The sequence below is a fragment of the Amycolatopsis sp. NPDC051372 genome, from assembly GCF_040682095.1.
GTDB lineage: Bacteria > Actinomycetota > Actinomycetes > Mycobacteriales > Pseudonocardiaceae > Amycolatopsis.
Window position 1 is genome coordinate 9,596 of the sequence record NZ_JBFBAF010000020.1, and the last position, 111,901, is coordinate 121,496.

Sequence of the window (111,901 nt, forward strand, 5' to 3'; positions counted from 1 at the left end):
AGCCAGCCGAACCCGACCGCGGCGCTCGGTGAACCTCGGGAGCTTCAGCGAGGCAGCTGCGCCATGTCCAGCGGCACCCCACCCAAGTTCGCTCCTAGCCAGCCGAACCCGACCGCGGCGCTCGGTGAACCTCGGGAGCTTCAGCGAGGCAGCTGCGCCATGTCCAGCGGCACCCCACCCAAGTTCGCTCCTGGCCGACCGAACCCGACCACAGGCGGCGTGCATGGCGGAACCTCTGCGAGGAAGGCGCGCCGGCTCCCCTGCGCCACGGGCCAGTTCGCTCGCGGCACGCGGAATCCGATCAAACGGCGCGGTGCACCCCGGAACCTCGGCGAGGCGGTTGCGCCGTCTTCAGCGGCGCCCCACTCAGCCTCCCTGCGGAACCCGACCGAGAGGTGGCGGGAACGTCGGGACCGCGACGAAGCTGTCACGCGGTCTCCCTTGCACCACACCTCCGGCCGAGGCCCTGCCCGCCGCGCTGTGCGGACCGCGTCAGCCGGGCAGGGTGGTGTGGGAAATCCCGCACCACCCTGACCTCAGCGGTTGCCGGCGGTTCTCAGTAGTCCTCGGGGTCGTCGACCACGTGGACGGCGGCTTCCTCTGCGGAGGCGGCACCGCCGTCGATGCCGACGTCGGAGGCGTACAGCTCCTCGTCGGAGTCTTCGCCGGAGCCCTCGTCGGCGGCGACGAGGCGGCCTGCGCGGAAGTCGCCGAGTTCGCCGTCGATGAGTTCGCCGTCGGTGTCCTCGCTGTCGCCGAGGTCGTCGCCTTCCTCGGGCTGCACGTCGGGCACCTCGCGGGCGAGGCGGCCCTCCCAGCTTTCGCCTTCGCGCTCTTCCTCGGGCGTGGTGCCGAACTCGTCGACCTCGTACGGCTTCTCCGGCGGCGAGTAGCCCTCGTCGTACGGATCGCCGTCCTCGAGGGTGTCTTCAGGGTCGAGCACGCCGGTGTCGGCATTGTCCTCGATGTCGTCGTCCACGAACGGCTCCTCTCTCCGGGCGCACCCAGTCTCGCGCCCGAGTCGGGAAGTTACCAGGCGAGCCCGCGGGCTCTTGTTCAGCGCGGCTGGAGGATGCCGGACGAGATCGTCGACGCGGTGAGGTGCTTGTAGCCCACGCTGGGGAAGTAAACGAGCAACTCGTGTTCGTCCTGGGACAACAGTTGTCCGTCTCCCCACAGGCGGTGGTGCACGGGGGCACCGCCGGAGACGTCGGCGCGCTGGTGTTCGGTGGTGTGCGCCGAACGGTCGTTGTCGCAGTTTTCACACGGCGGTGTGTAGTTCTCACCGAAGTATGCGAGAAGTTCCGCACGGCGGCACCGCGTGCTTTCGGCGTATCCGCGCGCGGCCTCGATCCGGCTGGTGAGCACGGCCTGCCGGCGCAGGTCGAGGTCGACGAGCTGGTCGGCAAGCTCGGCCGGTGGTGCGAGTTCTTGTTCGCATTCCACCACGCGGTGGTGGCCCGACCCCGTGACGCCGACGAAACCCAGCTCCGCCAGCTCGTTGACCACCCGCTCGACGGCGTGAGCGGGCACCCCGGCGCTGGCGGTCAGGTCGGTGAGCGTCGCTTGCCGAGGCGAGTTCTCGACCGCGTCGACCACCAGGTGCACGGTCTCCTCACCCAGGTGCGTGCGGGCGGCGAGCAGGCGCGGGATGCGGATGGTGCGCGGGTCGTGCACGAGGACGGCCACGGCGGGCTCCCCGTCGCGGCCGGCGCGGCCGATCTCCTGGTAGTAGTCGTCGATGCTCGCGGGCACACCGGCGTGCACGACCGTGCGGATGTCGGGCTTGTCGATCCCCATCCCGAACGCGCTCGTGGCGACGACGACGTCCAGCTTCCCCGCGAAGAAGTCGTCCTGCACCTGCGCGCGGGTGGCCGCCGTCATGCCGCCGTGGTAGGGCGCGGAGCGGAAGGCGTCGAGGCGCAGGCGGTCGGCGAGGGACTCGCAGCGGGCGTGGGTGAGGGCGTAGACGAGCGCCGGGGTGTCGTGCTGGAGGAGGACGTCGACGCACCGGTCGTCGACGGCCCGCGCCTCCGGTTTGCTGGGCTGCGTCGGGCGCATCGAGAGCGAGATGTTCGGCCGGTCGAAATCGGCGATCACCACCTGCGGGTCGCGCATCCCCAGCCGGCGCGTGATGTCCGCCTGCACGGGCGGCGACGCCGTGGCCGTCAACGCGAGGATCGGCGGCCGGCCGAACTCGGCGATCGCGTCGGTCAGCCGCAGGTACTCGGGGCGGAACTCCTGTCCCCATTCGCTCACCAGATGTGCTTCATCCACCACGAACAACGTGACATTGGTGATCGCCGCACGCGTCTCGGCGTTGATGAGCTGCTCAGGGCCCAGAAAGACGAAGTCCAGCGCGCCCTTCTCCAGCCGCGCCAGCGTCTCGCGGCGCTCGTGGACCTTCTGAGTTGAGTTGAGGAGCTCGGCGTGGATGGTCCGGTCGCCGTACGGGCGTCCGGCGATGGACCGCAACTGGTCGCGCTGCAACGCGATGAGCGGCGAGATGACCACCGTCAACCCACCGCGGGCGAGGCCGGCGACCTGGTAGATGGCACTTTTCCCGCTGCCCGTGGGCAGCACCGCCAACGTGTCCCGCCCCGCCGCGGCCGCGTCGGCCGCCTGCACCTGTGAGGGCCGAAGTGCGAAATCGAACAACGCACCCGCGACGTCGGTGGGATTCGGACGTGAGCTGGTCATGGTGTCGAAGGTACTGCCGGCCAGTTGATTCCCGTACGGCACGCTCAGGAGGCCGTGCGCGGTGCGGCGAAATCTCGGCGCCCTACTACACGCGCGATGGCGACGAGTGGGACCGGCCGGCCGAGATCGACGGAGCGTGCTTGGCCGAGCGGACGGTCATGGGCTGGGCGACTTCGTACGCGGAGTTCAACGCAGGCTCTGGTGAACCGGACGGACACACGAGGCTTTGGTTTCGGCCTGGACGCCGAGCGCGCCGCAATCGGGTTCTTCTGGAGCGGATCTCCGCGAACGCCTTCGACGAGTCGTGCGGACTGCTGATCAGCGCACTCGTCCCGTACCTCGGTGGCAACGACGCCGGACCCGGGTTCTACCCGCTCACCCGGGAAGAAGCTCTCCGTTCTACGACCGGCAGGTCTCTGGGCCGAGCATCTCGGCAAGCTCCACCGGCAGCACGAGCAGCCGCGCCGACGATCAAAGGCACTGCTCGGCCCGGGCTGCCCGGCCGTCACCACGACCGGGCAGCCCCGAACCGAGTCAGTGAAGCTGCTCGGCCCAGTTCGCCGGCAGGCGGTCGGCCGGGCCGGGTGCGGCCTGCGTGAGCGGGTGGTGCGTTGGGGCGGCCAGTTCGGGGCCGCGTTCGTACATCACTTCCTCGGCGTAGTCCCAGAACCACTCCTCGCCCGGCTCGAAGCTGCGGACGATGCGGTGGCCGGACGAGGCGGCGTGCGCACTGGCGTGCTGGCCGGGCGACGAGTCGCAGCAGCCGATGTGGCCGCACTGCGCGCAGCGGCGCAGGTGGAACCACCAGCCCTGCGGACTGGCCGCATCACAGTCGGCGCAGCCGTTGCCGCTCGGCGCCACCGTGGGGTCGACACCCTCCACGTGTTTCTCCTTTGCGCGAAAAGTCCTGTGGCACCAGCTTAATCACAACCGTGGCGCCTGCTCGGCCAGTTGCCAGAGGTACAGGCACGCCAGCGTGCGGTACGGCCGCCACGGCTCGGCCACGCGCGTGAGCTCCGCGGGCGTCGGCCGGGCGGGCAGCCCGTAGGCCCGCTCGACGCTGCGGCGCAGCTCGAGGTCACCGGTCGGTAGCACGTCAGGGCGGTGCAGGTGGAACATCAGGAACATCTGCGCGGTCCACACGCCGATGCCCTTGACCACGTCGAGCTGCGCGACGACCTCGTCGTCGGGCAGCTCGTTCAGCGCGTCGAGGTCGAGGCGCCCCGCCAGGATGCAGTCGGCGAGCGAGCGCAGCGACACCGTTTTCGCGCGCGAAAGACCGGCGGCCCGGCGCAGCTGCTCGGGATCGTCGGCCAGCAGCTCTTCCGGCGTCGGCAGCCGGCCGCCGAAGCGGTCCTTCAGCTTGCGGAAGATGGCGCGCGACGCGTGGATCGAGATGTTCTGGCTGACGATCGCGCGCACGAGCACGCCGTAGTTGTCCTTCGGGATGTCCGGGTCGCCGGCCAGCGCGGGGTCGGGCGGCAGCCGGGGCGGCGGCCCGACGATCTCGTCCATGACCCGGCCGAGGACCGGGTCGGCGTGGCGCAGGTGCTCCTCGGGTGTCATCAGCGGGATGTTACCCCAGGTCAGACGGGGTTCAGATCGTCTGCGTCAGGCCGCCGTCGAGGATGATGTCGGCGCCCGTGAGGTTGCCGACGCGGCCACTGGCCAGGAACGTCACCAGGTCCGCGACCTCCTCGGGCCGGGTGAACCGGCCGGTCACGGAGCCGGCGGCCGCCTTCGCCGCGACGTTGCCGGGCTCCGCGCCCACGGCGCCCCCGACCGTCTCGGCGACGCCGCCCTTGCCCAGCCACAGGTCCGTGGCGACGGGGCCCGGGCTGACCGTGTTCACGCGGACGCCTCGCGCGCCGACTTCCTTCGACAGGGACTTGAAAAAGCTGAGGCATGCCGCTTTCGCCGCGCTGTAGTCGATCACCAGCGGGTCGGGCAAGGTCGCGTTGACCGAGCACACCGTGACGATCGCGCCGGTCCGCTCCAGCAGCGAGGGCAGCGCCGCCCGCGTGGTGCGCACGGCCGACATGAAGTCGAGGTTCAACGTCGCCAGCCAGTCTTCGTCCGTGACGGAGACGAAGCCGTCAGGCCGGGGCCGCACGGCGCCGACGTTGTTGACCAGAATGTCGATCCCGCCCACGCGCGCCACGGCCTCCTCGACCACCCGCGCCGCGCCGTCGGGCGTGCCGAGGTCGACCGCCACGGTCTCGACAGGCAGTTCCTCGAGATCCCCGTCGACGTTGCGCGCCGCCGAGACGACCTGCACACCCTCCTCGACCAACGCCCGCGTCACCGCCAGCCCGATCCCCCGGCTCGCACCGGTGACGAGCGCCGTTTTGCCGCGCAGCAGCAGGTCCATCGGAGACTCCTTCAAGCGTCGGTCGTGCTTCTCGGGAGAAGCCTAGGCGGGGTGCCAAGCCGGGAGCCACTGCTGCTCACTACCCGGCTGCAATCGTTCACAATGGGAAGGGCAACGGCAATTCGGGTCAGTTCGCGCGCAACGGCGCCGTGGAACGCCGGTTGACCAGCTCGACCGGCAGCACGATCGACCGCGGCCCCTGCTCGGGGTTTTCCAGGTTGTCGACGAGAAGTTTCGCGGCTTCGCGACCCAAGTCGTACTGCGGAATGCGGATAGTCGTCATCGGCGGGGAAACGTGGTCCATGAACGGGGTGTCGTTGAAGCCGATGATGCTCACGTCGTGCGGGCACGTCATTCCGTGTTCGCGCAACGCGTCGTAACAGCCGAGGGCGATCAGGTCGTTTCCCGCGACGATCGCGGTGAAGTCGATCTTCTCGTCGCGCAGGAGTCCACTGAGGACACGATGTCCCTCGCGTTGCGACCACGCGTCGCACTGCGCCACGCGTTCGGGCTCGCGGTCGAGGCCGTGGTCGGCGAGGCCCTGCACGAAGGCGCGCTTGCGATGCACGCCGGTCGACAGATCCTGCGGGCCCGCCAGGTGGATGATCTTGCGGTGGCCCAGCTCCACGAAGTGGCTGAGCGCGAGGCGGACGCCGTGGTCGTCGTCGGCCGTGACCGACGGGATGTCGCGGCGGTCGACGGTGCGGTTGACCAGCACGAGCGGGTGGCCCTGGCCGGCCATCTGCTCGGCGGCGTCGTCGTGGAGGCGCGACCCGGCGGAGATGAACCCGTCGACGCCACGCGAGAGGAACGCTTCGATCGACGCGGCCGTGATCTTCGGGTCGTCGTCGGTGTTGGCGATCCACGTGCTGTAGCCCCGCTCGCGCAGGATGTCCTCGGCGCCGCGCACGATCGGCGGGAAGATCGGGTTGGTCAGGTCCGGCAGCAGGATGCCGATCGCCATCGACCGGGCGGTGCGGAGCGTGCGGGCGCTGAGGTTGCCGGAGTAGCCGAGCTCGGTGGCGGCGCGGAGCACACGGTCGAGCGTCGCGCTGTTCACCAGGTGGCGACTGGTCTCGTTGAGGGCCCTCGACGCGGTCGCGACGTGGACCCCGGCGCGCGCGGCCACGTCCTTCAAGGTCGCTCTTCGCACGACGGCAGTATACGCAGAGGTGCCGAGCGACCCGCCCATTTCGGGTGCGATTTCCGCGCCGGTCTCGACGTAACGGGCGCAGGTGCCGCACATTGTGTTGCAAACGATTTCAGTCAGCGCGGGGTGCTCGCCCAGCGCGCCGAATCGTTGATGAGCCGCGCGCTGATGAGGCCGGCCGCGTTGGTCACCGACGCGCGGGCCGACGCCACGACGGCCGTGGTGAACATCGTCGCGGGGCCGGCCAGCGAGACGCCGCCGACCGCGTGGCCCGACGCGTCGAAAATCGCCGCCGCGACGGACATCCGGTCCTTCTGGAACGACCTCGACGCCAGGAACCCGTCTTGCCGCGCGCGGACCAGCTCGGCTTCGAGCTCGTCGAGGTCGGGCGGCGGCGTCGAGCTCTCCGCACAGCACTTCTCCACGTGGGCCACGACCTTGTCGAACGGCAGCCACGACAGCGCCGCCTTGCCGCACCCGGTGAGGTGCGCGGGGGCGCGCTGGCCGACGCGGTTGTGCATCGGGACCTTGCAGGTGCTGGCGTTGCGATCGAGGTAGACGACCCAGCCCTGCGTGAGCTGGCCCAAGTGCGCCTCCTGCTCGGGCGCGCGGACCAGGCGGTCGAGGATGCCTTCGGTCGCGCGGACGAGGCCGGTGCGTTCGATGATCTGGCCGGCGAGCTCCAACAGCAGCGGGCCGAGCTGGTAACCGTTGCCGGAATCCTCCAGCATGCCCTCGGCGACGAGGGTGCGGCACAGCTCGTGGGCGGTGCTGCGCGGGATGTCCGCGCGGGCCGAGACCTGCCGGACCGACAGGACACCCACCGTGGGCGAGAAGGCGCGCAGCACCTTGCAGGCCCTCACCACCGACGCGACGCCACCACGCGTTTCATCCATCTGCCCACGATAGGTCGGGTGCCGGCGTTCTGGCCGGGAAGTGTCCGGCTCTGCCGGACGGCATCGGAGTGATCGCCGATCACCATCGAGCGCGCAGGTTGTTCGTTCTCGAACGCCAGATGTCCTTCATCGCACTATTCTTGGTGGAGACACCGCAAGGAGCCGCACCGCTGTCACAGATCGCGGCCACGTCTTGTCTCAGCTCTCGGAAGGACAACCGACACCAGGTCCGTGAAGGAAGCTCATGAGCGTGGAACATTCGCACCACCTGCCGAACCCCAAGTCGAGCGCGCCGCCGCCGAAGATCGAGCTGGTGGCGACCGCGGAGGGGGCGCCGGCGGCGCCCGAGGGGGCCGTGCCGATGACCATCCTGGTCACGTTGCCGCCCGGGAGTGACGGGGCGCCGCCGCACCGGCATTCCGGGCCGGCGTTCGGATACGTACTCAAGGGCGAGATCATCTTCGAGCTCGAGGGCGACCCGGAGCGGGTGATGAAGGCCGGGGAAGCGTTCTGGGAGCCCGGGTTCGACGTGATCCACTACCAGGACGGCAACAACCTCGACGACGCCGAGTCCCAGTTCGTCGTCACGATGTTCTGCGCGCCGGGACAGCCGATGCTCATCCCGGTAAGTGACAAGGAGCTCGAGCAGCGCAAGCACCTGCGAGCGCCCCGCCCGTGACCCGGAACGGGGGCCGGCCATGAAAGCCGGCCCCCTCGGCAAGGAGCGCCATGAACCTGATCACCCTCGCCGAGACCCACGCCGGGCTCGCGGCGCAGGCGTCCTCCGGGCGCAGCGCGGTGACCGTCCACGGTGGACACGAGCACGCTCTGCGCCAGACCGTGATGGCGCTGAGCGAAGGCGAACACCTGCACGAACACGAACACCACGGCGGCGAGGCCACCGTGCTCGTCCTGCTCGGACACATCCGCCTCGTCACCGATACCGAAAGCCAAGGCGCGGCACCCGGCGACTTCCTCGTGCTCCCCGAGCGACGGCATCGCATCGAAGCCGAAACCGACGCGGCAATCCTCTTCACGAATGTCGTGCAACCCCAATAAACAGGGGGCTCTCCCGACCAGGGAGAGCCCCCTCATCTCACTCGACCAGTTTCCCTTCCGAGGAAACCTCCCGCATCAACGCCGCGATCTCCGCAGGCACCGGCGGCAACTCTTCCCGCTCGATCCGCCCGGGCCCGGACCACACGAGGTTCACCCGCATCGACTCGTCCAGCTCCGGGTAGTCCGAGCGGTTGTGACAACCGCGCGTCTCGCGCCGTTCCACCGCGGCCTCCAGCGTCGCCCGGCAGGCCAGCGCCGAGGACTTCAAGTCGAACGCGTGCGCCAGGTCCTGGAACCCGGCCAGGTCCGGGTGGACCCCGACGTTCTTCACCCGATCCTCGAGCGCGTCCAGTTCGGACAGTCCCGCGAGCAGACCCTCCTCGTCACGTACGACACCCGCGTGCTCGGTCATCGTGTTGCGCAAGGAACGCTGCAGGGCCCGCACGTTCTCCGGACCGTCGGCCGCCAGGAGCTCGTCGACCTCACCGCGAGCCTCCGCCAGCGCGCCGGCGGAACGGCGTTGCGCAGCCAGCGAAGCCGAGTACTCTGCCGCCGCCTCGCCGACGATCCGGCCGTACACCAGCAGCTCGATCAGCGAGTTTCCGCCGAGCCGGTTGGCACCGTGCAGACCGCTCGCCGCCTCACCGATCGCGTACAGGCCTTCGACACCCGTGCCGTGGTCGGACGAGCGCACCCAGACGCCACCCATCGAGTAGTGCGCCGTGGGCGCGATCTCGATCGGGCTCTTCGTGATGTCGAGCATCTGCAGTTCCAGCAATGTCTGGTACACCCGCGGCAGCCGCTGCATGATCGTCTCGCGCGGCAGGTGCGACACGTCGAGCCACACGCCGCCGTTCGGCGTGCCACGGCCCGCCTTGATCTCGGTGTAGGCGGCCAAAGCCACCCGGTCGCGTGTGGACAGTTCCTTCCGCTCCGGGTCATAGCGCTCCATGAACCGCTCGCCCAACGCGTTGCGCAGCTGCCCGCCCTCGCCGCGAGCGGCTTCCGACACGAGAGTGCCCGCCGCGTTTTCCGGCTCCAGCAACCCGGACGGGTGGAACTGCACCAGCTCCGGGTCGCGGATCCGGCCGCCGGCCAGCACGGCGAGACGGAACGAGTCACCGGTGTTCTCGTCGCGCCGCGAAGACGTGCGGCGCCAGATGCGCGTGTGCCCGCCGGCCGCCAGGATCACCGAGTCGGCGTGGATCACGTAGCGGGTGCCGTCGTCGAGGCCGAAGCCGTACGCACCGAAGACCACGTTGTCCTGCACCAGGATTCGCGTGATGTAGACGTTTTCGAGCATCCGCACGTCGAGCTGTGCCGCCCGGTTCACGAGCGTGCGCTGGATCTCCAGCCCGGTGTAGTCACCGGCGAACGCGGTGCGCCGGTAGGTGTGCGCGCCGAAGAACCGCTGGGAGATGCGGCCGTCGGCCTCGCGGGCGAAGGGCATGCCCCAGCGTTCGAGGTCTTCGATACCGCGCGCGGCGTTCTGCGTGACGACCTGCACCGTGTCGGGGTGCGCCAGGAGGTAGCTCTCCTTGATGGTGTCGGCGGCGTGCTGCTGCCAGCTGTCGTCGGTGTCCATCGTCGCCAGCGCCGCGTTGATGCCGCCGGCGGCCAGCGTGGTGTGGGCGTCGCCTTTGGACCGCTTGCCGACCACGAGCACGTCGACGCCCCGCTCGGCCAGCTCGATCGCGGCGCGCAACCCGGACCCGCCCGTGCCGATCACCAGTACCGACGTCGCGACCTGCTGTTCTGTCATCGCGTTCCCTCCTAACGGGATGCGCGGGTGGCACCGGAACGGGACCACCCGCGCGAGGAATCACTTCCTGGGCGGGTTGGCCGGGAGCCAGTCCGCGAACTTGATCTGCCCGAGCTGGGCCCCCTCGTCGGGCAGCAGGCCCTTCGGACCCGGCTTTTCGCCGAAGTAGCGGGCCTCGGGGTCGACGGTGACCTCACGCGGGTCGTTGCGGAAGGTCAGGGCCTCGCGCACCCAGCTCTCCATGGTGAAGACCTCGGGCCCGCCGATCTCGGTCATGCCGCCCAGCGGCGAGCCGGCGGCGACCTTCGCGACGGCACCGGAAACCTCGGACGCCGCGATCGGCTGGATGCCCGCGTCGGGGAGCTTGACGACGTTGCCCTCCGTGCCGCCGTCGGCGATCGCGCCGACGAACTCGAAGAACTGCGTGGCCCGCACGATGGAGTACGGCAGGCCGGAGCCCTTGATCAGCTCCTCCTGGGCGACCTTCGCGCGCAGGTAGCCGGATTCGGGCAACCGGTCGCTGCCGATCACCGACAGCGCGACGAAGTGGCCCACTCCCGCGCCCTTGGCGGCCTCGGTCAGGTTCGTGGTGGCCGCGCGGAAGAAGGCCATCACGTCGTCGTCGTCGGCGAACGACGGCGAGTTCGATACGTCCACCACCACGTCGGCGCCCTCCAGTACTTCCTTGACGCCTTCGCCCGTCACCGTGTTCACGCCGGAGCTGGGCGACGCCGGAACCGCCTCGTGGCCGTGCTCCGTCAGCAGGCTCACGACCCGCGAGCCGATCAGGCCGGTACCGCCGATGACGACAATCCTCATGATGCGCCTTTCGCTGGGTGTCCCCGGCCGGCCCGGGGACTTCGCACCAGCCTCGACAAGGCGGACCGCGGATCTGTGACAGCGCCGCCGCGGATCACCTGATCGGGTCACCTCCGGACACGAACGCGTCGCGCGGGTGCTCGACCGACGCGAGCGACACGATGTCGCGGCCGAAGAACGCCGCCGTGAGCCAGATCGCGAGCACGCGGACCTTGCGTTCCCAGCTCGGCACGGCCAGCACGTGGTAACCGCGGTGCATGAGCCACGCGAGCAGGCCCGTGATCACGATCCGGCGGTACTGGAAGATGCCCTTGCCGATGCCGAGCGTCGCGACGGAACCCAGCCCGTGGTGCACGTACGGCTTGGGTGTGCGCCCGCGAACATGCGCGGTGAGGTTTCGAGCAAGCAGCTTGCCCTGGCGCAACGCGTGTTGTGCGTTCGGCACCGTCCGCGCCCCCGCCACCGGCGACGCGAGGTCCGGCACGGCGGCGTCGTCACCGGCGCCCCACGCTCCGGGCACCGGGTCCGTCTCGGTGCCCACCCGCAGGTCGGCGCGCACGACCAGCAGGCCACGCTCGTCGATCGGCAGGTCGGTGTGGTTGTGCACCACGGGGTTGGCGGCGTTGCCCGCCGTCCACACGATGAGTGCGGAATCGAACTCCTCGCCCGTCGAGAGCACCACGTGCCCGTCGACGGCCGAGCGCAGCTGCGTGTTGAGGTGCACGTGGGCGCCGCGCTGTTCGAGCGAGCGGACCACCCACCGCCCCGGCTTGTCGGTGACCTCGGGCAGGATCCGGCCCTGGGCCTCCACCAGGTGGAAGCTCAGCTCGTCGCGGCTGATCTCGGGGTACGACTTCAGCAGCGCCGTCGCCAACGACAGCAGCTCCGCGAAGCCCTCGACGCCCGAGAAGCCACCGCCGACGAACGTCACGGTGAGCAGCTTCCGCCGCGCCGGCCCCGACTCGAGCGCCGACGCGCGGTCGAACGACGTCAGCAGCCGGTCACGGATCGCGACGGCCTCCTCCACGTGCTTCATCCCGATCGCCTCCTCGGTGACGCCGGGGATCGGGAACTTGCGCGTGACGGCGCCGGCCGTCACCACGATCTCGTCGTACTCCAGCTCGAACTCCGGTCCCTCGGCCGGTCGCACGACCACGCGGCGGTTCGCGTGGTCGATCTCCGTGACCGCTCCCGCCACGATCCGGGTGCGCTTGAGGTGCCGCCGCAGCGACACCGCCGCGTGGCGCGCCTCGATCGACCCGGCCGTGACCTCGGGCAGGAACGGTTGGTACGTCATGTACGGCCGCGGGTCGACGACAGTGAGCTCGGCCTCCGACGGCCGCAACCGCTTCTCGAGTCCCCAGGCCGCGTAGAAACCCGCGTACCCGCCGCCGACCACCAGGATCCTGCGCATTTCGCTCCTCGCTCTCTCGCCCTGCACAGGAGAGACAAGACAGCGATGCCGGATGTGACAGGTTTGCCCCGTTCGAGTGGGCACCGTCACGAGGTGGACGCCCAACGGCCTCAGACCGAGGCAGGAGCCTCCGCGGCGAGGCCGGCCAGGGCACTGTCCGCGATCGACTGCAGGGTGACGCGGCCCGGGGTGGTCTTGGCGAGCACGTTCATGCCCTGCACCACAGCCACGAGCAGGGGCGCGGATTCGGGGCCGGCACCCGGGCGGAGTTCGCCGGCGGCGCGAGCGCGAGTGAGGGCACCGGCGAAGGCGGTGCGGAGGTTGGCGAGGTGTTGTTCGAACATCGCGGCCAAACCGGGGTCGCGGTCGGTGAGTTCGACGAGCGAGTTGGTGACGAGACAGCCCCAGCGGCGCCGGCCGTCGACCATGGCGTCGACGAGGTGGGCGAAGTAGTCGCGCAGGCCGGCCATGCCGCTGGGAGCGACGTTGAGCCGCTCGACGGCCTCGGCGGACACGGTGGCCGCGTAGGAGCGGAGTGCGGCGACGAACAGGTCGTGTTTGTTTCCGAACGCGGCGTAGACACTGCCGGGTTGGATGTCCATGGCCTGGCACAGCGCCTGGATCGACGTGGCGTCGTAACCGCGCTGCCAGAAGGTGTCCAGGGCGACGCCGAGGGCTTCGTCGACGTCGAAGGTGCGTGTGCGTCCCACGTCGTAATAGTAGAGTAAGCGTTCAAGAATATCGACACCACTATTCCACCGTGGTAGAAACACCAGGGCACACAACTTGGACGAACGATCAACTAAGGGGATCACATGCGGGTCGTGGTGATGGGCACCGGCGGAGTGGGCGGCTACTTCGGGGCGCGGCTGGCCCAAGGCGGCCACGACGTGAGCTTCATCGCCCGCGGCAAGCACCTCGAAGCGTTGCGCGCCAACGGCTTGAAGGTCGAGAGCCCGTTCGGCGACCTGCACCTGCCGAAGATCGACGTGACCGACGATCCGACCCGGCTGGCGCCCGCCGACCTCGTGTTGTTCGGGGTGAAGCTGTGGGACACCGAGACGTCCGCGGAGCTCATCAAGCCGTTGCTCACCGAGCAGACGGCCGTGGTGTCGTTCCAGAACGGCGTGGTCAAGGACGACATCTTGCGCCGCGTCCTCGGGCCCGAGCACGTGATCGGCGGCGTGTGCTACATCGCCGCCACGATTGCCGAGCCGGGCGTGATCCGGCACACGGGCACGCTGCAGAAGCTGGTGTTCGGCGAGTACGACGGCACCACCTCGGCGCGTGTTCAGAAATTCCACGACGCGTGCGCGGAAAGCAACATCGACGTGGAGATCAGCACCAAGATCGAACAGACGATCTGGGAGAAGTTCGTGTTCCTGGTCGGCCTTTCCGGCACCACGAGCACCGCGCGCACCACGATCGGCCCGATCCGCGCCAACCCGCGCTCGAGGGCGTTCCTGCACGACGTGATGGCCGAGGTCGTCGAGGTCGCGCGCGCCCAGGGCGTGGCGCTGCCCGCCGACTACGCCGACGACCGGCTCGCCTTCACCGACGGCGTGCCCGAAGGCATGACGTCCTCGATGCACCACGACCTCGAACGCGGCAACCGGCTCGAGGTCACGTGGCTCAGCGGCGACGTCGTCGAGCGCGGCAAGGCGCTGGGCGTGCCGACGCCGTGCAACCGCGCCATCACCGACATCCTCGCGGTGCACAGCGAAGGCCACCACTGATGTCCCTCACGATCCAGTCGGTCGAAGCCACGCTCGTCCTGGTGCCGATGCGCCGGCCGCTCGGTACCAGCGCCGCGCGCGTCACGGCGGCGCCGTTGCTGCTGCTCGACCTGCACACCGAGGAAGGTGTGACCGGGCGGGCGTATTCGTTCTGCTACCTCGAAAACGCCGGCCACGCCGCCGCGGCACTGGTCCGCGGCGTGCACGAGGCGTTGGCCGGCACCGCGGCCGATCCCGCGGCCGTGCGGACAACACTCGAAGCGAGGTTCAAACTGCTCGGCGTGCAAGGGCTCGTCGCCGCGGTGGTGTCGCTCGTGGACACCGCGTGCTGGGACGCGATGGCCATCGCCGCGGGCCTGCCCTTGGCGCGGCTGCTCGGCGCGCCACTGAAACCGATCCCCGCGTACAACAGCAACGGCCTCGGCATGATCGAACCGTCGGCCGCGGCCGACGAAGCCCAGGAACTCGTGGCCGAAGGTTTCCGCGCGGTCAAGATGCGGCTCGGTCGCCCCGCCGCCGACGATCTGGTCGCCGTGCGCGCCGTCCGTGCGGCGGTCGGCCCCGACATCGAAGTCATGGCCGACTACAACCAGGCCCTCGACCTGCCCGACGCCCTCGCCCGCTGCGGCGCGCTCGACGACGAAGGCCTGTCGTGGTTCGAAGAACCCGTGCGCCACGACGACTACGCGGCCAACGCCCGGCTCACCGCCACCGTGAGCACCCCCGTGCAGATCGGTGAGAACTTCGCGGGCCCGCGCGCGATGGCCGTCGCTCTGGAGCACGACGCGAGTGACCTGGTCATGCCCGACCTGGATCGCATCGGCGGCGTCACGGGCTGGCGCGACGCCGCCGCCCTGGCCGGCACGCGTGGCACCCCGCTGTCTTCGCACCTGTTCCCCGAGGTCAGCGTGCACCTGCTGGCCGCGACACCGACCGCGCACTGGCTGGAGTACGTCGACTGGGCCGCCCCGATCCTGCGTGAACCGCTGCGGATCGCCGACGGCCACGCGACGCCGTCCGACCGCCCTGGCAACGGCCTGGAGTGGGACTCCGAAGCGGTCGCGCGGTACCGCGTGGGCTGAGCTTTATAGAGTCCGGCCATGAACATCTGCGTCTTCCTCTCCGCCGCCGACCTCGACGAGCGCTACACCGAGCCCGCGCGCGAGTTCGCCGACCTCGTCGGCAAAGGCGGCCACACGCTGGTGTGGGGCGGGTCCGACAGCGGCCTGATGAAGGTCGTCGCCGACGGCGTACGGGCTTCGGGCGGGCGCCTCGTCGGGATCTCGGTCGAGCTGATGCGCGCCGCGGCCCGCGAGAACGCCGACGAGATGGTGATCACCGCGGACCTGGCCGAGCGCAAGGCGCTGCTGCTCTCGCGTTCCGAGGCCGTGGTCGTGCTGGCCGGCGGCCTCGGCACGCTCGATGAGGTCACCGAGGTCCTGGAACTCAAGAAGCACGGGCTGCACCACAAGCCGATCGTGGTGCTCAACACCGACGGCTTCTACGACGGCCTGATCCTGCAGCTGCGCCGGATGGAAGACGACGGTTTCCTGCCGCTGCGGCTCGACGACCTCGTGCACTTCGCCGCCGAACCCGCCGACGTGCTGGCCTACCTCGAGTCCTGACTCAGATGTCGGCGGCGGTACGGAAACCCGTGTTGCCGCTGGAAGAATCGGGTGTGTTGCCCGTCCGGGCGGCGACGCGGTAGCGGTTGCAGTAGGACTCGTGGCACAGGTACGACCCACCGCGCATGGACCGGTTTTCGGGGTCGAACCGATCGGCGCACCACTCCCAGACGTTGCCGGACACGTTGTACAGGCCGAAACCGTTGGGCCAGAACGCATCCACGGGCGCGGTGCCGACGTGGCCGTCTTCTTCCGTGTTGTGCACGGGGAACCGGCCCTGCCAGATGTTGCACCGGTGCTCGCCGCCGGGGGTGAGTTCGTCACCCCACGGAAACCGCGCCTGGTCGAGCCCGCCTCGCGCCGCGTACTCCCACTCGGCCTCGGTCGGGAGCCGACGCCCGGCCCACGCGCAGTAGGCCAGGGCGTCGTTCCAGGACACGTGGACAACGGGGTGGTCCCACCGGTCCTCGACGCTGCTGTGCGGTCCTTCCGGCGCCTGCCAATACGCGCCCGCGACGCCGCACCACCACGGGGTCTGCTCCGGCCGCGGCGAGATCTTGCGCAGCGCACCGGGCACGAACTTCGCGAACACGTACGTCCAACCGAAATCCTCGGCCTCCGTCCGGTGCCCGGTGGCCTCGACGAACTCGGCGAAGCGTGCGTTGGTCACCGCGTAGGCGTCGATGGCGAACGGCGCCACCGTGACTTCCCGCACCGGGCCTTCCCGATCGTCGGGGAAACCGTCGGCGTCGTCGGTCCCCATCCGGAAGCTGCCGCCGGGCAAGGTGAGCAAACCGTCCGCGTTGGTCGCGGGCCCGGCCGGAACCTCGGCGGCCAGGGAATGGTGCGAAGAGCGCGAAGGCGGACAACATTCGGACACGGGATGGGAACCTCCTCACCCGCACAGTAACTTCCCGAACATCTTCCGACACTTCCCGCACAAGCAACGGCAGTTTCGGCACATCCGCCGACCCGTCAGGCGCGGTACCCGATCTCCTGCACCACCCACGTGTTCCCATCCGGGTCCGCGAAGTCGAAGGCGCTCGCGTAGTCGCGGCGGTCGGCGTCGAGGCCGGGCGCCCAGTCGCCCTGCCAGTCGGCGAGGCCGGCCTTGTGGCGGAAGTCGCCGACGGGGACGCCGCGCCCGGCGAGCTCGCCGCGGGCGTCTTCGAGGTCGGTGACGACGAGGTAGGTGGTGCGCGCCGAGCCCGGGGCGGCGTCGGTGAGGCCGGTGCCGAGCTGGATGGAGCAGGCGGAGCCGGACGGGGTGAGCTGGACGACGCGGTAGCCGTCCTGCGGGTGGTAGTCGACGTCGAGGGAGAACCCGACCTGGTCGGTGTAGAACTTCAGCGATTTGTCGACGTCGCTGACAGCCAGGGTGAGGACCTCGAGAGCCCAGTTCATGGTGGTGTTCCTTTCGAGCACGGGGTTACATGTCCAGGACGAGATCGGTGTGCGGGGTGGAGCAGCACACCAGCGCCTGCCCCGGATCCGGCGGCTCCAGCGGCGAAGGCGAGTAGTCGACGGAACCGGAGAGCACGGGCGTCACGCACGTGTGGCAGACGCCGCTGCGGCAGCTCCAGCGGGCAGGCACGTCACACGACTCGGCGAGTTCCAGCAGGCTGCCGCCGGGGAACGGGGCCGAGATGCCGCTGCGCGCGAACGTGACGGTCGGCCCGGTTCCGGGCGGTCCCTCCGGCGCGTGCGGCGGGCGCGGGGCCTGGCCGACAAGGCCGGGGTTGATGGCGTCCAGCGCGCCGAACAGCTCGCTGTGGATGTGGGACGCGGCCAGACCCGCCGAGGTGAGGGCAGCGGTCATGTCCGTCATGAACGCCGCCGGGCCGCACAGGTACGCCGACGCGTCGGCGGGCACACCCAGCTCCACCAGCGCGTCCTTGGTGAGCCGCCCGGAATGGGCTCCGGCCGAGGTACGTTCCTCCGCCGTCGCGGCGCTGTAGAAGATGTCCGCGCGGCCGCCGGGCAACGCGGCGAGCAACTCCCGGGCCTCGGCGGCCAGCGGGTGCTCCGCCGGCCCGCGCGCGCCGTGGATCCACCACACCTCGCGGGTGCTGCCCTGTGCGGCCAGCTGGTGCAGCATCGCCAGCACCGGTGTCACCCCGATCCCGGCGGACACGAGCAGCACCGGCGAAGAACCGTCGCCGAGCACGAAGTCGCCTCGCGGCGCGGCCACGTCCAGCACCGCGCCTGCCGCCAACTGCGTGGTCAGGAAGGTGCTGGCCGCGCCCTCGCGCTTCACGCTGATGCGGTAGCCGTCGGAGCCCGGCGCGGAGGAAATCGAGTAGCTGCGCACCGGGGCCGGCGTGGCGGCGCCCGGGACTCGCAGCGTCAAGTACTGCCCGGGCCGGGCGGCGGGCAGCGCGCTGCCGTCCTCGGCCTCGAAATACACCGACGTCACCGAGGTGCTCTCGGGCCGCACCGCCGTGACGCGCAGCGGGCGGAAGCCCTCCCACGCGGGTCCCTGAGCGACGGTCCCGATGCCCAGCAGCTCCTCGAACGACTGCCGCCACCCCGGGCTCAGCGCGGGGATCCCCGCGGCGACGCGCAGTTTCTCGCCGTTCTTCTCAGGCAGGTACAGCAACGCATCGGTGTCGGCCACGCTCAGCGCGCCCGGCCCGGTGCGCGTCTTCACGATCGGGTCGCCGGCCGCGACGTGGCCCTCGCGGATGACGCGGAAGTAGAACCCCGGCCGGTGGTGGGCCACGAGCAGCGCGGGCAGCTCCGGCTCGCCGAGCCGCATGCCGACGCGGTAACACGTGACCCGCGGCTGCGTGACCTCGAACTCGGCCTCGCCGATGCGGTAGCGATCGCCGATGCACACCTCATCGTCGGGCAGGCCGTCGACGGTGAGGTTCTCGCCGAACGAGCCGTACTCCAGGCCGTCGCGGCCGAAGTGCTGCTCCCAGTGGCGGTACGAGCCGATCTGGTAGACGAACACGGCTCGCTGCTCGCCGCCGTGACCGCCTTTGTCTCCCTGGCCGTCGCCGTCGATGTTGAGGCGGCGAACCATGGCCGGGCCGTCGACGGAGTGCTTCCACACTCCCGTGTAGACGGTCTTGCCCTGCCAGGACACGTTTTTCGGCAGGCCCACGTTCACCGACAGCACTTTTGCGGTCATGCCAGCACCTCCTGCGCCGCGACGACGTACCACTGTGACACGGTTACCACCGGTTTCCCCGGCTCGTTCGGATTCGGTAAGGCCGGCACCTCAAGCGGTGCGCTTCTCGATCTCGTCGGTGTCGAGGCCGCGGTCGACACCGTGCGCGATCACGGTCTGGCCGGGCTCCAGCGACTGCCGCGCGCCGTCGAGGTAGACCTCGATCTTGTCCGGTTCGAAGGACACCAGGCCGGAGACGCGCTCGACCTCGGTCCAGGCCTGCTCGTACGACCAGGCGGCGCCGGCGTGCGAGCCGATGTCGTAGTAGCTCGCGAGTCCCTTGTACGGGCAGAACGTCTGTCCCTCGATCGGGGTCAGCGCGCCATCCACGATGTCCTCGCGCGGCACGTACCAGCGCGGCGCGAAGCCGGACTCGTACAGCACCACCGGGTTGTGCGTGTCGGCGATGACGCGGTCACCGTCGCGGACCACGAGGTGCCGTGACGTGCTGCGGATGTCGTTGCGGTGGTAGAGGTCCGCGGCGTGGCCGACGATCCGGTCGTCTTCCTCGTAGAAGGCCTCCATGGCGCGCCACGCGAAGGCGACGCGGTCCTTCAGCACGTCGGCGTACTCCGGCAACCCGGTGTACTCCCACGCCGCACGCTCGGCGCGGCCTTCGCCGGCGGCGACCGTGTACCACGTGGTGTCACCCAGCTCGCGGTGCTTCGTCACGCGGCCGCTCGACTCCAGCACGCCGTCGGAGACGGCGGTCTTCGGGAAGAACGCCACCGGGTAGTGGCCCGGTTCGTGCAGGAGCAGCACGTCTTCACTGTCGACGATCCACGCACCACCGAACCGGACCCGCATCCGCCTGCGCAGTGGCTCCACGAAGAGCAACCGCTCGGGCAACGGCTCCGGGGTGAGGAACCTCCCGACCGACCTGGTCGAAAGCGGTCCCTGCTGCCATGCCAGTCCCATGACTTTCGCCTTCCTTTTCGCTAACGGATTTGCGGACTGTATATCCGTTAGCATAACGAACGCAAGGCCCCTTCAAAAACTTGTCGACAGCGATGACTAATGCGTACACTCGTGTCATGAGCAGTAGCGTCAGCCTGGAGGACATGCAACGGGCGGGCTTCCCGATGGGCGGCGAGCCGCTGGTCGCGCTGGATCTCGCCGACACGCTCGCGGCCGCGACGGAGTCGGGCGACGGCGACCTCCTCGCCTCACCCGAGCGCAGCGCCGCCTGGTGGCGGCTGGAGCTGCCGCGGCTGCCGGGGTCGGCGGCACCAGGCCTCGTGCCCACGCGCCGGCTGCGGTCCGCGATCCGGGACCTGCTCGAAGCGCACCTCGACGGCCGCGGGCCCGCGCCGGCGTCGCTCGAGGAGGTCAACGCGGTCGCGGCGGCCGTGCCGACGAGCCCGCGGCTCGAAGCGCACGAGGCCTGGGAGACGCACACACGCTGGCACAGCGAGCACGGCGGCAACGTCGCGCTGGCGGCCATCGCGCGCGAAACGATCGAGCTGTTCGCCGACCCCGCGCGCCTCGCCAGGCTGCGCCGCTGCGCGAACCCCGACTGCACGATGTTGTTCCTCGCCACGAACCGGCGTCGCCAGTGGTGCGCGGGCAACGTCTGCGGGAACCGCGTGCGGGTCGCCCGCCACTACCGCCGGACCCACGACCAGCAAGCCGGATGAGAGGGCACACATGACCACGCAACCGATCACCACCGGGTTCCACAGCGGTGAGCTGAGCGTGCAACGGCAGGCCGGGCTCGAGTTCGAAGCGGCGCGGCTCGAAGGCATGCTCGCGCCCGCGCACCTGAGCCGCGGGGGCGAGGGTTTCCTCGCGCAGCGCGAGTTCGCGGCCGTCACGGCGCGCGACGCCGACGGGACACTGTGGACGTCTCCCCTGCTCGGGCCCGCCGGTTTCCTGGAGGGTTTCGACACGACGCTGGTCGTGCACACGCGCCCCGGCGCCGGCGACCCTCTGCACGAGCTGCCCACGGGCGAGCCGGTCGGCCTGATCGCCGTCGAGTTCGCGACCCGGCGCCGGCTGCGGGTCAACGGCACCGTCGTGGCCGCGGCCGAGGGCGGGTTCCTCCTCGACGTGGAGCAGGCGTACGGCAACTGCCCCTCCTACATCCAGCAGCGCCGGCTGGAGATCGACTCCGAACCGGCGCCGGCCGCCGTCGAACGATCGGACGCCCTGACCGACGCCCACCGCGCCCTCATCCGCCGTGCGGACACGTTCTTCCTCGGCACGATCCACCCGACGCGCGGCGCCGACTCGTCCCACAAGGGTGGCGAGCCCGGCTTCGTCCGCCTCGACGGCGACGACGTGTGGTGGCCCGACTACGCGGGCAACAACCTGTTCAACAGCCTCGGCAACATCACCACCGACCCCGAAGCGTCGCTGCTGTTCCTCGACTTCACCACCGGCACCACGCTCCAGATGACCGGCACCGCCGCGCTCGAATGGGTCACCCCGGGCACCGCCGGCGAGGACGACGCCACGGGCCGCCGCGTCCGCTTCCACCCGACGCGGGTGGTATCGCGTACGGGCGTGCCGCTGCACGCGTCGGGCGTGGTGCCGTCGCCGCACAATCCGCGAGTGACGGCTTAGGGGTCCGGACTCTCCCGGCCGCAGTGCCTCCGTAACAGCCATGGGTTGCCCTTCCGCGCGCCGGCCAGATCACCGCGAAAGTTACGTCGCACAATGACGACTGTGCCGGAAAATGATCAAACAACGCACCAGCACTGACTCTTCGTGCAGTTGTGCGCTCATTTGCCGGCCTGGACGGACGTGGTCACGCCTGGTGCGTGGTGCGTTCCCGGAAGGCCGCCGCTTTGCTGCTGTTGCCACAGCGCCGCATGGAGCACCAGCGGCGCCGGCGGCCGCCTGGCGTGTCGAGAAAGAGCATGCGGCACAACGGCGAGTCGCAGGCGCGGAGGCGCGTTCGGCGGGCCGGGTCGGTCACGACGTCGATGGCATCACGGGCGACGGTGGCCAGCACCTGGGCGGACGTGCGGAGGCGGGGGCCTGAAGCCACGCGGCCGTCGGCGGCCAGCTCCAGACGCGAAGGTTCCGCGGTGAAGACGGCGTAGGCCTCGACCGTCGCGGCCGCGGTGGGGTCGACCGGGGCGTCGGCCATGACGTCCGTGACTACGCGGAAAACGGCCTCCCGCAAGCGTTGCGAGTCGGAAAGCGCGGCCTCGGTCGCTTCGCCCGGGAGCAGCGGCAGGCCCACGCCGGTGGCCCACGCGTCGAGGCGGGCGGTGTTCCCGAGACGCTCGATGGCCGCGGTCGGGCGACGGCCGAGGGTGGCGACGAGGTCGAGGGCGCGGGAACCGGCGTCGAAGCGGAGTTCCTTGAGCTGGGCGGTCACGCGGACGCGGGGCTGGGTCACCGCGATCACCGCGCCACGCGAGCGGGGAAGGGCGCGGTGACGACGACCAGCACCACGCTCACTCCTGCGGCGACCACGAAGGCCACGGGCGCCGGGACGACGACGACGACCGCCGCGAACAGGTACGGCGCCGCGAAACCGAGGTACGCCAGGCAGTAGAACACCGCCGTCACGCCGGCGAGATCGGCTGCCTCCGCGAGCGCTTCGACGCGGCTGAGCCCACCGACCAGCAGCATGCCGTAAGCCGCACCCAGGACGACGGCGGCGGGGAGCGTCAAGAGAGCCCGCCCCAGCTCCGTCGACAGCGCGGCGAGCAGGAAACCCGCCACGGTCAGGCCGAGGCCGCAGGTCAGCACGAGCGGGCTGCGCCGTCGTTCCAGCGCGCGGGCCAGGGGCTGGACGAGCAACCCGCTGCCCAGTGTCAGCCCCGCGATCACACCGCTGCTCGCCACGGGCGCGACCGGCGCGGGCAACAGCGTCGGCAGGACCGCGAAACTGGTCGTCGCCACGCCGAACACCAGCGGCGCGCTCGGCACGATCCGGCGGAGGAACTCGGGACTGGTCAGTGCGTGCTTGAGCTCGCGACGCCGGTCTCCGGAAGAAGCCGCGCCCGTCACGGTTTCCGGGACGTTCCACACCAGCACGCCGACCACCACCGTCACCGCGATGTGCACCAGGTAGGTCACCACGGCCGGCGCCGGCAGCCACTGCGCGAGGACCCCGGCGACCAGCGGCCCGCTGCCGAACCCGACTGACAGCGAAATCGCGGCCCGGCGCGCCCCCGCACCCGGACCGGCGTCCGTGGACAGCTCCTTGATCCACGCGCTGCCCGGCCCGAACGCGGCACCCGAAGCGACCCCCGCGACGAGCCGGCCGAGCGCCAGCATCCACGTCGACCCGGCGCCGAACAGCAGGATCACCGAAGCCAGCGCCGAAAGCACCAGCACCGGGCGCATCACGCGGCGCCGGCCGAGCCGGTCGGAGAACCGCGCGCCCAGCAGCAGTGCCGGAATCAGCCCGACCACATAGGCGCCGAAGATCGCCGTGACGATCGTCGGCGAGAGGTGTTCCTGGTCGCGGTAGACGATCAGCAGCGGCGAGAACTGGTTGGCTCCCCACCCAACCGCGAGCACCGCCGCGCCGACCCTCGCCCACGGGCTCATGGCTCCTCCAGTCCATTAGTAACCTCAGTATGAGTTACTAACGGCGCCCTGACCACCCCGCGACGATGTGACGGATATCGTGGAGCCATGACCGCCGGACCGACCCTCGAGGACGTGCAGGCAGCCGGGTTCCCCATGGGCGGCGAGCCGCTCGTGGCCCTCGACCTCGCCGACACCCTCATGACGGCGGCGGACCCCGCCGTCGACCTGATCGAACCGACGGACGGTTACGAGACCTGGTGGCGGCTGCAGCTGCCCCGGCTGCCCGAGGCGAGCGTCCCCGCCGCGGCGGCGACGCGGAGGCTGCGCGCGGCGATCCGCGACCTGCTGGAGTCGCACCTGGAAACCCGGGCGCCCCAGGCCGTTTCGATCGAGGACCTCAACGCGTTCGCCTCGGCCGTGCCGCGCAGCCTGCGGCTGGCCGCGGGCGCCGACGGCGTGCTGACCGCGGCCACGCGCTGGCACACCGAGCACGGCGGCAACGCGGCGCTGGCGGCGATCGCCACCGAGGCGATCGAACTCCTGTCTTCCCCGGCGCAGCTGGAGAAACTTCGCCGCTGCGCCAACCCCGCGTGCTCGATGCTGTTCGTCGCGGAGACCAAGCGGCGGCAGTGGTGCACGGGCAACATCTGCGGCAACCGCGCCAGGGTCGCGCGCCACTACCGGCGGACGCACGCGCCTTCGCCTTCGTGAGCGCAGCGTCTTTCTAGGGACACATTGTCTTCCTAGATCACAGTGTTTTCCCCGGACACAAAAAAACAGGCCCGGACCAAACGGTCCGGGCCTGTCTTTGGTTGGAGCGGCAGAACTCAGTGACCGAGCAGCGGCAGGTGGCCGAGCGCGTCGGTCGCGGTGTGCAGGTCGAGACCGTGCGCCAGGTCCTGCGCGTGGGTCTCGACGCCACCCAGCGGCGAGCCGGTGTGGGTCGCGTCCGCGACGTCGGCGATCGGGGTGTGCTGGATGCCCGCGGTGTCGGCCTGGCCGACGGTGTCGAGCACGTGGTGCACGGTGTCGCCCACGACCGGGGCCTGCGGCGCGGCGGCCGACAGGGTGTGGGTCACGGAGCCGACGGTGCCGGCGACGTTCGGGACGGCCGGCAGCGCCGGGACGGCCGGAACACCCGGAACCGCCGGGAGGGCCGGCAGCGCCGGAACGGCGGCCGCGGCCGGGACGACGTGGTCCAGCGTGTGCGACAGGTCGCCCGCGGCACCGAAGTCGGCACGCTCGTCACCGTGGATGCCGACCGGGGTGGAGCCGATGGCGTCGTTGACGTGGCCGAGCAGGCCGGCGCCGGTGACACGGACGTCCTCGACGAGACCCGACACCGGGCCGCCGATCGCCGGGACACCCGCGATCGCGGCCACAGCGGCCCGCGGCATGAGGGCGTCGCCCAGGTGGTTGGTGGTGGCGTCGACCGCGGCGCCCACGAGCTTGCCGTCGAAGACGTGCTCGCCCACCGCGTCGACGGTGTGCTCGAGGTCGATCGCACCGGCGGCCACGACCGGGCCGGCGATCGGGACACCGTTGACCGCACCGGCCACGTGGTCGACGACGTTCGACACGGTGCCGAGGGTGGAGTGGGTGAGGGTGTTGAGGCCGGTCTGGTCCGCGACGTCGCTGACGGTCTCGAACACGCCGCTCAGGTTCGGCAGGCCGCTCGCCAGGCCGGTCACGTTCGGCAGGTCGGCGCGCTCGCCGGCCGCGTGCGAAAGCACGTTGCCGAAGACCGGCAGGCTCGGGGCGGCGGCCAGCGGGGCCGTGTCGGCCAGCAGCGGCATGATGTCCTGCACGTCGGCCGGCGAAACGTCAGCCAGGCCGGCAGTGTCGAGCAGGCCCTGCGGGTTGGCGGCGTAGGCGGCCGCGGCCTGCGGGTCGCTCAGCAGGGTCATGGCGAATTCGTGCAGGTTCTGCACCGCGTCCATAGTTTGTTGTCTCCTGTGCACTGATTGATTCGGCCGTCGTGGGCATGCCGCGAAGTCGAAGGGGTTCGGGACGAAGATAGGGCGCGGCCGTTCGGCGGCCATCGGGGGCCACCCCGGGGGTTCGGCGCATCGACATTAGGGATTTCGGGCCCCACCCCATTAGGGGGACTAGGGAAATTCGCCCCTGCGCGGCGATCGGCCGTGGTCAGCGAGGTGCGGACGATTTCGCCCGCTTCGCCTGTGGGGCGGGGATCCTGGCCGCTCGTTCGGAGACACGCGGTACTCCTCGGAGTGATCGTCGAAGAAACCACCCGTTGGTGTGACAACCAGGCCCGATTTCACGGCCGCCAGACATCGACGACGAACTCGCGCATCTGCTCACGGAACTTTCCGGATGGACTCGCGGCAGTGAGAAGACCCCGCAATTCGGACTCGAAAGCGCCCACGCGATCGCCGAAGAGGTGCGGTGCGGAACTCGACAACGAGAACACCGTGGCGACGACGTCGTCGATATCCCGGACGACGGCGGAGCCGGGCACCTCGATCCTCTCGGGGCCGGTGAACCCGGCGGCGCGGTAGATCTCCGTCTCCCCTGCGGCCGTGCCTTCGGGGAGGGTGCCGCGGCCCGCGCGTCGGGTTTCGCCGAGGTATTCGCGCACGAGCTCGGCGATCCGCTCGTGGGGTGGCGTCGATTCGGTCGCGCCGCCGCGGTGGGTGGTGGCGTGCACGTGGACGCAGGCACCGCCGGGCTCGAGCATTCCGCGTACCGCCGCGGCGACGCGGGGACGGTCGAGCCAGTGGAAGGACTGGGCGAACGTGACGAGCCGGAACGCGCCGAGCCCGGGCGGCAGGTCCTCGGCCCTTCCGTGGGCCCAGCGGGTGGTGGTGATTCCTTTCGCCGCGGCCAGCCGGGCGGCTTCGGCGAGCATGTCGGGGTCGGCGTCGAGGCCGACGGTGTCTTCGAAGTGGGTGGCGAGCAGCAGCGTGAGGGAGCCCGGGCCGCAGCCGACGTCGAGGAGGCGGCCGGAACCGTCGAGCCGCAGCGCGTCGGCGAGTTCGTCGGCGAGCTCCGGCGGATACGCGACGCGGCCCCTCGCGTAGTAAGCCGCGCTGCCCGAGTACAGCGATTCGTCCCACTCCCAGCCTGCCATGGCCGTGAGCCTAGGGACGGGGATCAGTGCTGCACAGGGAAATAGGTGAGCACCTCGCCCGTCGCCGGGTCGTGGTAGCCGGCGATCTCCAGGTCGGCGAACGTGCCGGACCAGGCGCCCGTGGCGGGGTCGCGCAGGACGTCGGGCGAGGACCACGCGGCGGTGCCGGCCGCGGACACGGCCTCGGGCGTCCAGTCCGGCGGGAAGTAGGTGTGGTCGACGAAGGAGAAGCGGCCGTTCTTCAGGTTGCGGTATTCGGAGGCCCTGCGCGTGATGCCCGTTTCGGCCGGGATCACGCCGGACGCGAGCAGGAAGCGGTGCAGGGACTCGAGTGCGGCGAAGAACACCTGCTGCGGCACGACGGCGCGTGGCCAGGTGCCGTAGAGGCTTTCGAGCACCACGCTGTCGCCGGTGAACGCGACGGAAGTGCCGTTGCCGAGCCAGGTCTTGGCTTCGCGCTGGGCTCGGCGGAGCAGGCCGGTGAGCTGCCCGACGGTGTGGGCGTCGGCTTGCGCGTCGGTGTAGAGGAAGGCGGCCAACGGCAGCCGGTCGGCCGGCGCCGAGATGCGCAGCCGGCGGGACTCGTCGAAGGCGAAGGCGAACGAATCACCCGTGCCGAACAAAACCATCGTGGAGCGGCTTTCTGACTGGACCGATCGGCCGGGCGGGTGATCTTTGTGCCAAAGTATCACCCGCACTGACCTGCGAAGACTTCTGTGACACGGATCGTGGCCCGGGCCGAGTTCAGCCGAGAGACCCAGCCCACGTCGCGAACCATTCACGGGGCCGCAACCCGCTGAAGCTCCGGCCGCCCGCCACCCAGGCGGGAGTGCCCTCGACGCCGTTCTCGTACGCCAGGATCGCCGAGCGGCCCACGGCCCGGTCCGCTTCGCCCGATTCCCAGGCGGCGCGGACGATCTCGGGGTCACCGCCGGCTTGCTCGGTCAGCTTGAGCAGCAGGTCGCGCGATTCGAGGTCCTGGCCTTCGCCGAAGTACGCGTTGAACACGGACGTGGCGAAGCGGTCGGCGACTTCGGGGTCGTCGAGCGTGGCGTACGCGCCCAATGCCGGCAGCGAGTAGGCGATCCGGTCCGTCCACGCGAGGGGCAGGCCCGCGGCTTCGGCCTCACGGGCGAGGAACTCGTAGGTCGGGCCGACGCGAGGACCGGCCAGGCTGCCACCGGGGCCGATCTCGGGGTGGATCTGAAGCGGGTGTTCGTTCACCACCACGCCGTGTTCGCGGAGCACCCGGTTGCGGTCCTGGGCGATGTAGCAGAAGGGGCAGAGGAAATCGAACCAGTGCTCCACGGTCGGGGTCGTGGACATCGCGGGCTCCTTCGGTTTGTTTCGATACGTTCGTGATCTGTAACGAAATAACCGGGCTCCTTAGTCCCTGGTGCTCACGGGTGCCGCGTCCGGCAATCGCGTGCGCTGTCAGGCGAGAACGGCGCGCAGCCACGCCGCGGTGGTCGCGAGGTTCACCGGGCCGTCGAACGCGGCGTCCTCGTGTCCGGCCCCGCCGAGCAGCACGAAACTGCTCCTCGCCCCGGCCCGCACGAGCGCGTCGTGCAGCGCGCGGCCCTCCTCCGGCGGCACGATGCGGTCGCGGTCGCCGTGCGCGATCAGGAACGGTGGCGCCGACGCCGAAACCCGCGTCAGCAGCGAATGCCCCGCCGGGTCGGCTCCGCCGAGGAAGTCGGCCTCGAAGTGGAACGGCAGCAGCTTCGCCTCCAGCCCGCTGCGCGCCGCCGTGGCCGCCAGGTCGGCTTGTCCGAACCAGTGCACCACGGCCTGCACAGCACTCGACTCGTCGACGTTGCCGCCGACCGTCCCCTCCAGCTCCTCATCACCCGGCGACAAAGCCAGCAGCGAACCCAGGTACGCGCCGGCGGACGCGCCCCAGACCCCGAGCCGCCCGGTCTCGAGGCCGAGGCGCGCGCCGTTCGCCCGCAGCCAGCGCACGGCGCCCTTGACGTCGTGCACCTGCTGCGGGAACACCGCACCTGGGGCCAGGTGGTAATCGACGGACACCACGGTCACACCGTGCTCCGCCAAGGGCGCCTGCCGCCGTGCGGCCTCGCCGCGCCGGTCGCCGCGGGTCCAGCCGCCGCCGTGCAGGTAGAGCACGACGGGCGCCCCCGTGGTGGGAGCGTGGTGGATATCCACCATCAGCCGGGTGCCACCGACCGTCGCGTAGACGAGATCACGGTCGACCGTCATGCCGGCTCCACCTGGTGGGTCACGGCGGCGGACTCGTAGAAGGTGACGAAGGATTCCACCGGCTCCCGCGTTGTGCGATATCCACCAAGGCGGTGGTCGTCGTCGGCATACCCGAGCGCGATTCCGCACACGACGATGTGGTCGTCCGGAATGACGAGGTGGCGGCGCAACACCGGGTGGTAATCGATGAACGAAGCCTGTGCGCAAGTGTGCAGCCCGGCTCCGCGCGCGGACAACATCAGTCCCTGGAGGAACAGACCGGCGTCCACCAGCGCACCTTGCAGTGGTGCCCGGCTCACCGTGAGAACCAGCCCCACCGGTGCGCCGAAGAAGTCGTAGTTGCGCCGGTGGTGGCCGTTGCGGCCGGCGGTGTCGCCGGCCGCGATGCCGAGCGTTTGGGAGTACAGGCCTTCACCGAAGCGACGGCGGCGCGAGCGGAACGGCTCGGGCCACGAGTCCGCCGCCGGCTGGTAGGCGAACTCGCCGGCGGCGCGGCGGCCCTCGTCGTAGGCGCGCAGCAGGTCGGCCGTCAACGCGCGCTTGGCGGCGCCTGTGAGCACGTGGACCTGCCACGGCTGGCTGTTGGAATTGCTGGCCGAGGACGACGCCAGCGCGAGCAGCCGTTCGACCTCCGCGCGCGGCACGGGCGTCGACAGGAACGCCCGGCAGCTGCGCCGCGTCGCCATCGCTTCCTCGATCGTGGACGCCGGGTTCATGGCGCTGGGCTCCCCGGGTTCAGGCCGCGGGCGGCTGGATGTCGTAGGAGATCCGGCCGGCGGGCAGGTAGAACAACGCGATCAGCGCGCCGTCCTTGACCTCCGGGTAGTGGTGGCTGCCGGGGCCGGGCGCGGTCCAGCCGGGGCCGCTCCAGCCGTTCGGGCCCATCAGCTTCGCGTCGGGGTCGAGCGGCACCACGAGGTTGAGCTCGCCGTACGGGTGCTGGTGGTACTGACCGCGGAACGGCTCGACGCTGTCCATGTACACGGCCGTGATGCTGAAGTAGTTGAGCACGTCCTGCGGGTCGGCGATGCGGCTGCGGCGGTACTTCTTGCCCTCGATCTCGATGTTGGCGGCCCAGCCTGCCTCGACGCCCTCGGTGATCATGCGCGCCAGGTCCTGGTAGAGCTCACTGTCCGGCCCGTAGCGGGTGTTGAGCCAGGACTCGAGCTCCCCGCCCGCGGTGCGGTTCTTCACCTCGTTGAGGAACGGGATGCTGCGGTCGATCAGCTCCTGGGGCGTGGTCATCGTCGACTCCGTTCGGTCCGCTGTGGTTCGGCGTTCCCGAACCGTACGTCCACATTTGATTACGGTCAAGTACTGTAACTAAACTTGCCGCATAACAACACCGTCGTGTAACGGATCGGATATGCTTCGCGGATCGGTCTTTTCTCGGCGAGGTGGAGCCATGGCGCGGACACGCGAAGCGACGGCGGACGAGCAGGTCGGCACCGAAGACGGACCCCGGCCGGGCGGGCGCCCCCGGGATGCCGCGCTCGACGAGGCGATCATCCTCGCCACGCGCCGGCGGCTCGTCCTCGACGGCTACTCCCGCATGACGATCGGCGACATCGCCACCGACGCGAAGGTCAGCCGCCCCACGCTCTACCGGCGCTGGGCCACGAAGTTCGAGCTCGTCGTCGACGCGCTCGACTACGGTTTCCGCAAGCAGCGCGACATGTACGCGTTCGACCTCAGCGGACTCGAGCCGCGCGAGGCACTCACCGAGGCCGTCCGCCGGCTCGACCCCGCGTACTTCAACCCGGACGCCATGGTGCTCATGGGCAACTTCGCGGGCGAGGCGATCCGCACGCCGGAGCTGCTCGACATCCTGCGCAAGCACGCCGTCGAGCCCCGCGTGGAGCTCGTCGAAAGTGTGCTGACACAGCTACAGGATCGGGGCGCCATACGGGACGAGATCGACAAGCACACCATCGCGACGATGTGCTTCGGCAGCTACTTCGCGGCGTTCTACCGAGGGGAAGCGAAAACGGAGATCCCCGAGGCGGTCGTCGCCGTGCTCTGGCCGGCGCTGGAGAAGAAGCCCGCGCCGCGGCGGCGGGCGTCCACTTCGGGCAAACGGTGACACGCACCCGTTCCGATCATTGACTGTAACGTAAATCGAGGCATAATCGGCTCCATGCCGCCTGTGCCCTCGATGGACGTCCACGAAGCCCTTTACACCACGCGGATGATGCGGCGCATGCATCCGGACGCGATTCCCCTGGACGTGCAGGCGCGCATCCTCGACGCCGCGATCCGGGCACCGAACGGCGGCAACACCCAGCGCTGGCACTTCCTGGCCGTGGACGATCCGGGCATCAAGGCCGAACTCGCCCCGATCTGGCGGCGGTGCCGGGAAAAGGAGTACGAGGACATCGCGGCCGGCACGTTCGCGCAACCGATCCACGACCCCGGGAACCACCGCGAGACGATGAAGCGGATCAAGAAGTCCGGGGACTTCCTGACCGACCACTTCACCGAGATCCCGCTGCTGCTGTTCGTCTTCTCCATCGACGACCACGGCGGCGCCAACATCTACCCCGCCATCTGGAGCGCGCTGCTCGCCGCGCGTTCGGAAGGGGTCGGCGGGATGCTCACCACCATGCTGCGCCTGGAGTCCGACCGGGTCATGGAGCTGCTCGACGTGCCCGAGGACGAGGGCTGGGAGCTCACGGCCATGCTCGCGATGGGGTACCCGCGCGGCAAGTGGGGCATCGCCGCGAACCGCCGCCCGGTGCACGAGGTGAGCAGCCGCAATCGGTGGGGCGGCGCGTTCGGCGTGTCCGTTCCCGAACCTCTCTGGTCCGAAAACTCACACACCTGAGTCGTCCCGCTGAGAGCGGCCCCACGGTGAGTTGCCGGGGTTCGCGTCAGCTCATTACAGTCGAGCCCGGTGACCGACCGCGCCGCCCGGAAGCCCGCCGGACGACGCGGAACCGGCTCGGCGCGTGTGCACCACGGGCGGAAATCCCGACTACGCAGGGGAAGTCTGAGCACAGTGCCCGACACCGTCACCACCCGCCGCCGCCCGCAAGGCTGGACCGACACCGACACCCGCGCCGTGGACACCGTCCGCGTGCTCGCCGCCGACGCCGTCGAGAAGGCCGGCAGCGGCCACCCCGGCACGGCGATGAGCCTCGCGCCGCTGGCGTACACGCTGTTCCAGCGCGAAATGCGCCATGACCCGGCCGACCCGCTGTGGCCGGCGCGAGACCGGTTCGTCCTGTCCGCCGGGCACACCAGCCTCACGCTGTACATCCAGCTGTTCCTCGCCGGTTACGGCCTCGAACTGGAGGACCTCCAGCAGCTGCGCACGTGGGGTTCACTCACCCCGGGGCACCCGGAGTACCGCCACACCCAGGGCGTCGAGGTCACGACCGGTCCACTCGGGCAGGGCCTGGCCAACGCGGTCGGCATGGCCATGGCGTCGCGCCGCGAACGCGGGTTGTTCGATCCCGAACCCTCGCCGGGGCAAAGCCTCTTCGACCACTTCGTGTACGTGATCGCTTCCGACGGCGACATCCAGGAGGGCATCACCTCCGAGGCGTCGTCGATCGCGGGCCGCCAGCAGCTGGCGAACCTGATCGTGTTCTACGACGACAACGACATCTCCATCGAAGACCACACCGACATCGCGCTGTCCGAGGACACGGACGAGCGCTACCGCGCGTACGGCTGGCACGTGCAGGTGGTGGAGGACGGCGAGGACGTCGCCGCGATCCAGGACGCCATCGCGGCGGCGAAGGCCGACCCGCGCCCGTCGTACATCCGGCTCCGCACGGTGATCGGCTACCCCGCGCCGACCAAGATGAACACCGGCAAGATCCACGGCTCCGCGCTCGGCGCCGACGAGGTCGCGGCGGTGAAGCGCGTGCTGGGCTTCGACCCGGAGCGGCACTTCGTGGTCGAGGACGACGTGCTGGCGTTGACGCGCGAGGCCGTCGCGCGTGGTCAGGCCTGGCGTGCGGAGTGGCAGGGCGAGTACGACAAGTGGGCCTCGGCGAACCCCTCGCGGCACGCGCTGCGGCAGCGCCTCTCCACGCGTGCGCTGCCGGAGGGCTGGGCCTCGGAGCTGCCGTCGTTCGAGGCCGGCGCTTCGATGGCGACGCGCAAGGGGTCGGGGGCGTTCCTCGACGCGGTGGCCGACGTGCTGCCCGAGCTGTGGGGCGGTTCGGCCGACCTCGCGGAGAGCAACAATTCCACGATGACGGGCGCCGACTCGTTCGGCCCGGTCGCGGCTGCGACGAAGATGTGGGCCGCCGAACCGTACGGGCGGACGCTGCACTTCGGCATCCGCGAGCACGCGATGGGCGCCATCCTCAACGGCATCGCGCTGCACGGCGGCACCCGGCCGTACGGTGCGACATACCTCGCGTTCAGCGACTACATGCGCCCAGCGGTGCGGCTGGCGGCCCTGATGCGGCTGCCGGTGGTGTACGTGTGGACGCACGACTCCATCGGAGTCGGCGGCGACGGGCCCACGCACCAGCCGATCGAGCACCTCTCGGCGCTGCGGGCGATTCCGGGCCTGAACGTGGTGCGTCCGGGCGACGCGAACGAGGCCGTCGCGGCGTGGCAGGCCGCGATCGAGGACGTCGATCACCCGACCGCGCTCGCGTTGACCCGGCAGCCGGTGCCGGTTCTGCCGGGTACCTCGGCCGAAGGCGTCGCTCGCGGTGGCTACGTGCTGGCGGAGGCGTCGAACGGTGCGCCTGAGCTGGTGCTGATCGGGACCGGCTCGGAGCTGCAGCTCGCCGTTTCGGCGCGGGAGCGGCTGGAGGCCGAGGGTGTGCCGACGCGCGTGGTTTCGCTGCCGTGCTTCGAGTGGTTCGCTGCGCAGGACCAGGCTTACCGTGATTCGGTGCTGCCGCCGTCGGTGAAGGCGCGAGTCGCGGTGGAGGCCGGGATCGCGTTGCCGTGGTACCCGTTCGTGGGTGATTCCGGCGAGATCGTTTCGATCGAGCACTACGGCGCTTCCGCCGACTACGCGACGCTGTTCCGCGAGTTCGGGTTCACGCCCGAGGCCGTGGTGGCCGCCGCCCGGGCAACGCTGGCCAAGGTGGCCCGATGACCACGCCCGGCCGGGACGACAAGGTTTTCGCAATTCACGTCATCCCGGCCGGGTCACCCCGACCCGGCGCGGGGCCGGCTCGAACGGGTGGGTGACATGGGCACGACTTCACACGCGATCACCGATCGCCTCGCGGCGCTTCTCGACGAGGAACACGACCTCCGCACCCGCGCCATGCACCACGGCGGCGGCCTCTCCCCCGACGAACAGGCGCGCCTGACCGAACTCGAGTCCGAACTGGACGCGGTCTTCCGCCTCCTCCAGCAGCGCCGCGCCCTGTCCGTCTTCGACAACGGCGACGACGACACGGCGGACGCGTCGAACTGACCGGGTCGGACAGACCGCCTCAGTGGCTGGGCGCGTCGAGGTCGTAACGCCGCACGACGTCGTCCAGCCAGTCGGGGGTGCCGTAGGTCAGGCCGTACTTGGTGGCCAGGCGGGCGAACTCGTCGGTTTCGTGGAGGTTCTTCGCGTCGCCCAGGGTGCCCTCGGCGTGGGCGAGGAGGAGGTCGCTCAGTTCGCGGAAGTAGGTTTCGAAGCCGCCGGGGGTGATGACCTCGACGATGCGGCCCGGGGTTTTGCCGGCGTTCCACATGGCGTGCATCTCGCCGCGGGGCTTGGTGATGAAGCCGCCCGGGCCGAGGACCACTTCGGCGTCGTCGGAGCGGAAGCCGATCTCGCCGGCCAGCACGATGGAGTGCTCGTCCTCGCGGGTGTGGCGGTGGGGCGCGGTGATGGAGCCGACCGCGAACGGGTGTTCGAGGATCGCGACCTCGCCACCGTTGTTCTGGTGCGTCAGCTTGAACACCGCGCCGAACCCGGGCAGCGCCACCTGGTCCGACTCGTCCCCCGGTTGCACCACGGCGACCTTCGTCCGGTTTTCCTCGCCCACCTGGTTTTCCTCCTCGTAGTGCGCTTACAGGTCCAGCACGAGTTTGCGGCCGCAAGCCCGGCTCACGCAAGGGAAGAAGGTCTTCCCCGCCGCGCGTTCCGCCTTGGACAGCACGACGTCGCGGTGATCGGGGGTGCCCTCCAACACCCGGGTTTCGCAGGTGCCGCAGTAGCCCTCTTCGCAGTCGGACTCGAGGTCGACCCCGGCATCGCGGATGGCCTGCAGCAGGGTGGTGTCCGCGTCGGCCACGACGGTCAGGCCGGACTGGCGGAGTTCGAGTTCCACCGCGTCGTCCGCGGCCTCGTCAGGAGAAGGTGCGGCCGCGGCGAAGTGTTCGGTCTCGCACCGCACGCCGGCGGCCTCGCAGGCTTCGGTGACGCTGTCGAGCAAACCGGCCGGGCCACAGCAGTACACGGCCGCGCCCGGGGCCAGCCCGCCGATCAGCTCCTTCAAGTCCGGCCGTGGCTCGACCGCAGTGTCCACGAAGGACACCCGGGCTCCACAGATCGCGGCCAGCTCCGCGCGGAAGGCCATGGTGGCGGCACCGTGTCCGCAGTAGACCACCGAAAAGTCGACCCCACGCTCGGCCAGAGCCCGCACCATCGGCAACAGCGGCGTCACACCGATTCCCCCGGCGATCAGCAAGTACGACTCGGCATCCGTCAACAGGAAGTGGTTGCGCACCCGCTCGACCACCAGCTCACGCCCGACCAGCGCCGTGCCGTGGACCTCGGCCGACCCACCGCGGCCGGCGTCCTCCAGCCGCACCGCGATGTCGTAATGCAGCCGGTCGGCCGGATCCCCGCACAGCGAGTACTGCCGGCCCAACCCCGACGGCAGCTTCAGGTCGAGATGCGCACCCGGCTCCCACGCCGGCAAGGGAGAACCGCTGGAGAGCCGAAGGCCCACCACCCCCACGGCTTCCCAAGTCACGCGCGTGACCCGCAACGACAGGTCAGTAGAGGTCGAAGTACTCACGATGCTCCCAATCGGTGACCGTCCGCTCGAACCGCGCGACCTCGGCCCGCTTGATCGCGGCGTAGTACGAGACGAACTGCTCGCCCATCACCCGTCGCAGCCCGGCATCGACCTCCAACGCGTCGACGGCCGCGGACAGGTTGGCGGGCAGCCGCCCGGCGTCGGTCGTGTAAGGATCGTCGGCCGAGGGCGGCAAGGACAACTCGGCCTCGACCCCGTTCAGGCCCGAATGCAGCTGCGAAGCCATGTACAGGTACGGGTTGGCCGCCGACTCCCCCACCCGGTTCTCGATGTGCGTCGAGCCGTCCTCGGCCGAGCCGACGAGCCGGATCATCGCGCCCCGGTTGTCCCGCGCCCACGCGATCCGGTCGGGAGCCATCGAATACGGCTGGAACCGCTTGTACCCGTTGATCGTCGGGTTCGCGAACACACACGCCGCGCTCGCGTGCGCGAGCTGACCCGCGATGAACTGCTTGCCCACCAACGAAATGGCGCCCTCGCCATCTGCCGGGACGAAGGCATTGCGCCCACCGTCCGGCGAGACCAGGCTCTGGTGCAGGTGCCAGCCGCTCGACTTGCTGTCCGCGATCTGCGGCCGGCACATGAACGTCGCGTGGTAACCGTTGCGCCGCGCCACCTGCTTGACCGTGCTGCGCAACAGCACCATCGCGTCCGCCGAAGCGAGACCGGCGGCCGGGTCGAGCGTGACCTCCAGCTGGTTCGCCCCCAGCTCCACCTCGATGCTGCGCAGCTCGATCCCCATCCGCTCCAGCACCTCGCGGATTCGCCGCGTGGCCGGCTCGACCTCGTCGCCCAGGTTCTCGCTCAGCAACTGGTTGCCCTGGTTGATCGGCTCGACCGGGGTCGGCGTGGTGCAGCGGCCGATCCCGTCGTCATTGGGGAAGTGCGACGCCCGCCGGTAGAGGTGGAACTCGATCTCCAGCCCCGTCACATACGTGAACCCGGCGACGCTCGCGCGGTCCAGCGCCGTGCGGAACACACCACGGCTGCAGAACGGCACCTGCTCACCGTTCTGGAACCGCAAGTCGCACAGGATCCGCGCGATGTCCTCGGCCCACGGCACCAGGTGGAACGTCATGGGGTCCGGCACCATCACCACATCGGCCGCACCGGCCATCTCGGCAACGCCGAGCCCGCCGTCGGCGTTGAAGGCCGAGAAAACCGTGGTGCCGGACGTGTCCTTCGACAGCAGCGTCGACACACAACTCAACCCACTGCGGAACGTGGCGGCCAGCCAGCTCGCAGGGATCGTCTTGCCGTGCAGGACCCCGTGCTGATCCACAAAGGACACGCGAACCGTCCGCAGTCCCTCGGCGCCGACCTGCGCCAGGACGGCTCTCGCCGCTTCCTGCTGCTCCTCGGTCCACAGCCCGAACTTCTCGATGAACCCCATGGCCGGCCTCAGTCCCGCGCGCGATCGTAGGCGTCGGGTGACGATGAACGATCCGGCTCGACCGCCGAGCCCGGCACGCCCGCCGGCCCCGTCGCGAGCGCCGCCTGCAGCCGCGATGCCCACGGGCTCGCCTTGCGCAGGTCGGCGATCGAGCCCGCCCAGTAGTCCTCCCACTCGCCGGTGGGGCCGATGCCGTCGAGCGGGATGGGGCCGCGGCTCTCGACGTCGGCGGAGTCCTTGAGCAGCAGGTCGGGGCTGCCGCCCTCGGCGACGGTGTCGATGGCCTGCAGCGCCATCCGCCGGTAGGTGACGATCGCGCGGTCCGAGCGGCTGAGGTTCTCGCGGCTGCGGTCATAGATGAAGCCCTGACCCTCGACCGCCATCTGGTCGTGGACGTTGATGTCGCGCCCCAGCCCGGTGTAGGTCTGCGTGCGCTGCTCCTGGAAGTCGAAGCGGTAGTTGTTCGCGCGGTTGCGCACCGGCTTGTAGTCCGGGAGCGTGATGCCGTCGAGACGTTGTGCGCGCATGGTCTCGGCGTCCACTGGCTCGTCGAGGCTGGTGAACATCGCGTACCAGTAGCAGGAGACGTCGTCGATCGGCACGTGCCACTGCGTGATCGCCATGGTGGAGCTCAGCGGGATCGTGATTCCGTGCGGGAACACCTGGTGCGTGATGCGCACGTGGGTGGACGAGCCGTCGAGACCGTCCTTGTCGAGCGTGCGCAGGGCGACGATGCGCTGGCCGTATTCGGTGCGGGCGTTGAGGATCTCGGGCCGGCCGTACTCGCGCAGGATCTTCGTCATCGGCAGGTTCGTGCCGAGTGACGCGCCCCGGAACTGCTTGCCGTAGCTGTCACTCGTGTCCTCATCCTCGGCGAACCGGTGCAGGTAGGAGGCGTGCGCGGGGTCGATCCCGACCTCCAGCGCCTGCAGCCAGTTGCAGTCGAGGTAACCCTTGAACGCGAACGTGTACTCCGGCGGCGCCACGAAGCAGTCGAGTGCGGGCAGGTTCGGCGGCTCGCCGTCGCCGAGGTAGCCCCACACGATCCCGTTGCACTCCCGCACCGGGTACGAGCGGATCTTCACCTTGGCCTTGAGCTTGCTGTCCTCGGGTTCGGCCGGAGTGTCCATACAGGACCCGTTGCCGTTGAAGAGCCAGCCGTGGAAGTAGCAGCGCAGGCCGCCGTCTTCCAGGCGCCCCAGGGAAAGGTCGGCGCCGCGGTGGGCGCAGCGGCGGTCGATGAGACCCAGCGAGCCGTCGGCGTTGCGGAACAGCACGAGGTCCTCACCGAGCACCCGCAGCGGAACCACCGGACGTTCGGTGTCGAGCTCCTCGGTCAGCGCCACGGGCTGCCAGTACAGCCGCATCCAGTCGCCGCCCGGAGTGCCGGGGCCGGTCTCGGTGATCTTCCGGTTGTCGTCCGCGCGCATGGCAGCGTTCTCCTCGCGACTTCGTCGTCCAGCGTGGTGGGGGCCGGCAGTCCGTTCAGTATGTTCAATTAACGAACGCTTGGTTCTGATGTGAGCACTGTAGGCAGCCGCACCTGGTCGCCGCAAGGTCTTCGGGGGCGTTCGTGCTACATTTCGTGACAAGGTGTGCGTTAATCGAACGGAGCTGGTGGAGTGTCGAAGCTCAACGCGCGGGACGAGGCCCGCCGTGCGGCCCGCGAAGTGGACGGCACCAGCCGCTCGGACTACTCCGAAGCCCTCGAACGCGGCCTGCTCGTGCTCACCGCATTCGACCACACAGCCGAGCGGCTCACGCAGGCGCAGCTGGCCCGCAAGCTCGAACTCCCCCGCGCGACCGTGCGCCGCGCCCTGCTCACCTTGGCGCACCTGGGTTACGTCGTCGCCGACGACAAGGCCTACCGCCTGGCCCCGAAGGTGCTCACGCTCGCGTCGGCCTACCTCACGACCAACCCGGTGAGCCAGGTGCTGCAGCCGCAGTGCGACCGTCTGGCCGAGGTCTTCCAGGCCTCCTGCACCGCCGCGGTCCTCGACGGACCGGCGGCCGTGATGATCGCGCGAGCGCTGCCGCGCCACACCCTGCCGATCGGCGAGGGCATCGGGTTCCAGGTGCCCGCCGCGCAGTCCGCGCTGGGTCTCGTGCTGCTCAGCGGCCTCGACGACGAGCGCCGGCACCGCCACCTGGCCAGCCTCGCCGGTCTCGATGACGCCGGCGTGGCCGCGCTGGAGAAGAAGGTCATCGAGGTGGCGGAGGCCGGGTGTGCCTACGTCGCTCACGAGGTCGAGGCCGGGTTCCACTCCGCCGCCGTGCCGCTGCGCCGCTGGGACGGCACGCCGATCGCCGCGCTGAACATCGGGACGAGCGTGGAGCGGATCTCCGAGGCGGACATGCGGGAACGCGTGCTGTCCGTGCTGCGGGAAACCGCGGAAGAGCTGCAGCCGCAGCTCGTCTGAAGCCCCGCCTTCGTTGGGGCGATGGGACTTCCGCGTCGGCAAGCCGGACACCGGACGTGCGGGGCAATTACGTTGCAAGTGTTGACTGTAACGCAACTCCGACATACTGTCCCTCACACCGATCGCCAGGACGCCGCGTGCGCCGCTCGACTGGCCACTTCGGACACTTCCGCTTCCTTCGGAGAATCCCACCACCGTGACAAGCGACAACGCCGTCGCACCAGCGAAGGGAACCCCGTGACCACCTCGAGAACCCCGGAGATCCCGCTCCTCACCGGCACCGGACCCGAGCCGCGCTACCGGCCGGCGATGGCGTGGACGGTGCTGCTCCTGCTCGCCGTCTTCATGATCCTCAACTTCGCCGACCGCGTCTCGCTCGCGCTCGCCGCCCAGCCGCTCATGAAAGAACTGCACTTGTCGGCGTCGCAGTTCGGGTTGATCAGCAGCTCGTTCTACTTCCTCTACAGCCTCAGCGCCGTCGGCATCGGGTTCCTCGCCACGCGGCACGTGCCGTTGAAGTGGCTGCTGTTCGTGATGTCGCTGCTGTGGGCGGCCACGCAGCTGCCAGTGTTCTTCTTCGCGGGCGGCGGCGTGCTGCTCGCGACCCGCATCGGCCTGGGCGCGGCGGAAGGCCCGGCGACGGCGGTGGCCAACTCCACCGCGTACAGCTGGTTCCCGAAGCACCGCCGCGGACTGCCGACCGCGATCCTCACGTCCGGCGCGTCGCTCGCGAAGATCGTCGCGGCGCCGTTGCTGACGCTGCTCATCGTGCACTCCGGGTGGCGATCTGCATTCTTCGCGCTGGGTCTCGCCGGCCTCGTCTGGTGCGCGGTGTGGCTGTTCGCGGGACGCACTGGGCCGTTCGCGGTCACGTCCGAGGCACCCGGCAAAGTGGACCGAGCCACGCGGCGGCGCACGTTCCTCAAGGTGGCGCGAAGCCGCACGTTCATCGTGCTCCTGCTGGCCACGTATCCGATGTACGCGCTGATCTCCGTGGTGTTCAGCTGGTTCCCGTCCTACCTCGAAGCCGGGCTGGGGTTTTCGACGCTCACCTCGGGTGTCCTCTTCGGACTGCCGAGCATCATCGGCATGGTGTTCATGCTCGGTTCCGGCTGGCTGACCGACCGGCTGCTCGCGCGGGGTGTGTCCGCGCGCATCGCGCACGGCCTCGTGCCGACGCTCTCGCTCGCCGCCGGCGGGGTGCTGCTGGCCGTGCTGCCGTTGGCGGGCAGCGCGCGTTACCTCGCCTACGTCATCCTCGTCGCCGGCTATTGCCTCACGCTCGTGGCACAGCCGATCGTCTACGCGGCGATCGGCACGGCAGCCGCGCCTTCGCAGCGCACCAGCGTGCTGAGCCTGTTCATCGCCTTGCAGAGCACGTCGGGGATCATCGCGCCGTGGGCGACGGGCGCGCTGATCGACGGCGCCGGCAATCAGGTCGACGGCTACAACACCGCGTTCGTGGTGATCGGGATCCTGTGCGCGATCGGCGGGGTGTTCGCGGCGTTCTTCGTGGACTCCGGCCGTGACTCCGCGCACGACGCCTGAGCGCCCTCGCCGGTCTCGTCGGGCGAGGGCGCTCCGCGGACGGGTCAGACCCGCGCGATGAGCTTGATCTCCACGAGCTGCTCGGGGAAGGCGAGCCGCGTCGTGCCGACCAGCGTGCTGGCGACCTGCGGGTCCTCCCGTCCGTAGGCCGCCTTGCGCACGGGACCCGCCACGGCGAAGGCCGCGTCGATGTCGAGGACGTAGAGCACCTCTTCGACGACGTCGGCCAGCGTCGCGCCGAAGCGCTTGAGCAGCTCGGCGGCGTTCACATACGAGCGGCGCATCTGCTCTTCCATGGCGGAAAAGTCGGTGACGGCGCCGTTCTCGTCCACCGGCGCGGGCGCCACGAGCTGGTCGCCGTCGTGGGACAGCTGACCGGAGACGTAGATGGTGTCGCCGTGTTTCACGGCCTGGACGTAGCCGTAGATGCCTTCCCACGGGACGCCGAGGTTCTCCGTGGTCCTCTCGATCGGCTTGCTCATGGGTTTCAGCCTTCCTGCCGCGTGGACGAGTCCGAACACTACGAGCCGGCGGACCGCTCTCACCAGCCGTTTCGATGCCAGAATGGGCAAGGATCGTGCCAGTGCGAGTAGCCTGGCGACAGTTGGTTCCGGTGCGATCCGAGGAGACATCCGTTGCCCCGCACGCAGCTGGTCGTGGCGTTGCTGGCCGTGCCCCGGGTCATGGGGCTCGACTTCAGCATCCCCGCACACATCCTCGGCCGGCAAGAGGGTTACCACGTGCTCGTGTGCGGCAAGGAGACCACGGGTTCGCCGCTGGGCATCACGCCGACGCATTCGCTGGCTGACGCGCCGGAGGCCGACATCGTGATCGTGCCCGGGTACGACGAACCCGAGGTACCGCTGCCCGAGGAGTACCTCGACGTGATCCGCCTCGCCGCCGACCGCGGTGCCCGCGTGGTGGCGATCTGCACCGGCGCGTTCGCGCTCGCGGAGAGCGGCGTGCTCGACGGCAGCGAGGCGACCACGCACTGGCGCTACCTCACCGCGCTGCGCGAGCAGTATCCGGCGGTGCGCGTGCTGGAGAACCAGCTGTTCGTGGAAGACGGAAAAATCCTCACGTCGGCGGGTGCGGGTGCCGGCATCGACGCGTGCCTGCACCTCATCCGCGCCGACTTCGGCGCGGCGGCCGCCCACGAGGCCGGCAAGGAGGTCGTGGCCTCTCCCGCCCGCGGTGGGGCGCAGCCGCAGTACGTCGACGTGCTCACCGCCGCGCGCACGGATCTTTCGGCCACGCGCAGCTGGGTCATGGAGCACATCGGCGACCCGATCACCGTTCAGCGCATGGCCGAGCGCAGCAACCTGCCGCGCCGCACGTTCATCCGGCACTTCGAGCTCGAGACGGGCATGTCGCCGATGCGCTGGGTCGTGAACCACCGCATCCTCAGCGCGCGCCGGCTGCTGGAGACCTCCGACTGGCCGGTCGAGCGCATCGCGGCGGCCACCGGGTTCGGCACGGCGGCCAACTTCCGGACCATCTTCCGCCGTGAGGTGGGCACCACGCCGACCGGCTACCGGCGTACGCACAGCGTGCTCTAGTTTTCATCAACCATCTGTGTGCACTCGAATGTTTGACAGCTTCGTGGTGCCCTGCCTACCCTCACTTTCAAAGCACAAGTATGTACTCTGAAATGAGGGAAGCCGATCGTGACTGCGCCCAAGGTCGCCATCATCTACTACAGCTCGACGGGCACCGTCCACTCGCTGGCGCAGGAATACGCGGCCGGCGCGGAGGGCGCGGGCGCCGAGGTGCGCGTGCGGCGCGTGGCCGAACTCGCGCCGCCCGAGGCGATCGCGTCGAACCCCGCTTGGCAGGCGCACTCCGACGCCGTGCGCGACGAGCCCGTGGCGACCGCCGAGGCCGTGCTGTGGGCCGACGCCGTGGTGTTCGGCACGCCGACCCGGTTCGGCAACGTGGCCTCGCAGCTCAAGCAATTCCTCGACACGCTGGGCGGGCAGTGGGCGCAGGGCCTGCTGGCCGACAAGGTGTACTCCGGCTTCGTCTCGACCGCGACGGCGCACGGCGGCCGCGAGTCGACGCTGCTCGCGCTGTACAACACGGTGCACCACTTCGGCGGCATCCTGGTGACGCCGGGCTACACGGACCCCGTGCAGTTCGCGACGGGCACGCCGTATGGGCCTTCGCACGCCGACGGTCAGGGCACCATCCCGATCAGCGATGAGACCAAGGCGTCGGCTCGGTATGCCGGGTCGCGGATCGCGAACGTCACGCGGGATCTGGTGAACGGCCGGGCTGCTTGAGTCCGGCCGGGGCGGCACGGGTTTCCGCCGTGCCGTTTCCGTTGTCAGGGCGTGGTTTTCGCGGCGGCGACCATGGTGGCCATGAGCTTCGCGGCGTCGTTGGTGCTCAGGCCGGCTTCGCGCACGAGTGAGCGCCAGGTGTCGAAGGCGAGCGCGTGGCGCACCGCCGCGACCACGAACCGCTTGCGCCCACGGGGCGGCGACCAACCCGCGGAGAGCAGGCTCGTGGCGTCTTCGAGAAACGCCGACATCGACTCGAGCGCGCGCTCGACGGCGGGCATTTCGACGGCGTCGCGCAGGGCGTTGACGAGCATTGGCTCCACTTCGGAGTAAAAGGCGTAGAGCTGCTTCAGCGCGTACGTGATGCGCTCGGCCGGCTCGCCGATCGCCTGCCAGTCTTCGAGATCCGGGCGTGGGTGCTGCCCCCAGAAGTGCGCGGAGCAGGCGGCAAGCTGGTCTTCCTCCGTCGGGAAGTAGCGGTAGACGGTGTGGCGCTGCACGCCCGCGGTCTCGGCGATGCCCGCGATCGTCGTGCGCGCCGGCCCGATCGACCCGTGCAGCTCCACGATCGCCTCCGTGATCCGGCGGCGCGTGTCCTCCATGGCGTCGGCCCGCCGGCTCATCCGGTAGGTCCGGGTCGCCTTCTCCACAACCATCGTTTCGCTCCTCGCCGCACGGTCGTTCCAGGATAACCGCCGTTTCTGTCGGGGGTGGGTGACACCATGGCGGGCATGTGGGGACGCAAGGAGAAGGACCTGCCCGCCGACACGGCGGCCGAGGCCGTGGAGTTCGCGCGGCCGCTCGTGCACGGCGGCTTCAGCGCGCCCGACGACGTCGCGGTCGCGACCACGGAGCATCTGGAGCCCTCGGTGTCATTGCCGCAGGCGCGCGCAGTGGTCGACCGGCTCTGGCAGGCGCGGGTCGCGGAACAACGCACGTGGCCTCCGGTGACCGACCCGGATCGGGTGCTGTCGGCGTTCGCGGCTTTGGCCTCCTCGGGCGTGGTGGCCCGGGCGGACTTCGCGTGCTGCCAGAACTGCGGCCTGACGGAGATCGGCGCGGAAGCCGCCCCGGGCGACCGGGGTTTCGTGTTCTTCCACGAGCAGGACACGGCCCACTCGGTCGAGGGCGGCGAACTGCTGCTGTCGTACGGCCGGCTTGCGGACTCCCCGGCCGACACGGCGCAGGTGGGGCAGATGGTGGCCGCGGCACTGCGGGCGCAGGAGCTGCCGGTGACGTGGGACGGGTCGCCGGAGGAGCGGATCCGGGTGGATCTGGAGTGGAGGAAGCGGCTGGGCTGAGGTTCAGGGGCTGGTGACCACATCGGACTCGCGGGTGTGCCGGGGAACGGATCCGCGGCGTGCGAACCGCTTGCTGCCTTGGGACGAGGTCGGGCCCGGGGCCTGAATCCGAGGGTGGGGCGCTGAGACGCCCGGGCACGGAAGGTTCGTGCCGCCCGTCTTCGGCTGCCGTCGCGCCGCGCCACTCGCCTGTCTCTCGCGAGGGGTGGGTCTGTGGCATCCAGCCGCGGACTACGTCGAAACTCGACCTCCGCGGCGGCCAAGCATGGCGGCTCCTTGCCGGAAGTTGCCACGTCCGGACGGCGGAGCTGACCCCGTCCCGACAATCACGCTGGACAACACTCGCCCGCACCGCGACCCACGCCCGGCGGCCAAGCACGGCGGCTCCTGGCCGGAAGTCGCCACGTCCGGACAGCGGAGCTGACATCACACCGGACAACGCTCGCCCGCACCGCAACCCGCCCTCCGCGACAAAGCACCGCGGCAACTCCCGACCGGAAGTTCCCACGCCCGGCCGGCGAGCCAACCCGATCCCGACAATCACGCCGCACAACACTCGCCCGCACCGCAACCCGCCCTCCGCGACAAAGCACCGCGGCAACTCCCGACCGGAAGTTCCCACGCCCGGCCGGCAAGCTCACGCCACGCAACGCTCACCCACACCGCAAACCGCCCTCGGCAACCAAGCACCGCGGCAACTCCCGACCGGAAGTTCCCACCACCGGACGGCGATGCGACTGCAAGGCGACAATCACGCCGGACAACGATCGCCCGCACCGCGAACTCCTGAGGAAGACATCGGGACCCCTCCCGGGGTGCGTGGCCACAATCGGCGGCGGTCGTCGCGTGGTCTGGGAAGGGGTGCGATGTACGAGCCGCCGTGGGTGCCGGTGCGGCGGGCCAGTCCGGCCGCGGTGGCGGTCGGGAACGCGTCGTTCCTGGGGGTCGGGTACCTGCTGCTGGGGCGGCGAGGTCTGGCGGTCCTGAACTCGGTGGGCACGGTCGTGCTGGCCGTGCTGCTGGTGACGGCGTTCCCGACGGCGTGGTTCGAGATCGTGGTGCTGGTGTGGTGGGCGGCCGGGATCGTGCACGGGTGGTTCCTCGCGGGCCCACCGGCGCGGAGCCGGTGGCGGGACTGGGTGGTGGCGCCGGCCGTCGCGGTGCCGGTGCTCGTGGTGGCCGCGCTGCTGCGGTTCGACGCCGTCTCGATCGGCCGCGACGTGGCCGACGCGCGCGACAGCGGTGACTGCGCCAAGGCCGAGAAGGCGCTCGACCGCGTGTGGTTCGGCCACCGCCTCGCCGACGCGCCGCTGGCCGCCGCCGGGGACGCGACGGCGGAGGCGTGCGGCAGGCTCCGCACCGCGGCCGAGGCTCTCGCCGGCGGGCTGCGCGGGAACACTGGTCAGCTGAAGACGGGCTTCGACACTTTGGCCGGGGTGCGCACCGACCTGCCGGGCCACGAGCGGATGGCCGACGTCGTGCTCGACGGGTTCCTGGCCGAGCTGCCGGCGCAGAACCCGTGCGACCTCGCTGTGGACACCGACTGGCTCCGGAGCCGTCACGAGGCCGCGGCCGTCGTCGACCGCACCCGGCCCGGCGCCCTCGTCGCGTGCGGCGACACCCGGCTGGCCGCCGGCGATTGGCAGAACGCCGGCACGCGGTACCAGCAGGTGCTCGACCAGTACCCGCGCAGCGCTGTCGCCGCGAGGGCCACCGACGGCGTCCAGAAGGCCAAGGTGGTGGGCGAACTGGCGAACGTCCGCCGCCTCCTGTCGAACACCACCGCGCCCGAATACTGCACCAAGCCGCCCCCGTACAGCGCCGCCCCGCCCTACGGCAAGGGCACGAACCACGCGATCTTCTCCGGCAACGACGACTTCACCAACCGCCTCCCCGCCGACTGGCGCGTGACCGACCCGACGAAGGCCGTCCTGATCGTCTGCGCCGGCGACGACACCAACGGCACCGCCGTGCGCACGTGCCAGTACGAGAACCACACGTTCCCCGACCTCCCCGACGACGTGACGTTCCACAAGATCGCCATCCCCCTCAAGGCCTACGAACTCCGCACCGGCAAGCTCGTCGCCGACACCAAAGTGGAGATCGGCGGCACGAGCTGTCCGCCGTCGGTCTCCTACACCTCCTACGGCTACACCGACCTCGGCCCGCCGTCCGACATGCCGGTCGACGCCTCGGACGCCGACGTGCGCGCTGCCTTCGCATCCCTCATCACCCGCTGAACACGCGAAAATCACTCGAGGCAGGCGGGTCTGCCCGCCAGACTCGGCCCGACGAATCTCACTGGAGCGCCGCAATCGCCGAGGTCGAGAAGCTGATGCGGAGCTGGACCGAATCCGGCGAAGCCCTCAGCGGCCGCTACTCCTGGGTCTCCGACGGCCTGATCGTGTGTGGCCCCAGCGGCCGCGCCATCGTCAGCGTGCGCGAAGGACTACTCGACAACGGCCAGTTCACCCGGATCCTCCAGCGACTCGGCTGACACAGTCCACAAGAGACTCAAGAATCCTCCGGCCCCGCAACACTTTCCGGCAACGGCACATCCGGGTCGAGCGTGATGCCGCCTGTGCGGAGGGCGTCGTCGAGGATGTGCCAGGTCCAGCGGGCCAGGAGAGTGGCCAGGTCGGCCTGGTCGAGGCCGCGGGGGTTTTCCAGCCAGCGCGCGGTGCTGGACTCGACGAGGCCGACGAGGGCGAAGGCGATCGTGTCGGCGACGCGCGTGTCCATGGCGTACGCGGCGAGGTAGCGCTCGAACAGCACGGTCAGCTGACGCGCGATCGCGGTCTTCACGTCGGCCACCACGTCGCGCGTGCCGGGGCGGCCCGACACCTGCGTCAGGTAGCGGTAGAGATGGGCGTGGTCGGCGAGCCAGCGTGTGTGGGCGCCGATCGCGCCGCGGATCATCTGCATGGGGGTGCCGGGCGGGTTCCACAGGGGCGCGAACTCGGCGGTGATCAGCTCGCCCGCGCGGTCGGCGATGGCGCACTGCAGGTCGGTGGCGTCGGCGAAGTGCTTGTACAACCGCGTGCGCGCGACACCCGCTTCCTCGGCGATCTGCTCGGTGGACACGTCCGGTCCGTGCCGAGCGATGGCGCGCAACCCGGCCTCGACGAACTCGCGACGGCGGCGTTCTCGCTGGCCCGCCCAGCGCGCCGCCCGGCCGTCAGCCTTGTAGGGGGTGCCCGGGGACGTCATCGGCGGGAAGTGTAGCGCTCCCCGCGATATCGGGTACACTTCTGTACCTGTTACTTTAGGTGCTTATTGAACACAGTCAGTATTCTTACGGAGAGTGTCCATACGAACCTGGAGAACCGCGTGGGGAGTTGCGTGGACGACGAGCCGCCGGACCCGGTGCTGCTCGCGGCCGTTCGTGCCGGCGACCTTCACGCGAGCGGGGCGCTCTACCGCCGCCACGTCGAGCCGATGCGCCGCACGGCCGCGCGCTGGCGCCACCAGCCGGCGGAGTGCGAGGACCTGGTCGCCGAGGCGTTCACGCGCGTGATCACCACCGTGCGCGCAGGCGGTGGCCCGCGTGACGACGCGCGGCCGTACCTGATCGTCACGATGCGGAATCTCGCCGCGAGCTGGAGCCGGCACCACAACCGCGTCGACTTGTGCGAGACCGTCCCCGAGCCCGCCGGCGCGCGGGCGGTGGCCGAGGAAGAAGCGCTGCGACGGTCCGACGTCGAACTCGTCTGGTCGGCTTACTGCACGTTGCCGGGCCGGTGGCGAACGGTCCTGTGGCGCACCGCCGCGGAGGGGGGCTCGACCGCGGAGGCCGCGCTGCTGCTGGGCGTCTCGCCGAACGGTGCCGCCGTGCTCGCCGGGCGGGCACGCGAGGGCCTGCGCCAGGCGTACCTGCAGGTCCAGGTGCCGCACGCGGAAGACCCAAATTGCGCGGAGGCGCGCCGCAACCTGGGCGCGTGGGTGCGCGGCGGGCTGTCGCGGCGGCGTTCGACGGTGATCGGCGGGCACGTCGCGAGCTGCGCGCCGTGCCGGGTCGTGACCGCGGGGCTCGCGGAGGTCAACGACGAACTTCCGACCTGAGCGGGAAACGCAGGGGAACATCATCAGGAGGGGAACCATGGACGAGGAACCACTGGTGCGCGGTCACCGCGTCACCTACCTGCCGGGCAAGCGCAAGCCCGGCCCGCAACGCCTGTGCCGGCGCGGCATCGTGACCGGCCCGCCCGTGCTCGACACTGACACGGACGTCACCTGGGTCCCCGTCCAAGCGGACGGCACCCACGACGCCGACGAATGGGTCCGCGCCGACGCGATCATCGACGTGGTGGCCCCGACATGACCCAGCCCGACACGCCGATCTTCGACACACTGATCACGGAAGCCGGTCTCGACTGGCCGGAGGAGACGCCGGCGGACGAACCCTCCTGACGCGGGAACCGGCGAGCGGTACGTTCTCGTTGCCAGGCAAGGAGAACATACGGGGAGGAACCCGCCGTGAAGATCGGTCTCGTCGCGCCGCCGGATCTCGACGCCACCCAGTTCGCCGGGTACGCGCAGCGGGCCGAGCGGCTGGGGTTCGACGAGCTGTGGGTGGTCGAGGACTGCTTCTTCCGCGGCGGCGTCGCGCAGGCGGCGGTGGCGCTCGCGAAGACCGAGCGGATCCAGGTCGGTATCGGGATTTTGCCGGCAGGAGCGCGGAACGTCGCGTTCGCGGCGATGGAGCTGGCGACGCTCGCCGGGATGTTCCCGGGCCGGCTGCTCGCCGGGATCGGGCACGGGATGCCGGCGTGGCTGCGGCAGGCCGGGGTGTGGCCGGGGAGTCCGTTGACGCTGCTGCGCGAGTATTTCACCACCGTCCGGGCGATCCTCGACGGCGAGCACGTCAGCTTCGACGGCGCCGGAATACAGCTGCGCGACGTCCGGCTGCAGAGCCCGCCGAAGGTCGTGCCGCCGTTGTACGCCGGGGTGCGCGGGCCGAAGTCGCTTGCCCTCGCGGCCGAGGTGGCGGACGGGACGATCCTCGCGGAGCCCGTCACGCCGGAGTACCTGCAGGCCGTGCGCGAGATCGTCGGGGCGGAGCACGAGCTCGTCGCCTACAACGTCGCGGCTGTCGACGACTCCCCCGACCGCGCGCGGGCGCTGGCTCGGCAGGCGCTCACGGCGATCGGCGAGCCGGACTGGGCGCCGCACCTCGCGCCGTTGCCGTTCGCCGACGAGTTCGCGGCGCTGCGCAAGGCTGCCGGGTCACGGGAGGAGTTCGCGGCGGTACTGCCCGACGAGTGGGTGGACCAGCTGGCGGTGGTCGGCACGCCGACCGGCGTCCGGGCCCGGCTGACCGAACTCGAAGCCGCCGGCGCGGGCCACGTCGTGTTCATCCCCGCGGGGCCGGGCCCCACGACGGCCGCCGAGGCACTGGCACGGGTGCTGCCGTATCGCTGACCGGAACAGGGTGGTCCCGAAAATGTCCCGGAAACGGTAAAGTGGGCGCCAGCGCGCAGTTCACTCACGTTCCCACCAGCGGAACACAACCAGAATTCCGAGGATCACCGGTTTGAGCACCCAGAGTACCGCCGGGCGCAAGCCCGCAGCTTCGCCCGACAACGCCGGCACGGAAGCGGCCGCGCGCGTCGCCGACGTGCTGCTGCTCTTCACGGGCGGGCCCCGGTACCTGGGGGTGAGCGCGATCAGCCGGGAGCTCGGGCTGGCCAAGGCCGTGGTGCACCGGATCCTGCAGTCGCTCGTCTCGCGGGAGATGCTCGCCACCGACCCCGGTGTGGCCGGCTACCGGCTCGGTCCGGCGGCGGTGGCGTTGGGGGCGAGTGCGTTGCGGAGGTTCGATGCGCGGACCGTCGCCACGCCGGTGTTGCGTCGGTTGCGGGACGAGACGAGTGAGACCACGACGTTGTCCGGATTGGTCGGCGATGAGCGGGTGTATCTCGATCAGTTCGAGAGTCCTCGTGAGATCAAGATGACTGTCGATATCGGACGGCGGTTTCCGTTGCACGCCGGGTCTTCGGGGAAGGTGATTCTGGCCTTTCTGCCGGAGGAGCGGCAGGCGGCGGTGCTGGGGCGGGAGTTGCCGGCGTTGACGGAGAAGACGATCACGACGGCGGATGATCTGCGGGCGGTGTTGGCCGATACTGCTCGTGAAGGGGTTGCGGTTTCGCTTGGGGAGAGGCAGCCCGGGGCGGGGTCGGTGGCGGCGCCACTGTTCGGGCCGGATGGGGAGATTCACGGGTCGATCAGTATTTGCGGGCCGCAGTATCGGTTCACGCCGGAGGCGGTGGGGAGGTATCGGGTGCTGGTGCGTGATGCTGCGGAGGAGATACGGCATAGCTGGGCTTGGCTTCGCGATTCGGGCGACGCCGGCGGCCGCTGATTTCGGACGGCGGTTTTCCAGGCAGTAAAAGAAATGGGCCCTCCGTGCCGAAGCACGAAGGGCCCACGAGCGGGTTGGGTCAGCGGCCGCGCTTGAGGTAGTGGCCGATCGGGTCGCCGGTGATTTTGCCGTCGGCGTAAACGTGGTGGCCGCGGACGAAGGTGTCGGTGACCTTGGCGGTCATGTCGAAGCCCTCGAACGGGGTGTATTCCTGGGTGGACTCCGAGTCGGCCGCGTGGACGGTCCAGCGGACGTCCGGGTCGACCAGGGCGAAGTCGGCGTCGTAGCCCTCGGCGATGGTGCCCTTGTTCAGCAAGCCGTAGCGGCGGGCGGGGTTCGTCGAGGTCAGCTGGGCGATGCGCTGCAGCGAAAGGCCGCGCTTGGTGCCCTCGCCGACGAGGCCGGGGAGCAGGTACTCGGCGCCGCCGAAGCCGGACTTCGCCAGGAAGACGTCGTCGCGGTCAGCGCCGAACTTGAGTTCGTCGCGGCAGCAGGCGTGGTCGCTGACGACCCAGTCGACGTCGCCGGCCAGGACGTGGCGCCAGAGGGCCTCGACGTCCTCACGTTCGCGCAAGGGCGGGTTGACCTTGCCGCCGATGCCGGAGGCGGTGTCGACGTCGGCCAGCAGGTGGCCGATGGTCACCTCGCGCCGGAAGTCGATGTGCGGGAACGCTTTGCCCATGGTCAGGGCGGCCGAAAGAGCCTTCTCCGACGACAGGTGCAGCAGGTTGATGTTCGGCAGGCCCGTCTCGTGCGCCAGGTACGACGCGATGGTCACCGCGAGGCCCTCGGAGTGCGGCGGCCGCGAAGCGCTGTACGCGCGCAGGCCCGAGAGCGTTCCCTCCTGCTCCACCAGCTTCGTGTACGCGGTCATGATCTCGGCCGTCTCGCAGTGCAGTGAGAGCGACAGGTGCGGCGCGTACTCGGTGAGGATCTCGCGCGCGTTCTGCACTCCGCGCATCACGAACTCGAAGTGCGCGATGTCGTAACGCTCGTCGGGCGGGATCATCAGGAAGTCGCTCTGGCTGGTCGAGCGGCCGTGCAGCCCGTGGCTGCCGTAGAACATGAAGATCTTGAACGACGTGACGCCGTGTTCCTCGACGAGGTACGGGATCTCCGAGATGTGCTCGGAGCTCATCGGCGCGAGGTGGAACGCGTAGTCCACGTACGCATTGCCCTGCGACGCCGAGAGAACCTCGGGGAAGAAGTCGCGGTAGCTGCCGCCCTTGTTCAGGTAGTACTGGCCCGTGCGCATGTACGTCAGCGACGTGGTGACGCCGCCCTGCGCGCTCGCGCGGCTCTCGGTGCGGGTGTCGGTGGCGAGCTCGTTGTAAATGCCCCAGTGCTGGTGCGCGTCGACCACGCCGGGGAAAGCCAGCAGGCCGCGGCCGTCGACCACCCGGGCGGCGACGTCCTCGGGCAGGTTCGGCGCCACCCGCGTGATCTTGCCGTCGTTCACGGCGATGTCCAGCAGTTCCGGCTGCGACCCGTCGGGGTCGTCGGGCCGGACGACCCGGACGTTCTTCACGAGCAGTTCCGTGGTAGCCATTCTTCTCCTCCGCTATGCAACAAATCAGTGGTGGTGGCGGGCGACATCGCCCGCGGCCAGGTAGGCGAGGCCGAACGCCGGCAGCAGCCCGTTGCCCGGTAGGTACCCCGCGGCGCCGTGGCCGGAGATGCTCGCCGCCGCGCCGCCGGCGGCGTAGAGGCCTCGGATCGGATTGCCCTGCGCGTCGAGCACCGCAGCGTTCTCGTCGACCATCAGGCCGCCCTGGGTGTGGAACAACGCGGGCACCACGCGGACCGCGGCGTAGGGGCCGGAAAGCGGGCGTTCCCAGTTGGTGCGGCCGAACTCGTCGGTCCGCTCGCCTCGCGCGATCGCGGCCACACCAGAAAGCTCGTCGGCCAGCGCGTCCGCCGGAAGCCCCGTCGCGGCAGCCAGGCCGACCGCGTCGTCGGCCCACACCAGCGCGCCCGAGGCGACGGTGTCCCGGAAGTCCTGGAACGGCTGGCACTGCTCGAAAATCGTCTCGTCCAGCACGATCCAGCCGGTGGATTTCGGACGTGCGGCCAGCTCCGCGGCGTACTCCGAATAGCCTCGCGTCTCGTCGCCGAAGCGGCGGCCGCCGAGATCGACGAGGAACGCGCCGTGGATGATCGTCGCCCAGCCCACGAGCGTGCCGGCGTTGGCCGTGACCGCGCCGTGGCCCTGATACGCGTCGAGGAACCCCGTTGCGGCGCCCAGCTTCTCGCCGATGCGCAGCGCGTCGCCCAGCGACTGGTCACTGCCCTGGTACAGCGCGCCCGAGATCTCCGGCAGGTGCCGGGCCACGAGGTCCTTGTCGGCGCCGAACCCGTTGGTGGCCAGCAGCACCGCGCGCGTCGGGATCTCTTCCTCGATCCCGTCCGGGTAACGCACCACGACCGCGCGCACGCCGTCGGAATCGGTCAGCACGTCGATCAGTTTGCCCGGCACCAGCACCTCGATGTTCTCGTGCTCGGTGACGCGCCGCGCCAGGTGGTCGATCACGCCCGAACCGTGGCGGCCGGGGATCGAGTGGCAGCGCGTGACGGCGTGGCCGGGGTAGTTGAAGTCCGTCACCAGGTCGAGCGGCAACCCCGCCGAATCGGCGAGCCACTCGACGAGCGGCGCGCTCACCGAAGCCAGCGTCCGGGCCAGCCGCGGGTCGGCCTGCCCCTTCGTCTTGGCCATGATGTCGGCGACGAACTGCTCCGGCGAGTCCTCGACCCCCGCGGCCGCCTGCCAGCGCGAACCCGCGCCGGGGAACATGGCCGTGGACATCGAGGTGTTGTTGCCCCGCCGGAAGTGCTCGCTCGCCTCGACGACGAGCACACTCAGCCCCAGCTCGGCCGCCCGCAGCGCGCCCGCGAGCCCGCCACCGGCGCCGGCGACGACGAGGTCCGGTCCGTCGCTCACCGCTCCCCCTCGACGGCCAGCAGCCGCATCGCCAGCTCCGTCGGGTCGACGATCCGCGTCGGCAGGTCGGCCGGCTCGACATCGACCGCCGAGCAGCCGTTGATCACCGCCGTCGCGCCCAGCTCGGCCAGCTCGCGCACGGCCGAACCCAGCGCCGCGTTCCACACCTCGGTCTCGGCGATCGCGGAGAACGGCAGGTCGAGCACGCGGATGCCGGCGAGGTACTCGTCGAGCCCGTACGCGGAGATCCGCTTGGCGAACTCGTCCTTGATGGCCTCGTTGCGCACCACGGCGCCGAACCGCACGCCCTTGCCGGCCAGGTGCGTCGCCGACAGCTTGAGGATGCCGTGCACCGGCAGCGCCGGCTCGGTGACGGCGTCGGGCACCGACGGGTCGAGCACGCAGTCCGGGAACGCCAGGTCGAAGCCCTCTCCCGCGTCTTTCAGCAGCGCGGCGACTTCCCGCTCCGAGTCCCGCATCGACGCGGCGGTGTCCAAAGTGGCCGGTGCGGTCGGGCCCACGTTGCGCAGCTCGATCTCCACGCCCGGCGGCGCGAGGCGGTCGTAGCGGGCCTGGCGCCGGGCGACCTCATCGTCGGGCAGGTGGATGGGCGTCACCGCGAGGGCACGCATCAGTTCAGCTCCTTCTCGTCGGTCCCGGCCAGCTCGCGCAGCGCCGCGCCGACGCGGGGCAGGCCGGGCAGGTCGTGGCCCAGGGCGGCGGCCCGGTCCACGAGTTCGGGCTGCCGAGGCAGCCACGTCTTCAGCAGGCCGAGCACGTCCGGCTCGGTCAGCGGGTGGTGGTCGGCGTCACCGACCGGGTTGGGCACCTCGCTCGTGAGCGTGGCGCCGTCGTCGAAGCACACCTGTACGCGGGTTGCGCGCTCGTCGGGCAGGCGCGCGGTCAGGTCGGCCGCCTCGACGAGCCGCACGCGCCGCGCCAGCGAACGCACACCCGCGTCGTCGACGGCCGAGCCCGGCCCGACCTCGCCGGTGAGCGCGGCCGTGGCCACCACGAACGGCGTGGAGAACATCGCCGAGAGCCGGTTCGACCAGTCCACTCCGGACAGTCCGGCGCCCAGCACGTGGCTCTCCACCACGATCTTCGTGATGCCTTCCGTTCGGAACCGCGCATCAGCACGCAGCTCCAGCACGGCGTCGGCCGCCGGGTGTGTGAAGGAACAGGACGCGTGCCGCTTGAAGTAGCCGCGCGTGATGTCCCACCGTGAGCCGAGGTCGCTGGTGAGCTCGGCCGCGTCGAACGAGCCGAGCACCGTGCCCAGCGAGAGCGCGGCCGTGCCCGTCGTGCGCGCCATGCCCGCTACTGCCATCCGCACGGCGGCGAGCCCGGACATCGCCGAGGCGCCCAGCCACGCGTTGCGCACCGGGTTGCCCTGCGTCGCCGAGTCGAAGTGCCCGGCGATGGCCATCCCGGCCGCGGTGTCGATCGCCGCCGCGGCCGCGCCGGGCGCGAGGCCCAGCAGGCGCGCGCACCCGGCCGCGGCGCCGGGCACGCCCCAGCTGCCGTGCGGGTGCGCGCCCGCCCGCAGCGAGGTGGCGCGGCCGAAGCGCGACGCCACCTCGTACGCGGCCAGCAGCGCCGCCGCCGTGTCGGCGCCGGTGCTGTCCAGCTCTGCCGCCAGCGCCAGCACCGCGGGGAAACCGTGGGCCGCGGGGTGCCCCTTGGCGTACTTGTTGCCCTCGTCGAGCTCGAGCGACACGAGCGCCATCGCGTTGAGCCAGGCGGCAGCGTCCGTGGACACCCGCCGCCCGGCCCCGATCAACGGCGAAGGACCGTCCGGCGCTCGCCATGCGGCAACCAGGGCTCGCTGTTCCGGCAGCGTTGCCCCGACCGCCGTCACACCGACGACGTCGAGCAGCACCAGGGCGAGCCGGTCCAGCACAGCGGCCGGCATGGCCGTTACGTCCACTTCGGACACCCACGCGCCGAGCGCGGTGGTCGACTTGGCCGCCTCCGTGGCCTGTTCCGTTTTCACAGTCCCAAGTACGCCTTCCTGACCCGGCTGTCGTCCGCGAGTTCGGCGCCCGTGCCCGCCAGCACGGTCGACCCGCTCTCCAGAACGTACGCCCGGTCGGCAATCGCCAGCGCCTGCTTGGCGTTCTGCTCCACCAGCAGCACCGCCACACCGGTGTCGCGGATCCGCTGCACCGCTTCCAGCATCGTCCACGTCAGCTTCGGTGAAAGCCCGGTCGAGGGCTCGTCGAGCATCAGCAGCCGAGGCCCGGCCATCAGCGCCCGCGCGATCGCGAGCATCTGCTGCTGCCCGCCGCTGAACGTCTGCGCGACCGTGCTCCGGCGCTCGGCGAGCACCGGGAACAGGTCGTAGACCTCCTTCAGCGACTTCGTGGCTTGCGCCGCCGTGCGCGTCCACGCGCCCATGCGGAGGTTCTCCTCCACGGTGAGCGTGCCGAACAGCGCACGGTCCTCCGGCACGTGCACGAGACCCTCGCGCACGAGCTGGTCGGGCCGGCGGCCCGCGGTCGGCTCGCCGTCGAGCGTGATGGTGCCCGACATCGGCTTCAGCTGGCCGCAGATGCTGCGCAGCGTCGTGGTCTTGCCGGCGCCGTTGGCCCCGACGAGGGCCACGAGCTCGCCGGCGCGCAGCTCCAGGTCCACGTCGTGCAGGATGCGCATGCGCCCGTAACCGGCGCAGACCTTGTCAAGCTTCAACACCGGTCGGCTCCTCCCCGAGGTAGGCGTCGATCACCCGCGGGTCGCTGGTGACCTCTTCGGGCGACCCGACGGCGAGCACGCGGCCCTGGTCGAGCACGAGCACGCGGTCGGCCAGCCGCATCACCGCGGCCATGATGTGCTCGATGAACACCAGCGTCACGCCTTCCTGCTCGCGCAGCGTCGCGAGCAGGTCGAGCACGGGTTCACGCTCGGCGGGCACGAGCCCGGCCAGCACCTCGTCGAGCAGCAGCACCTTGGGCCGCATCGCGAGCGTGCGGGCCAGCTCCAGGCGCTTGAGCCCCGCCGTCGGCAGGTCCGGTGCCGCGCGGTGTGCCCACGGCCCCAGCCCCACGCGTTCGACGACGTCGAGCGAGTGTTTCCGCAGGTCTTTCGCCGCGAAGCGGTGGTGCTGCGCGGCCAGGCTCACGTTCTCCAGCACGGTCATACTGGAGAACGGCCGCATCAGCTGGAACGTGCGCACCATGCCGGCGCGCGCGATCCGGTCCGGCGAACGGCCCGTCACGTCGGCGCCCGCGAGGTGCACGCGGCCGGTGTCGGGCCTCAGCGCGCCCGACACCACGTTGAACAGCGTGGTCTTGCCCGCGCCGTTGGGCCCGATGATGCCGAGGATCTCGCCCTCGGCCACCTCGAAGTCCACATCGGACAGCGCGTGCAGCCCTCGGAAGGACTTGCCGACGCCCTTGACCTGAACCAGGTTCATCGCCGCCACCTCGTTACCAGCGTTCCGACGATGCCCTTCGGCAGCAACCGCACGATGAGGATCAGCAGTACGGCGTAGAGCACCACGTCGAGCCCGCTGCGACCCTGCAGGAACCCGAGGAACCCGGGCGGGGTGCGCAGCAATGTCGCCGTGACGTCGGTGAGCGAGCCGACGATGATCGCGCCCACCACCGGGCCCCAGATCGTGCCGATGCCGCCGATCACCACGGGCACGATCGCCTGGATCGAGATCGCGGAACCGAACCCGAGATCGGGGTTCACGAACAGGTAGTACTGCGTGTAGAAGGCACCGGCCACGGCCGTGATCGCCGCCGAGAGCGCCACCGTCATCAGCTTGTGCCGCATCACGGGCGCGCCGAGCGACGAAGCCGCCAGCTCGTCGTCGCGGATCGCGGTGACGTAGCGGCCGGCGCGCGAGTGCAGGTATCCGATGCTCACCGCGACCGCGGCCCCGGCCAGCACGAGCGCCACCCAGAAGTACGCGGGTGAGTCGGCCGGGAACTGGATCTTCCACAGCGACGAGCCCTGGATCAGCGGCACGCTGAAGCCCACCGACTTGTTGGCGAACGCGCTGCTGGTCACGATCAGCCGCAGCATTTCCGCGAACGCGAAGGTCGCCAGCGCGAAGTACGCGCCTTGGAGCTTGTAGCGGAACGAGAAGTACCCGATGAGCACGGCGACCGCGGCGGCCACCGCCATCCCGGCCAGCATCCCGATCCACGGCGACACGTTCTGCTTCACCAGCAGGTATGCGCTGGTGTAGGCGCCGAGGCCGAAGTACGCGGCGTGGCCGAAGCTGAACATCCCGCCGAAGCCGCTCATGATGTTCCAGCCCACGGCCATGAGCAGGAAGATCAGGATGCGCACGGCGACCGCGCCCTGAGCTGCCGGCAGGATCAGTGGCAGCGGGATCGCGATGAGCACGAGCAGCGCGAGGATCGCGTACTGCCGGTTCTGCGGACGCAGCGCCGGCGCTTTGACCTTGTCGGTCGACGCCGGCGGCGCGATGGTGATGGTGCTCATGCTCGCCTCCCGAACAGGCCCTGCGGACGGAGGAACAGCACCAGCACGAAGACCACGAACACGCCGAGCAGGGAGCTCTGGCCGCCGAGGTAGATCGTGGTGAGCTGCTCGACCAGCCCGATCAGCAGGCCGCCGACGAGCGCGCCGACGACGTTGCCCATCCCGCCGAGCACCACCACCACGAACGCGGTGATGTTGAACTGCTCGCCGAGCGTGGGCGTCACCGTGACGAGCGGTCCCGCCAGTGCCGCGGCGGCACCGGCGCAGGCCGTGCCGATCGCGAAGGTGACGGTGTGGATCCGCTTCACGTTGATGCCGACGAGCTCCGCGCCCGGGCCGTGGGCGGCGACCGCGCGGATCGCCGTGCCGAGCCGGGTGCGGCGCAGCAGCCAGAACAGCACCGCGCCGAGCAGGATCGCGCCGAGGAACGCGTACAGCCGCGATCCCGCGACGATCGCGCCCAGCAACGAGAACTGGAAATCGCCCGGCAGCGAGATGCTCTTGGGCTCGGCGCCGAAGAACATCAGCAGCAGGTTCTCCAGCAGCAGTGAAAGCCCGAGGGTGATGAGCAGCTGGTTCTCCAGCGTCTTGCCCGCGGAACCCGACAACAGCCCGCGGTGCACGGCGGCGCCGATGAGGAACAACGCCGGGACCGCGACGATGAGCGTGAGGTAGGGGTGCATGCCGGTGCCGGCCACCATGCCGAAGGAGATGAACATCGCGACGGCCAGCAGTGCGCCGTGGGCGAAGTTGACGATGTCGAGCACGCCGAAGATCAGCGTCAGCCCCATCGCGATCAGGCCGTAGAGCCCGCCGGTGAGGATGCCGGTGACCACCGACTGCCACACCACCAGGCCGCTGCCCGACTGCAGGAGCGCGACGACGATCGCGACCACGAGCACCACGGCGACCACGCCGGCACGGCTCAGGAATGCCTTGCGCTGCCGGGCTTTGGTGTCGTCCGGAGGGGAGAATTCGGGGGCGAGTGTCGCCCCGGGGGAGAGTTCGCTCATGGCCGCCAGTTCACCGTGTAGTCGGGCCGGGATTCGGCTTTGTCCGGGGGGAAGACCTGCTTGACCTGACCGTCGCGAACCTGCATGAGGACGGGGAACGCATTGCGGTTGTCGCCGTTGGCGGCGAAGGAGATCGGCCCGTGGCCCACGGTCAGGGGAGCGACGGTCGACGCGGCGATCGCGTCGCGGACCTTCTCGGGATCGGTGCTCGCGGCCTTCTCGACCGCTTGCGCGATCACGTCGATCGCGTCGTAGGACAGCACGGCGCCGGTGCGCATCGGGTCTCCGAACTGGCGCTGGTACTGCTCGCGCAACGCGACGGTCTTCGCGTTGGTGGCGTCGTAGTGGTAGTTGGCGCTGAAGTAGAGCGCGCCGAGCTTGCCGGCGTCGGTCACGAACTTCGGCTGGTCGAACGCGCCGTCGGACACGCCCCACACAGCGTTGAGCGCCGGCTTCACCGAGTCGATGGCCTTCGCCGCGAGCAGGCTGTCGCGGTAGTAGCCCGCGATGGCCAGCACGTCGGCGCCCGATGCTTTGACCTGCGTGATCTGCGCCGTGAGGTCGCTGACGGTGGTGGCGTCGTAGCTGATGTTCGGGCCGATGGCCAGACCGAGTTGCTTCGCCGCGGCGTTGAACGCGTCGGCCGCGCCGCTGCCGAAATCGCTCTGCTCGTGCAGGAACGCCACCTTGTGGACCGGTTTCCCGGCCTGCTCCGAAACCTCCTTGAGGTATTGGGCGGCAGCGGTGGCGATCGCCTTGCTGCCGGGCTGCACGCGGAACGAGTACCGGTAGCCGTGGCTGAAGATCGCGTCCGAGGCGGTCACGTCCATCACGAACGGGACCCGGTTGCGTTCCGCGACCACGGCGACGTTGGTGCTCACCGCGCTCTGGTAGGTGCCGATGAGGCTCACGGCGCCGGCGGAGATCAGCCGCTGGGCCTCGCTCTGGCCGATGTCGGCCTTGCCCTGCGTGTCTCCCGTGATCAGTTCGACCTTGCGGCCGCCGAGCGACTTGATGCCGCCGGCCGCGTTGATCGCGTCGACCGCCATCTGCGCGCCTCGGCGCATCTGGAGCCCGTCGACGGCGTTGGATCCGCTGACCGGGTGCAACGCCCCGATCTTCACCGGGCCCTCGTCCCGGCCCGCGGCCGCCCCACCGGCCCCGGCCGGGGCCGAACCTCCGCACCCGGCCGCCGCGAACAGGGCGCACGCGCTGAGCACGGCGGTGAGCTTTCGCGCGGACATGTCACCTCTTCCCAATGGAAGCCTCTTCCCGATGGCAGCATCGGCGTTCCGCTGGAAGAAACGCCGGGATTGTTGCCGGATATCGTGACACCGGCCTCCACGTCAGGTCAATATCTGCGCATAACTTGACGGAACGCCGTGATCAGTGCGAATTTGATGACCAGCCCGCGACAAGGGCAGGAAACATCGCGTTCACAGTTGTTCCTCCCGGCGAAACGATGAGCACGAGCCTCGGGTCGCCGGACGAGAAAGGCAGGTAGGCCCCATGACGGGCGCTTTGTCCGGGATCCGGGTACTCGACACCGCGACCCTGTTCGCCGGTCCGCTGGCCGCGACGCTGCTGGGCGACTACGGCGCCGAGGTGATCAAGATCGAGCACCCGAACGGCGACCCGGTCCGCAGCCACGGCGCGCAGCGCGACGGGGTCGGCCTGTGGTGGAAGATGCTCGGCCGCGGCAAGAAGGCCATCACGCTCTACCTCGGCTCCCCCGAGGGCCAGGAGATCTTCCGCAAGCTCGTGGCCGACGCCGACGTGGTCGTGGAGAACTTCCGCCCGGGGACGCTGGAGCGCTGGGGCCTCGGCTACGACGAGCTGCGCGAGATCAACCCCGGCCTGGTTCTCACGCGCGTGACCGGTTTCGGGCAGATCGGCCCGTACGCGAAGCGCCCCGGCTTCGGCACGCTCGCCGAGGCGATGAGCGGGTTCGCCGCCATCACCGGCGAGCCCGACGGCCCGCCCACGCTGCCGCCGTTCGGCCTCGCCGACGGCATCGCCGCGCTGACCACCGCGTTCGCCGTGATGACGGCGCTGCGGGCACGCGAGCAGACCGGGCGCGGCCAGGTCGTGGACCTGGCGATCATCGAGCCGATCCTGACGCTGCTCGGGCCGCAGATCATCGCCTACGACCAGCTCGGCACGCTGCAGCCGCGCACCGGCAACCGCTCCACGAACAACGCGCCGCGCAACACCTACCGCACCCGCGACGGCAGCTGGGTCGCCATCTCCACGAGCGCCCAGTCGATCGCCGAACGCGTGATGCGCCTGGTCGGGCGCCCGGAGCTCATCGACGAGCCGTGGTTCGCCAGCGGTGCGGAACGCGCGAAGCACGCCGACGAGCTCGACGACGCCGTGGGTTCGTGGATCTCCGAGCGCGACCGCGACGACGTGGTGAAGGCGTTCGAAGAGGCGCAGGCCGCCGTCGCGCCGATCTACACCGCCGCCGACGTGATGACCGACCCGCAGTTCGCGGCGCTCGGCAGCATCACGACCGTCGACGACGTCGAGCTCGGCCCGGTGAAGATGCAGAACGTGCTGTTCCGGCTGTCGGAGACGCCCGGCGGGATCACCTCGGCGGGCGCGTCGCTCAGCGCGCACACCGCCGAGATCCTCGGCCGCTACGGCTTCGGCGAGCCGGAGCTGGCTTCCTTGCGCGAAAAAGGCGTGATCAAGTGACGGTGGTGCGCAGCTGGCTCTACGTGCCCGGCGACCGGCCCGACCGGATCGCCAAGGCCCTCGCGGGCCCGGCCGACGCCGTCGTCGTGGACCTGGAGGACGCCGTCGCGGTGGCCGCCAAGGACGAGGCACGCCGCACTGTGGTGAAGACGCTGGCCGAAGGCGCCCGGGTTTTCGTGCGGATCAACGCTCCCGCGTCTTCCGCGGGCGAGGCGGACCTGGCCGCGCTGGCGGCTTCGGACGTCAAACCGGCCGGGGTGCGCGTGCCCAAGGCCGAGGACCCGGACGAGCTGCGCCGCGTCGCCGACACGCTCGGGGTGGCGTTGTACCCGATCCTCGAATCGGCGCTGGGCGTGGAAAACGCGCTCGCGCTGGCCACCGCGCACCCGCTCGTCACCGGAATTTCCCTCGGTGAAGCGGATCTCGCCGCCGACCTGCGCGTGGCCGGTGGAGACGCGCTGGTGTGGCCGAGATCGAGGGTTGTCGTGGCCGCGCGCGCGGCCGGGCTGCCGAGCCCGGTGCAGAGCGTGTGGACCGCCGTGCGCGACCTCGACGGGTTGCGCACGAGCACCGAAGCGGGGCGCCGCGCCGGATTCTTCGGCCGGTCGGTGATCCACCCGTCCCAGATTCCCGTGGTGCACGAGGTGTGCGCTCCCGATCCGGCGGAAACGGCGTGGGCTCGTGAGCTCGTCGGCCGGCTCGCCGAGTCGGGCGAAGCCGCCTGGATCGACCACCACGGACAGTTCGTCGACGCCGCGATCGTGGCCCGCGCCCAGTGGGTGCTCACGCTGGCCGCGAATGCGGAGTCGGGAGAAAAGCATGTTACTGATCCGGCCAAAAGCAGGCCGACCCCGGAGAACGACGTAACCGTTGCTAAGTAAGGCATTCGGCCGTGACTGTGGTCGGATTGGTAACGAACGGCACAGTGAGGAAGGCGCGCACTCATGACACGTACCCAGGATCCGTTGCTGGCGGCGGTTTCCGGCGGGGTCCGGCTGATCGAGCTCGGTCAGCCGTTCTTCACCGGCATGCCCTGCTCGCCGAACCATCCCGGGTTCCGGATGACCCTGATCCGCCGCCACGGCGACATGCGCCGCCCGGACGGCGGATCGGCCGCCAACGAGATCATCGTGACCGGCGGTCACGTCGGCACCCACATCGACGCGCTCTCGCACGTCAGCCACGACGGTGAGCTGCACGGCGGCGTCGACGCGGCCGAAGCTCAGCAGGGCGGGGTGTTCCGCACGCACGGCGCCGAGAACCTGCCCGGCCTGCTGCGCCGCGCGGTCCTGCTCGACGTCGCCGCGGTGCACGGCGTTCGCACGCTGGAGCCGGGTTACGGCGTCACCGCCGAGGACCTCCAAGCCGCCACGAAGCGCGCGGGCACCGAGCCCGGTCCCGGTGACGTCGCGCTGATCCGCACCGGGTGGGCGCGCAACTTCGGCGACGCGACCGCATACATGGGCAAGGAGACCGGCGTTCCGGGCGCCGCGACGTCAGCCGCTGAGTGGCTGGCCGAGCGCAAGATCGCCGCGACTGGCTCGGACACCACGGCGTACGAGCAGATCCCGGCCGGCGCCGGGCACGCGGTGCTGCCGGTGCACCGGATTCTCCTGGTGCAGTCCGGGATCTTCATCATGGAGCACCTGAACCTCGAAGCGGTGGCCGAGGAAGGCCTCTCGGAGTTCGTGTTCGTGCTGGCGCCGCTGCGGATCGTCGGCGGCACCGGCTCCCCCGTGCGCCCGCTCGCGGCGGTGACGGCATGACCCAGACCATCACGAAAACCGTCGTGCAGCACGTCGCGGAGTTCGCGACTTCGGTGCGCGCCAAGGGGTTGCCGTCGGAGCTGCGGGACGACGCCGCCCGGCGGGTGCTCGATGTGCTGGGCAACAGCCTGGCGGCTACGGGCGAGCGGCCGGCTCAGGCGGTCGGCGCGCTGGTGCGGGAGTGGGGTGGGTCCGGCCGGGCCACGGCCATCGGGCTCGGCGAGAAGCTGCCCGACCCGAGCGCGGCCCTGCTCAACGGCACCCTCGCGCACTCGCTCGACTTCGACGACACGCACCTGCCTTCGGTGCTGCACCCGTCGGCTTCGGTCGTGCCGGCAGCGCTCGCCGTCGCGGAATCCCGCGGTGCCACGGGCGCGCAGCTGCTCGACGCGATCGGTGTGGGCGTCGAGATCACGGTACGGCTCGGCATGGCGGGGTACGACGAGGAGCTCGGCAACTCCGTGTTCTTCGAGCACGGCCTGCACGCCACGGCGATCTGCGGCGCCCTCGGCGCGGCGGCGGCCGCGGCGATGCTGTCCGATGTGGACGAATCCGGGATCGCCGACGCCATCGGCATCGCGGCCAGCATGGGCTCCGGCCTGCTCGAGGCCAACCGCACCGGCGGCACGGTGAAGCGCGTGCACTGCGGCTGGGCCGCGCACGCGGCGGTGACCGCGGCCGGCATGGCGCGCCACGGAATCACGGGTCCGCCGACGGTGTTGGAGGGCCGGTTCGGCTTCCTGCAGGCGTTCTGCGGGGACCAGGCCCACGTCGACGAGATCGTCAACGGGCTCGGCACCGACTGGGAGCTCCCGGGGATCTTCTTCAAACCGTATCCCTGCAACCACTTCACGCACGCGGGCATCGACGCCGCGCGCCGCCTGCGGGCTCGCGGCGTGGATCCGGCCTCGATTGCCAGTCTAGAACTCGGCGCGCCGACGGCCGTGCTGCGCACCATCGGCGAGCCGCGCGAGGACAAGATCCACCCGAAGTCGGGTTACCACGCGGCGTTCTCGGGCCCGTACACGGTCGCGGCGGGCTTCCTCGGCGGCGGCGGGCTGGGCGTGTTCCACGAGGACTTCACCGACTCCGCGGCGGCGGACCCCGAGCGGCTCGCATTGGCGGCGAAGGTGACGTGCGTGCCGGACTCACGGTGCGACGAGATCTTCCCGCACCAGTTCCCCGCGGTGTTGCGCGCGCGTCTCACCGACGGGACCGAGGTGGAAGAGCGGGTGGACGTCAACCGCGGCGGGCCGGACAACCCGCTGTCCGCGGAGGAGCTGGCCACGAAGTTCCGCCTGAACGCCACGCGCGTGGTCTCCGCGGAGACGGCCGACCGGATCACGGAGCTGACCTACGGCCTGGCGGCCCTCGGTGACCTCTCCGAGCTGACCGGGCTGCTGCACTGATCCCCCGGCCGGGCGCGGCGGTTGCCGTCGCGTCCGGCCGGTTTCCCGTGTTCAAGGGCGGCGCTCAGCGCCGCTGGAAACTGCCGCGGTAGGCCTGCGGGCTGGTGCCCACGATGCGTTTGAAGCGGTCGCGGAACGACGTCGGCGAGCCGAAGCCGACCTGACCGGCAATGCGGTCGACGCCGTGGTCGGTGGCTTCCAGCAGGTGCTGCGCCTGGCGGATGCGGGCGCGCAGCAGCCACTGCAGCGGGCTGGTGCCGGTCTGTTCGCGGAAGCGGCGGTTGAGCGTGCGGCTGCTCATGCCGGCGTGGGCAGCGATGTCGTCGAGCGTGAGGTCTTTCGCGCAGTTCTCGTCGAGCCAGCGCAGCACCGGTTCGAGCACCGAGCCGCGTGGGGTGGGCGGCTGGTCGTGGACGATGAACTGCGCCTGGCCGCCCTCGCGTTCGAGCGGCATCACGGACAGGCGGGCGGCGTCGGCGGCGACCGCGGAGCCGTGGTCGCGGCGGATGAGGTGCAGGCAGAGGTCGAGGCCCGCGGCGGCGCCGGCCGAGGTGAGGATGGTGCCGTTGTCGACGTAGAGCACGTCCGCGTCGACCTCGATCGCCGGGTAGCGGGCGGCGAGCTGCGGCGCGGCGACCCAGTGCGTGGTGGCGCGCTGCCCGTCGAGCAAGCCGGTGGCGGCGAGGATGAACGCGCCGGAGCAGATGGACGCGATGCGCGTGCCCTTCGCCGCGGCTGCACGCAGGGCATCGACGACGTCGGCAGGCACTTCTTCGAGCTCGTCGCGGCCGGGGACGATGATCGTGTCCGCTTCGGCGAGCGCTTCGAGGCCGTGCCGCGGCCGGATCGTGAAGGCACCGGCGTCGATTTCCTCGGCCGGACCGCACACGCGCACCTGGTAGGCGGCCCGGCCGTCGGGCAGGCGCGTGCGGGTGAACACCTCGATGGGCGTGGCCAGGTCGAACGGCACGACCCTGTCCAAGGCGAGAATCACCACGGAGCGCATGGCGGGATCCTAGTGGTCACCGGTGTTCTCGCCAAGCAGTGTGACTTCCCGAAGTGCACGCCGGCTTCGCGGAGCGGGTATAGCGTGAGCCGCGTGACGCCGATCTTCCAGCTCTCCGACGAGCACGTGACCGCAGAAGCCGCTCTGGACCCCGTGGCCGCGACGATGCGCGGGATCACCACCCCCGACCCCGCTACGCTCACCGACTTCTCGCCCGACGGTTTCGAAGCTCGCGCCGACCAAGCTCGCCGCACGCTCGCGACCCTGGCGACGCTCACGCCCGAGTCGGGCGAGGACCGCATCGCGGGCGCGCACCTGAAGGAACGGCTCGAGGCTCAGCTCGCGTGGCACGACCTCGGCGAGCCGCTGCGGACGGTGAAGGCACAGTTCGGCGTGCTGACTTCCTTGCGCGACACCGTGGACATGCTCCCGCGCACCGGAGACGACGACTGGCACGTGATCGGCGTGCGCCTCGCCGGCGTGGAGACGATGCTGGCGGCCTGGCAGACATCCCTGCGTGCGGGGCTCGACCGCGGCCTCGTCGCCGCGCGCCGGCAAGCCCTGGAGACGGCGTCGCAGGCCGACCGGTTCGCCGGCGTGCACGAATCCCTGGTCGAGGCGTACGGCGACGGCCCGCTCGGCACCGACCTGCGCTCCGCCGCCGACGCCGCCCACCGCGGCTACGCCGAGCTGGCCCGCTTCCTGCGCGAGGACTACGCACCGCGCGCGACCTCGGTCGAGGGCGTCGGCGCCGAACGCTACGCGGCCGGCGCGCGCCTGAGCCTGGGCGCCGACATCGACCTGGCCGAGGCGTACGAGTGGGGCTGGGCCGAGCTGGAGCGCATCGAGCAGGAACTGGCGGCAGAGGCGGCCCAGGTGCGTCCGGGCGCTTCGGTCGCCCAGGCCTTGGCCCTGCTCGACGAGCAGTACTTTGTGGACGGTGAACCGGCCTATGTGGACTGGCTGCGCGCCGCCCACGACCGCGCGATGGCCGGTGCCGCCGCCCACTTCGACATCCCGGAACCGCTGCGCGCGATCGACGTGACCCTCGCTCACGGTTCGGCGTCGGGCGCGCCGTACTACACCGGCCCCAGCGAAGACGGCTCCCGCCCGGGCCGCACGTGGTGGCCGCTCGGCGGACGTTCGCGCTTCGCCGTGTGGTCGGAGCTGACCACGGTGTTCCACGAGGGCGTGCCGGGCCACCACCTGCAGATCGGCACCGCGAAGCTCGCCGCCGACCGCGTCAGCCGCTTCGCGCGCGTGCACTCCGTCAGCGGTCACGCCGAGGGCTGGGCCCTCTACGCCGAGCGCCTCGCCGACGAACTCGGCTGGTACACCCAGCCCGGCACCCGCCTCGGCATGCTCGCGGGCTCCGCCATGCGCGCCGCCCGCGTCGTCATCGACATCGGCGCGCACCTGGATCTGCCGCTGCCCGACGGTTCGCGCTGGGACTTCGACACGGCCTGCCGCGTGCTCCACGAACGCGGGCTGGCGTCCGAGCACCGCGTCCACCCCGAGGTGGTGCGTTACCTCGGCTGGCCGGGCCAGGCGATCGCGTACAAGCTGGGGGAACGCTCTTGGCTCGCGGCGCGCTCGGAGGCGGGTTCCCGCCCGGACTTCTCGCTACGGCAATGGCACCACGACGCGCTCGCGGTGGGACCGGTGGGCTTGGCGGCCCTGCAGGACGCGCTGCGCTGAGGCCACCCGGTGGATCCGGTGACCAGCGTGCGCACCAGTTCGGGCAAGGTGCTCGGCCGCCGGGGCGCGCACGGGGTCACGTTCGCCGGGATTCCGTACGCGCCGACGCCGGTCGGGGCGCGGCGGTTTGCCGCGCCGGGGCCGCTGCCCAGGTGGGACGGCGTCAGGGGTGCGGCGAGGGCCACCGCGCCGCAGCGGATGCGGCCGTTCGGGCGGGCTGATCTGTCGCCGGTTCTCGGGAAGACCACGGCACGAGGCGACTACCTCAACCTCACCGTCTCCACGCCGGATCACGGTACGAGGAACCTGCCCGTGCTCGTTTTCCTGCACGGCGGGGGCTTCGCCACCGGGACCGGCCACGCGCCCGTGTACGCTGGTGCGGCCTTTCCCCGCGACGGGATCGTGCTGGTGACCGTGAACTACCGGCTCGGCGCGATCGGCTGGCTCGATCTGCCCGACGCGCCCGCCAATCGCGGGCTGCTCGACGTGCTGGCCGCTCTCGGGTGGATCAACGAGAACATCGCGAACTTCGGCGGGGATTCGGGGAACGTCACCGTCGGCGGGCAGTCCGCCGGCGCCATGCTCGTGCTGGCGCTGATGACCACGCTGACGGACCTGTGCCGTCGCGGCATCAGCCAGAGCGGTCACGCCCTGTGCTGCTACCCGCCCGAACGCGCCGCGGTCACGACGCGAGCCTTCAGGGAAGCCCTCGGCCGGCCCGCCACGGCCGCCGCGCTGGCGGACCTCAGTGACGAGCGCATCCTCGATCTGACCGAGCACCTCGAGCCGGAGCACGACTTCCTCGACCCCTCGCTCAGCAGCAGCCCCTTCAAACCCGTCCTCGACGGCGATTCCTGACGCGCCAACCCGCCGACGGCATCCGCGGCGACGTCGGCCTCCTCGCCGGCACCAACCGCCGAAGAAGCCAACCTCTACTCGATTCCCTTCGCGTTCGACACCACCGAAGCGAGCCTCCGCAAAGGTGCCCGACGACGCTTCCCCGACCCCGAGGCCCGCATCGCGCGGTGCCGGGAAACGCACCCCCACGAAAACCCGAGCAGCTCCTCACCCGGTTGATGACCGACGCCTTCAGAGAAGCCAACGAAAATGTGGGCGAATACACCTACGACTTCCGCTGGCGCTCTGACCGCGTCACACCGTGCGTTTTCGCTGATGCTCCACCACATCGAGCAGCACCGCCTTGAACTGCGTATAGACCTCACGCCCCAACCGGCGCGCATGCCGCTCTTGCAAAGCCGTCATGATCCGGCCCGCCGCGCGCATCTCGGCCAGCCCGCGCTCCGTCGGGCAGACCAACTTCGCGCGGCGGTCGGCGGGGTCCGGGCGGCGCTCGACGTACCCAAGGGCCTCCAGCTCGTCGATCATCGTCCCGATCACCTGTTTGTGCTGCCCCGAAAGACGCGAAAGCTCGGTTGCCCGGACACCCTCGGTGTCCAGGTAGGCGAGCACGGCGCCGTGGCGCGGGTGGAGGTCGGAGAAGCCCTGGGCGGCGAGCGACGTGAAGAGCTCGTGCTGCACGGCGAACAGCAGCCGCCCGGCGAGGACGCCCAGGTCGGGGTTCGATTCGTTCTTCTCGGCCCGGCTGACCAACCCTGCCGCCTCCTCCGCGTCGCCCCGGCGAGCCGCTCGCCCGGTGAGGAGGAAGTCTAGGTGAACGCGCTCACCCTCAGTCGCGGTCCTCGGGGTTGACGTACCCCTCTTCGAGCAGGCCGTGGCGCCGGACGACGGTGTCGAGCGCCGTCACCCAGTGCTGGTAGTACTCCCAGCGGCCCTTTTCGTCATCGGGTGCGGACTGCCACGAGCCGATGGCCGCGATCAGCTCGCGCTGGAAGTCCTCCCACGCGTAGTGGCCGAACTCCGACAACGCCACCGCCAGGCCGAACGCGCGCCGCTGCCACTCCGCGTCGAACACGGGCTGCTCGAGGTCCGTGGAGCAGGACGAGTGGAACTTCACGTGCCCGGTCTCGTCGTAGTTCAGCGTGCTGATGTCGATCGCCACGCCCGCCTCCTCACGCCGCCGGGCCCGCGAGGGCCACGCCGATCATCGACTCCGTCGTCACGAGCTCGGCGAGCTGTTCCTCGCTCCAGCCCTCCGTGCCCGAGGGGCGCGCGGGCACCACGAACCACCGCGAGTGCCCGCTCGAATCCCACACGCGCACCTCGGTGTCGTCGTCGAGCTCCACACCCAGCTCGGCCAGCACCACCCGCGGCTCGCGCGCCGCGCGGGAACGGAACACCGGGTCCTTGTACCAGTACGGCGGCAGCCCCAGCACCGGCCACGGGAAGCACGAGCACAGCGAGCAGATCACCAGGTTGTGCACGCCGGGCTCGTTGACCACGGCCGCGATGTGCTCGCCCTCGGCGCCGGCCATGCCCTCGGGCAGATCCAGCTGCGCGATCGCCTTCGGGGTGTCCGTGGCCAGCAGCCGCGCGAACTCCGGGTCGACCCACGCGCGGGCCACGATCTTCTTGCCGTTGAGCGGCGTCATCTCCGACTCGAAGTAGCCGAGCACCTTGTCCACAGTGGACCCGGTGATCACGCCCTTCTCGATCAGGAGCGCCTCGAGCGCCTTGACTTGCGCGGCGCTCGCCTCCTCGCGGTCGTCGGGGTAGGCGAACAGCTCGCTCATCGGTTTCCGTCCCTCGTCGATCCGGCGGACAAGTAGGTCTCGTACAGCTCGGCGTACAGCGGGCCGGCCGCGCGTTCGGTTTCCTCGCCCCACAACTCCTCGGGCTCGAACCGCACGATGTACACCGACATCGGCTCCCCGAGCCCGTCGCCGCCGGTCGAGACGAAGTACGAGTAGTTGCCCTCGAACACGCGCTCCACCCGGCCGCGGTGCCCGCGCAGGTACCCGGGCAGCCGCGTGTGCTCCGTGGCCGGCGGGTTGCGCACCACGACCTCGTCGCCCACCGCGAACGCCGGCGTGGCCGGGCCGCGCCTCGGTGTGTCGCCGCGACGCAGGTAGTCGAGCACCTGCTCGTCGACGGCTTCGGCGTCGCGTTCGGGCAGCTGCGACTGCGGCTGCTCGCGGAAGCGCTCCGTGGCGGCGTCCAGCTCCTCCTGTGTCAGGTAACCCTGCTCGACGAGGTACGCGCTGATGCCGCCCAGCCACTTCTCGTAGTAGCGGAACTTGAAGTACTCGAACGGGTGCATCGCCTCCGCGCCCGAGCGCAGGTGGGCCCACGTCCACGTGGTGCGGAACGTGGTGGGCACCGCGTCGAGGTCGTAGCCGGCGACGGAGCCGCGCAAGGAGGCGCTCAGGCCCATCATCGCCGCGTGGATGCCGAAGATGCGCTTCTCCCAGTCTTCGACGAACACGCGCTTCTCGTAGTCCAACGGGTAACCCTCGAGCCCTTCGAGACCGCCGAGACCGTGTTGCAGCTTCATCCTGGGCACCGCCTTCGCGTCGACCGAGGAAAAGCTAACACCGGGTAACCGACCGGGTGCGGACACGCAGCCCACACATCCGGCCCTTTCCCGTGGCCGGGGGCCGTCGTAGATTCCCCGGGTGGGCCTGTCGAGACCGGATGTCCCGATCGCCGTCCTGGTTTTCGACGGCGTCCGGCTGCTCGACGTGACCGGGCCGCTCGAGGTGTTCGACGTCGCCGCCGAGCTCGGCACCGGCTACGTCGTCACGATGTGCTCCCCGGACGGGCGCGACATCACCACGTCGAGCGGCTTGCGCCTGGGCGTCGACCAGGCCGCGGCCGACCTGACCGGCGTCGACACGCTGGTCGTGCCCGGCGGCGAGTGCCTCGTGAAACCGGGGGCGAACGCCGAGCTGCTCACCTCGATCCGGCACCTCGCGCGCGGAGCCCGGCGCGTGACGTCGGTGTGCGCGGGCGCCTTCGCGCTCGGTGCCGCGGGCATGCTCGACGGCCGCCGCGCCACCACGCACTGGCGCCACGCCGACACGCTGCAGGAGCGCTACCCCGCCGTCGAGGTCGACCCCGAGGCGATCTACGTCCGGGACGGCCACGTGCTCACCTCCGCCGGCGTCAGCTCCGGCATCGACCTCGCGCTCGCACTGGTCGAGGAGGACGCCGGCGACATCCTGGCCCACGAGATCGCGCGCGAGCTGGTGGTCTTCATGCGCCGCCGCGGGGCGCAGCCGCAGCTGTCCGTGCCCGCCCGCACCCCGCGCCCGCGCCGCGACATCGTCCGCGCGCTCTGCGACGAGGTCGCCGCCGACCCGGCCGGCGACCACTGCCTCACGAGCATGGCGCAGCGCGCCGGCCTCAGCACCCGCCACCTCTCACGGCTGTTCAAGGCAGGCACGGGCCAGACGCCTGCCACCTACGTCGCCGCGGTGCGCCGGGAAGCGGCGATCGCGCTGGTGATGAGCGGCGAGACCGTGGCCGCGGCGGCGCGGCGCAGTGGCCTGGGCAGTGACGAGACGCTGCGCCGCCACCTGCGGGCGCAGCCGGACGACTAGAGCCGGCGCCGACTGTTGAACTTCGTGGCCTCCGCGCAGCATTCAGCTTGCTCCCGGCAGAAGTTGAGCTTCCCGCGGATGGAAACCCGGAAAACGTGATGCCGCACGGAGTGGCGAGAAACTGACCGCACGTAACGTGACACCACCGAAGGCCCGGCGGCCGTCAGTCCATTGTGGACGGGAGTCACTCAGCAGCGGAAGCGCACGCGTCGCATACGCCCCACCACGTCACTTCGGCCGATTCGACGCGGAAGCCGGGCGCGGAGACCGGGTCGAGGCACGGCGGGGCGCCGACGGCGCACGGTACGTCCTGGATCGCGCCGCAGCCGCGGCACACGAGGTGGTGGTGGTTGTCGTGCCGCTGCGGCTCGAAGCGCGCGGGCGAGCCCGCGGGTTCCAGCGAACGCAGCAGATCGGCCGAGACCAGGTCTTCGAGCACGTTGTACAAACCCTGCCGGGAGAGCCCGCCGGCAGCGCCGTCGGCCTCGAGGTCCACGGCGAGTTCGGCCGCCGTCGAGTGCGGGTGGCGCTCGACCGCGGCCAGCACCGCCCGCCGCTGCGGCGTGTTGCGCAGCCCTACCCGGCGCAACCGCACCCCGAACGCATCCATGCGGGCAGCGTACCCCAGAATGGACTGCATCAACTCTGGCGTGGAGAAGCTCACAGGTGACCCGCCGAACCCCTGCCCACCTGCGCTTACGCCCCCGCGTAACCCACACTTGACTCCATCTGACAATTGACTCCATCAACTCTAGGCACTAGAAAGGTCTTGTGCCCACGACTCCCACGCTCCCCCAGCCGTCGCCCGGCCAGATCGACGCCGGCGCCCGCCTGCGCCGCGCCGGCCTGCGCGTGACCACCGCCCGCCAGGTCGTGCTCGAAACCCTCGCCGAGCAGCCGCACACCACCGTCGCCGAGCTGCTCCCCCACGTCCGAGACCGCCTCCGCTTCGCCTCCACCCGGGTGATCCACGACGTCCTCGCCACGGGTGTGTCCGCCGGGCTCGTCCGCCGCTTCGACACCGTCGGTGTCGCTCAGCGCTACGAGCTGACCGGGCCCGAACACGGCCACCTGCTGTGCACGAACTGCGGCCGCCTCGACTCCGTCGGCACGGCCGAAAGCACGAGTGCGCCGATCCTCACCGGCGTGTGCTCGCACTGCGCGCCGGACGGGCACGCGCACCCCGAACCGCCCCGCTGAGCGGGATTCCGCCACAGCCCGTCGTCGCGCGGGTGCAGTTGGCCAGCGTGCCGTTTCGAAACGATCTCAGCGCGCCCTGACGGGCAAACGCTTGTGTGAAACTCCTCGGCATGCCGAGGAGGGGGTTGCCCACGCCGTGGTCGCGGGCCGTGCGGACGGGGTGGCGCAATCCGGCGGTGGTGATCGCCGTCGCGGCGGCCGCGATTCTGGTGGCGCTGCCGGCCACCGCGGTCGCGTTGTTCCTTTCGGCGGCGGGCAACGCAACGCTTCAGCAGCAGACGTCGCTGGCGTGTGAGTGGGCGGTCGGCGCGCAGTGGCAGGGCGGCCTGCCGATGCAGCAGCGCGACCCCGCCGTGGCCGAGCAGGTCGGGAAGACCCTCTACGACACGCGCGCGAAGCTGGCCGGTCAGGCCACCGCCGAGGTGCCGCGGGCTTCGGCGCCGGTGTCGACCGTGGTCTCCGGCGCGTCGGTGGAAACGGCGACGGGCCCGCCCGCGCACCCGGAGCAGACGGTCGTCAACCTCATCTCGCGTACCGGCTTCCAGAGCCACATCCAGGTCGTCCAGCGCGGGACCGGGCCGGGCATCTGGCTGCCGGACCAGTTCGCGGCGCTCAAGAACCTCCACGCCGGCGACCTCGTGACCGTCCGCGGCGGGTCCCGCAACGATCTCAAGCCCGCCGGCAAAGCCACCGCGCCGGAAGGCGGCAGTACGTCGACGATGCGCGTCGCCGGGATCTACCGCGACCTGCGTTCGCTGCCGGACCAGCAGTACTGGTGCAGCCTCGTCGGCCTCTACCGCGGGAGCCCGCTCTCCAACGCCGGCACCTACCCGGTGGCGCTCGTGTCGCCGGACGATTTCTTCCACATCGCCACCCAGAACTCCGGCGTGCAGAACCTGGTGGAGAGCTCCGTCGACACCACGGGGACGACCACGGCGAGCGCGCCGCCCGTGGTGGCCGCGCTGGAGCACGTCCGGGCCCGCACCGAGAACCCCGGCGACCCGCTCGGGCAGGCGTTCCACCGTTTCGGCAGCACGGAGTACACGTCTTCACTGGGCGGCATGGTGGTCCGCGCCGACCAGGTCACCACTCAGCTGGCCACCACCGTCGTGCCGATGGGCGCGGTGGGCGCGCTGGCCGGGCTGGTGATCGCCGCGGCGGCGGGCTCGTTCTGGGCGGACCGGCGCCGCGCCGAGCTTGCGGTGTTGTCGTCGCGTGGGGTAGGACCGCTCGCGTTGGTGGGCAAAGCGGTGCTGGAGGTCGGCACGATTGTGGTGTTCGGCAGCGCCGCGGGCTGGTTGCTCGCGCGCTACCTGGTGGCGGCGCTGGGGCCGAGCCCGCTCGTCACGCCCGGCGCACTGGTCGGGTCCGTGCTCGGCGCCGCCGCCGCCCTGCTGGTGACGCTGGGGGCGATCGCCGTTTCCAGCCGACGCCGGATCACCGCGTTGTTCGACGCGCGCACCACGAGCCGCCGCAGCTGGCCGTGGGAACTGCTGCCGCTCGGCGCCGCGGTTGTCTGTTATTTCGTGCTCGGTGGCGATCCGGAAGCGGGTGTGGGTGCGGCGGGGACCGTCGCGCGGATCCCGCCACGGCTGATCGTGGTGCCGCTGCTGCTGGTGATCGGCTTGGCGCTGCTGGCCGCGCGCATCGTGCGGTTCTCCGTGGTACGCCTGCGCCCGGTGTCACCGTCGCGCGCGGTCGCCTTCTTGTCCTGGCGGCGGCTCGCGTCCGCGCCGGCTGCCGCGGCCGTGCTGGTCGGCGCGACGGCGATCCCGATCGCGCTGTCGGTGTACGCGACCACGGTCACCGGCTCGGTCGAGCGCACGCTGCACGCCGAGGGCCAGCTCGTGGTCGGCACCGACGTGGTCGTCGACCTGACCGGGCCCGCGCAGGCGCCACCCGGGTTCGCGTCGAGTTTCGTCGAGCGCTACGACTCCGGCACGGTCGGGCACACCACTGTCAACGTCCTCGGCGTCGACCCGGCGACGTTCACCAGCACCGCCTTCTGGGACAACCTCCTGCCCGGCCCGACCCTCGAGGACCTGATCGCCGGGCTGAGCGCACCCGGCGCACCCGCCGGCGTGCTGGCCGGGATCCCCGGCACGTCCGGGCGGACGCAGGTGGAGATCAACGGCCACACCGTCGAGTTCTCCGTCACCAGCGTCACGCAGCTGCCCGGGAAGAGCGCCGGGTTCCCGTTGATGTTCGTCCGCCGCGACGTGCTCACCCGGCTGGCCGGCGAGAACCTGCACCCCGAGCTGTGGCTGCGCGGCGACCCGGCGCGGATCGTCCCCGCGCTGTCGGCCGGCCACGTCCCCGTCGGCACGCTGAGCCAGGCCCAGGACGTGACCGCGAACGGCGTCTACGCGGCCATCACCTACACGTTCCTGTTCCTCACCGCGGTGTCCGTGCTGGCCGGCGCGATCGTGCTCGTGGGGCTGTTACTGTACTTGAATTCGCGGGCACGAGCGCGGCGCAGCGCGTACTTGTTGTTGCGGCGCATGGACATCGGACCCCGCGCACACTGGCGCGCCCTGCTCTACGAGGTCGGCGGCCTGCTCGCCACCGGCTTCGTCGCCGGCCTCGGCTTCGCCGCGATCGCCGTCGTCATCACCAGCGCCGGTTACGATCTCGACCCCGCTGCCGCACCCGGCACCCTGATCGCCACTCCGTGGTCGCTCACCGCCCGCCTCGCCGCGGCGACCCTGCTGGCCGCCGTGTTCGCCACCCTCGCCGCCCAGCGCGCCGTCTCGCGTGCCCGCCCGTCGGAGGTGCTACGTGACACGAACTGACGCCCTCTGGTGCGAAGACGTGCACCAGACCTACCGGACCGCGACCCACGACGTCGTTGCCCTGCAGGAGGTTTCCGTGTCCGCCGCCCGCGGCCGGGTCACCGCGCTCGTCGGACCGTCCGGCTCCGGCAAGTCCACGTTGCTGCGGATCCTCGCCTGTCTCGAACGTCCCGTGCGCGGCCGCGTCGAGATCGATGGCATCGACGCCACCGCCCTGTCCGCCCGGGGCCGGCGCGGACTCCGGCGCCGGCGCCTCGGCTACGTTTTCCAGAACCCCGTCGACAACCTGCTCGGTTACCTCACCGTCGACGAACACCTCGAACTCGCCACCCGCCTGCGCAGCGCCGGCACCCCGTCGAGCGAACTGCTCACCACCCTCGGCCTCGGGCACCGCGGCGAGAGCAAACCCAGCGGCCTCTCCGGCGGCGAACAGCAACGCGTCGCCCTCGCCCTCGCCGCTGCCGGCGATCCCGCCGCGCTGCTCGCCGACGAGCCGACGGCCCAGCTCGACCGCGCTTCGGCCCACCTGGTCGGCGACGCCGTTCGCCGGCTGGCGACCCTCGGGCACGCCGTGGTGGTCGCCACCCACGACCCCGAACTGGTCACCGTGGCCGACGACGTGATCGAACTCGTGGACGGACGTATCCGATGACCGTGCTCATCCTCACCGACGTCTCGAAAAGCTACCGCCGCACCCAAGTGCTGCGCCCGATCAGCTTCGAGCTGCACCCCGGCGAGCTCGTCGCGTTGACCGGCCCTTCGGGTTCCGGCAAAAGCACGCTGCTGATGATCGCCGGCGGCTGGGAGACCCCGGACACCGGCAGCGTCACGCCGGGGTCGTCGTTGCCGGATGTCCCCATGGCGCGAACGCCGTGGCAGCACCTGGGTTTCGTGCCGCAGTCCATCGGCTTGTTCGACGAACTCACCGTCGCCGACAACCTCGCCTTCGCCGCCCGAACCGGCGGCAACGCCGACCTCGCCAAGCTGCTGGAAACCCTCGACCTCGCCAAGTTCGCCGACCGCCTCCCCACCGAAATCAGCCGTGGGGAACAACAACGCGCCGCCGTCGGCCGCGCCCTGGCCACCGCACCCACGCTCGTCCTGGCCGACGAACCGACGTCACACCAGGACCGCACCCACGCCGAGGTCGTCCTCGCCCGCCTGCGCACCGCCGCCGACGCGGGCGCCGCCGTCCTCGTCGCCGGCCACGATCCACTGCTGGCCGCGCACACCGACCGCACGATCGCGTTGACGGGCGGCGGTCACTGAGGCCAAGCGAGCTCGCCCTTACCGATGCGGTCCGCCGTGCGTTCGAGCCACTCGACGTCGTGGTGCAGCCGCGAGAGCAGGTAGTGCGCCTCGATCATGTGGACCTCGAGCGTGGCCGCTTCGCGCGTGGCGGTTTCGAGTCCTGCGATCTCCTCCCGCACGAGCTCGATCCGCTCGCGCAGCACGGCTTGTGCTTCTGGCGGCGGCAGAATCCCGAGGTACGCCAACGCCGTCACGAACGGCGGCCCACCGGTCAGATCCGCGCCGAGCTGCTTGCGCACGCGCTCGGCCAGCGCGGCCACGCCGTCGTCGGTCACCGCCAGCACGTCGCGCTCGGTCCCGCCCGTGGCTGCGACCCACCCCTCGGCCGTGAGCCGGTCCAGCAGCGTGTAAACGGTCGCGTTGCGCACTTCGAGGTAGCCGTAACGGCTGCGGACCTCGCTGAACACCGCGTACGCGTGGCGCGGCTGCTCCACGAGCAAGCCGAGGATCGGCAGCACCAGCGGGTTGTCGAGCGCGTTCTTGGGCACGCTTGAACAGTACCTCATTGCCCGTATACGGTTAGCCGTATACGGCTATGAGGAGGTACCTGTGATCTTCGGGATCTGGCCCGGTGTCGTCGACGCCGACCTGGTCGAGTTGAAGCCGCTGCCCTGCCCGCCGGAAGACCCCGGCGCGACCTTGGCGGCCTTGAAGGAACTCCAAGGGGAAGCGCCGGAGTTCTACGTCCGCTGCTACCGGCACTTCGGGAACGAGTGGTCCCGAACGCCCGAGCGGCCCGAGCTCTACGCGGGCGAGGGCCGGCTGATCGACCTGGTCGCGTGCTACCAGAGCCGCGAACCCGATCCGGAGGGCTTCGCCGACTTCGTGCGCCAGGCCGTCCGCGACGTCGCCGCGTGGGGCGGCGGCAAGGTGCAGGTCGGCGAAGAGCTCAACGTGCCGGCCCCACTCGACGGCGGCAGCCCGGGTTGCTTCGAGGCCGTCGGCGCCGGCGTCGCCGCGGCCTTCGACGAACGCGAGCGTCTCGGCGTCGACGTCGGGATCGGGGTCAACTCCGCGGGTCCCGCCGATCCCGCGTTCTGGGGACGACTGGCCGCGGCGATCGGCCCGGACCACCTGGCGCGCCTGGATTTCCTCGGCTTGGACGTCTTCCCCGACGTCTTCCGCCGCATCCCCCACGAGCAGCTCGCCGGCGCCGTGACGTTTCTGCTCACGGGATTCCGCTCGGTCACCACAGAGATCGGCGTCCCCGCGACCACACCCCTCCACATCACGGAAACGGGCTGGCCCACCGGCGACGACCGCGACGAAGCCACTCAGCGCGTGGTCTTGGAAACCGTCGCCCAGACCATTGTGGACTCGGACGTCGGCGTTGCGGCGTACGAACTCTTCGGCCTTCGCGACACCCGCTCCGACGCCGGCTGGACCAGCGGCTTCGGGCTGCTCCGGGACGACTACTCGCCCAAGCCCGCGTTTCCGGCCATCCGCGACTTCATCCGCCGCACGATCCGGCCGAAAGGAGGAGGCGCTCCGGCCGTTCGGCCGAAGTGATCGCGCCAGGTGCGCACCAAGCTGAGCGGCATGAAGAAAGCCGTCGTCGCTCTGTTGCTTCCCGCCCTGGTGCTGCCGCTCGCGGCGTGTGGCGCCAAGAGCTACACCTACGACACGAGGTTCGCCGTGGACGGCAAAGGCCCCGCGAAGATCACGCTCACCTACCCGGGCTCGAAGCAGCCTGACGTCACCACCGCGACGCTTCCGACCGAGATCGCGCGCATCCCCGAGGGGCTCGGGAAGGTGACCCTGCACGTCGAAGCCGAGAACGGCCCGGCGACCTGCCGGATCACCGTGGAGCAGAAGCAGGTCGATCAGCGCACCGGGAAAGACGTCTCCTGCACCACGGAGCTCACCGAGGACACGCAGAACTAGACCGCGCTGTCACGGCAAGAACCGCTCACCTCCGCGAAGACACGCGCAACGCCAACGCCAGCACCGCCGAAAGACCGATCAGCACCACCGCGGAAACCACCGTGCCCATGCCCGCCACCACCTTCTCGTTCAGGACCCTCAAGGTCTCCCGAACGACGGCGGGGCGGGCATGGGCCCGACGGAGACTTGACACACCAAGACAAATCCCTGATGAGCCCTTGACGCTCAGCTCTCCGCGGCGACGGCCTCACGCTGCTCGACCGCGTCGGCGCGGACCGCCGAGCGGGCGAGGCGGTCGGACACCTTCGCGGTGGTCACGAAGGAGACCGCGATCAGGATCGCCAGCACCACGCCGATGCCGATCACGGTGCCGCTCAGCGTCGGGTCTTCGGGGTCGCCGGCCTCGACGCGGGCCGAACCGGTGAGAAACGAGAGCACGAACAGCACGCCGACGGCGAGCAGCACCTCGATTGTCACCAGCACGGGGAACGTGCGCAGCGCCAGGCGGAAGACGGAACCCTCGGCGCCGGCCGCACGGGCGCGGGCGATGCGCGGCATCATCACGAACTCGTTAGCCGCGCCGATGCAGATCATCGTGAACACCAGCGACACCTTGATGACGAGAAAGCGCCCGAAGCTCGTGGTGAACAGCTCCGACGGGCTGCCGATGAGCGAGTAGGCCAGCCACAGACCGGTGATCAGGATGCAGCCCACCGCGACCATCGCCACCGTCGAGAACCGCGTCCAGATCTGCGCGAACACGTCGCCGGCACCGAGGGAGAGCCTGCGCCGCGAGAACGCCAGGATCACCAGGCCCGCGATACCGCCGACCCACGTCGAGATGGAGAAGACGTGCAGGTGGTCGAGCAGCGAGTTGGCGATGGTGTCGAAGGTGGCCTTCGAGAAGTTCGTCGGCAGCAACGTGACCTGGTACGCCAGGAAGTTGACGATCAGTGACGTCAGCGTGAGCACGCCGAGCTTTTCCCGCAGCCGCGGCGAGAACGCCAGCATCAGCACGATCGCCGCGAGACCCCACAGCGAGTACTGGATGAGCGCTTCGGCACCACTGGAGATCCAGTCGCCCTTCTTGCCCGGCACCGAGATGAAGCGCCAGATCGCCGCCGGCGACAGCGCGTCGCCGAACGGGATTTCCTTGCCCTTCACGCGGGCGCCCTTGCCGGCGATCTGGAAGTACAGCGCCACCAGGAACCACGTGCCGACGAGCGCGTAGTAGATGCCGGCGCGGCGTTGCAGCACCGCGCGGTCGGCCGGGTCGACCGACGGCCGGCGAAGCACCGGCCGCAGGACGATCAGGTACAGCATGCAGCCGCCGACCGACCCGATCAGGCCGGCGAAGTACGCCATTTTCGTGATGACCCGCCACACCTCGGGGGTCGGGTTTGCTTCGGCCGCGGACACGGCCTGGGCGAGCAGCAACGACATTGTCAGCCATCTCCTCGAGCGGGGGACCTGAGCCGGACGGGCGGGGAGGCTCTTGGCGGTGAAAGGTAGCTGATCCTACAACGGATGTGAAGACTGAAGCATCCACTACATTGATGGTATATTGCTAGAGTGAAAAACCAGAGTCGGAAGATCCGCAGTCGGAAGGAGTGTCCGTGAAAGTCCTCGTCCTGCCCGGCGACGGCATCGGCCCGGAGATCACCGCGGCGACCCTGGACGTGCTCGGCGCCGCCGATCGGCGGCTCGGGCTCGGCCTGAGCTTCGAGACGCGCGACATCGGCCTGGCCTCGCTCGCGACCGAAGGCACGACCCTGCCGTCCTCGGTCCTCGAGCGCGTGCCCGAGGTCGACGGCACGCTGCTCGGCCCGGTGTCACACTACGAGTACCCGCCGCGCGAACAGGGCGGGATCAACCCGTCCGCCGCGCTGCGGACCACTTTCGAGCTGTTCGCCAACGTGCGACCGTGCCGTTCGCGCGAGGACCTGAGCATCCTGCGCAAGCCCATGGACCTCGTGATCGTGCGCGAGAACACCGAGGGCTTCTACTCCGACCGCAACATGTTCGCCGGCACCGGCGAGTTCATGCCCGACCCCGACCTCGCGCTGTCCGTGCGCAAGGTGAGCGCACGTGGTTCCGCCCGTGTCGCGCGGGCGGCGTTCGAGCTCGCGCGCGGCCGCCGCGGCAAGGTGACGGCGGTGCACAAGGCCAACGTGCTCAAGCTGTCCGACGGCCTGTTCCTGCGCGAGGTCCGCGCGGTCGCCCAGGAGTTCCCCGACGTGGAGCTGGAAGAGCTGATCGTGGACGCCGCCTCGGCGCTGCTGATCCGCGACCCGCAGCGGTTCGACGTGCTGGTGACCACCAACATGTTCGGCGACATCCTGTCCGACGAGGCCTCCGAGCTGTCCGGCAGCCTCGGCCTCGGCGGCTCGATCAACGCCGGGCACGACGTGTGCGTCGGCCAGGCGCAGCACGGTTCGGCCCCCGACATCGCGGGCCGGGGCGTGGCCAACCCGGCGTCGCTCATCCTGTCCGCGGCGATGCTGCTCGACTGGCGCGGCCGCCGCGACGGCAACGACGCACTCCTGGCGGGTGCGGAGCTCGTGACCCGCGCGGTGGACACCGTGCTCGACAACCCGGCGACGCGCACCGCGGACGTCGGCGGAACACTCGGCACCGAAGCGTTCGCCGGCGCGGTTTCCGAGTCCGTCACCGGCCTTCCGGTGGGTGCTCGATGATCCGGTCCGTGAACCCGGCGACGGGCAAGTCACTGTCCACTTACGACTTGCACACGGCCGAAGAGGTCGACGCCGCACTGGATGCGGCCGTGACCGCGCAAGCCGAGTGGCGCGAGAAACCGCTTGCCGAACGCGTGGAGCTGCTTCGCGAGCTGGCGGCCGTGCTGCGCGCCGGGAGCGCCGAGTACGCGCGGCTGATCACCGAAGAGATGGGCAAGCCGCTCGCCGAAGCCGAGGCCGAGATCGAGAAGTGCGCGCTCAACTGCGTGCACTACGCCGAGCACGCGGCGGAGTACCTGGCCGAGCGCCCGGTGCTGGCCGAGGCTTCCGTGGTGGCCGAGCCCCTCGGCGTGGTGCTCGCCGTGATGCCGTGGAACTACCCGTTCTGGCAGTTCTTCCGGTTCGCCGCCCCGGCGCTGGCCGCGGGCAACGGCGCGATCCTCAAGCACGCCACCAACGTGCCGGGTTGCGCGCTCGCGATCGAGGACGTGTTCCGCAAGGCCTCGGCGCCCGCCGGGCTGGTGCGGGCGCTGCTCGTCGACGTCGGCGAGGTCGCGAAGCTCATCGCCGACGACCGCATCGCCGCCGTGACGCTGACGGGCTCGACGCGCGTCGGCGCGCTCGTGGCCAGCCAGGCCGGCGCCGCGCTCAAGAAGCAGGTGCTGGAACTCGGCGGCTCGGACCCGTTCGTGGTCCTCGCCGACGCCGACGTGCCGGCCGCCGCCGAGACGGCCGTGCGTGCGCGGTTCCTGAACAACGGCCAAAGCTGCGTCAACGCCAAGCGGTTCATCGTGGACGAAGCCGTGGCCGACGAGTTCGCCGAAGCCTTCACCGCGGCGGTCGAACGGCTGCGGGTGGGCGATCCGGCCGAGGCGGGCACCACCGTGGGACCGCTCGCGCGCGAGGACCTGCGCGACGGGCTCGACGACCAGGTGCGCCGGACCGTCGCCGCCGGTGGTGTGCTGCGGACCGGCGGTGAGCCGGTGGCCGGGCCGGGGTACTTCTACGCACCGACGGTGCTCGACCGCGTGAAGCCGGGCATGGCGGCCTTCGACGAGGAGACGTTCGGGCCGGTCGCGGCCATCGTGCGCGTCTCGGGCGACGACGAGGCCCTGGCACTGGCCAACGACACCGAGTTCGGCCTGGGCGCGGCCGTGTGGACGCGGTCTTCGGAACGCGCCCAGCGCTTCGCCAAGGGCCTGCAGGCCGGCGCGGTGTTCGTGAACAGCATGGTCGCCTCCGACCCACGCTTGCCGTTCGGCGGGATCAAGAAGTCCGGCTACGGTCGGGAGTTGGGCGCGGACGGGATCCGCGAGTTCGTGAACGTGAAGACCGTGTGGTTCGGAGGAACCCGATGAGCGAGCAGAAGCCGTTCCCGTCCGTGGTGCTGCGGCCGGCCGAGCTGTCCGCGGCCGACCGCGGCGGCGGCGCGCGCACGATCCCGCTGGTGAGCAAGGCCCTGGGTGCCCAGGTGTTCCTCAACGGCCAGACGCTCTTCGACGGTGGTGCGGGAATCCCGCTGCACACGCACAACTGCCCCGAGAGCGTGGTGATCCTGGAGGGCGAGGCGATCGTGGAGATCGACGGCGCCGAGCACCACCTGTCCACTTGGGACACCACCTACGTGGACGCGGGGGTGCCGCACCGGTTCCGCAACGCCTCGGCGACGGCGCCGATGCGGATCCTCTGGACCTACGCCTCGGTGGAGGCCACCCGCACGATCGTCGCGACCGGCACCACCACCCGGGTGGATGCCGAGCACCGGCGCTAGCCTGGGTAAGTGGAACAGACCCCGACCCCGCTCACCCGGCAGGTCGCGGCGCGCATCGTGGGCTACATCCGCGAGACCGCGGCCGAGCCGGGCACGCGGCTGGTGGAGCGCACCCTGGCCGCGCACCTGCGTGTTTCGCGTTCACCCGTGCGCGCGGCGCTGCGCCTGCTGGCGGACGAAGGGGTGGTGGCCGTCGCCGAGCCCGGCGGCGGCCACACCGTGGCCCGCCCGGTCACCGAGCTCACCGTCGAGACCGGTGACGAGGACGAGGAGCAGTACCTGCGCATCGCGTCGGACCGGCTCGACGGTGACCTGCCCGACCGCGTGAGCGAGAGCGAGCTGGCGCGCCGCTACGCCCTCACGCCGGCCCAGGTGACGGCCGTGCTGCGCCGCATCTCCGGCGAGGGCTGGATCGAGCGGCTGCCCGGCTACGGCTGGGAGTTCCAGCCGATGCTGACGTCGCAGGAGTCCTATGAGGACAGCTACCGCTTCCGTCTCGCGCTCGAGCCGGCGGCGCTGCTGGAACCTGGCTTCGTCGTCGACCAGGCGGCCATCGAAATCGTTCGCGCGCAACAACTCGAGCTCGCCGACGGCGCCGCGCACACCGTGACCAACACCGAGCTGTTCGCCCGCAACCGCGCCTTCCACGAGGCCGTGGTGGCGTGCAGCCACAACACGTTCTTCATCGACTCGCTGCGCCGCGTGGACAACCTGCGCCGCCTGATCGAGTACCGGCGCACGCTCCCGCGCGACCGGGCCGCGGTGCGCTGCCGTGAGCACGTCGACATCGCGGACCTGCTGCTGACCGGCCGGACCGCCGACGCCGCGGAGTACCTGCGCAGGCACCTGAGCACCGTCAGCGTGGAGAAAACGACCGGCCCCGGTTACTAATCCGGCCAAAAGTAGGCCGACCCCCGCGCGGCACGCAACCGATGCCGCGAAAGCCATTCGGCCGTGACTGTGGCCGGATTAGTAACGATCGGCACTGTCAGTGACCCCGTCGCCCCGCGGCAAACGCGTTGCGCGCAGGTCACCGTTGATGAGGTCGGAACGCAGCGAAGTCAGCAGTTCCGACGTCTTCGTCGCGCGGTTTTCGTCGCGGGAGGCCAGGCGCAGCACCAACGCGTCGGTGAGCACCTCCGCGCTCAGCATCTCGCCGGTGAAGTTGCTGGCGCTCTGCGGGGCCGTGAGCGAGACGTCGACCCGGGCGCCGAACAACGGCCCCAGCGAGCTGGACACGAGCACCACGCTCGCACCGACCTCCTCGGCGTGAGCGAGCAGCACCTCGATCTCGCCGAGGATCCGGCCGGGGATGTAGAGCACGACGACGTCTTCCGGGCCGAGGCCGAGCAGGTCGTCGGCCAGCTGGAACCCCGTGGCGCCCGTGGAACGCGCACGCCGGCCCATCCGGACCAGGCGCATGGTCAGGTACCGCGCGACCAGGCTCGAGGCCCCCAGGCCGAAGCTGAGGACCTCGCGCGCGTCGTCCAGCAGGTCGACCGCGTGCAGGAACTCGTCGGACTGCACGAGCCGCCAGGTGGCGGCCAGCCGCTCGGTCGCGTCGGTGAAGACCTTGTCCACCACGGCATCGCCCGCGGTGGCGCCGTCGGGCAGCTCGGTCAGCAGCCGGTGCGAAGGGCTGGTCTCCAGCGCGACCTCACGCGCCAAGCTGCGCCGCAGGTCCATCAGCCCCGCGAACCCCAGGGACTTCGCGGTGCGCACCACGGTCGCGTCGCTGGTCGCCGTCGCGCCGCCGATCTGCTCGGCCGTCGCGAAAATGGCGTAGCGGCCGTGGTCGCGCAGGTACTCCGCGACGGTCCGCTCGGCCCGCGACATCTTCGGCAGGCATCGCGCGATCCGTGCACGCAGCGACTCTTCCTCGTTCCCCATCCCACCCTCGTTTCCCGATCCACGTGCCCACGGGAAGGCCGCCACGGTGCGACCGTGCCCCGTGAACCCGTCGCGCGCTACGGCCGGCGCGCCAGCTCCCCGGCGATGAAGGCCTTCACCACCGGCTGGATCATCAGCCCGCGGTGCGCGACCCCGGGCACCACGTCGAACTGCACGTCGATCCCGTTGCTCTCGAAATTCTTGCGCAAGGTGGTCAGCCGCTCGATGCGCGTGTCACCGCCGGCATCGATCCCCGGCTCCGCGATCTCCCAGGTGTCCTTGTCCTCGCCGCCCACGATCATCTGCACCGGCAGTTTGCGCAGGGTCTCCACCTGCACGTCGGTGCCGAACAGCTCGCGCACGTCGGCGGTGCCCAGCCACCACGGGACGTCCGGGTCGATCCGCGTGACGCGGCCCGGAGCGCCGATGGACAACGCGGCCAGCCGGTCGGCGTGCAGGTAGGCGAAGCGGTGCGCGAACTGCCCGCCGCCGGAGAAGCCGTGCAGGTAGAAGCGCTCGGCGTCCACGCGGAAGCGGGCGGCGACCTCGGCGATGATGTCGAGCAGGATCAGGTCGTAGCGGATGCCTTCGAAGCTCAGGCGCTTGAAGCCGTGCAGGTCACCGGGCTGCGCGATGCCCGCCGGGAACAGCGGCGCGAGCACGATGGTGTCGTTCTCCTCCGCGAACTCGCGGTAGTCGTTGCGGTAACGCTCCGCGGTGCGCTGGGTGCCGTGCATCAGGACGAGCAGCGGCAGCGGCGTCTCGGAGGTGCGGTGGGCGCTGGGCACGTAGAGGCAGTAGGAAAAGCGCTGGTCGCTCTGCAGCGCGAAAAACGGCGTCGGCCCGCCGTAGTAGAACTCCGTCGGGTCGAGGACTCGGGCGGAGTCGGGCGTCGCTTGGGGGCTCGTCATGGAGCGGTTCTCCTTGGCATGGCGTGGGACCGTCCTGCACCGTCGTAACCATGTAGTAACGACGACAGGTGTTGACAACTTCGTAGCACGGTCTATCTTATCCGTAGCTGCCACTACAAGTTCCTGATGAATGTAGCGCAAACCTTCAACGAATCGCCAGCACCGGGAAAGAGGTATTCATGGCAGTCCGGTTGGTCCAGATCGAAGGTGGCCCCCGTGAGCGGGGACTCGCCTACGGAGAGGCCGCCAGGGCGGAGATCCGCACGTCGATCGCCTATTACCGCGAGGCCTTCCGGCTCTCGTCGGGTCTGGAGTGGACGGACGTGCAGGCCTCGGCCCGGCGCTGGCGCGCACCCGTCGCCGCCGTCGCACCGCACCTGCTCGAAGAGATGGACGCGATCGCCGACGGCGCCGGCGTTCACCAGGACGAGATCCTCGCACTCAATGCGCGCGGTGAGATCGTCCGCAACAGCGACAGCGGCTTCAACCCGGGCGTCGCCGAAGACGAGGAGCCCGCCGACGGCTGCTCCTCCTTCGCGCTGCTGCCCGAGGCGACCGGCGACGGTCACGTCTACTGTGGACAGAACTGGGACTGGCGTGAGGGCACGCAGGACTCCGTGGTGCTCGTGCGCGTGGTCCAACCACCCAAGCCCACGATCATCATGCAGGTCGAGGCCGGCCAGATCGGCCGCCACGGCGCCAATTCCGCGGGCATCGCGCTCAACGCCAACGGGCTCAACGGCCGCTTCGGCACTCCGATCGGCATCCCGCAGCCGGTACTGCGCCGCCTCATCCTCGACCACGACTACCTGAAGAGCGCCCTGCAAGTGCCCTTCGACGTGCACCAGCACATCGCCACCAACCTGCTGGTGACCCACCGCGGCGGGGTCGCCGTGGACTACGAGACCACGCCGGTGGTGCACCGCTGGGGACTGCCGCACAACGGGATCCTCGTGCACGGCAACCACTACCAGTACGGCGTACCCCCGCAGATCGCCGACACGCACAAAGTCCGCCCGGTGGACTCGCTCTACCGCGTGCAGGTGATCGAACGCGGGCTCGCGGCCGCGCGCAACGCCACCAGCTCGGCCGAGGTGCGCAAGGTCGTCTCCGCGACGATGAGCGACCACGTCGGCCACCCCGACGGCGTGTGCGCCCACGTGGATCCGCGCGCCACCCCGCTGCAGCGCTACAAGACGATCGCCTCGAGCCTGGTCGACCTGACCAGCGGCGAGTACCGCGTGGCGGTCGGCAACCCCTGTGAGAACGACTACGAACTGCTGCCCTGGCAGCTCTACGACGGCCCCGGAGGTCACTGATGACCGGACCCGTGCTCGCCAGTCTGCGCGGTGTGAACAAGAGCTACGGCGAGGTGCAGGTGCTGCACGACGTCGACCTCGACATCCACCAGGGCGAGGTCGTGGTGATCCTCGGCCCGTCCGGGTCGGGCAAGTCGACGTTGTGCCGCTGCATCAACCGCCTGGAAAAGATCAACTCCGGCACCATCACGCTCGACGGCAAGCCGCTGCCCGCCGAGGGCCGCGACCTGGCGCGTCTGCGAGCCGACGTCGGCATGGTCTTCCAGTCGTTCAACCTCTTCGCGCACCGCAGCGTGCTCGAGAACGTGACGCTCGGGCCGATCCGCGTCCGCGGGATTCCCAAGCGTGAGGCCGAAGCGACCGCACGACGGCTGCTCGACCGAGTCGGGGTGGCCGACCAGGCCGACAAACTGCCCGCCGAGCTCTCCGGCGGGCAGCAGCAGCGCGTGGCCATCGCCAGGGCGCTCGCGATGAACCCCAAGATCGTGCTGTTCGACGAACCGACCAGCGCGCTCGACCCGGAGATGGTGAGCGAGGTCCTCGACGTGATGACCTCGCTGGCCGCGGAGGGAACCACGATGGTCGTGGTCACGCACGAGATGGGCTTCGCCCGCCGCGCCGCCCACCGCGTGGTCTTCATGAGCGAAGGCCGCATCGCCGAACAAGGCACCCCCGAAGAGTTCTTCGACCGCACCGGCACCGCCCGGGCGCGGGACTTCCTGTCCAAAGTCCTCCAGCACTAATCCCTCCAGCACTGAATTTCCCCACCGTGACAAGGAGAAAGCAATGAAGCTGACCAGAATCACCGCCGCCGTGGGCGCGGTGGTCGTCGCGGGCGCGCTGCTCGCCGCGTGCGGCAGCGCCCCGGCCACGGCCCCCGGTGGCGCCGCCGCGAAGCCGGCCGCCGCCGACGTCGCCAAGATGATCAGCCAGGACGACGCCGTCGCGGGCGCGCCGGTGGGCCAGAACCTGCCGCACTCGCCGATCCTGGACAAGATCCGCCAGCGCGGCGAGCTGGTCTGGGCCGGCAGCCGCAACACGCTGGGCTTCTCACAGCTCGACCCGGCCACCGGCAAGATCTCCGGCTTCGACGCCGGGATCGCCGACCTGCTCGCGAAGTACCTGCTGGGCAAGCCTTCGGCGAAGATGCAGAGCGGTGGCTCCGACACCCGTGAGGGCCTGCTCGGCAACCACACCATCGACGTCGCGATCCAGACGTACACGATGACGCCCGAGCGCGCCAAGCTGGTGAACTTCTCCGGCCCGTACTACATGGCCGCCAGCGGCATCATCGTGAAGTCCACGGACACCACGATCAAGACCGCCAAGGACCTCGCCGGCAAGAAGGTGGCCACCGAGTCCGGCGCGGCGAAGACCGCTCTGGTCACCGAGGTGCCGACCGCGCAGCCGGTGCTGTTCGACACCACCGCGCAGTGCATCGCCGCGGTGGAGCAGGGCCGCGCCGACGCCGTGACGCTGAACAACGCTTCGCTGCTCGGCGCGATCCAGACGCGCTCGGACGTGAAGCTGCTCGACGCGACGTTCGGCTCCAACCCGTTCGGCATCGGCGAGCCCAAGGACGACCCGGTGTTCAAGCAGGTCGTCGACGAGTTCCTGCAGAAGATCGAGGCCGACGGCACCTGGACCAAGCTCTGGCAGGGCACCGTCGGCAAGCTGCTGAAGACCCCGCCGCCCGCGCCGCCGAAGCTCGGCTCCGTCCCCGGCGTCTGACCCGAACCCCGAAATCGGAGACCCCATGTCCGTGCTCTTCGCGCACCTCGGTGAGCTGCTGACCGGTCTGCTGACGACCCTCGAGCTGGCCGCGATCGCGTTTCCGCTGGCGCTGGTGATCGGCACCCTGCTGGGTGTCTGCCGCGTCAGCCCGATCGGGCCGCTGCGGGCGGCCGCCGGGTTCTACGTGCACTGCCTGCGCAACTCGCCGATGCTGCTCGTGATGGTCATGGTGGTCTTCGGCCTGCCCTACCTCGGCGCGACCGTCCCGCTGTTCGGGTCGGTCGTGCTGGGGCTGGGGTTGTACTTCGGCGCCTACATCTGCGAAACGGTGCGCTCCGGCATCGCCGGCGTGCCGCTCGGCCAGATCGAGGCGGCGCGCGCCATCGGCCTCACGTTCTCCGGCGTCCTGCGGCAGGTCGTGCTGCCGCAGGCGTTCCGGTCGATGGTGCAGCCACTGGGCAACATCCTGATCAACGTGTGCCTCGGTTCGGCACTCGGCGCGGCGGTCGGCGTGCAGGAGCTCACCGGTTCGGCGCGTCAGTTCAACCTCGACTTCGCCCAGCCGATCCCGACCTTCATCGCCGCGGTCATCGGCTACCTCCTGATCACCCTGACGATCGGCCAGCTGACCGGCGTCGTCGAACGGAAGGTTCGCATCCGACGATGAAGTCGCGCTCCCCCGCCCTTTTCGACGAACTCGGGCCCCGAGGCCAGAAGCGGCTGAAGATCGCCACCGTCGTGGCCGTCATCGCGCTGATCGGTGTCGTCGGCGGCGCCATCGCCCAGCTCGCTCACGTGCAGCAGCTCACCGCGCGCCTGTGGGCGCCGCTCATCGAGTGGTCGAACATCCGCTACCTGCTGCAGGGCCTGCTGACCACGTTGGAGGTCGGCCTCACCGGCGCCGCGATCTCCCTGGTGTTCGGCACGCTGATGGGCCTCGGCCGGCTGTCCACGCACAAGTGGGTCTCGATCCCGTGCGCCGGGCTGATCGAGCTCTTCCGCGCGATCCCGCTGATCCTGCTCGTGTACTTCTTCCTCATCGGCCTGCCCATGTTCGGCTGGAACCTCCCGCCGTTCTGGGTGCTGACCATCCCGATCGTGCTGCACGCCGGGGCGGTTTTCGCCGAGATCGTCCGCGCCGGCGTCAACTCGCTCGACCGCGGTCAGTTCGACGCCGCCGCGGCGATCGGGCTGCGCCGCGGGCAGACGATGGTGCTGGTCGTGCTGCCCCAGGTGTTCCGGTCGCTGCGGCCGGCGCTGGTCACGCAGGTGATCCGCACGCTGAAGGAATCGAGTCTCGGCTACGTCGTCGGCTACCCGGAGCTGCTGCGCGACGGGCAGGTGATCGGCGAGTACAACGCCAACTTCGTGCAGACCTACGCGTTCACCGCGGTCATCTACATCGTCATCAACTTCGGGCTCTCCCGCGTCGCCGAGCTGCTCGACCGGCCGAAGAAGGTCCGGCGCCGCCCGGACCGGCCGGCGCCGGAGCCCGAACCCGAGCCGGCGGCCTCGCAGCCGGCCGGAACCCTCGTCTGATTTTTTTTCGAAGCGGAGAGAAATGTCCATCACCGGCGAAGAGATCGAACGCGCCGAAGCCGCACTGGCCCACAACTACCACCCGCTGCCCGTGGTGCTCACGGAAGGCAAGGGCGCGTGGGTGACCGACGTCGAAGGCCGGCGCTACCTCGACCTGCTCGCGGGCTACAGCGCCCTCAACTTCGGCCACGGTGACGACGAGCTGCTGGCCGTCGCCCACGCTCAGCTCAACCGGCTGACCCTGACCAGCCGCGCCTTCCACCACAACCAGCTGGGCACCTTCGCCTCCGAGCTCGCCGAGCTGTGCGGCATGGAGATGGTGCTGCCGATGAACACCGGCGCCGAGGCCGTGGAGACGGCCATCAAGACGGCGCGCAAGTGGGGCTACCGCGTGAAGGGCGTGCCGGCCGGGCGCGCGAAGATCGTGGTGGCGGGCGGCAACTTCCACGGCCGCACTGTGACCATCGTCGGGTTCTCGGACGACCCCGAGGCCACCGCCGACCACGGACCGTTCACGCCGGGGTTCGTGACCGTGCCGTTCGGCGACGCTGAGGCGCTGCGTGCGGCGGTGGACGAGGACACGGTGGCGGTGCTGATCGAGCCGATCCAGGGCGAGGGCGGTGTGGTGCTGCCGCCTTCGGGGTATCTGCGCGAGGTTCGCGCCATTTGCTCTGCCGCTCAGGTGCTGTTCGTCGCCGACGAGATCCAGTCGGGCCTCGGGCGGACCGGGCGCACGTTCGCGTGTGACCACGAGGACGTCGTACCCGACATGTACGTGCTGGGCAAGGCGCTGGGCGGCGGCATCTTGCCGGTGTCGGCCGTGGTGTCCAGCCGTGACGTGCTGGGCGTGTTCCGGCCGGGCGAGCACGGCAGCACGTTCGGCGGCAACCCGCTCGCGTGCGCTGTCGGGACGGCAGTGGTGCGGAAGCTGAAGACCGGTGAGCCGCAGCGCCGGGCGGAGGAGCTGGGCCGGGTCTTTGCTGCTGCCTTGGCCGAGTTGCCTTCGTCGGCGGTCGACGCGGTGCGGGTGCGCGGCTTGTGGGCCGGCATCGACGTGCGCGACCGCACGGGCCGCGACGTCTGCGAAGGCCTGCTTCGCCGTGGCGTGCTGGCGAAGGACGCGCACGGCAGCACGATCCGGCTGGCGCCGCCGCTCGTGGTGTCCGAAGAGGACCTGCGCTGGGGCGTTTCCCAGCTGGCTGCCGAACTTTCCTGACCCATCCCCCTGTGCCCGTCGCACCCTCTTCCGGGTGCGGCGGGCACAGTCATGTTCCCGTCGCATTTACATACAGACTGTATGTATGTATCTTGGTCGCATGACTTCCTCACTCGGACAGGACCACCGCATCCGCCTGCCGCAGGGCGAGGTGCGCTACTACGAACGCGGTGCCGGGCAACCGGTCGTCTTCGTGCACGGGGTGCTCACCAACGCGCTACTGTGGCGCAAGGTCGTGCCCGCCGTCGCCGACGCCGGATTCCGTTGCCTGACCCCGGATCTGCCGATGGGCGCCCACGAGATCCCGATGCGCGCCGACGCCGACCTGAGCGCCCCGGGCATGGCGACCCTGCTGGGCGACTTCCTCGAGACCCTCGACCTGCACGACGTCACGCTCGTCGCCAACGACACCGGCGGCGCGGTGACGCAGATCCTGCTTTCCCGCTACCCGTCGCGTGTCGCGCGAGTGGTGCTGACGCCGTCGGACAGCTTCGAGTACTTCTTCCCGCCGATCTTCAAACCGCTGCCGGTGGTGGCGAAGGTGCCGGGTTCGATGGCGGTGCTGGGGCAGCTGTTGCGGGTTCGGGCGTTGTGGCCGTTGCCGCTGTTGTTCGGGTGGGTGGCGAAGAAGCCGCTTGCCCCTTCGGTGGCGGAGTCTTATCTGCTTCACCTGCGGGCGTCTTCGGGCGTGCGGCGTGACCTGCGCAAGCTGCTGCGCTCGGTGAACCCCCGGCACACCTTGGCGGCCGCGGAAAAGCTGCGGTCCTTCTCGCGGCCGGTTTTGTTGGCCTGGGCTTCGGAGGACAAGCTGTTTCCGGTGCGCTTCGCCTACCGGCTGGCCGAACTGCTGCCGAACGCTCGCGTTGTGGAGATCGCCGACTCGTACACCTTCGTCCCGGAGGACCAGCCCGACGTGCTCGCCGGGCACATCGTCGAGTTCGCGAGCGTCATGGCAGATTAGGCCGGGTGAGACGCACTCAGCAGGAACGTTCCGACAGCACGCGCGCGGCCCTCGTCGGCGCCGCCCGCGAGCTCTTCGGCACGCGCGGCTACCACGACGTGCCGGCCGAAGAGATCACCCGCACGGCCGGCGTCACCCGCGGCGCGCTCTACCACCACTTCGGCGACAAAGTCGGGTTGTTCCGCGCGGTCGTGGAGGAGGTCGAGATCGAGCTCACCGCCGAGGTCGCCGCGGTGATGACCTCGGGCGTCGATCCCCTGACCGGCATGACTACCGCCCTCGGCGTGTTCCTGGACGCCTGTCTGCGCGAAGAGGTCCAGCGCATCTCCCTCACCGACGCCCCTGCCGTCCTCGGCTGGGACGTCTGGCGCGAAATCGAGGGCGAACACGGGCTGGGCTTGCTGGTGACTTCACTGTCACGCGCCCACGCGGAGGAGCTGATCGTCGACGTGCCCATCCGGACCCTGGCCCAGCTCATCCTCAGCACCGTGATGGAAGCCGCGCGCATGATCGCCGCAGCCGACGACCCGACCGCTGTGCGCGCGGAAACGCAAACGGTGCTCGCGGGCTGGCTCGGCGGGCTGATCCGCAGGAAGTGACGTTGTTACCCGTACTGCGGCTGGCGTTGCTCCGGGTTTGCTTCGACTGCGTCGAGGTCTGAGTCATTTGTCAGTGCTTGGATCGCTTCGCTCGCGGCTCCCACCCCGGCCCAGTGCGGATCCACGTCCACCGCTACGCACCACGCCCGATCCCCCGGCCACACGAACGCGGGCGGCGCGATCGGCTGCCCGGAGCCGAGTTCGTCGGCCCAGTCGTCGATGGCGGTCAAAGGTCCCTTGAAGATCGCGTATCGCCGGTGGGGCAGCTCGAAGAGGTCGTGGTAGGTGGGCAGCGGCAGGTCGGAGTAGCCCTCCCAGACGCAGAAGTAGCCATCTTTGGCGGTGGTGAACCCGGCGAGCCGGTGGATCACCCGCTGGGTCTGCCACAGGTCGGGCTTGTGGTCGAGCGGGAGCCGCACGTCGGCCTCTTGCTGCCTCGGCTCCGTGGGGTCGGGGATAAAGCGGATGCGGGCGTAGGCTTCGTAACCCGTTGGGCCGAAGAGCATCAGCTGGCCATCGGGGGTTCCTGACTCTAGGAGCCAGTGCGCGACGCTGGTATCCGCTTCGTACTCCAGGGTCACAGTACTCCTTGTCCACCCGTTCGTGTGCCGGACTCGCCCTGCACACATTACCGAAACAAGATCATACGCTGGCGGAAGCAAGAGGCGCGGTGCCTCAAGACACGAAGCAGTTCACGTTCGCTTGGTTGTAAGGCTGCTCGGCGGTGTCGATCTGCCCGTCGACGTCAACGTCGACGTGATTCCGCCACGAAATGAGCCCCGCAGTCGGTTGCACGTCGCGCGCGCCACGGTGCGATCCCCACTTCCGGTGTAAGGCCTCAAGACCCTTGACGGTGCACAAGCCTTCTGTCGGTAGGTATCGTCGGTGTAGAACTCGTACAGGCAGTTGTACACCGTAGCGGTGTCCGCTGTGCAGCTTCCCTTTTTCCACCACCCGTGTCCCGACACGTCACCTGACGAGTAATGCGGGTTGTCCCGGCCACTCTCCGGTGCGCATCCGATGGCAGCAGAGTAAAAACCGGGGCTCGAGTCCGAATCGCTGGCCGTCGGAAGCTGGCCAGGCTCCGAAATCTTCCGGCCGTTGCCGTCCAGGTAGACGAGGTTGGCCGCGGCACCTGGGGGCTCAAGACCGGGCACAGCGGCCTCATGAGTGGATAGCCTGCCAGCAGCTGCGTACGCGATGTCAATCGGCGACGCGACCAACGTGACACAGGTCGACACGACCGCCAGGAAAATAACACGTCTATTCACGATTCCCCCGCACGAACGTCAGACATGCGAAATCAGAATCGGCAGCGCTCAGGTCCGCCCCACGCCATTCACGCTACGACACTGACTCCCCGCGAACACATTCAACAGTATGATCAGGAGGATCTGGCAACAAGATATCGAACGGATGATCAAGAGGCCAATCGAGTTCAAAGTCCGACCATCGGTGAACGGTCCTGAAACTCAGCGGCGCCCACGGCGCTTGCCGAGTTTCGAGCGCTGTCGGCCTGTCCGAGATCCAAGACAGCCCGACGGCGCCAGCACTGACAATCCTCCGACATCAGAGGCGTATAGATTTCTTGTTCATGAATTCCTCGATCCCCAACGGACCCAGCTCCCGGCCCATCCCGGACCGCTTGATCCCGCCGAAGGGCAGATCCGCCTGCGACCCACCCGACTTGTTGAAATACACCATCCCCGACTCGATCCGATTCGCCACGGTGCGCATGCGGGCCGGGTCGGTGCCGAAGACGCTGGCGCCCAGGCCGAAGGGGGAGTCGTTGGCGATGGAGATGGCTTCCTCGTCGGAAGCGGCCGGGAACAGCAGGAATACGGGGCCGAAGATTTCGTCGCGGTAGGCGTCCATGTCGGGGGTCACGTCGGTGAGGACGGTGGCCTCCAGGTAGGCGCCCGGGCCGTCGACGCGGTGGCCGCCCGTGCGCAGAACCGCGCCCTGGCGCACGGCCGTCTCCACCTGTTCGAAAACCTCGTCGGCGGCGGAGACCGAGGCCAGGGGCGGCAGCTTCGTCGAAGGGTCGGAAGGGTCGCCAGGCAGGTAGAAAGCAGCCACCCGCGCGGTCAGCTTCTCCACGAACGAGTCGTACAGCTCCCCCACGACAATGATCCGCTTGGGCGCGTTGCAAGACTGGCCGCAGTTGCGCATGCGGGCCGTGGCCACGGCGTTCACCGTCTCGTCCAGGTCGTCCGTGTCGAGGACGATCAGCGGGTCCGAGCCGCCCAGTTCGAGGACGCAGCGCTTGAGGTTCCGCCCCGCCTCGGCGGCCACCGAGATGCCGGCCTGTTCGCTGCCCGTCAGTGAAACCCCGACGATGCGCGGGTCCGCGAGGATCGACGGGACCTGGCGCGACGAGGCGAAAACGTTGACGTACGCGTCTTCCGGCACACCGGCGTCGCGCAGGACCTGCTCGATCGCGACGGCCGAGCGCGGGCAGATGGACGCGTGCTTGAGCAGGATGGTGTTGCCCAGCACCAGGTTCGGCGCGACGAAGCGCGCGACCTGGTACATCGGGAAGTTCCACGGCATCACGCCGAGCAGTGCGCCGATCGGCTCTTTCCGGATCACGGCGTCGCCGTCTCGAATTTTCAACGGCTCGTCGGCAATGAGAGAGGGGCCGTGTTCGGCGTAGTAGGAGAAGATGTCCACGACGATGCCGACCTCGCCGCGGCCCTCGTTGACGCGCTTGCCCATCTCGAGGGTCATGATGGCGGCGAGCTCGTCGGACCGTTCGGCGAACAGCTCGCCCGCGCGCGCGACGATCTCGGCGCGTTCGGCGACCGGGCGTTCCCGCCAGGACAGGTAGCCGCGGTGGACTCGGGCGATCGCGTCGCGCACCTCCTGGTCGGTGGAGTTCTCGATCTGCTCGATCAGTTCACCCGTGGCCGGGTCGGTGACGGTGTACATCGCGGCGAGAGCCTCCGTGTTCGACGGAACGAAGCGGTCGGACGTGCTCAGGCTACCAAACTGCATACAGTATGCACTAGCCCGGCGAAGGTCGTCCGACTACTCCAGAGGTTTGCGACCTCTTGACCGAAGCGCCCGGTTTCCAGTATGGTCTAGACCACATTCTCCCCTTCCCCGCCCGCGCACCTCCCACGCGGCGGCTCGATCGCGCCCGTCCAAGGCCATCCGTGGGAGCGGGCACCGCTGTCGAAGGAGCCCGGTATGAAAACGAACCGCAAGCTCGTGGCCGCCCTCGCCGGTGCGGCGATCGCGCCCGTGATCGTGCTGGTCGGCCCCGTGGGCACGGCCAGCGCCCACGGCTACGTCAACGCACCCGCGAGCCGGCAGGCGCAATGCGCGCAGAACATCGTGTCCTGCGGCGACATCAAGTGGGAACCGCAGAGCGTGGAAGGCCCGAAGGGCCAGCGCACCTGCAACGGCGGCGTCGCGCGCTTCGCCGAACTCAACGACAACAGCAAGTCCTGGCGCGCCACCGCGACCGGCCGCACGGTCACGTTCAACTGGACGTTCACCGCCCGGCACAAGACCAGCACCTACGAGTACTACATCGGCAACACGCGCATCGCGAGCTTCAGCGGCAACAACCAGGTGCCGCCGGCCACTGTGTCGCACTCGGTCAACCTGGGCAACCGCACAGGCCGCCAGACCGTGCTGGCGATCTGGAACATCGCCGACACCGTCAACGCGTTCTACTCCTGCGTCGACCTGCAGGTGAGCTGACGACAGCGGCGGACGGGCCTCGGAAGCCCGTCCGCCGCTTTCGTCCACATCAGACTCGGCGATACGCCCCGGCCTCGGCGCTGCGCCGCCCGACCAGGAACCACAGCAGCGGTCCGAGGAACGGCGCGCAGAACGCGAACACGACCCACACCAGCTTCATCCCGCCGCCCAGCGGGCTCCCGAGCACGCTGACGAGCGCGGCGAGGAAGAACACCACCGGGGTCAGGATCAACGCGATGATCCCGACGGCAACGGCGATGTTCGCGGCGTGGGGGCCGTCCTGGGCTGCGGCGGCCAGCGCGGTGGGGATGGTCATCGGTCCTCTCCCTGGTTCTCGTCGGTCCACATCGGACGCGATGGGTCCAGTATGAGAGCGCGCGCCGCGGGCCCGAATCGGCTCGACGGCTCGTCCCACGTAATCCTTAAGTAGTAGCGGCAACGGGGATCACGCGCTCCAGCAACCGCATGGCCAGCGCCGCGAACACGTTCACCACGCCCAGGACCAGCCACGGCAGCCAGTACCCGACCTCGAACAACGTGGTGAAAAACGCCGGCGCCACCAGGCTCGCGACCGTGAACGAGTACTGGAACACCGCCAGGTAACGCCCTCGCGCGGCGGGCGGCGACAGCTCCGTGGCCAGTGACTGCGACACCGGACCGTGCACGGTCTCGGCCGCGGTGAACAGGAACGTCGCACCCAGCAGCACCGGCACCACCCACCCGAGCTGCCCCGGCACCAGCAGCGCGAACGCCAGGCACCACGCCGCCCACAGCACCGCCGAGGCCATCAGCACGCGCGTCCTGCGCAGCGGCGACACCAGCCGCACCGCCGGCGCGGTGAGGATCGTGAGCAGCACGGTGTTCCCCACCAGCATCGCGGGCGCGAGCCACGGCGGACCGTGAAGCCCCACGGTCACGAACACCGGCAACCCCAGCGCCAGCATCATGCTGGTCAACGCGAACACCGCGTTCAGCCCGGTGAACGCCAGGAACGGCCGCGCCCGCAGCATCCTCCGGTACCCGCCGGCGTCACCTTCCGCGCGCCGCGGCGCCCGCACGCGCACCGCGATCGCCGCGCCCGCGCAGAGAAAGCAGGCCGCCGAGCCATACGCGATCGCGCGATACGCCTCCGGGGTGCCGATCGTGACCACGACGCCGGTGATCAGGCCGCCGATGGCCAGTCCGGCCGTGCGGGTCACGTTCATCCACGCGAACCAGGAGTCCTTGCTCCGCGGTTTCTCGCTGCCGTCCACGAAATCCGCGACCGCGGTGAACACCGACGACCAGAAGAACCGCACCCCGATCGCCACGAGCGCGGCGCTGAGGAAGATGCCGACGGGCCCGGTCACGCGCGTGAACAGCAGAAACCCGATGCCTTGCGCACCCTGCGCGACGACCACCAGCACCCACGGACCCATCCGGTCGGCCAGCCGCCCGGCGATCAGCGGCACCGGCAGCGTCAGCGCGTTCGCCGCGCTGAGCAGCACGCCGATCAGCGCCAACGGCACCGTGGTCAGCTTCGCGAAGAACAACACCGACAGCGGCTGGAACAACCCGTTCCCCACCGAGTCGACCACCAGGGCCGCCAGCAGCACCGCCCCACCACGGCTCCGCACGCCAGGTCATCCCCCCGTTCGACGAACCCCCGAGCGTAACGATCACCCTGGCCGCGGTCGCCGGGATTCCCGGTCAGTGGCCTTCGAAAACGGCAAGCACACCGTCGGGCGTGTTCTCGGCGAACGACGTCACCAGGTTCTCCGCCGAACCCCGCGCGGCTTCCTCGCTGCGCGGGAACAGGGCCTTCTCGTACTGCGCCAGGGCCGCCTCGACATCGCCATCGGACTCGACCAGGGCCAACGCCAGCTCCGCACCGTCGATCATCGCCAGGTTCGCGCCCTCGCCGGCGAACGGCGACATCACGTGCGCCGCGTCGCCCACCAGCGTCACGCCGGGCACGCGCGCCCACTCGTGGCCCACCGGCAGCGCGTGGATCGGCCGCGGCACCAGATCACCGTCGGCCGACTCGATCAACGCCTTCAGTTCCGGGGCCCAGCCGGCGAATTCTTGCGACAGCTTCGCGGCCGCGTCCGACAGATGGAGCGAGGCAACCCAGCCTTCGGGCACCTGGAGAGCGACGTAGACGTGCACGCTGCCGTCCGGCTCGCGGTGCGCCAGAATCCCCTTGCCCGGCCCGAGCGCCATGAACATTCCCCCGCCGACGAGCGCCGCGCTCTCCGGGTGCTTCGCCGCGACGTCCAGCAGATCCAGTTCCACGAAGGAAATCCCGGTGTACGCGGGTACCTCGGCCGAGACGAGCGGCCGGATCCGCGACCACGCTCCGTCGGCCCCGACGAGCACGTCGGTCTCCAGCGTCGAACCGTCGGCCAGCGCGACCTCGTGCCGGCCATCACCAAGCGGACGGGCCGAAACCACCTTGGCGCCCCAGCGGACGGTGCCCTCCGGCAGCGACGAGAGCAGCAGGTCGCGCAAAGCACCGCGTTCGACCTCCGGCCGGGCCCCCTGACCATCGTCCTCTTCGGACATTCGCACCACCGCGTGCCGGTCCAGCACGCGCATGGCCTCCCCGCCGCGGTGGATCAGCGGCAAGAACTCCTCGTACAGGCCGGCGGCGCGCAACGCGGCCTGGCCCGTTTCCTCGTGGATGTCGAGCATCCCGCCCTGCGTGCGGGCCGACGCCGACGCGTCGAGGTCCAACACCGTGGCCTCGATGCCGTTGCGGTGGAGCACGGACGCGAGCGTCAGCCCGCCGAGGCCGGCCCCGATGATGGTGATCTTCATGGTCGTTCCCCTCAGGTTCGTGGGATGGCTGCGATTCCGGCGATCAGCGCGCGAAACGCCCAGGACAGCCGCTGCCCGGGCTCGCCGGACAGCAAGTCGGATCCGGCGGCGGCCAGGTGCGGGTACTTCTCGGGTGACGCGTCGTGGATGACGGCCGCCAGTGCCCGCCATTCCTCGCGGTCTTCGGGGCGCTCGTCGGCGTGTTCGGCCGCCGTCGCCGTGGCGAGCTGGAGCAGCAGGTCGACGCCCCATGCCGCCTGCGCGCTCGGCACCTCGCCCTCGGCGAGCAACGCGAGCACCGTGTCCACCAGCCGCAGGTAGTTGTCCCCGCGCGGGCGGGCCACGAGCGCCGATTGCGCCAGCCCGGGATAGCGGAACAACACCGCCGTGTACGAGCCGAGCACGGCTTCGAGCCGCTCCGCCCACGTCCCGGCCGACGGCGCAGGCTCGACCTCGCCGAGCAGCTCGTCGAGCACCGCGGCGTGGAGCTCCACGGTGTTGCGGACGTAGACGTACAGCGACGCCGCACCGGTGTCGAGCTCCTGCGCGAGCCGGCGCATCGTCAGCCGGGACAGGCCTTCGGCGCGCAGGATCGCGAGCGCGGCGGTGATGATTCCGGCCCGGGTGAGAGCCGGCTTGGCCGGACGTTCCCGGCGGCTGCGTGGTGCGGTCATGACTTCACGTTAACGAACATGTTCGTTCCGAACAAGATCGTAACGAACATGTTCGTCGTCACAGACGCCCCGGCCTTTCGAACGAAAGAGAGGTAAGTTCGGCAGTCATGCGAGGCAACCCCCGGCACGAACGCATCCTCGAACGGCTCCGGCGCGACGGCCGCGTCGACGTCGGTGAGCTGGCCGGCGAGCTGGACACGTCGGAGGTGACCATCCGGCGCGACCTCGACTCACTGGCCGAGCAGGGCACGCTGCGCCGCGTGCGGGGTGGCGCGGTGAGCCTGCTGATGCGCGGTGAGGAGCTGCCGTTCGCGCTGCGCGAGGTGGAGTCCGCGGCGGCGAAGGACCGCATCGCGGCCGTGGTGAGCGGGCTGGTGCGCGACGGCGAGGCCGTGGTCGTCGACAGCGGCACGAGCGGGCTCGCGGTCGCCCGCGCCCTCACCGGCCGGCGTCTGACGGTGATGCCGCTCGCGCTGCCGAGCGCGACGGTGCTGGCCACCAGCTCGTCGGTGAACCTGCTGTTGCCCGGCGGGACCACGCGCTTCGGCGAGGGCTCGATGGTCGGGCCGATCACCGAGGCCGCCCTCGCGGCGCTACGGTTCGACGCCTTCGTGCTCACGTGCTGCGGCCTGTCACCCGACGACGGCGTGACCGCCCACGACCTGCAGGACGCCGCCGTGAAGCGCGCCGCGAAGCGGTCTTCGCGGCGCACGGTGCTGGTTGCCGAGAGTGCCAAGTTCTCGCGCACCGCGTTGGCGACCGTGTGCGGCATGGAGGACGTGGACGTGCTGGTCACGGACGCCGGGGCGCCTTCGGAGGCACTGGAACGGTTTCGCCAAGCCGGCGTCGAGGTCCGGGTGGCGTGAGGGATCCGTCCACACTGGACGTCTCCCACTCTCAAGCTATAGCGCACCCCAGGGCTTGCCGCAAGACCCCCGTCGTGCCGCAGAATCGGCGGCTGTCAGCGAAATGGGGGTACGAAGTGCACGACGTGATCATCGTGGGTGCCGGTGCGGCCGGCCTGGTCCTGGCCGCCGAGCTGCGCCTGGCCGGGGTGCGGCCGCTGGTGCTGGAGCGCCAGCCGCGACGCCGGGAAGTACCGCGGGCCAACGGTGTCGGCGGCCGAATCGTGGAGCTGCTGCGCTACCGCGGGGTGCTGGAGCGGCTCGAAGCTGCCGCTTCCCCGGTGCACGCGGCGCCGTCGCTGCCGTTCGGCGGGATGGAGCTGGGCCTCTCGCACCTGGCCGAGCCGGCGTACCACGCGCTGGGCATCCCGCAGCCGGTGCTCGAACGCACGCTCGCCGAGTACGCGGCGGAGCTCGGGGTGCAGCTGCGGGAGGGGCACGAAGTTGTCGGCCTTCGCGAAGACGCCGCGGTGGCAGTGGACGTGCGTGGCCCCGACGGGCCGTACCGGGTCACTGCTCGCTACGTCGTGGGGTGCGACGGCGGCCGCAGCCGCGTCCGCGAGTTGCTGGGCCTGCCGTTCCCGGGCACGACGTACCCGGAGGTGAACCGGCTCGTCGAGGCGACGGTGCCGGATTCGGTGAGCCGGCTGGAGAACGGTGACCTGGACGTACCCGGACTGGGATTGCTGCGCCAGGGTTTCACGCGGACCGACGGCGGGGTCTTCGCGTTGGGCGCGATCGGGCCGGAGGTTCTGCTGATCAACACCGTCGAGGAGGAAGCGACCGAGTACGACGACCTCAGCCCGATGACCGAGGCCGAGTTCCAAGCCAGCATCCGTCGCGTACTCGGCGGTTCGCTGCCCCTCGGTGAGGTGCGCCGCCTGTCGCGCTACCAGTGGCAGGGCCGGCAGGTCGCCCGGTATCGGGTTGGGCGCGTCTTCGTGGCCGGCGACGCGGCGCACCTGCTTGCTTCCTCGGGGGCGTCGCTCAACCTCGGCATGCTCGACTCGGTCAACCTGGCGTGGAAACTCGCCGCGGCCGTGCAAGGTTGGGCGCCGCCCGGCCTGCTCGACAGCTACCACGCCGAACGCCACTACGCCGGCTCCCGCGCCCTCCTGCAGACCAGCGCACAGGCCGCCCTGCGCCGCGGCCACGACCCCGCCGCCGACGCGCTTCGCACGCTGTTCCAGGAGCTCCTCACTGACGAACAACCGTTGCGCCGCCTCGCCGCCACCATCGGCGGCACAGACCTGCGCTACCCGGCGCCCGGTTCGGACCACCCCCTGGCCGGCACCTTCGCCCGCGACTTCCCCCTGTCCACCGACCACGGCCCGTCGTCTCTCGCCTCGCTGGTGCGCCCGGGCCGGCCGGTGTTCGTCGACCTCGCCGACCGCCCGGAACTCCGCGCGGTTGCCGAACCCTGGGCTCCCCGCGTTGCCCTCCACACCGCCAAGACCCACCTCCGCCCGGCCGACGCCCTCCTCCTCCGCCCGGACGCGCACATCGCGTGGGCCGCGCCTCTCGACGCAGCCGCCGATCCGGCCGGCCTCCGCGAGGCCCTCACGACGTGGTTCGCGCACCCGAGCCAAGCTGACGCACGTCACCAGAACCGAGGCGGGCAGCCCGACGCGCACGCCATCCGCCTCGCCGGAACTGGCCCGATGGACTCGACGCCGACCCGCTCCCAACCGCCATGCCGACGTAAGCCTCGCTCGGCCCACCAGCTGACTCGATCGCCCGTCGCCAAGCTCTCACGACGTGGTTCGGCGCACCCGAAGGGGCCCGAAACCGCCTCACCACACATGATCACCAGGAGTAAGTGTTCACCATGATCGATTCACCGTTTCGTGGACTGATCCTAGATCGACTTCTACCGCTAGTGTCACCGACAACCCGCTCAGCCTCGACATTCCCCCGACCGGGCGGCGGGCCAGGCCCCCTGGTAGTCCCCCTTCCGCGCCCAGGGGGCCACAAAAACAACCACCCTCACTCGCCCCGGGAGGAGAGCTCTTGCGACACGCGGTCGCCGGCCTTCGGCAGCAAGGTGAGCCACCTGCCGGCCGCGGTCTGGACCACGCGCGGTGCGCCCGCCCGCTGCCGACTGCGACGCGGGCCGTCCGTGCGTCGATGGTGCCGAGCCGCGTGGCGCCTGAGCACCCTTCGCCGACGGGGATCACCTGGCGCACCGCCTGGCGAAGGTCCGCCGACGCTCGTTTCCCCTCTGCCGCCGTGACTTCCGCATTCGGCCACCCCTCATCGGCCGGCAGGCGCAGCTGACCGACCGACGGCTCCCGCCCCGCGTGGCGACGCCGGTAGCTCGGTACGAGGCCGAGCGATCACCCGAACGGTCGCGATCCACGTCACTCGCGGGCCCTGGAACATTCGGTGGTCACCTGCGTTGTACTGACTGTCGGTACGGAGGGGTCCCCGGGCTCCACAACTCACCTTCCCGGACAGCCGGTTCGCCGGCCCCGGGTTGGCGTCACTCGCCGAGAGGCGACCCCCGTGCCGGCGTAAGACCACCCGCCCCGTTGCCTCGCGCTCCCCCAACGCGGCGCGGGGCGGGCGCCAGTGCTCCTGCTCTCGCTCGCCGGGCCCCCAGCCGGCGGAGCCGGGAGCGGGAGCACCCTCAGCACCCTCCATTGTGGATCATCGGGAATACCTTCACGTCGGCAGCAGTTACTAACTTTGCCGGTGCGGTGGTGTCCCCGGGCTCCACCCACTGCCTTCCCGGACCGTCGCAAGACGCCGGGTCGCGCCAACCGCCGAGAGGCGACCCCCGCACCGGCCTCGACCAACTCCTCAGACCACCCCACCCCGCTGCGCCGCAGTTGCCCCGAGGCAGCGCGGGGCGGGCTCATGTGCTCCTGCTCCTGTCGCCGGACCCACTGCCGCGGCGGGAGCGGGGGCATCCAAACGTCCACAGTGGATCATGAAATCAGGATCATGAAAATCACCTGAGCGACCTGCGTCACAAGGGAAATCCGGAACACCGGCCCCGCCCAGGCGTTGTACAGAGTGTCGGTACGGCGGGTGTCCCCGGGCCTCACCTACTGCCTTCCCGGGCCGTCGCAAGACGCCGGGTCGCGCCACTCGCCGAGAGGCGACCCCCCGTGCCGACGCAAGCCACCCGAAGAGAAAGCTCCCGCCCGCACCCGCCGATCCCCCCATCGGCGCGGCGCCCGAGGCGGGAACCAGTGCCCCCGCTCCCGGCCCGCGCGAACTCCCCCTCCGCAGCGACGGGACCGGGGGCACGCCCTTATCCGGAGCCGGGCCAGGGCAGTGCGTCCTGCAGCAGCCCGAGCATCCCCGACACCAGCCGCATCTGATCGACCGTGCGGATGTCGGCCTCCAGCAGATGCGGCGAACACACCAGCACCGCCACCGACTGCGCCCGCGACAGCGCGACGTTCAGCCGGTTGCGCGAGAGCAGGAAGTCGAGGCCGCGCGGGAGGTCGACGGCCGAGGACGACGTCATCGTCGTCACCACCACCGGCGCCTCCTGGCCCTGGAACCGGTCGACCGTGCCCACGCGGACGTCGCCGAAGCCGGCGTCGGCCAGCGCACGCGTGACCACGCGGGCCTGCAGGTTGTAAGGCGCCACCACGAGGAAGTCGGCGTCCGACAGCGGACGGCCCTCCCACGTGCGCCCGTGCAGCGCCGAGATCACCGAGACGACCTCGGCCGCCTCCTCGACCGAACGCGTCGTGTTCCCCCGGTGCTCCACCGACGCCAGGTACAGCCCCGACGCGAACCCGTCGACCGAGCGCGACGCCGACGGGTGCGAGTGCAGCAACCCCGCGTACGACAGCCGCGACACCGGCGCGCACACCGCCGGGTGCATGCGGCGCGTCTGGTCGAGGAAGTAGCCCAAGTGCGCCGGCATGATGTCGGCGTCGCCGATCAGGTGCCCCAGCGCCGAGGCCTCCGCGCCCGCCGGGTGCGTGCCCTGCACCACCTGCGGCAACTGCTGCGGATCACCCAGCAGCACCACGTTCTTCGCGCACGTCGACACGGCCAGTGCGTCGGCCAGCGCGAACTGGCCGGCCTCGTCGATCACGAGCACGTCGAACGGCTCCGCGCGCACAGCCGCGTTGGCGAACGTCCACGCTGTGCCACCCACCAGGTGCCCGGTGTCGTGTTCCTCGCGCCAGCGCACCAGAGCGTTGTTGTTCTTCGGCTGTTCCCACGGCACCGAGGGGTCCGGCGTCCGCTTCGCGCGTTTGGCGCACGCCAGCGAAGGATCGTTGTCCAGCGCGGCGGAAAGCACGTTCTCCACGGCCTTGTGGCTGTTGGACGTGACCCCGACCGTCCGGCCCGACCGCACGAGGTGCGCGATCAGCTTGCCCGCCAGGTACGTCTTCCCGGCGCCCGGCGGGCCTTGCACGGCGAGCACGGAACCGTCGAGCGCGTCGACGGCCTCGATCACCGTCGCGACCAGGTCCTCACCCGCGGCCGGCAACGCGCCGCCGGTCCGCAACCGGGGCGCCGTGCGGCGCAGGAGGTCCACACCAGGGTGCTTCGGCAGCACCGGCAGGGTTTCCCCGACGAGCCGGGCGAGATCGGCCACGGCCTCGTCCTTCGGCGACGGCCGCACCGGGCTGCCGGGCAGCACCGCGGCCGGGCGATCGTTCGACGTCGCGTCGGGCGCGCTGCTCTCCTCCAGCGTCAGCTCGACGGCCGAGGAAGCCACCACCTTCGCGTCGCGCGCTTCGGCGCCGTAGCGCAGGCGCACGTCGTCGCCCGGTGCGAACGGGTGCGGCCGGTCCGGGTCGCACGCCACGACGAGCGTCCGCTTCGCCGTGCGCAGCCGGCCGGACGGCGGCACCCACTCGCCGACGGACACCGAAACGGGCACCGCGCACGTCGTGTCGATCTCCAGGTCACCGAGCGGCGCCGCCAGCTGGCGGAAGAACTCCCACCACGCTGGGTTCGTCTCACGCCGGTGGTAGCCCACGGAGGCGGCGAGCAGCGCACGGGCGTGGTCGTCCGGGGTGAACTCCGCCGGGCCGTCGGGCAGGCCGTCGAGCAACGGGTCGACGAGCGCCGCCATCGCGGCCGCGCGCTCCGCCCGCCGTTGCGCCGCGACGTCTTCCTCGGTCTCCCGCAGCAGAGCGTCCACATCGGACTCAGGCTCCGGCTCGACGAGCTCGATGCCCTCGTCCACGCGCACCCGGTGCAGGAACTCCAGCAGCCGCAGGGTGGACACGCAGTCGTACTCGTTGTACTCACCGATGCCGCGCAGCACTTCGTCGGCCCGCTCCGGCTCGCCGGCCGCCGTGAGCGTGAGGTAGTCCTCGTACGCCTCGATGCTGGACGCGGCCGTCTTCACATCGCCGTCGCGGGCGGAGGGCATGTAGAGCGGCTCGAGGTACTTGATCGAGTACGACCGCTGCCCGACCCGCAACGCCTTGCGCACCACCGCATACAGGTCCACGAGCGCGCCGTTGCGCAACAGCTCGTCCACTGCTTCCTCGCGCGTGCCGTGCACGGCGGCAAGACGCTTGATGGCGGTGACCTCGTAGGGCGCGTAGTGGTACACGTGCGCGCCAGGGTGTTCGGCCAGCCGCGCGGTGGCGAAGTCCACGAACTCCTCGAACGCGCGCTTCTCCTGCGCCCGAGAGTGGGCCCAGAACGGGGTGAACCGCTGACCGCCGGTGCCGTCGGGGGTGTCCGGGTCGGCCGTCACCGCACCGAACAGGTACTCGAGCCCGGTGCCCGCCAACGCGTACGGGTCGCCTTCCATGTCGAAAAAGACGTCGCCCGGGCTCGGCGGCGGCAGCTGGGCGAGCGCGGCGGGGTCGATCACCTCGTAGGCGAGCTCGCCCGTCTCGTCCTGGCGCACCTGGATCGCGGCCTGCGCGCGCAGCGTGGTGTAGGTGGTCTCGGACATGTCGCGCGGCCGGTCGTCCGGCCCGGCGGCGGCGAGCTTGTCGATCGTGGCGAGCCCGGCCGTCACGAGCTTGCGCCGCTGGTCTCCGCGCATGCCTGCGACGAGCGACAGGTCGCGGTCCGCCTCCCGCGCCGTCGAACAGTGCTGCGCGAAGCGGCACGCGCCGCACGCCGGCCGTTCGTCGGCCCACAGCTGCAGCGGCAGCCGGGCCGGGCGGTCGCGCAGCCGCGAGCGCAGGCGGTCGAGCAGCGGGAGGAAGTCGTCGACGCGCAGGGTGCGCGTCGTGCCGTCGCCCAGCAGCAGGTGCATGTCCGGACCAGCCGGCCACCCGGCTCGGCGCAACGCATCGGCGTACGCGGTCAGCTGGACCACCGCGGACGGCTTGGCGTGCCGGGCGAGCTTGGTGTCGTAGACCTCGTAGCGGCCTTCGTCGTCGCGCAGCAGGAAATCGGCGCGGCCGGTGAACTCGTCGTCGTGGAACACGGCCTGGTAGACCACGGGCGCGCCCGCGCGCAGCGCCTCCTCCGTCGCCTTCGCCGCGACGACCGGATCCCGCTCCTCGATCTCCACGACCTTGTGTTCGGCCCGCAGCCGCCCGAGCGTCGCCTCCTCGTGCGCGCGCCCGTGCTTCACGGCCAGCTGGTCAGGTCCTGAGCCGGGCCTCGGCGCGCCGGGCAGTCCCGCCGCCAGCGCCTGCGTGAGGACGCTCCGGTGCTCGCACTCGAGCAGATCGGCGAGATCGGAGGGCGTGTACATCGCCCGGAAGTCTGGCACGACCGCCGGCGCGCCCCGCCCACCCCGGGCACCGACACGCCGACGGCCCAGGTCACGGCCGGCGAGCCGTCAGCGCCGGCGGGGCAGCGGGATCACGTCGAAGTCGCGCGCCACGTGGATCTCCCCGTCGAAGACCTCCGCCGCTTCCTCCCCGAACGCGTCGGCCTCCGAATAGGGGTAGCGCTGCGAGAAGTGGGTCAGCACGAGCTTTCGCACGCCCGCGGCCGCGGCGAGCCGGCCGGCGTCGGTGCTGGTGAGGTGGCCGTAGCGGGTGGCGATGTCGGCGTCGGCGGCGCGGAAGGTCGACTCTGCGACCAGCAGGTCCGCGTCGCGCGCGCAGTCCAGGGCTCCCGCGCACGGGCGCGTGTCCATGACGAACGCCACAACCTGTCCTGGCTTCGGCTCGCTGACGTCGGCGAGGTGAACAGTGCGGCCGTCGAGCTCCAACGAGCCCTCTCGCTGCAGCCGGCTGATGTCCGGACCTCGGACGCCTGCGGCGGCGAGGCGGTCGGGGAGCATGCGGATGCCGTCCGGTTCGGTGTAGCGGTAGCCGAAGCAGTCGATGCGGTGGTCGAGGACGTGGGCGGACATCGGGCCGTCGGTCCAGCCGTCGGCGAGCACCGGCCGCGGGACGACCTCGGCGCGCTCGTGGTAGACGGTGGAATAGCGCAGGCGCTCGAAAAACGCCTGGCCGGAGGCCGGGTAGTGACAGCGCACGGGCCGCGGCACGGCGTCGAGCGACAGCCGCTGCAGCACGGCGGAGAGGCCGAGGCTGTGGTCGCCGTGGAAGTGGGTGATGCAGATGCGCGTGAGCTCCGCGGCGGCCACGCCGGCGTGGGTCATCTGCCGCTGCGTGCCCTCCCCCGGGTCGAACAGCACGCCGTCGGTGTCGAACCGCAGGAGGTACCCGTTGTGGTTGCGGTGCCGGGTCGGCGTCTGGCTCGCCGACCCGAGCACCACGAGCTCACGTCGTGACATGCCGCCATCTTCGACGATCACCGGCGGCCGGGAAAAGCGGACGGCCACCCGGTCCATTCCGGGTGGCCGTCCTGATCGAAATTGCTGTGCGAATTCAAGCGGGCACTTTCCGCGTTATTCGATCTTCGCGTCATAGTCCGCGCACTCGGCCGAAGAGTGTTCCGGGCCACGGCGCCGCTTCCCGCGGCCACGACCAGGCCATTCAAGACGGGCTTCAGCTCAGTGCTGCGAACCCCGCTACCGGTACGACCCCGTCGAGGTCGCGCGCGAGCTGCTCGTCGAGCGTCACGAACGCGTCGCCGTGCAACCGCGTCAACGCCACGTATGCGGCGACGTACGTGTCCGCCCAGCCGAGCTCCTCGGCGACCTGCCACGCGATCGCCTGCAGCACCCGGTCACCGAGCAGCCGGATCTTCAACGCCCTCACGCGATCGAGCCGCACGGCCGCGTCCTTCTTCGTCAGCTCGCCCCAGCGCGCCTGCGCGTAGAGCGCGGACAACGCGGCCAACGGATCAGCGTGGGCGCCAGCAACCGGTGCCCCACCACGGCCTGCTCCTCGGCCGGCCGCAGCGCGACCTCCGGCCCGATCACGTACTTCGCCACGCGTTCTCTCCCTCACCGCGACTTGCCTCGAGCCCACGGTGGAGAACCACCTCAGCGACATCGTTCGCGAAGCCGGGCCTGGAAGCCGGCCGCGACGAGAACCGCCGGATCGCGCGGCGCTGACCTATTTGGACAGTCCGTCGTGCGCTCTTGATTCACCCTATCGATATCGTGCGGATGTTCGAGCGGGGTCGGTAGCCTGGAGATATGGAGCTTTCGCCTGCCGGCCCAGTCCGGATATCGACCATTGTGGACGGTGCTCGCCACCCTGTGGAGAGCACACCTCGCTTCGACACGCGCGCGAAGACAGGTGCGGCTCGGTGCTGTTTTTCGTGCGCTGAGCCGCAAACTTGCGTTGTCACCTTCTCCTGATCCGCGAAGCGGTTGGGGTGGACCCTCGCAAGATCGCGATGCCGTGCGCCTCGGGCGGACCATCGTGAGCGTTCAGCCGTCCAGATCGCAGAAGACAGCCCCACCGCCCGACCGTCGCGCAGTGTGTTCGCGTCAGGTTGCTGGTCTGGTGCGCAGATACCCGTCCGCCGTACCGCAAGGAGCCGTACCCGCGTCAGGAACTCGTGGCACAGATGCGGCTCTCAGCCCATCCCTTGCCAGCTCGTCGCCGGCACGCGCCGGCCGGTGTGGCCGCGGCACCCGGACCTCGGCCGCCGGTTCGGCCGACACATGTATCGCAGCCAACACCACGAGTTCCCCGTCCGCGCCTGAGCCTTCGGCGCCGCGTGGAACCGTCGAAAGGAGGCGTGGTCCGCGCGGGCGGCCCGCCTTTCCGTCTGTCACAGCGGGACGAGGTCACGCCGACCGGGTCCCCGACGCACCAAGCGAGCCCGCCCGGAAGCCGCCCAACGACCCCTAAGCGCCCCTAAAGGCGGCCTGAACGGAGACCCTCCACAGTGGACCTCAACCCTGATCGGCTCCGGATTGGAGCTGCTCCAGGAACGCCCGCGCGGCCGGCGACGCGCTCGCGCTCACGGCGACAGCGACGGTCCGCGGCGTGCGCGGCACCAAGGGCCGCAGCACGGTGCCGTCAAGACGCGGCACGCCGACCGACGGCAGGATGCTCACGCCCAGCCGCGCCCGCACCATCTCCAGCACGGCCGACATCTCGCGGGCCTCGAACGTCGCCTCCAGGTGAACCCCGGCTTGCTCCGCGGCCGCCGCGAACACCTGCGCACAGCCGCCGGTCGGGCGGACGAACGGCTCCTCGGCGAGATCCGCGTAGGACACGGCCTCGCGCCCCGCCAGCCGATGACCGGCGGGCAGCACGGCGCACATCTCGTGGCTGTCGAGCAGCACCGTCCGCAGGCCGGGCGCGGGCAGCGTGACCACGGCGGCGTCGGCGACACCCAGGTCGAGCCAGTCCCGCACCTCCTGGTCGCTGCCCTCGATCAGCCGCACCGCGACGAGCGGGTGGCGTTCGGTGAACGCCCGCAGCTCGGCCGGCAGCCGGGTCCCCGTGGCGGTGGGCAGGCTGGCGATCCGCAGCGTCCCGGTGATCTGCC

The 111,901-nt window shown here is 70.4% G+C and carries 111 protein-coding genes (1 of these 111 only partly in view); 51 read left to right on the forward strand and 60 right to left on the reverse strand.

Annotated elements, in window-relative coordinates; all coding sequences use genetic code 11:
- Positions 1–556: 556 nt before the first annotated feature.
- From AB0M56_RS28005 to AB0M56_RS28035, 7 genes are all read right to left on the reverse strand, one after another.
- A complete protein-coding gene (locus tag AB0M56_RS28005) occupies positions 557–979 on the reverse strand; it encodes a DUF5709 domain-containing protein (protein WP_364180927.1) in 423 nt (140 codons plus the stop codon).
- A 77-nt stretch (positions 980–1,056) separates the two neighbouring features.
- Positions 1,057–2,700: a RecQ family ATP-dependent DNA helicase gene (locus AB0M56_RS28010; RefSeq protein ID WP_364180929.1), complete on the reverse strand. Its 1,644-nt coding sequence runs from the start codon at positions 2,698–2,700 to the stop codon at positions 1,057–1,059.
- 534 nt (positions 2,701–3,234) lie between these two features.
- Positions 3,235–3,582, reverse strand: a complete 348-nt coding sequence (locus tag AB0M56_RS28015; protein ID WP_364180932.1) for a UBP-type zinc finger domain-containing protein — start codon at positions 3,580–3,582, stop codon at positions 3,235–3,237.
- A 42-nt stretch (positions 3,583–3,624) separates the two neighbouring features.
- The gene (locus tag AB0M56_RS28020; protein ID WP_364180935.1) at positions 3,625–4,266 is read right to left on the reverse strand and encodes a DNA-3-methyladenine glycosylase 2 family protein; all 642 of its coding nucleotides are present in this window, start codon (positions 4,264–4,266) and stop codon (positions 3,625–3,627) included.
- Positions 4,267–4,297: 31 nt separating this feature from the next.
- Positions 4,298–5,071 carry an SDR family oxidoreductase gene (locus AB0M56_RS28025; RefSeq protein WP_364180938.1) on the reverse strand — a complete coding sequence of 258 codons (774 nt, stop codon included), beginning with the start codon at positions 5,069–5,071 and terminating at the stop codon, positions 4,298–4,300.
- A 127-nt stretch (positions 5,072–5,198) separates the two neighbouring features.
- On the reverse strand, positions 5,199–6,224 hold the full coding sequence (locus tag AB0M56_RS28030) for a LacI family DNA-binding transcriptional regulator (protein ID WP_364180941.1): 1,026 nt from the start codon (positions 6,222–6,224) through the stop codon (positions 5,199–5,201).
- A gap of 113 nt (positions 6,225–6,337) precedes the next feature.
- Positions 6,338–7,117: an IclR family transcriptional regulator gene (locus tag AB0M56_RS28035; protein ID WP_364180944.1), complete on the reverse strand. Its 780-nt coding sequence runs from the start codon at positions 7,115–7,117 to the stop codon at positions 6,338–6,340.
- Between the two features lie 244 nt (positions 7,118–7,361).
- Between AB0M56_RS28035 and AB0M56_RS28040 the strand changes: the two genes are divergently transcribed.
- The gene (locus AB0M56_RS28040) at positions 7,362–7,796 is read left to right on the forward strand and encodes a cupin domain-containing protein (RefSeq protein ID WP_364180947.1); all 435 of its coding nucleotides are present in this window, start codon (positions 7,362–7,364) and stop codon (positions 7,794–7,796) included.
- Between the two features lie 50 nt (positions 7,797–7,846).
- Complete coding sequence (locus AB0M56_RS28045) at positions 7,847–8,176, forward strand: cupin domain-containing protein (protein WP_364180950.1); 330 nt, start codon at positions 7,847–7,849, stop codon at positions 8,174–8,176.
- Between the two features lie 37 nt (positions 8,177–8,213).
- On the opposite strand, the gene AB0M56_RS28050 is transcribed toward AB0M56_RS28045, so the two are convergent.
- The 4 genes from AB0M56_RS28050 to AB0M56_RS28065 all read right to left on the reverse strand — a co-directional run bounded on the left by AB0M56_RS28050 (position 8,214) and on the right by AB0M56_RS28065 (position 12,881).
- Positions 8,214–9,938, reverse strand: a complete 1,725-nt coding sequence (locus AB0M56_RS28050; RefSeq protein WP_364180953.1) for an FAD-dependent oxidoreductase — start codon at positions 9,936–9,938, stop codon at positions 8,214–8,216.
- Between the two features lie 60 nt (positions 9,939–9,998).
- Positions 9,999–10,757, reverse strand: coding sequence for an SDR family oxidoreductase (locus AB0M56_RS28055; protein WP_364180956.1), 759 nt, complete (start codon positions 10,755–10,757; stop codon positions 9,999–10,001).
- 94 nt (positions 10,758–10,851) lie between these two features.
- A complete protein-coding gene (locus tag AB0M56_RS28060) occupies positions 10,852–12,171 on the reverse strand; it encodes an NAD(P)/FAD-dependent oxidoreductase (RefSeq protein WP_364180959.1) in 1,320 nt (439 codons plus the stop codon).
- A 110-nt stretch (positions 12,172–12,281) separates the two neighbouring features.
- A complete protein-coding gene (locus tag AB0M56_RS28065) occupies positions 12,282–12,881 on the reverse strand; it encodes a TetR/AcrR family transcriptional regulator (protein WP_364180962.1) in 600 nt (199 codons plus the stop codon).
- Positions 12,882–12,986: 105 nt separating this feature from the next.
- Between AB0M56_RS28065 and AB0M56_RS28070 the strand changes: the two genes are divergently transcribed.
- The 3 genes from AB0M56_RS28070 to AB0M56_RS28080 are packed head-to-tail and all read left to right on the forward strand — an operon-like array spanning position 12,987 to position 15,532.
- A complete protein-coding gene (locus AB0M56_RS28070) occupies positions 12,987–13,907 on the forward strand; it encodes a 2-dehydropantoate 2-reductase (protein WP_364180964.1) in 921 nt (306 codons plus the stop codon).
- On the forward strand, positions 13,907–14,989 hold the full coding sequence (locus AB0M56_RS28075) for an enolase C-terminal domain-like protein (protein ID WP_364180967.1): 1,083 nt from the start codon (positions 13,907–13,909) through the stop codon (positions 14,987–14,989). The genes AB0M56_RS28070 and AB0M56_RS28075 overlap by 1 nt, the downstream gene beginning before the upstream one ends.
- Positions 14,990–15,007: 18 nt before the next feature.
- Positions 15,008–15,532, forward strand: a complete 525-nt coding sequence (locus AB0M56_RS28080) for a TIGR00730 family Rossman fold protein (RefSeq protein ID WP_364180970.1) — start codon at positions 15,008–15,010, stop codon at positions 15,530–15,532.
- A 1-nt stretch (position 15,533) separates the two neighbouring features.
- Here the strand turns inward: AB0M56_RS28080 and AB0M56_RS28085 are convergent, their stop codons facing one another.
- From AB0M56_RS28085 to AB0M56_RS28100, 4 genes are all read right to left on the reverse strand, one after another.
- Positions 15,534–16,295 carry a formylglycine-generating enzyme family protein gene (locus tag AB0M56_RS28085; protein ID WP_364181417.1) on the reverse strand — a complete coding sequence of 254 codons (762 nt, stop codon included), beginning with the start codon at positions 16,293–16,295 and terminating at the stop codon, positions 15,534–15,536.
- A gap of 212 nt (positions 16,296–16,507) precedes the next feature.
- Positions 16,508–16,936, reverse strand: a complete 429-nt coding sequence (locus AB0M56_RS28090) for a VOC family protein (RefSeq protein ID WP_364180973.1) — start codon at positions 16,934–16,936, stop codon at positions 16,508–16,510.
- A 25-nt stretch (positions 16,937–16,961) separates the two neighbouring features.
- Positions 16,962–18,668 (reverse strand): MOSC and FAD-binding oxidoreductase domain-containing protein, encoded by a 1,707-nt coding sequence (locus AB0M56_RS28095; RefSeq protein WP_364180976.1) that lies wholly within the window; start codon positions 18,666–18,668, stop codon positions 16,962–16,964.
- Positions 18,669–18,758: 90 nt separating this feature from the next.
- The gene (locus AB0M56_RS28100; RefSeq protein WP_364180979.1) at positions 18,759–19,625 is read right to left on the reverse strand and encodes a DUF427 domain-containing protein; all 867 of its coding nucleotides are present in this window, start codon (positions 19,623–19,625) and stop codon (positions 18,759–18,761) included.
- Positions 19,626–19,741: 116 nt separating this feature from the next.
- Here AB0M56_RS28100 and AB0M56_RS28105 point away from each other — a divergent pair, with 116 nt between their 5' ends.
- Positions 19,742–20,344 (forward strand): ABATE domain-containing protein, encoded by a 603-nt coding sequence (locus AB0M56_RS28105; RefSeq protein ID WP_364180982.1) that lies wholly within the window; start codon positions 19,742–19,744, stop codon positions 20,342–20,344.
- Positions 20,345–20,354: 10 nt separating this feature from the next.
- Positions 20,355–21,272, forward strand: a complete 918-nt coding sequence (locus AB0M56_RS28110; protein WP_364180985.1) for a pyridoxamine 5'-phosphate oxidase family protein — start codon at positions 20,355–20,357, stop codon at positions 21,270–21,272.
- A gap of 184 nt (positions 21,273–21,456) precedes the next feature.
- Here the strand turns inward: AB0M56_RS28110 and AB0M56_RS28115 are convergent, their stop codons facing one another.
- Positions 21,457–22,056: a CGNR zinc finger domain-containing protein gene (locus AB0M56_RS28115; RefSeq protein WP_364180988.1), complete on the reverse strand. Its 600-nt coding sequence runs from the start codon at positions 22,054–22,056 to the stop codon at positions 21,457–21,459.
- A 5-nt stretch (positions 22,057–22,061) separates the two neighbouring features.
- Positions 22,062–23,219: an MFS transporter gene (locus AB0M56_RS28120; RefSeq protein ID WP_364180990.1), complete on the reverse strand. Its 1,158-nt coding sequence runs from the start codon at positions 23,217–23,219 to the stop codon at positions 22,062–22,064.
- A gap of 87 nt (positions 23,220–23,306) precedes the next feature.
- Here AB0M56_RS28120 and AB0M56_RS28125 point away from each other — a divergent pair, with 87 nt between their 5' ends.
- Positions 23,307–23,912: a CGNR zinc finger domain-containing protein gene (locus tag AB0M56_RS28125; protein WP_364180992.1), complete on the forward strand. Its 606-nt coding sequence runs from the start codon at positions 23,307–23,309 to the stop codon at positions 23,910–23,912.
- Positions 23,913–24,028: 116 nt separating this feature from the next.
- Here AB0M56_RS28125 and AB0M56_RS28130 read toward each other — a convergent pair whose 3' ends face one another.
- The 7 genes from AB0M56_RS28130 to AB0M56_RS28160 form a co-directional block, all read right to left on the reverse strand.
- A complete protein-coding gene (locus AB0M56_RS28130; RefSeq protein ID WP_364180995.1) occupies positions 24,029–25,141 on the reverse strand; it encodes an IniB N-terminal domain-containing protein in 1,113 nt (370 codons plus the stop codon).
- 338 nt (positions 25,142–25,479) lie between these two features.
- Positions 25,480–26,292, reverse strand: a complete 813-nt coding sequence (locus AB0M56_RS28135) for a methyltransferase domain-containing protein (protein WP_364180997.1) — start codon at positions 26,290–26,292, stop codon at positions 25,480–25,482.
- Between the two features lie 23 nt (positions 26,293–26,315).
- The gene (locus AB0M56_RS28140; RefSeq protein WP_364180999.1) at positions 26,316–26,921 is read right to left on the reverse strand and encodes a hypothetical protein; all 606 of its coding nucleotides are present in this window, start codon (positions 26,919–26,921) and stop codon (positions 26,316–26,318) included.
- Between the two features lie 115 nt (positions 26,922–27,036).
- Positions 27,037–27,618: a DsbA family protein gene (locus AB0M56_RS28145; RefSeq protein ID WP_364181002.1), complete on the reverse strand. Its 582-nt coding sequence runs from the start codon at positions 27,616–27,618 to the stop codon at positions 27,037–27,039.
- A 108-nt stretch (positions 27,619–27,726) separates the two neighbouring features.
- On the reverse strand, positions 27,727–28,512 hold the full coding sequence (locus AB0M56_RS28150; RefSeq protein ID WP_364181004.1) for an alpha/beta hydrolase: 786 nt from the start codon (positions 28,510–28,512) through the stop codon (positions 27,727–27,729).
- A complete protein-coding gene (locus tag AB0M56_RS28155) occupies positions 28,509–29,228 on the reverse strand; it encodes a nitroreductase (RefSeq protein WP_364181006.1) in 720 nt (239 codons plus the stop codon). Before AB0M56_RS28155 ends, AB0M56_RS28150 begins: the two co-directional genes overlap by 4 nt.
- Before the next feature lie 19 nt (positions 29,229–29,247).
- Positions 29,248–29,757 (reverse strand): DUF4863 family protein, encoded by a 510-nt coding sequence (locus AB0M56_RS28160; protein ID WP_364181009.1) that lies wholly within the window; start codon positions 29,755–29,757, stop codon positions 29,248–29,250.
- Positions 29,758–29,917: 160 nt separating this feature from the next.
- On the opposite strand from AB0M56_RS28160, the gene AB0M56_RS28165 reads away from it, so the two are divergent.
- The 4 genes from AB0M56_RS28165 (at position 29,918) to AB0M56_RS28180 (ending at position 33,910) form a co-directional block, all read left to right on the forward strand.
- On the forward strand, positions 29,918–30,595 hold the full coding sequence (locus AB0M56_RS28165) for a TetR/AcrR family transcriptional regulator (RefSeq protein ID WP_364181012.1): 678 nt from the start codon (positions 29,918–29,920) through the stop codon (positions 30,593–30,595).
- A gap of 54 nt (positions 30,596–30,649) precedes the next feature.
- The gene (locus AB0M56_RS28170; protein WP_364181015.1) at positions 30,650–31,336 is read left to right on the forward strand and encodes a nitroreductase family protein; all 687 of its coding nucleotides are present in this window, start codon (positions 30,650–30,652) and stop codon (positions 31,334–31,336) included.
- A 174-nt stretch (positions 31,337–31,510) separates the two neighbouring features.
- On the forward strand, positions 31,511–33,583 hold the full coding sequence (gene tkt / locus AB0M56_RS28175) for a transketolase (protein ID WP_364181018.1): 2,073 nt from the start codon (positions 31,511–31,513) through the stop codon (positions 33,581–33,583).
- Positions 33,584–33,679: 96 nt separating this feature from the next.
- Positions 33,680–33,910 (forward strand): DUF2630 family protein, encoded by a 231-nt coding sequence (locus AB0M56_RS28180; RefSeq protein WP_364181021.1) that lies wholly within the window; start codon positions 33,680–33,682, stop codon positions 33,908–33,910.
- A gap of 19 nt (positions 33,911–33,929) precedes the next feature.
- On the opposite strand, the gene AB0M56_RS28185 is transcribed toward AB0M56_RS28180, so the two are convergent.
- From AB0M56_RS28185 to AB0M56_RS28200, 4 genes are read right to left on the reverse strand one after another with little or no spacing between them, the layout of a single operon-like run.
- Entirely contained in the window at positions 33,930–34,475 is a 546-nt protein-coding gene (locus AB0M56_RS28185; protein WP_364181024.1) for a cupin domain-containing protein, read from the reverse strand.
- 24 nt (positions 34,476–34,499) lie between these two features.
- Positions 34,500–35,453 (reverse strand): PDR/VanB family oxidoreductase, encoded by a 954-nt coding sequence (locus AB0M56_RS28190; protein WP_364181027.1) that lies wholly within the window; start codon positions 35,451–35,453, stop codon positions 34,500–34,502.
- Positions 35,431–36,867: a glutamine synthetase family protein gene (locus AB0M56_RS28195; protein ID WP_364181029.1), complete on the reverse strand. Its 1,437-nt coding sequence runs from the start codon at positions 36,865–36,867 to the stop codon at positions 35,431–35,433. The genes AB0M56_RS28190 and AB0M56_RS28195 overlap by 23 nt, the downstream gene beginning before the upstream one ends.
- 8 nt (positions 36,868–36,875) lie before the next feature.
- On the reverse strand, positions 36,876–38,297 hold the full coding sequence (locus AB0M56_RS28200; RefSeq protein ID WP_364181032.1) for an aromatic ring-hydroxylating dioxygenase subunit alpha: 1,422 nt from the start codon (positions 38,295–38,297) through the stop codon (positions 36,876–36,878).
- Positions 38,298–38,489: 192 nt separating this feature from the next.
- Here AB0M56_RS28200 and AB0M56_RS28205 point away from each other — a divergent pair, with 192 nt between their 5' ends.
- Together AB0M56_RS28205 and AB0M56_RS28210 are read left to right on the forward strand one after the other, a co-directional pair.
- Positions 38,490–39,287: a helix-turn-helix domain-containing protein gene (locus tag AB0M56_RS28205; protein WP_364181034.1), complete on the forward strand. Its 798-nt coding sequence runs from the start codon at positions 38,490–38,492 to the stop codon at positions 39,285–39,287.
- Between the two features lie 237 nt (positions 39,288–39,524).
- Positions 39,525–40,835, forward strand: coding sequence for an MFS transporter (locus AB0M56_RS28210; RefSeq protein ID WP_364181037.1), 1,311 nt, complete (start codon positions 39,525–39,527; stop codon positions 40,833–40,835).
- A gap of 44 nt (positions 40,836–40,879) precedes the next feature.
- On the opposite strand, the gene AB0M56_RS28215 is transcribed toward AB0M56_RS28210, so the two are convergent.
- Positions 40,880–41,317 (reverse strand): Rid family hydrolase, encoded by a 438-nt coding sequence (locus AB0M56_RS28215; RefSeq protein ID WP_364181040.1) that lies wholly within the window; start codon positions 41,315–41,317, stop codon positions 40,880–40,882.
- Positions 41,318–41,470: 153 nt separating this feature from the next.
- Here AB0M56_RS28215 and AB0M56_RS28220 point away from each other — a divergent pair, with 153 nt between their 5' ends.
- Complete coding sequence (locus AB0M56_RS28220) at positions 41,471–42,394, forward strand: helix-turn-helix domain-containing protein (RefSeq protein WP_364181043.1); 924 nt, start codon at positions 41,471–41,473, stop codon at positions 42,392–42,394.
- Between the two features lie 108 nt (positions 42,395–42,502).
- Positions 42,503–43,117 (forward strand): NAD(P)H:quinone oxidoreductase, encoded by a 615-nt coding sequence (wrbA, locus tag AB0M56_RS28225; RefSeq protein WP_364181046.1) that lies wholly within the window; start codon positions 42,503–42,505, stop codon positions 43,115–43,117.
- Between the two features lie 44 nt (positions 43,118–43,161).
- On the opposite strand, the gene AB0M56_RS28230 is transcribed toward wrbA, so the two are convergent.
- Positions 43,162–43,773, reverse strand: coding sequence for a helix-turn-helix domain-containing protein (locus AB0M56_RS28230; protein WP_364181048.1), 612 nt, complete (start codon positions 43,771–43,773; stop codon positions 43,162–43,164).
- 75 nt (positions 43,774–43,848) lie between these two features.
- Here AB0M56_RS28230 and AB0M56_RS28235 point away from each other — a divergent pair, with 75 nt between their 5' ends.
- The 3 genes from AB0M56_RS28235 (at position 43,849) to AB0M56_RS28245 (ending at position 46,915) form a co-directional block, all read left to right on the forward strand.
- Entirely contained in the window at positions 43,849–44,418 is a 570-nt protein-coding gene (locus AB0M56_RS28235; RefSeq protein ID WP_364181051.1) for a hypothetical protein, read from the forward strand.
- An 866-nt stretch (positions 44,419–45,284) separates the two neighbouring features.
- Positions 45,285–46,658, forward strand: coding sequence for a hypothetical protein (locus tag AB0M56_RS28240; RefSeq protein WP_364181054.1), 1,374 nt, complete (start codon positions 45,285–45,287; stop codon positions 46,656–46,658).
- A gap of 95 nt (positions 46,659–46,753) precedes the next feature.
- Positions 46,754–46,915: a hypothetical protein gene (locus AB0M56_RS28245; protein WP_364181057.1), complete on the forward strand. Its 162-nt coding sequence runs from the start codon at positions 46,754–46,756 to the stop codon at positions 46,913–46,915.
- Positions 46,916–46,932: 17 nt separating this feature from the next.
- Here AB0M56_RS28245 and AB0M56_RS28250 read toward each other — a convergent pair whose 3' ends face one another.
- On the reverse strand, positions 46,933–47,628 hold the full coding sequence (locus tag AB0M56_RS28250) for a TetR/AcrR family transcriptional regulator (protein WP_364181059.1): 696 nt from the start codon (positions 47,626–47,628) through the stop codon (positions 46,933–46,935).
- Positions 47,629–47,760: 132 nt separating this feature from the next.
- Between AB0M56_RS28250 and AB0M56_RS28255 the strand changes: the two genes are divergently transcribed.
- The 4 genes from AB0M56_RS28255 (at position 47,761) to AB0M56_RS28270 (ending at position 50,779) form a co-directional block, all read left to right on the forward strand.
- Entirely contained in the window at positions 47,761–48,480 is a 720-nt protein-coding gene (locus AB0M56_RS28255) for a sigma-70 family RNA polymerase sigma factor (RefSeq protein ID WP_364181062.1), read from the forward strand.
- 37 nt (positions 48,481–48,517) lie between these two features.
- The gene (locus AB0M56_RS28260) at positions 48,518–48,739 is read left to right on the forward strand and encodes a hypothetical protein (RefSeq protein WP_364181065.1); all 222 of its coding nucleotides are present in this window, start codon (positions 48,518–48,520) and stop codon (positions 48,737–48,739) included.
- A gap of 155 nt (positions 48,740–48,894) precedes the next feature.
- A complete protein-coding gene (locus AB0M56_RS28265; RefSeq protein WP_364181068.1) occupies positions 48,895–49,839 on the forward strand; it encodes an LLM class flavin-dependent oxidoreductase in 945 nt (314 codons plus the stop codon).
- 112 nt (positions 49,840–49,951) lie between these two features.
- The gene (locus tag AB0M56_RS28270) at positions 49,952–50,779 is read left to right on the forward strand and encodes an IclR family transcriptional regulator (protein ID WP_364181071.1); all 828 of its coding nucleotides are present in this window, start codon (positions 49,952–49,954) and stop codon (positions 50,777–50,779) included.
- Positions 50,780–50,858: 79 nt separating this feature from the next.
- Here AB0M56_RS28270 and AB0M56_RS28275 read toward each other — a convergent pair whose 3' ends face one another.
- The 9 genes from AB0M56_RS28275 to AB0M56_RS28315 are packed head-to-tail and all read right to left on the reverse strand — an operon-like array spanning position 50,859 to position 60,432.
- Positions 50,859–52,328 (reverse strand): dihydroorotase family protein, encoded by a 1,470-nt coding sequence (locus AB0M56_RS28275; RefSeq protein ID WP_364181073.1) that lies wholly within the window; start codon positions 52,326–52,328, stop codon positions 50,859–50,861.
- A gap of 24 nt (positions 52,329–52,352) precedes the next feature.
- Positions 52,353–53,717, reverse strand: coding sequence for an FAD-binding protein (locus tag AB0M56_RS28280; RefSeq protein WP_364181076.1), 1,365 nt, complete (start codon positions 53,715–53,717; stop codon positions 52,353–52,355).
- On the reverse strand, positions 53,714–54,349 hold the full coding sequence (locus tag AB0M56_RS28285; RefSeq protein ID WP_364181079.1) for an aspartate/glutamate racemase family protein: 636 nt from the start codon (positions 54,347–54,349) through the stop codon (positions 53,714–53,716). The genes AB0M56_RS28280 and AB0M56_RS28285 overlap by 4 nt, the downstream gene beginning before the upstream one ends.
- Positions 54,349–55,713: an MmgE/PrpD family protein gene (locus AB0M56_RS28290; protein ID WP_364181082.1), complete on the reverse strand. Its 1,365-nt coding sequence runs from the start codon at positions 55,711–55,713 to the stop codon at positions 54,349–54,351. The genes AB0M56_RS28285 and AB0M56_RS28290 overlap by 1 nt, the downstream gene beginning before the upstream one ends.
- Positions 55,710–56,411, reverse strand: coding sequence for an ABC transporter ATP-binding protein (locus AB0M56_RS28295; RefSeq protein ID WP_364181084.1), 702 nt, complete (start codon positions 56,409–56,411; stop codon positions 55,710–55,712). Before AB0M56_RS28295 ends, AB0M56_RS28290 begins: the two co-directional genes overlap by 4 nt.
- Positions 56,398–57,132, reverse strand: coding sequence for an ABC transporter ATP-binding protein (locus tag AB0M56_RS28300; RefSeq protein ID WP_364181087.1), 735 nt, complete (start codon positions 57,130–57,132; stop codon positions 56,398–56,400). Before AB0M56_RS28300 ends, AB0M56_RS28295 begins: the two co-directional genes overlap by 14 nt.
- Complete coding sequence (locus AB0M56_RS28305) at positions 57,129–58,175, reverse strand: branched-chain amino acid ABC transporter permease (protein ID WP_364181090.1); 1,047 nt, start codon at positions 58,173–58,175, stop codon at positions 57,129–57,131. The genes AB0M56_RS28300 and AB0M56_RS28305 overlap by 4 nt, the downstream gene beginning before the upstream one ends.
- On the reverse strand, positions 58,172–59,188 hold the full coding sequence (locus AB0M56_RS28310; RefSeq protein WP_364181093.1) for a branched-chain amino acid ABC transporter permease: 1,017 nt from the start codon (positions 59,186–59,188) through the stop codon (positions 58,172–58,174). Before AB0M56_RS28310 ends, AB0M56_RS28305 begins: the two co-directional genes overlap by 4 nt.
- A complete protein-coding gene (locus tag AB0M56_RS28315) occupies positions 59,185–60,432 on the reverse strand; it encodes an ABC transporter substrate-binding protein (RefSeq protein ID WP_364181096.1) in 1,248 nt (415 codons plus the stop codon). Before AB0M56_RS28315 ends, AB0M56_RS28310 begins: the two co-directional genes overlap by 4 nt.
- 265 nt (positions 60,433–60,697) lie before the next feature.
- On the opposite strand from AB0M56_RS28315, the gene AB0M56_RS28320 reads away from it, so the two are divergent.
- From AB0M56_RS28320 to AB0M56_RS28335, 4 genes are all read left to right on the forward strand, one after another.
- Positions 60,698–61,885: a CoA transferase gene (locus AB0M56_RS28320; RefSeq protein WP_364181099.1), complete on the forward strand. Its 1,188-nt coding sequence runs from the start codon at positions 60,698–60,700 to the stop codon at positions 61,883–61,885.
- Positions 61,882–62,766 carry a CoA ester lyase gene (locus AB0M56_RS28325; protein WP_364181102.1) on the forward strand — a complete coding sequence of 295 codons (885 nt, stop codon included), beginning with the start codon at positions 61,882–61,884 and terminating at the stop codon, positions 62,764–62,766. Before AB0M56_RS28320 ends, AB0M56_RS28325 begins: the two co-directional genes overlap by 4 nt.
- Before the next feature lie 63 nt (positions 62,767–62,829).
- Positions 62,830–63,651 (forward strand): cyclase family protein, encoded by an 822-nt coding sequence (locus AB0M56_RS28330; RefSeq protein ID WP_364181104.1) that lies wholly within the window; start codon positions 62,830–62,832, stop codon positions 63,649–63,651.
- On the forward strand, positions 63,648–65,060 hold the full coding sequence (locus AB0M56_RS28335) for an MmgE/PrpD family protein (protein WP_364181107.1): 1,413 nt from the start codon (positions 63,648–63,650) through the stop codon (positions 65,058–65,060). The genes AB0M56_RS28330 and AB0M56_RS28335 overlap by 4 nt, the downstream gene beginning before the upstream one ends.
- Positions 65,061–65,124: 64 nt before the next feature.
- On the opposite strand, the gene AB0M56_RS28340 is transcribed toward AB0M56_RS28335, so the two are convergent.
- Positions 65,125–66,066 carry a helix-turn-helix domain-containing protein gene (locus tag AB0M56_RS28340; RefSeq protein WP_364181110.1) on the reverse strand — a complete coding sequence of 314 codons (942 nt, stop codon included), beginning with the start codon at positions 66,064–66,066 and terminating at the stop codon, positions 65,125–65,127.
- A gap of 93 nt (positions 66,067–66,159) precedes the next feature.
- Here AB0M56_RS28340 and AB0M56_RS28345 point away from each other — a divergent pair, with 93 nt between their 5' ends.
- Positions 66,160–67,764, forward strand: coding sequence for a DUF885 domain-containing protein (locus AB0M56_RS28345; RefSeq protein ID WP_364181113.1), 1,605 nt, complete (start codon positions 66,160–66,162; stop codon positions 67,762–67,764).
- Between the two features lie 27 nt (positions 67,765–67,791).
- The gene (locus tag AB0M56_RS28350) at positions 67,792–68,622 is read left to right on the forward strand and encodes a carboxylesterase family protein (RefSeq protein ID WP_364181116.1); all 831 of its coding nucleotides are present in this window, start codon (positions 67,792–67,794) and stop codon (positions 68,620–68,622) included.
- 294 nt (positions 68,623–68,916) lie between these two features.
- On the opposite strand, the gene AB0M56_RS28355 is transcribed toward AB0M56_RS28350, so the two are convergent.
- The 4 genes from AB0M56_RS28355 to nthB all read right to left on the reverse strand — a co-directional run bounded on the left by AB0M56_RS28355 (position 68,917) and on the right by nthB (position 71,176).
- Positions 68,917–69,375: a helix-turn-helix domain-containing protein gene (locus AB0M56_RS28355; protein WP_364181119.1), complete on the reverse strand. Its 459-nt coding sequence runs from the start codon at positions 69,373–69,375 to the stop codon at positions 68,917–68,919.
- 76 nt (positions 69,376–69,451) lie between these two features.
- Positions 69,452–69,784, reverse strand: coding sequence for a nitrile hydratase accessory protein (locus tag AB0M56_RS28360; RefSeq protein WP_364181121.1), 333 nt, complete (start codon positions 69,782–69,784; stop codon positions 69,452–69,454).
- 10 nt (positions 69,785–69,794) lie between these two features.
- The gene (gene nthA, locus AB0M56_RS28365) at positions 69,795–70,415 is read right to left on the reverse strand and encodes a nitrile hydratase subunit alpha (RefSeq protein ID WP_220243428.1); all 621 of its coding nucleotides are present in this window, start codon (positions 70,413–70,415) and stop codon (positions 69,795–69,797) included.
- Positions 70,412–71,176 (reverse strand): nitrile hydratase subunit beta, encoded by a 765-nt coding sequence (gene nthB, locus AB0M56_RS28370; RefSeq protein WP_364181124.1) that lies wholly within the window; start codon positions 71,174–71,176, stop codon positions 70,412–70,414. Before nthB ends, nthA begins: the two co-directional genes overlap by 4 nt.
- 121 nt (positions 71,177–71,297) lie before the next feature.
- Here nthB and AB0M56_RS28375 point away from each other — a divergent pair, with 121 nt between their 5' ends.
- The gene (locus AB0M56_RS28375) at positions 71,298–72,224 is read left to right on the forward strand and encodes a DJ-1/PfpI family protein (protein ID WP_364181127.1); all 927 of its coding nucleotides are present in this window, start codon (positions 71,298–71,300) and stop codon (positions 72,222–72,224) included.
- Positions 72,225–72,408: 184 nt separating this feature from the next.
- Here AB0M56_RS28375 and AB0M56_RS28380 read toward each other — a convergent pair whose 3' ends face one another.
- Complete coding sequence (locus AB0M56_RS28380; RefSeq protein WP_364181130.1) at positions 72,409–72,834, reverse strand: transcriptional repressor; 426 nt, start codon at positions 72,832–72,834, stop codon at positions 72,409–72,411.
- 161 nt (positions 72,835–72,995) lie between these two features.
- Here AB0M56_RS28380 and AB0M56_RS28385 point away from each other — a divergent pair, with 161 nt between their 5' ends.
- The 4 genes from AB0M56_RS28385 to AB0M56_RS28400 all read left to right on the forward strand — a co-directional run bounded on the left by AB0M56_RS28385 (position 72,996) and on the right by AB0M56_RS28400 (position 77,485).
- Positions 72,996–73,424 carry a transcriptional repressor gene (locus AB0M56_RS28385; RefSeq protein ID WP_364181133.1) on the forward strand — a complete coding sequence of 143 codons (429 nt, stop codon included), beginning with the start codon at positions 72,996–72,998 and terminating at the stop codon, positions 73,422–73,424.
- A 110-nt stretch (positions 73,425–73,534) separates the two neighbouring features.
- Complete coding sequence (locus tag AB0M56_RS28390) at positions 73,535–76,216, forward strand: ABC transporter permease (RefSeq protein WP_364181136.1); 2,682 nt, start codon at positions 73,535–73,537, stop codon at positions 76,214–76,216.
- Positions 76,203–76,868 (forward strand): ATP-binding cassette domain-containing protein, encoded by a 666-nt coding sequence (locus AB0M56_RS28395; protein ID WP_364181139.1) that lies wholly within the window; start codon positions 76,203–76,205, stop codon positions 76,866–76,868. The genes AB0M56_RS28390 and AB0M56_RS28395 overlap by 14 nt, the downstream gene beginning before the upstream one ends.
- Entirely contained in the window at positions 76,865–77,485 is a 621-nt protein-coding gene (locus tag AB0M56_RS28400; RefSeq protein ID WP_364181142.1) for an ABC transporter ATP-binding protein, read from the forward strand. The genes AB0M56_RS28395 and AB0M56_RS28400 overlap by 4 nt, the downstream gene beginning before the upstream one ends.
- On the opposite strand, the gene AB0M56_RS28405 is transcribed toward AB0M56_RS28400, so the two are convergent.
- Complete coding sequence (locus tag AB0M56_RS28405; RefSeq protein ID WP_364181145.1) at positions 77,479–78,015, reverse strand: helix-turn-helix transcriptional regulator; 537 nt, start codon at positions 78,013–78,015, stop codon at positions 77,479–77,481. The two genes, AB0M56_RS28400 and AB0M56_RS28405, sit on opposite strands and share 7 nt — an antisense overlap.
- Before the next feature lie 61 nt (positions 78,016–78,076).
- On the opposite strand from AB0M56_RS28405, the gene AB0M56_RS28410 reads away from it, so the two are divergent.
- Positions 78,077–79,036, forward strand: a complete 960-nt coding sequence (locus AB0M56_RS28410) for a hypothetical protein (RefSeq protein ID WP_364181148.1) — start codon at positions 78,077–78,079, stop codon at positions 79,034–79,036.
- Positions 79,037–79,066: 30 nt separating this feature from the next.
- The gene (locus tag AB0M56_RS28415) at positions 79,067–79,411 is read left to right on the forward strand and encodes a hypothetical protein (protein WP_364181151.1); all 345 of its coding nucleotides are present in this window, start codon (positions 79,067–79,069) and stop codon (positions 79,409–79,411) included.
- Between the two features lie 225 nt (positions 79,412–79,636).
- On the opposite strand, the gene AB0M56_RS28420 is transcribed toward AB0M56_RS28415, so the two are convergent.
- Complete coding sequence (locus AB0M56_RS28420) at positions 79,637–80,854, reverse strand: CopD family protein (protein WP_364181153.1); 1,218 nt, start codon at positions 80,852–80,854, stop codon at positions 79,637–79,639.
- A gap of 173 nt (positions 80,855–81,027) precedes the next feature.
- Between AB0M56_RS28420 and AB0M56_RS28425 the strand changes: the two genes are divergently transcribed.
- From AB0M56_RS28425 to AB0M56_RS28440, 4 genes are read left to right on the forward strand one after another with little or no spacing between them, the layout of a single operon-like run.
- Positions 81,028–82,107 carry an isocitrate/isopropylmalate family dehydrogenase gene (locus tag AB0M56_RS28425; RefSeq protein ID WP_364181156.1) on the forward strand — a complete coding sequence of 360 codons (1,080 nt, stop codon included), beginning with the start codon at positions 81,028–81,030 and terminating at the stop codon, positions 82,105–82,107.
- Positions 82,104–83,465 carry an NAD-dependent succinate-semialdehyde dehydrogenase gene (locus AB0M56_RS28430; RefSeq protein ID WP_364181159.1) on the forward strand — a complete coding sequence of 454 codons (1,362 nt, stop codon included), beginning with the start codon at positions 82,104–82,106 and terminating at the stop codon, positions 83,463–83,465. Before AB0M56_RS28425 ends, AB0M56_RS28430 begins: the two co-directional genes overlap by 4 nt.
- A complete protein-coding gene (locus tag AB0M56_RS28435) occupies positions 83,462–83,878 on the forward strand; it encodes a cupin domain-containing protein (protein ID WP_364181162.1) in 417 nt (138 codons plus the stop codon). The genes AB0M56_RS28430 and AB0M56_RS28435 overlap by 4 nt, the downstream gene beginning before the upstream one ends.
- 9 nt (positions 83,879–83,887) lie before the next feature.
- Complete coding sequence (locus AB0M56_RS28440; RefSeq protein ID WP_364181165.1) at positions 83,888–84,769, forward strand: GntR family transcriptional regulator; 882 nt, start codon at positions 83,888–83,890, stop codon at positions 84,767–84,769.
- A 78-nt stretch (positions 84,770–84,847) separates the two neighbouring features.
- On the opposite strand, the gene AB0M56_RS28445 is transcribed toward AB0M56_RS28440, so the two are convergent.
- A complete protein-coding gene (locus tag AB0M56_RS28445; protein WP_364181168.1) occupies positions 84,848–85,768 on the reverse strand; it encodes a MurR/RpiR family transcriptional regulator in 921 nt (306 codons plus the stop codon).
- Between the two features lie 77 nt (positions 85,769–85,845).
- Complete coding sequence (locus AB0M56_RS28450; RefSeq protein WP_364181170.1) at positions 85,846–86,679, reverse strand: PHB depolymerase family esterase; 834 nt, start codon at positions 86,677–86,679, stop codon at positions 85,846–85,848.
- A gap of 179 nt (positions 86,680–86,858) precedes the next feature.
- On the opposite strand from AB0M56_RS28450, the gene AB0M56_RS28455 reads away from it, so the two are divergent.
- The 8 genes from AB0M56_RS28455 (at position 86,859) to AB0M56_RS28490 (ending at position 94,047) form a co-directional block, all read left to right on the forward strand.
- A complete protein-coding gene (locus AB0M56_RS28455; RefSeq protein ID WP_364181172.1) occupies positions 86,859–87,998 on the forward strand; it encodes a C45 family peptidase in 1,140 nt (379 codons plus the stop codon).
- Positions 87,998–88,741, forward strand: a complete 744-nt coding sequence (locus tag AB0M56_RS28460; RefSeq protein ID WP_364181174.1) for an amino acid ABC transporter ATP-binding protein — start codon at positions 87,998–88,000, stop codon at positions 88,739–88,741. Before AB0M56_RS28455 ends, AB0M56_RS28460 begins: the two co-directional genes overlap by 1 nt.
- 43 nt (positions 88,742–88,784) lie before the next feature.
- On the forward strand, positions 88,785–89,729 hold the full coding sequence (locus tag AB0M56_RS28465) for a transporter substrate-binding domain-containing protein (RefSeq protein WP_364181176.1): 945 nt from the start codon (positions 88,785–88,787) through the stop codon (positions 89,727–89,729).
- 25 nt (positions 89,730–89,754) lie between these two features.
- The gene (locus tag AB0M56_RS28470; protein WP_220243445.1) at positions 89,755–90,399 is read left to right on the forward strand and encodes an amino acid ABC transporter permease; all 645 of its coding nucleotides are present in this window, start codon (positions 89,755–89,757) and stop codon (positions 90,397–90,399) included.
- Positions 90,396–91,271 carry an amino acid ABC transporter permease gene (locus AB0M56_RS28475; protein ID WP_364181178.1) on the forward strand — a complete coding sequence of 292 codons (876 nt, stop codon included), beginning with the start codon at positions 90,396–90,398 and terminating at the stop codon, positions 91,269–91,271. Before AB0M56_RS28470 ends, AB0M56_RS28475 begins: the two co-directional genes overlap by 4 nt.
- A gap of 22 nt (positions 91,272–91,293) precedes the next feature.
- The gene (rocD, locus tag AB0M56_RS28480; RefSeq protein WP_364181180.1) at positions 91,294–92,487 is read left to right on the forward strand and encodes an ornithine--oxo-acid transaminase; all 1,194 of its coding nucleotides are present in this window, start codon (positions 91,294–91,296) and stop codon (positions 92,485–92,487) included.
- A gap of 100 nt (positions 92,488–92,587) precedes the next feature.
- Positions 92,588–93,448, forward strand: a complete 861-nt coding sequence (locus AB0M56_RS28485; protein ID WP_364181181.1) for an alpha/beta hydrolase — start codon at positions 92,588–92,590, stop codon at positions 93,446–93,448.
- Between the two features lie 5 nt (positions 93,449–93,453).
- Positions 93,454–94,047 carry a TetR/AcrR family transcriptional regulator gene (locus AB0M56_RS28490; RefSeq protein WP_364181184.1) on the forward strand — a complete coding sequence of 198 codons (594 nt, stop codon included), beginning with the start codon at positions 93,454–93,456 and terminating at the stop codon, positions 94,045–94,047.
- 5 nt (positions 94,048–94,052) lie between these two features.
- Here AB0M56_RS28490 and AB0M56_RS28495 read toward each other — a convergent pair whose 3' ends face one another.
- On the reverse strand, positions 94,053–94,628 hold the full coding sequence (locus AB0M56_RS28495; RefSeq protein ID WP_364181187.1) for a hypothetical protein: 576 nt from the start codon (positions 94,626–94,628) through the stop codon (positions 94,053–94,055).
- Between the two features lie 988 nt (positions 94,629–95,616).
- Positions 95,617–96,978 (reverse strand): NAD-dependent succinate-semialdehyde dehydrogenase, encoded by a 1,362-nt coding sequence (locus tag AB0M56_RS28500; RefSeq protein WP_364181420.1) that lies wholly within the window; start codon positions 96,976–96,978, stop codon positions 95,617–95,619.
- 261 nt (positions 96,979–97,239) lie between these two features.
- Between AB0M56_RS28500 and AB0M56_RS28505 the strand changes: the two genes are divergently transcribed.
- Positions 97,240–97,758 carry a lytic polysaccharide monooxygenase auxiliary activity family 9 protein gene (locus AB0M56_RS28505; protein ID WP_364181190.1) on the forward strand — a complete coding sequence of 173 codons (519 nt, stop codon included), beginning with the start codon at positions 97,240–97,242 and terminating at the stop codon, positions 97,756–97,758.
- Between the two features lie 49 nt (positions 97,759–97,807).
- Here the strand turns inward: AB0M56_RS28505 and AB0M56_RS28510 are convergent, their stop codons facing one another.
- The 4 genes from AB0M56_RS28510 to AB0M56_RS28525 form a co-directional block, all read right to left on the reverse strand.
- Positions 97,808–98,074, reverse strand: coding sequence for a PLD nuclease N-terminal domain-containing protein (locus AB0M56_RS28510; RefSeq protein WP_364181193.1), 267 nt, complete (start codon positions 98,072–98,074; stop codon positions 97,808–97,810).
- Between the two features lie 106 nt (positions 98,075–98,180).
- A complete protein-coding gene (locus tag AB0M56_RS28515) occupies positions 98,181–99,374 on the reverse strand; it encodes an MFS transporter (protein WP_364181196.1) in 1,194 nt (397 codons plus the stop codon).
- A 73-nt stretch (positions 99,375–99,447) separates the two neighbouring features.
- On the reverse strand, positions 99,448–100,557 hold the full coding sequence (locus tag AB0M56_RS28520; RefSeq protein WP_364181199.1) for an NAD(P)/FAD-dependent oxidoreductase: 1,110 nt from the start codon (positions 100,555–100,557) through the stop codon (positions 99,448–99,450).
- 11 nt (positions 100,558–100,568) lie between these two features.
- Positions 100,569–101,231 (reverse strand): TetR/AcrR family transcriptional regulator C-terminal domain-containing protein, encoded by a 663-nt coding sequence (locus tag AB0M56_RS28525; protein WP_364181202.1) that lies wholly within the window; start codon positions 101,229–101,231, stop codon positions 100,569–100,571.
- Between the two features lie 107 nt (positions 101,232–101,338).
- On the opposite strand from AB0M56_RS28525, the gene AB0M56_RS28530 reads away from it, so the two are divergent.
- Positions 101,339–102,097 (forward strand): DeoR/GlpR family DNA-binding transcription regulator, encoded by a 759-nt coding sequence (locus tag AB0M56_RS28530; protein ID WP_364181204.1) that lies wholly within the window; start codon positions 101,339–101,341, stop codon positions 102,095–102,097.
- 116 nt (positions 102,098–102,213) lie between these two features.
- The gene (locus tag AB0M56_RS28535; RefSeq protein ID WP_364181207.1) at positions 102,214–103,968 is read left to right on the forward strand and encodes an FAD-dependent monooxygenase; all 1,755 of its coding nucleotides are present in this window, start codon (positions 102,214–102,216) and stop codon (positions 103,966–103,968) included.
- A 1,427-nt stretch (positions 103,969–105,395) separates the two neighbouring features.
- Here AB0M56_RS28535 and AB0M56_RS28540 read toward each other — a convergent pair.
- The 4 genes from AB0M56_RS28540 to AB0M56_RS28555 form a co-directional block, all read right to left on the reverse strand.
- Positions 105,396–108,785 carry a TM0106 family RecB-like putative nuclease gene (locus tag AB0M56_RS28540; protein ID WP_364181209.1) on the reverse strand — a complete coding sequence of 1,130 codons (3,390 nt, stop codon included), beginning with the start codon at positions 108,783–108,785 and terminating at the stop codon, positions 105,396–105,398.
- A gap of 87 nt (positions 108,786–108,872) precedes the next feature.
- On the reverse strand, positions 108,873–109,781 hold the full coding sequence (locus AB0M56_RS28545) for a ribonuclease Z (protein ID WP_364181212.1): 909 nt from the start codon (positions 109,779–109,781) through the stop codon (positions 108,873–108,875).
- Between the two features lie 214 nt (positions 109,782–109,995).
- Positions 109,996–110,289 carry a hypothetical protein gene (locus tag AB0M56_RS28550; protein ID WP_364181215.1) on the reverse strand — a complete coding sequence of 98 codons (294 nt, stop codon included), beginning with the start codon at positions 110,287–110,289 and terminating at the stop codon, positions 109,996–109,998.
- A gap of 1,010 nt (positions 110,290–111,299) precedes the next feature.
- Positions 111,300–111,901: the 3' portion of a LysR family transcriptional regulator gene (locus tag AB0M56_RS28555; RefSeq protein ID WP_364181423.1), read on the reverse strand. 253 nt of this gene lie beyond the right edge of the window; 602 of the gene's 855 nt are visible here — the last part of the coding sequence; the start codon falls outside the window, past its right edge; it ends in the stop codon at positions 111,300–111,302.

Coding starts and splice junctions, on each gene's coding strand:
- AB0M56_RS28010 (WP_364180929.1), bottom strand. CDS start 2,700: ATGACCAGCTCACGTCCGAATCCCACCGACGTCGCGGGTGCGTTGTTC.
- AB0M56_RS28020 (WP_364180935.1), bottom strand. CDS start 4,266: ATGACACCCGAGGAGCACCTGCGCCACGCCGACCCGGTCCTCGGCCGG.
- AB0M56_RS28025 (WP_364180938.1), bottom strand. CDS start 5,071: ATGGACCTGCTGCTGCGCGGCAAAACGGCGCTCGTCACCGGTGCGAGC.
- AB0M56_RS28035 (WP_364180944.1), bottom strand. CDS start 7,117: ATGGATGAAACGCGTGGTGGCGTCGCGTCGGTGGTGAGGGCCTGCAAG.
- AB0M56_RS28040 (WP_364180947.1), top strand. CDS start 7,362: ATGAGCGTGGAACATTCGCACCACCTGCCGAACCCCAAGTCGAGCGCG.
- AB0M56_RS28045 (WP_364180950.1), top strand. CDS start 7,847: ATGAACCTGATCACCCTCGCCGAGACCCACGCCGGGCTCGCGGCGCAG.
- AB0M56_RS28050 (WP_364180953.1), bottom strand. CDS start 9,938: ATGACAGAACAGCAGGTCGCGACGTCGGTACTGGTGATCGGCACGGGC.
- AB0M56_RS28055 (WP_364180956.1), bottom strand. CDS start 10,757: ATGAGGATTGTCGTCATCGGCGGTACCGGCCTGATCGGCTCGCGGGTC.
- AB0M56_RS28060 (WP_364180959.1), bottom strand. CDS start 12,171: ATGCGCAGGATCCTGGTGGTCGGCGGCGGGTACGCGGGTTTCTACGCG.
- AB0M56_RS28070 (WP_364180964.1), top strand. CDS start 12,987: ATGCGGGTCGTGGTGATGGGCACCGGCGGAGTGGGCGGCTACTTCGGG.
- AB0M56_RS28075 (WP_364180967.1), top strand. CDS start 13,907: ATGTCCCTCACGATCCAGTCGGTCGAAGCCACGCTCGTCCTGGTGCCG.
- AB0M56_RS28080 (WP_364180970.1), top strand. CDS start 15,008: ATGAACATCTGCGTCTTCCTCTCCGCCGCCGACCTCGACGAGCGCTAC.
- AB0M56_RS28085 (WP_364181417.1), bottom strand. CDS start 16,295: ATGGGGACCGACGACGCCGACGGTTTCCCCGACGATCGGGAAGGCCCG.
- AB0M56_RS28090 (WP_364180973.1), bottom strand. CDS start 16,936: ATGAACTGGGCTCTCGAGGTCCTCACCCTGGCTGTCAGCGACGTCGAC.
- AB0M56_RS28095 (WP_364180976.1), bottom strand. CDS start 18,668: ATGACCGCAAAAGTGCTGTCGGTGAACGTGGGCCTGCCGAAAAACGTG.
- AB0M56_RS28100 (WP_364180979.1), bottom strand. CDS start 19,625: ATGGGACTGGCATGGCAGCAGGGACCGCTTTCGACCAGGTCGGTCGGG.
- AB0M56_RS28105 (WP_364180982.1), top strand. CDS start 19,742: ATGAGCAGTAGCGTCAGCCTGGAGGACATGCAACGGGCGGGCTTCCCG.
- AB0M56_RS28110 (WP_364180985.1), top strand. CDS start 20,355: ATGACCACGCAACCGATCACCACCGGGTTCCACAGCGGTGAGCTGAGC.
- AB0M56_RS28120 (WP_364180990.1), bottom strand. CDS start 23,219: ATGAGCCCGTGGGCGAGGGTCGGCGCGGCGGTGCTCGCGGTTGGGTGG.
- AB0M56_RS28125 (WP_364180992.1), top strand. CDS start 23,307: ATGACCGCCGGACCGACCCTCGAGGACGTGCAGGCAGCCGGGTTCCCC.
- AB0M56_RS28130 (WP_364180995.1), bottom strand. CDS start 25,141: ATGGACGCGGTGCAGAACCTGCACGAATTCGCCATGACCCTGCTGAGC.
- AB0M56_RS28135 (WP_364180997.1), bottom strand. CDS start 26,292: ATGGCAGGCTGGGAGTGGGACGAATCGCTGTACTCGGGCAGCGCGGCT.
- AB0M56_RS28140 (WP_364180999.1), bottom strand. CDS start 26,921: ATGGTTTTGTTCGGCACGGGTGATTCGTTCGCCTTCGCCTTCGACGAG.
- AB0M56_RS28145 (WP_364181002.1), bottom strand. CDS start 27,618: ATGTCCACGACCCCGACCGTGGAGCACTGGTTCGATTTCCTCTGCCCC.
- AB0M56_RS28150 (WP_364181004.1), bottom strand. CDS start 28,512: ATGACGGTCGACCGTGATCTCGTCTACGCGACGGTCGGTGGCACCCGG.
- AB0M56_RS28155 (WP_364181006.1), bottom strand. CDS start 29,228: ATGAACCCGGCGTCCACGATCGAGGAAGCGATGGCGACGCGGCGCAGC.
- AB0M56_RS28160 (WP_364181009.1), bottom strand. CDS start 29,757: ATGACCACGCCCCAGGAGCTGATCGACCGCAGCATCCCGTTCCTCAAC.
- AB0M56_RS28165 (WP_364181012.1), top strand. CDS start 29,918: ATGGCGCGGACACGCGAAGCGACGGCGGACGAGCAGGTCGGCACCGAA.
- AB0M56_RS28170 (WP_364181015.1), top strand. CDS start 30,650: ATGCCGCCTGTGCCCTCGATGGACGTCCACGAAGCCCTTTACACCACG.
- AB0M56_RS28180 (WP_364181021.1), top strand. CDS start 33,680: ATGGGCACGACTTCACACGCGATCACCGATCGCCTCGCGGCGCTTCTC.
- AB0M56_RS28195 (WP_364181029.1), bottom strand. CDS start 36,867: ATGGGGTTCATCGAGAAGTTCGGGCTGTGGACCGAGGAGCAGCAGGAA.
- AB0M56_RS28200 (WP_364181032.1), bottom strand. CDS start 38,297: ATGCGCGCGGACGACAACCGGAAGATCACCGAGACCGGCCCCGGCACT.
- AB0M56_RS28215 (WP_364181040.1), bottom strand. CDS start 41,317: ATGAGCAAGCCGATCGAGAGGACCACGGAGAACCTCGGCGTCCCGTGG.
- AB0M56_RS28230 (WP_364181048.1), bottom strand. CDS start 43,773: ATGGTTGTGGAGAAGGCGACCCGGACCTACCGGATGAGCCGGCGGGCC.
- AB0M56_RS28235 (WP_364181051.1), top strand. CDS start 43,849: ATGTGGGGACGCAAGGAGAAGGACCTGCCCGCCGACACGGCGGCCGAG.
- AB0M56_RS28240 (WP_364181054.1), top strand. CDS start 45,285: ATGTACGAGCCGCCGTGGGTGCCGGTGCGGCGGGCCAGTCCGGCCGCG.
- AB0M56_RS28245 (WP_364181057.1), top strand. CDS start 46,754: ATGCGGAGCTGGACCGAATCCGGCGAAGCCCTCAGCGGCCGCTACTCC.
- AB0M56_RS28250 (WP_364181059.1), bottom strand. CDS start 47,628: ATGACGTCCCCGGGCACCCCCTACAAGGCTGACGGCCGGGCGGCGCGC.
- AB0M56_RS28260 (WP_364181065.1), top strand. CDS start 48,518: ATGGACGAGGAACCACTGGTGCGCGGTCACCGCGTCACCTACCTGCCG.
- AB0M56_RS28275 (WP_364181073.1), bottom strand. CDS start 52,328: ATGGCTACCACGGAACTGCTCGTGAAGAACGTCCGGGTCGTCCGGCCC.
- AB0M56_RS28285 (WP_364181079.1), bottom strand. CDS start 54,349: ATGCGTGCCCTCGCGGTGACGCCCATCCACCTGCCCGACGATGAGGTC.
- AB0M56_RS28300 (WP_364181087.1), bottom strand. CDS start 57,132: ATGAACCTGGTTCAGGTCAAGGGCGTCGGCAAGTCCTTCCGAGGGCTG.
- AB0M56_RS28305 (WP_364181090.1), bottom strand. CDS start 58,175: ATGAGCACCATCACCATCGCGCCGCCGGCGTCGACCGACAAGGTCAAA.
- AB0M56_RS28310 (WP_364181093.1), bottom strand. CDS start 59,188: ATGAGCGAACTCTCCCCCGGGGCGACACTCGCCCCCGAATTCTCCCCT.
- AB0M56_RS28315 (WP_364181096.1), bottom strand. CDS start 60,432: ATGTCCGCGCGAAAGCTCACCGCCGTGCTCAGCGCGTGCGCCCTGTTC.
- AB0M56_RS28320 (WP_364181099.1), top strand. CDS start 60,698: ATGACGGGCGCTTTGTCCGGGATCCGGGTACTCGACACCGCGACCCTG.
- AB0M56_RS28330 (WP_364181104.1), top strand. CDS start 62,830: ATGACACGTACCCAGGATCCGTTGCTGGCGGCGGTTTCCGGCGGGGTC.
- AB0M56_RS28335 (WP_364181107.1), top strand. CDS start 63,648: ATGACCCAGACCATCACGAAAACCGTCGTGCAGCACGTCGCGGAGTTC.
- AB0M56_RS28340 (WP_364181110.1), bottom strand. CDS start 66,066: ATGCGCTCCGTGGTGATTCTCGCCTTGGACAGGGTCGTGCCGTTCGAC.
- nthA (WP_220243428.1), bottom strand. CDS start 70,415: ATGAGCGAGCTGTTCGCCTACCCCGACGACCGCGAGGAGGCGAGCGCC.
- nthB (WP_364181124.1), bottom strand. CDS start 71,176: ATGAAGCTGCAACACGGTCTCGGCGGTCTCGAAGGGCTCGAGGGTTAC.
- AB0M56_RS28380 (WP_364181130.1), bottom strand. CDS start 72,834: ATGGATGCGTTCGGGGTGCGGTTGCGCCGGGTAGGGCTGCGCAACACG.
- AB0M56_RS28390 (WP_364181136.1), top strand. CDS start 73,535: ATGCCGAGGAGGGGGTTGCCCACGCCGTGGTCGCGGGCCGTGCGGACG.
- AB0M56_RS28400 (WP_364181142.1), top strand. CDS start 76,865: ATGACCGTGCTCATCCTCACCGACGTCTCGAAAAGCTACCGCCGCACC.
- AB0M56_RS28415 (WP_364181151.1), top strand. CDS start 79,067: ATGAAGAAAGCCGTCGTCGCTCTGTTGCTTCCCGCCCTGGTGCTGCCG.
- AB0M56_RS28420 (WP_364181153.1), bottom strand. CDS start 80,854: ATGTCGTTGCTGCTCGCCCAGGCCGTGTCCGCGGCCGAAGCAAACCCG.
- AB0M56_RS28430 (WP_364181159.1), top strand. CDS start 82,104: ATGATCCGGTCCGTGAACCCGGCGACGGGCAAGTCACTGTCCACTTAC.
- AB0M56_RS28435 (WP_364181162.1), top strand. CDS start 83,462: ATGAGCGAGCAGAAGCCGTTCCCGTCCGTGGTGCTGCGGCCGGCCGAG.
- AB0M56_RS28445 (WP_364181168.1), bottom strand. CDS start 85,768: ATGGGGAACGAGGAAGAGTCGCTGCGTGCACGGATCGCGCGATGCCTG.
- AB0M56_RS28450 (WP_364181170.1), bottom strand. CDS start 86,679: ATGACGAGCCCCCAAGCGACGCCCGACTCCGCCCGAGTCCTCGACCCG.
- AB0M56_RS28455 (WP_364181172.1), top strand. CDS start 86,859: ATGGCAGTCCGGTTGGTCCAGATCGAAGGTGGCCCCCGTGAGCGGGGA.
- AB0M56_RS28460 (WP_364181174.1), top strand. CDS start 87,998: ATGACCGGACCCGTGCTCGCCAGTCTGCGCGGTGTGAACAAGAGCTAC.
- AB0M56_RS28465 (WP_364181176.1), top strand. CDS start 88,785: ATGAAGCTGACCAGAATCACCGCCGCCGTGGGCGCGGTGGTCGTCGCG.
- AB0M56_RS28470 (WP_220243445.1), top strand. CDS start 89,755: ATGTCCGTGCTCTTCGCGCACCTCGGTGAGCTGCTGACCGGTCTGCTG.
- AB0M56_RS28475 (WP_364181178.1), top strand. CDS start 90,396: ATGAAGTCGCGCTCCCCCGCCCTTTTCGACGAACTCGGGCCCCGAGGC.
- rocD (WP_364181180.1), top strand. CDS start 91,294: ATGTCCATCACCGGCGAAGAGATCGAACGCGCCGAAGCCGCACTGGCC.
- AB0M56_RS28485 (WP_364181181.1), top strand. CDS start 92,588: ATGACTTCCTCACTCGGACAGGACCACCGCATCCGCCTGCCGCAGGGC.
- AB0M56_RS28500 (WP_364181420.1), bottom strand. CDS start 96,978: ATGTACACCGTCACCGACCCGGCCACGGGTGAACTGATCGAGCAGATC.
- AB0M56_RS28505 (WP_364181190.1), top strand. CDS start 97,240: ATGAAAACGAACCGCAAGCTCGTGGCCGCCCTCGCCGGTGCGGCGATC.
- AB0M56_RS28510 (WP_364181193.1), bottom strand. CDS start 98,074: ATGACCATCCCCACCGCGCTGGCCGCCGCAGCCCAGGACGGCCCCCAC.
- AB0M56_RS28520 (WP_364181199.1), bottom strand. CDS start 100,557: ATGAAGATCACCATCATCGGGGCCGGCCTCGGCGGGCTGACGCTCGCG.
- AB0M56_RS28525 (WP_364181202.1), bottom strand. CDS start 101,231: ATGACCGCACCACGCAGCCGCCGGGAACGTCCGGCCAAGCCGGCTCTC.
- AB0M56_RS28530 (WP_364181204.1), top strand. CDS start 101,339: ATGCGAGGCAACCCCCGGCACGAACGCATCCTCGAACGGCTCCGGCGC.
- AB0M56_RS28540 (WP_364181209.1), bottom strand. CDS start 108,785: ATGTACACGCCCTCCGATCTCGCCGATCTGCTCGAGTGCGAGCACCGG.
- AB0M56_RS28545 (WP_364181212.1), bottom strand. CDS start 109,781: ATGTCACGACGTGAGCTCGTGGTGCTCGGGTCGGCGAGCCAGACGCCG.